Below are 115,008 nucleotides of genomic sequence, written 5' to 3'. Positions count from 1 at the left end.
GAATAGCAGATAGATAAAACAGGCGGAGACCCTGCACGGGCCGCCGCCTGTAACTTCCGGGCGTCAGTCCTTCAGCCCCTCTCAGTCATACTGGTAGAAATCCCGAGGCAGGTAGCCTTTGCCTTTCCAGATCGCGTGGTGCTTCATGAACTCACGCTGGCTGGTGAGTACGCGGCTGAACATGGGGTCACTGGCGGCCATCTCGTCGAGCACTTCATTGGTGACCTTTTCCAGCTCGCGCAGCACCGGCTCGGGCAGCACCTGGGCTTTTACCCCCTCTTTTTCGTAATCCCGCAACGCGGTAGGCTGGGACCACTCACTTTCGGCAAACCCGTGCAAGGTGGCGGCGCGACAGCCCAGCTCAACCAGGGCGCGGGTTTCCGGCTGCAGCTTATTCCACACATCCTTGTTCACCAGCAGGTGGGAAGTGGTCAGCGTCTGGTGCCAGCCCGGCATGATGTAATTTTTAATGATCTGATCCAGGCCCAGCATTTTGTCGATGGCCGGCTGAGAGAATTCGGTTGCATCAATGGTCTTGCGCTCCAGCGCCTGGTAAATCTCGCCCCCGGGCACCATGGTGACCGACGCCCCGAGCTTTTCCAGCACCTTGCCACCAATGCCTGCAAAGCGGATTCTCAGGCCGTCAAAGTCCTCCAGATTGTTGATTGGCTTAGCGAACCAGCCGGCACCCTCAGGACCGATGAGGCTGCACAGCATCGGATGAATGTTCCGTTCCGCGTAAATTTCTTGCAGCAATTCCTGCCCGTCGCCCTGGTAATACCAGGCCAGATAGGACTCGGGCTCCAGATTAAACGGCGCGCCGGAGTAAAGTGGCAACGCCGGAATGGTGCCCTGATCGTAACCGATCCAGGTATAGCCCGCGGGGTATTTGCCGGTACTGACCGCGTCCATGATTTCAAACGGCGGGACCAGCTCACCGGGCTCGTAGTAGCGCAACTGGATATTGCCACCGGAAATGGTTTTCAGTTGATCGGTCAGGTACTTGACCGGCGTGGTCAGCCCCACCAAATGGGAAGGAAAGGCCAGTGGTACCTGCCAGCGCACTTTTTCGGTGGCCAGGGCCGTACCGCTGAACAGGCTGGCGGAGAACAGAGTCGCGGCGCTGAGGCCCACAGCCGCACGGGAGAGTTTCTGCTTGATCGACATATGATTCGTCCTGATTTGTTGTAATTTATTATTCGGGATTGCCAGTGCATGATTGCCGGGTTGATCTGGCGTCTCACACTGCCCATCTGCAGACTCTGTGCCGATTACAATTTACTGTTTTAATACAATACGTTAGGACGATCTTGATTGGCAGCAATGCCGATTTGTCCAGACATCCGGACAATTTTGCAGCACACTGGCCGCAACCTGTCCGGCCGAGCGGACAACCATCAGGAAATCAGGACAATTTGGCGAGTTTTTCGTACAGCGCTGACCGTGAAATACCCAATAACCGGGCCGCTTGCGAACGGTTGCCGCGACTGGCCAGCAAAGCGGCCTCAATAGCCTCGGCTTCGGCCTGGGCGAGCACCTGCGCCAGCGGCTGTACGGTGTGGGCGGGCATGACTGACCTGATGCGCCCGCCACTGCGGGGCAACACCCGGAAGATGGCATCGGCATCGAGCACCCCGCCCGGGTCTTCCCCCATGGTGAGCGCGCGCTCCAGTACGTTGCGCAATTCGCGTACGTTCCCGGGCCAGTCGTAGCTGCCCAGCGCGGCAATGGCGCCATCGGTTATTTCCCCCCGCGCGCCGGTGCTGGCGCACAGGTCTTCCATGATCGCCTCACACAACACCCCCAGATCCGGCAACCGCACACGCAAGGGAGGAATGGGAATTTCCACGACATTGAGCCGGTAATACAAATCGGAACGAAAGCCACCAGTCGCAATCATCTCTTCCAGATTGCGACTGGTGGCGGCGATCACCCGCACGTCCACGGGCACAATTTTATTGGACCCCAAAGGCTCGATCTCGCCCTCTTGCAAGGCTCGCAATAACTTGGCCTGCAGCGTCAGCGGCATATCCCCCACTTCGTCCAGAAACAGGGTGCCGCCATTGGCCAGCTGAAATTTGCCTTCCCGGGGGCGCCGGTCGGCCCCGGTGTAGGCCCCGGGGGCAACGCCGAAGAACTCGGCCTCGAGCAGGTTTTCCGGTATGGCAGCCAGGTTAACACCCACAAAGGGCCGCTCCGCCCGCAAGGACGCCGCGTGAATTGCCTGCGCCAGCACTTCCTTTCCGGTGCCGGTTTCCCCCAGCACCAGCACCGGCATATCCCGCCCCGCGGCAATGCGCGCCCGACGCTTGACCTCCAGAACCTGAGGACTGGCGCCAATGAAATCGCCCATGCGGTAGCGTGTGCCCCGGGATTTTTTGGCCAGTGCCTTGCGGGCCGCCACCAGATCCTGATGCAAACGCCGGTACTTGCTCACCAGCGGGGTCAGCGGTTGCAGGTCATCGTAGAGCACAAAGGCAATGGCCCCCAGAACGGCGCCTTGATCGTCAAAAAATGGTAACCGGCTGACCACCAGTTGCTGGGCTTTGTATTCCATGATGTCCAGCAACAAGGGCTGGCCGGAGGCCAGGACTTCGGGCATGCGGGTATGGGGGATCACCCCACGCACATCCCTTCCGATCACCGCCTTGCCGTCGGTCAACCCCAGCAGAGTGGAGTAACTGGTGTTGATCCAGGTAATCCGCGCGTCGCGATCCACCGCGATCGCACCTGCGCTGGCCTGTTCAAATATGGGAAACAGGGCATCAATCAGATTATCGGTCAGCCCGTTTTTATTATTGTTGGCAAATATATTGGTCATGAAATGCGCACCGCCGGGGAGTGGGTATGCCATCTTCTGCGCCTGCCCCGGGGCCCCGGTCTGGGACGCGGCAGGCGTTCCTGAGTATATGAGCGCCTGCAGGCCGGGGCAAATGGCGCGCTGGCCCCCTCGTCGCCGAAGGGGACAGCGGCGCACCACCGCCCGGCTGCGCTGCGGCGGGTATCAGTCCGGAATTTGGACCACGCCATTGCGGTAATGAATGAGGTCCCCGGCGGCGGGTTGCGCGGCAATCGCCGGCAGGTTCGCGGGGGTCAGGGCGGGGGCCGAACCCCGGGGGATCGCTCTGACCACCTGGCTGGGTGGCAGACCCGCCCCCGTGCGCAAATGGTCGTACATCAGATCCATGGCCTGTCCATAGTAATGATGCAGGGGCACATAACGGCTATCGAAACCGGGAAATGCGTTGAACGCATCCAGATGGTGCGCATTGAGCACCTCATAGTAGCGCAGGCCGCTGGCGGCGCCTTCCACTTTCTGGTTGAGGCCGTAATAGGGTCGTGAGGTGTGGTTGATGGGCAACACCGCATCGGCGCGACCGGTCACAAACACCGCCGGTTTACCCTGCAGGTCACCACTGGCGCGGATGGCCTTGATGCCCTTGGCGATAGCCCGGGCCTGGGCCCGGGCATGGCCGGTGAGCTTGTCGCCGGTGAGCGGATCCACACCGGTGGCCAGACCCCGCAAGCACAACAAGGCGTCCAGACCAAAATCCATCTGACTGGTGCTGGGCGATTGGCTGATCGGCAGCAGGGTGGGCACGCCCACGGCCTGGTCATAAATCACATTGACGCCCCCCGTAGGCGGGATGCCGTTGCTGACGGCAAACAACGCCGCCTCCTGGGCGTCGCCGAGCGGGGTCACTTCGCCTGTGATCCCGCTGCTGGCCGCCAGACTCAAACCACAGAGGCGATCTTCCACGCCGAACCGGCCATAGGCGTTGGCATAGGTCATCGCAATACTCTGGGCCACATTGGCGCCGAAATGGGACGGTGCAACCAGGTTCTGCTCCGGTTGGATGGCAAACTCCTGCTGCAGAATCTGCTGAGCCTCTGTGGCCCGCGCATCCACCGTGGTCCCCGTTAACAGGCCCTTGTTAAACAACGACGTACAGATATTCTCGGCCACGGCGAAATTGTTCAACACGCCGTTGAAGGGCGCCTCGTCCCGGATACCCGGTGCCAGATTGGCGCACCCCTGATACACCGCCAGCGCGGTGGTGTAATCCAGCAGGCTGCGACTGTGCCCACTGATGGCCGGTCCCGCACCCTGAACAATACGGATGGCGCGGTCGTATTGCGGGTTCACATTGGGCTCGGACACCGCGATGCCATCGATCAGACTTTTGCGTCCCTTGCGATCCTGCTCCGCGGCGCGCACCGACGCACCCCCGCCATTGGACACGCTGGAGGCTATCACTAAGGTGTTTTCCGGCGTGATCGTGCTGATTACCCGATCTTGTTTGACGCTGATGCCGAACTGCTCGTTAAGTATATAAAAGCCGAATTCGATGGATTGCAGCACATGCTGCCCCCAGTCGGCTTCCGGGTTCACCGCGGAATGGGCGTGTTTGAAGGCAAACCGGTCCGGGTGGGCGGCGTTAAAAGCCTGCCGCTCGGTGTCACTCAGACCGGCGCGGAACTGCACCGGCGCGGCGGGATCCGTGGTCAGGGTACCGTCAAGGGTCTGCGCCCCGTTGGTCATCAGATTATGGGCTCCGGTGCCGGTGCCTTTGTCGGTATACACCACCGCGCAGCCCTTTTTCAGCCCCCACTCGCCGGCGGTGCCGATGGCGCCGTAAATCCCCCGGGAGCCGGAGGAAGGCGCAGTGACCATGCAGGGGGCAGCGGGATCAAACTGGTCAGGCACCTGCACCATCACGGTGACCGGCTGATCGCTGCCGGCGACGCCCATGAAGGCGAGGTATTCGGTACCCGCCACCATGCCGTCACCGGCGGTGCCCACCTGCGGGCCAAAAAACTCCCCATAACCGCCCCCGGGGGCGGTATTCACCAGTGCACGGTAGTTGTTGTAGATGGCCAGTTTGCGCAGCTCGTCGGGGGTGGGGTTGAGCGCATCAGCGAATACCGGAGCGGCACCGGCCAGACCATCGGCGCCCAGCCCGGCGGTTAACAGATCGTTGCTGACCCCGTCGTAGACTACCTTGGTGACGGGTCCCTGGATAAACGCGGGCCGGTCATTGAATTTACAGGCCGTCAGTAACAGCACGGCGGCGGTGCTGATCAGGACACATTGCAGTGGTCGTTTCATAACGGATCCTTCGTTATTGTTGTTGATTCCATGGAGCGCAGTTGTTGTTGCCATGCGGAACTTGTGCCAACGCAATAAGGCATTGAAAACTGCTGCCCAATCCTGCGCTTACGAAAGCGTAGCTGGAGGCCGGAGCAGGCGCCAGTCCAGCAAACCGGACAACCAATCCAGCCGGATGCCGCCAGCCCGGATGGTGGTAACGAGTTCGCCGGCCTGTCCGGTGGGCCGGCCACTGTGCGACATTCCGGACAGCCATCGCCCCTAGCCTTCTTTTGCCACCATTTTTGCCCAGATGTGGCCCCGGTCATCGGGATCCGTCGCACAAACCAGACCGATCGGTGCAGTCGTTTCAGGCCACCGCTTTGAGGCCTGCGATAGCGCGCATCATGCCTTCGGGTTGGCGCGCTTGCGACCAGACCACATAGGACGGGTAGGGAAACTCCGGTGTCTGCGGAACGCGGTGGAGCCGGCCGGTGTCCAGATAGGGGCGGGCGACACGCTCGCGGAAGTAACCCGCCCCGCCGACCGTGAGGATGTAATTCAGCGCCAGCGGTCCCAGGCCCACAAACACGTTGGAGCGCCGCAACGATGGGAAAGCCTGATCGTGCCGGCGAGAGAAATCATCCCCCCAATCGACATACACATAGCGATCCGGCGCACCGATCAGCCCCCCCGGCTCGGTGGTCACCATGATCAGGCGCTCCTCCTGCAGTTGTTCGGTCACCAGTTCCGGGTGATAAAGCGGACTGTACATCACCGCAAAATCCAGCAGACCGCGTTCCACCTTACCGAGCAGAGAGGCGGGCTCTTCGACGTGGGTACGCAATCCGATATCGGGATGATGCCGCCGCATCCATACCAGCCAGTCCAGTAAGAGCGGACTCCACAGGCTCTGTTCCCCACCCACTGCCAGCAGGCAGCGCTGCTCCGGCGCCAGATGCACATGGTGCCTGGCCCGCTCCCACACCTGCAGCAGCGCACTGGCGTGGGGCTGAAACCGCTGACCCTCCGGGGTCGGGCTGGCACCATGACGACCCCGCTCGAACAGCTGACTGCCCAGCAGGCGTTCCAGGGTCTTGATGCGCGCAGTGACCGTCGTCTGGGACACATTCAGCCGCTCCGCAGCGCGGATAAATGTGCCGGTGTCGAGCACCGCCAAAAACGTTCGCGCCAGTTCCGTGTCCACGAATCGCCCCTCTTCTATCAGTTATACCAATCAATAATAGCAACATAATTCACTATTGATGCTGGAACCACCGTGGAACAATGCAGGAACCCCAATCATGCACAAGGGTTGACGCGACACCATGAGAGACAATCAAGGACACGGTGCCATCCAGATGGCTTCCTCTCCCTGCCTGCTGGAGCAACACGCGGAGGACATTTGCCTTGGTCCGCCTCCTGCGGACAATCTGGCGCTGATGAACGGGCTGAGCCGGGTATTCGGGGTCGGTTTGGGCGGACCCGACAGCCACCACCCGGACGCCCACCTGCTCGACGAGCTGGCGCCGCTGTTTCACAAAACCTCCGTGTGTGCCGAGGCACCGTTGGAGCGGCACCAACGCCCCTGGACTCAGGTGTATCTGGTGCAGCACGGGGTGGTGCGGTTATTCCGCGAATCCCCCAGCGGCAAAATCAGCATCCATCATTTTTTTACCGAGGGCGCCCTGGTGTGGCCGGTGTTCGGACGCAGCCGCACGCCCCGCAACACCCTGTGTCTGAGTGCGGTAACCTCCTGTACGCTCTGGGTGGCCGATTTTCACCGGTTCCGGTCAGTCATCCGCAGCCACAGCGAAGGCCGCTGGGCTCGTTTTGCGCTGGCGTTGACCGAAGAGCTGGCGGAACTGGCGTGCATGCGTGAATATCACAAACAGACATTGTGTGCCCAGGAGCGCTATCAACTTCTGCTGCGCGACTACCCGGAACTGGTCAAGCGGGTCCCCGGCTGGCAGCTGGCCTCCTGGCTGGGGGTGGTCCCCGCAACCTTGTCCCGGCTCAAAAAGCGCAGCGCCTAACCCAGACTTGTGCGGATCGCGCAGGCGTTCACGGCATCCGGCTGAGAGCGCCACAGGGGGTAGGGGATACCGGCGAGCCGATTGATCACCAGCGCCTGGGCCAGCAGCAATCCGACACCGGCCATCAAGATCGGCACCTGCTCCGGGTGGGGCATCAGCCCCAGCGAAACGATCAGTGCGGTGGCCCCGGCAGGCGGGTGAGGCACCCGGAACCACACCATCAGGCACCCGGTCACACCCAGTGACAGAGCCGCAGCGCCAACCCGCGGCAAATCCACACCGGTCAGAAACGCGGAAGGGGCGTCGTGCAGGCCGAACAGGTAAAGGCTGAGCAGCCCGGTCAACGCACCCAGCAAATGCCCGTAAACCGTATTCCGTGGCGAAGCCGGAGCGGCCAGGGGCACATGAAACAGGATAAACGCGGTGGCCCCCAGAGACGGGAAGATAAACGCTTCCTGGGTGATCAGCGCCACGAAAGATACCAGCGCGATGCTGCAACCGCCGTTCACCAGACTGAAACCGGCCATCACCGTGCGCTGGCTGTAACGGCTCATCAAATGCTGCAGATGAAGTGTGCGCAGCATGCCACTGACAAGCTGCCAGCGCAGGCGTTCGTTTCTTGCGCCCATAAGTGGTACACGCCCCGTAATTTTGGCTGAAAAAGACCCGACATGCTAACCGCTGGGCGTACGCACTACAACGACCGCAGACGCCGCGACTTGATCCTGGTCAAGCCAGACTGCCGCCCGCTTGGCGTCGGTTTCACACTTTGAGGAAAGGCAACAGGGTCACCAGCACCATCACCAGGATAGCCAGGCACACCGCCAGGGTGGAGACCGGCCGGTGCCGCAGGCGCCGCCAGAACCCGGCGATCCGCCCTGCGGCCAGCTCCTGCGCGTACAGCTCCCGCTGCTGAGCCACCCGCTGTTCTTGATAGCGGACCAGCAGGGCCCGCGCCCGCCGGGCCTGCTCGTCATCATGCACCCAGAACCCTCCCATGCTGATGCCCCAGCGACTGGGCGGGGTCTCGTAGAAAGGCACCTGATGCTCGTGGAGCAGGGCGCGGATTTCTTCCGCCTCGTCTTCGGGTACGTGACGCAAATTCATCAGATGGTGGGGCATAGCGATCGGGACCGTGGGTGAGCGGGACACGCCCATGTTAGCAAATTTACCCGGGACCAGACGCCGTTTGCTGGCATAAATTCTGCTTTACCCAGTCACACACCCGCTCACTGTTCGGGTGCGAAACGCCAATACGGGGCCGGGTCTACGACCGCCACACCACAGGAGTTTCAACATGACACGACCGACAGAGACAAACGCGGCCGCAGTCGCCATGCAGACCGCCGCCATCAACACACGCAGAATAAGCTGGGGCTCGATCTTCGCCGGTCTCGCCCTGTTCTTCGCATTAAGCTGGCTCCTGCTGGTGCTGGGAGCAGCCCTGGGGGTCGGAATCGCGGATGCCACCGATCTGGCAGCGGTTGGTGCGGGCCTGGGGGTAGGGTCCATTGTCTGGTTGTTGATCACCTCACTGGTGGCAACCTTTGCCGGCGCGCTGCTGGCCGCCAAACTGGCCGGCAGCGCCGATGATCGCGTGGGTGCCCTGCACGGTCTGACCTTGTGGGCCGTCAGCACCCTGGTCTTGTTGTTGCTTGGCGCGTCCGGCATCGGAGGGGCGATCAACGCGGTCAGCTCTGCGGTGAGTTCAGGGTCGCAGGCCGCCAAAGTCATGGTCGGTGGGATGGCTGACTCAGACACGGGCGCGATGCTGCCGGACAGTGTTACCAACGGCGTGGCGGCCACCATCAAACGGCAGACCAGTAAGGCGCTGAGCGGGGTGGCGGCGGGCGGCGCCAGCCCCGGTCAGACCGAGGTGCGCACCGCCATGAACTCCCTGAGTGCCGAGGATGTAGCCGCGATAACCAGTGCGCTCATGTCCGGTAACGACAGGGTCGCCCGTGACCGTCTGGCGAATCGCAGCACCCTCTCCGCCGCCGAGATCGACTCGATCATCGCCGGGGTAAAGACGGAAATTCAGGATCTGGAAGAATCCCAGGCCGTCAACCGGGCACAAACCATGCTTGAGCAACGGCTCGCCCAGGCGCAGCGGGCCGCCAGTCGGTCCATCGCTGATCTGGGCGGCGCGGAACTCACCGCCGCGGAAGTGCGCAGCGCGGTGAATGAGATCGACGCCGATACCCTCACCAGCGCCAGTGGGTACCTCATTCAGGGTAAGCCGCAACAGGCCAAAGACGTGCTGGTGGCCCGGACCTCGCTGACTGAGCAGGAGGTCAATGCGATCATCGACGGCGCGGAGCAGGAAGTGGGCGCCATGGTTGAGGAAGCGCAAGCCCAACTGAATGAAACCACCGAAGCCGCAGGCACCTACACGCAAGCGGTGCTCTGGGCCGGATTTGTCGCAGGCTGCCTGGGCCTGGTCGCAGGCCTGGCCGGTGGTTACGTTGGCGCCGGCACCGTGCGACGGGTGTACCCGGTCACCGCTGTGGCCGACCGGCACGTCACCGATAGCCGTATTTAGTCAATGATTCACGCCTGGAGGAATTCAACATGCCTTATGGATTGCTAGGACTGGTACTCGTTATCCTGCTGGTCGCCGCGGTGCTGCAGAACGTCTACATCGGCGGTATTGGCGGCCTGATCCTGATCATCGTGCTGGTGCTTTTTTTGACCGGTCGACTCTGACCCCCGGTAATTTTTACCGGTTTTTGTAAATATTACTGGTCCGACCCTTTTCAGCCCCCGCTGTTGAGGGTCGTAGTGCCACCCCCTGACCCTCTCCCCTTGCACCGGTCGCCGACACAGCGGCGTCGGTGTTTTTTGACGGCGCTACCCGCACCGCTGATTCCTTCGTTTCGCCACAACCTCACCCATACCTTTGCTTCCGGCACGGCGTCTGGTTTAAATAAGGGCTGCTACCCCAGAGGACACTTCATGCCCCACCGAGCCTTGTCGCTGTTATTGACGTTTGAAGATCAGCTGCGCCGTGATGAGGCGCAATCCCCGGCGTTTCTGCACCGCCGGGATCGTAACTTCGCCCTTGCCCGGCAAGCTGAAGGGAAAACCACCGAGGTCCGGGACTGGCTCGCGCATTTGCAGCGTTTCAACGGACCAGAGTCGAAACCCGCCAACGACCGGCGGCTCATACGCTGGCAGCACATCAACGCCGGTTTTGCACTGCTGGGGCTGCTGCTGGGCAGTCTGACCATGGCCGGTCTGATGTTTTACGACGGCCGCGGCCGCATCAACCTGACCGTAATCATTGCCGTGGTGCTGGTGCAAGCGGTGCTGGCGGTCTTTACGACGGTGCAGGCCCTCGCCGGTTGGCAACCCTGGCGCTGGCTGACCCGGCAACTGGCTCTGGCCGATGCGGGGGGCACCTCCGGGCTGCGTCCGCTGCACCCGCAACTGATGGCCCGGGCGGCCCATCTCGGCGGACTCTGTTTCGGGCTCAGCGGGCTGGCCACCTTGTTGGTGTTGGTCACGGTCAAGGACCTTGCCTTTGGCTGGAGTACGACCCTCAATGCCGGCGCAGAAAGTTTTTACAGTCTGGCAAGGGCGCTGGCGTGGCCCTGGCACGCCCTGTGGGCCGAAGCCGCGCCCACGCTGGAGCTGGTCAGCCAGACCCGTTTTTACCGGGCGACCGGCGGCTACCACCACACCGACCCCCAACTGTGGGGCGCCTGGTGGCCGTTTGTGACCATGCTGTGGTTCGCGTACGTGGTGGTGCCGCGGCTTCTCTTGCTGTGGTTCGCCGGCGGTCACTTGCATTACCGCGCGGGGCAACTGCTGCAACGGCACCCCGGGCGCATGGCGTTGTACGAACGTATGGCGACGCCCACCCTCGACACCGGCAGCACCCGGGAGGAGGTGACCACCGCGCCCGATCTGGCCACTGCGACGCGGCTGCGGCCCCGGCCCGCAACCTGCCACGCGGTGGTACTCTGGGCCGGCGCAGACCCCCGGTCGCCGGGCCGGGCTCTGCCGGACTCCCAGGGGCCGGTAGTCAGCGCCGGTGGGGCGGCCTCGCTCGCCGACGACCACCACGCCCTGCAGGCCGTCGCCCGGCATGTGCACCCCCTCGCCCACCCCGAGGTCGGATTGTTTACCCGCGCCTGGGAGCCGCCCACGGCGGAGTTGGCCGACTTCCTTGAACAGGCCCGCACCCTCTGGCCGAAGCACACCCGGATTAACCTGATGCCCCTGGCGGCGGATCCCTCGACCCCCCCACCGCCGCACCAACTTGCGCAATGGCTGCGGTTTGCCGAAAGACAGCGCGACCCAGGAGTGATCATCTGCGCAGGAGTCGGTCCATGAACACAGCCCCCACCTTCGCCGTTGTCGGCCACCCCAATAAAGGCAAGTCCAGCGTGGTGGCGACCTTGTCGCAGAACGACGCCATTGCCATTGCGCTGGAACCCGGCACCACCCGCCATCGCCACCAGTATCCGCTGACGGTGGACGGTCGGGTGCTCTATACCCTGGTGGATACCCCCGGGTTTCAACGCCCGCGCCGGGTACTGGAATGGCTGCGCGCCCACAGCCTGTCGGCCTCCGACCGTGCCGAAACCGTGGCTGCGTTTGTTCAGCAGCACCGAGACGACCCGCGTTTTCACGACGAATGTGAACTGCTAAGCCCCCTGACGGAGGGCGCCGGTATCATTTACGTGGTCGATGGCTCGGTGCCCTACAGCGCTGAGCATGAGGCCGAAATGACCATACTGCGCTGGACCGGCCAACCCAGTCTGGCGCTGATCAACAGCATTGGCGGCGACGATTACAGCGACACCTGGCAAGCCGCTCTGGGGCAGTTTTTTCAGGTGGTGCGCAAATTTGACGCGGTGCGCGCCACCTTCGAACAACACCTGACCCTGCTCAATGCCTTCGGTCAACTGGAGCCGGCCTGGGAGGCACCCTTGCGGGAGGCCGTGGGGCACTTGTCCGCGCGCCGCCAGCAACAACAGCAACACGCCGCCGCGCTGATTGCCACCGCGCTGGTGGAGATGATGGCGTGGCGGGAGCAGAAGACGCTGACAGAATCCCAGCTGGCAGAGTCGTCCCGAGACGCGCTGATCGAACAACTGCGAAACCGCTGGTTCGACCATCAGCGCCGGCGGGAGCAGCGTCTGCGCACCGCAGTGGAACAACTTTATCAGCACCACCATCTGCAACGACAGGAAACCGAGCTCCATTGGCACTCCGGGGACGACCTGTTCAGTGAAGACAGTCGCCAACTGTGGGGGGTCAGCCGTGGCTACCTCACCACGGCGGGGTTTGGAGCCGGGGCGATCGGTGGCGCCGGGCTGGATGCCCTCACCTTGGGCACGTCACTCGGCACCGGCGCATTGGTGGGCGGTCTGATCGGTGCGGCAGGCAGTTATTTTTACGGCGACAAGCTGCAGTTTCCGGCCCTGCGGTTGGGCCCTCTGGGACGAGGACTGAAAACCGCCAGTTTTGGCCCGGTGCAGGACCGTCAGTTCGGCTACGTGGTGCTGGGTCGGGCCGTGCATCACTGGTTCGAGGTCAGTAACCGGAATCACGCCGGACGGGACCAGCTGCGACTGACCGGCACGGACCGTCACTGGCTGGAGCAGCTGGACCGGCCCAGTCGGCAGAGTATTCAGCGGGTCTTCGAACGTTGCCGGAAACAGCAGACTCTGGACAGCGCAGCCGTGCAAAACTTGACCGCCGCCATTGGCGCCGCAATGAGCATCTATAGCAACTGGCGGTTGAACCCACCCTGACATAGGTGTTTATACTGTGCGGCTACACCATTCCACAACGGGGAAAATCATGAAAATTGTACGTGTACAGGACATTATCGGTACCGAGCGTGAAGTGAGTGCACAGCAATGGACCAGTCGCCGACTGCTGCTGAAGAAAGACGGCATGGGGTTCTCCTTTCACGAAACCATTATTCCTGCCGGCTCCGAGCACACCTTCTGGTACAAGCATCATCTGGAAGCGGTTTATTGTGTCGCCGGTAACGGCTCCATTACCGACCTTGCCACCGGTGAGACCCATGAAATTACCGACGGCACCCTGTACGCCCTCGACCAGCACGACAAACACATTCTCCGCGGCGGCACCGAAGATATGCGCCTGATCTGCGCCTTCAACCCCCCAGTCACCGGCCAGGAAGTGCACGATGAAGACGGTGCCTATCTGCCGGATGAAAGCTGAGCCCGGCTCGATTGCCACGCGTTTGCTGAGGTGCTGAACACCCTTGCCAAGGCCCGGCCGGCACGTTCGCAACTGGTGCTGAGCGGGGTGCTGCTCTGGCTGGCCGGTTTCTACCTGCGCATCCCCATCCTGGTCGCCCCCGCACTCGCTCCGTCCATTGCCGACGATCTGGGGCTGACCCAGGCACTGACCGGCGCTTTGACCACCCTGCCGATTTTAATGCTGGCCATTGGCGCGATGCCCGGGTCCCTGGCTATTTCCCGGTTTGGCCCCCGTAATACCCTGGCCCTGGCCATGGTCGTCATGGTGGTGGGTTCTGCCGGGCGCGGTCTGGTACCCGATATCACCACGTTGATGGTCGCCAGCGCGGTTATGGGCCTCGGTGTCGCCATGATGCAGCCGGCGTTACCCGCCTTGCTGTCGCGCTGGCTGCCGCCGCACCATCTGGCCATAGGGTCGGCCATTTACATGAATGGCATGCTGGTGGGTGAGTTTACCGGAGCCGGCGTGACCCTGCCGGTGATCATGCCGCTGGTGGACCACAGCTGGCGGCTGACGCTGATTGTCTGGTCGCTGCCGGCACTGATGGTGGCCGCATTACTGTTCCTGCCCCGGCCCGCACAGGTGCGCCCGGGGCGCCGCTCCGCCTGGCTGCCCGACTGGCGCAACCCGCTGACCCTGAAACTGGGGTTGTTGCTGGGCCTGTCGGGCTGCATTTTTTTCGGTCTGAATGCCTACATGGGCAACCTGCTGGCACAACGGGGTGAACTCGAGTTACTGCCCGACGCGCTGTTCTGGTACAACCTGGCCCAAGTCGTGGCTTCGTTGCTCATGCTGAAAATGGCCAGACCCTGGGTCGGTCGCAAAAGCGTCATCGTGGTGCTCGCCATCGCCAGCTTGCTGGGCACCTTGGGGGCCGCGCTGCTGGACGGCTGGCTGGCCATCGCCAGCGCCACCTTCATGAGTTTTTGCGCTGGCACGCTGCTGATTCTGCTGGTGGCCCTGCCACCGCTGCTGGTACCGGCGGAAGCCACCGGACAGCTCTCCGCCGGCAACTTTCTGGTGGGTTATACCCTCGCCTTTGGGGTGCCCATGCTGGGGGGGGTGATTGCGGACGCCACCGGTGATGTGCGCCACGCCCTGTTCACCATGGTGGTGTACGGCGTCGCGGTGCTGCCCATCGCCTGGAAACTGGACTTTTCCGCGCGCTCAGTCTGACCGAAACCCAGGGCGCTGATGCCACTCCTCGGGCCGGGGCACCAGCAAGGTGCACAACAACCCGAACAGCAGCGCCGCCACGCCGATACCGAAGGCGCTGCCCAGGGTGCCACCCCGGGCCAGCCAATGCTTCGCCAGCCAGGGCCCTACCATCTGGGCAAAGGCGTAAAGGGCGATCAGCGCAGCCGAGATGCGCGGCCCCTGATGGGGGTGCAGGGCACGACCGATGCGCTGGGTCAGCAGCACCGTCCCCAGGAAGGTGGCGCCCACCAGCACGCCGCACAACACGATGCCAACGGCGCCGGGTAACACCACCGCCGCCAGCACGCCCACCAACTGCAGAATGAAATTCAGCCGGATAGCCCGAAGATCCCCCAGTTTCGCGCCCAGATGGTTCCACAGCCAGGCTGAGGGGATGGTGGCCAGGGCCACCAGCAACCAGGAGCCGTCGATGAGCCAGTCGCCTGGCGGCAACTGCAGGGTGGCCAGCAGCGGCAGAAAGGTCATCGGCAGAATATAGCCCAGGCCCCCGCCCGCGTATGACAGAAACAGCGGCACACTGGCCCGGTCCAGTAAGGGGCCGGAGGTCGCCGGTCGTTTGCCGTCTGCACTCGACGGCGCGACCACTTCGAGTTGCAACAACCGGGCGGTGCCCCACCACGCCAGTGGGATCGACAAGAGCGCCGCCGGCCACCAGCGCTCTGCCCCGCTCAGCCAGTCTGAGGTGAGGGTAACCAGACCGCTGGAAAGCAGCAGACCCAGACCGACCCCCAGATACACCAGACCACTCAGACTGGCGCGGTTGCGCCGTACCAGCCACTCCAGAATCAGCGCCGGCGCCTGTACGAAGGCCACTCCGTTGGCCACCCCATTGAGCCAGCGCAGCCCCGAGATCACGCTGACCTGATCCAGTTGCGTCAGCAGCAGGGTGGTGATGAGGTGAACCACCACGGCGACGGGCAGCAACAGACGGATGTGGTGGATGCGATACCAGCGGATCGCCAGCACAGCGCCCAGCAGATAGCCGAGATAGTTCCAGGTGGCAATGGCGGCCCCCTGCTGGGGCGTTAACTGGCCGTCCGTGACCAGATAGGGCAGCAGCGGGGTATAAATAAAGCGCCCCAGGGTGTGCAGCACCAGCAGGATGGTGGCACCGGCGGCCAGTACGGTGAACAACTCGCGGCGTGAGGTGACGGGGCGCTGGCATACAGACATAACGGGTTACCGTGGTTGGGCGTCAAGGCCGGGCAGTGTAGGGCCTGACGCCGCTCAGGGAAAGCCCCCCACCGGTCAGTCTGCGCTGGCCATCCGCGGATGCTGACTGCGGGCCCACTGGTAAATCTGCCGATAGGCCTCGGCCAGCTGTTGCGGCTGATGGGGCGGCTGGAGCACCGCCGCCATTTCGCCTTGCGGGTTGATCAACACCACATGGGCGCTGTGATCCACCAATAACACATCGCCTTCGGTGCGGTGCACAAAGACCCCGTTCATGCTTTGCGCCAGCGCCCGCAAGCCATCGAGATCCCCGGTCAGACCGTGGAACCGGTCACTGAAAAAGCCGAGGTATTCCTGCAGCCGCTCCGGGGTATCCCGCTCCGGGTCCGCCGAAATCAGCAGCACTCGGGGAGTGGGGAGGTCGTCCGCAATGCGGGTGAGGGTCTGGCGCAGCATGGCCAGGGTGGTCGGACAGACGTCCGGGCAATGGGTGTAGCCCAGAAAGGCAAAGGTCCAATGCCCTTGCAACCAGTCCCGGTCCACCGGCTCACCGGCCTCGTTGACCAACTGAAACCCGGCCAGCGGCCGCCCCTGATCGTACACAAAGGTGTTCATTTCACTCAGTTCAGGCGGCGCCACCGGGGCGTGGCCGGCCACACCGAACACTTGTTTGCCGATCACCAGTCCAAACACCACCAAGACTATAACTATCAGCGTTATCAATGTATTACGAATAGCCGGGGACATAGACACTCCAACGTTATCAACCCACCATGATAAAGTGATCCGCCAGCAATACAACAAACAGCAGCATCAGATAGGTGATCGAGTATTTGAACGTCGCCAGCGCCACCTGGCGGTCATCGTGCCGGAACAACCGCACCGCGTAATGTACAAACCGCCCGCCCAGCCCCAGCGCTCCCAGCAGATAAAGCAGGCCGGACATGCCGGTGACGAAGGGCAACAGACTGACCGCCAGCAGCATCAGGGTGTACAGCAGAATGTGCAATTCGGTGTATTGGTTACCATGGGTCACCGGCAGCATCGGAATACCGGCCCTGGCGTATTCCTCTTTGCGGTGAATGGCCAGTGCCCAGAAATGGGGTGGGGTCCAGGCAAAAATGATCAGCACCAGCAACAGCCCGTGCCCTTCTACCTGACCGGTCACGGCGGTCCAGCCCAGTAACGGCGGCATGGCACCGGCCAGCCCGCCAATCACAATGTTTTGCGGGGTGGCCCGTTTCAGGAACAGCGTGTACACCCCGGCATAACCGACCAGGGAAGCCAGGGTCAGCCACGCCGTCACGGTGTTGACCTGCAGCACCAGTACCAGCATGCCGGATAACGCCAGGGTGGCGGCGAAGGCCAGGGCATCAACCAGCTGGATGCGGCCGGTTGCCACCGGCCGTTTGCGGGTGCGCGCCATGACCGTATCGATTTTGCGGTCTACCACATGGTTGATCACCGCGGCCGCGCCGGCCAGCAAGGCAATCCCCAGATTGCCGAATATCAGGATCTGCCAGGGCGGTATTCCCGGCCTGGCCAGCAGCATACCGATGACCGAGGTCATGATCATCAACGCCACCACCCGTGGCTTGGTGAGCTCCAGATAATCCCGCCAGGACGGGACAGCGCCGGGCAGCGCCGGAGCTTGCGGCCCGCTCAGGGTCTTGCTGTGTTCGCTCATACGGTCACCTCCTGAGTAACTTCCCGAAACCGGTGCGGCTCGCTGACCGCTGTTGCCTGCTGCACGCCATACACGCGCCACAACAGCCAGACGACCGCCACCAGCAGGGCCGCGCCGCCCGCGTTGTGGGCAACCGCAATCCCTAGTGGCAGATACAAAGCAATATTGAGCAATCCCAGCGCCACCTGAGCGACCACCAGCGCCGCCACCACCGCGGCCGCCTGGCGGATCACAGCCAGGGGCAGCTGCCGCCACAGGATCGTCAGCAACGCCAGCCAGTACACCACCACCACCAGTGCGCCCAGTCGGTGGCTGACATGAATGGCCACCCGGCCCGCCGCAGCCAGTTGCCCTCCCAGATAATTGGGACCCACCGCCTGGGTAATATCGAAGCCGTGCCGGAAATCCATCTCCGGCCACCACTGACCCTGGCAGGTGGGCAGATCAAGACAGGCCACCGCCGCGTAGTTGGCAGCGGTCCAGGCCCCCAGGGCAATCTGCCCGGCCACCAGCACCAGTCCGCCGTACAGCCAGGGACGCAGGCGCGCCAACCTCACACGGAGCCGGTCCGCCGGCAGGGGGGACGCCTCCAGCCGCCACCCCCTCGGTGGCCCACCGGCGGCCGCAGACACCAGGCGACCAACACGCAAGCGCAGCAGCGCCAGCAGGGTCAGCGTGGTAAACCCGCCCAGCAGGTGCAGTGCGACCACCTGGGGCCAGAGTTTCAGGGTCACCGTCCACATCCCGAACGCTCCCTGCAACAGAATAAAGACGGCTATGAACATCGCCAGTTTCACCGGCAGCCCGGTGCGGCGATGGCGCGCCGCATAGCCCGCCAGACCGAATACCACCAACCCCAGAAGAGCGGCGGCGTAACGGTGAATCATCTCCGGCCAGCCCTTGGCCACATCGACCGGTGAATCCGGAAACCGGGCTTCAGCAATGGCGATGCGTGCCTCGTCCTGGGGCACGATAAGAAAACCGTAACAGCCGGGCCAGTCCGGGCAACCCAGGCCTGCGTCCACCAACCGGGTCCAGGCACCCAGAGTGACGACCACCACCGCCAGCAGCGCAGCCACTGTGGCCCAGCGCCGCATTACCCGCGCCTTGTCCATAGCCACCCTCACCTCAGCCAATTTGGGATAATTTCAGCAAATGCTTGAGATCTTCCAGTATTGCCTTGCCACTGTGTTCCGTACCGTAGTGCATCATCACGTTTCCCAGGGGGTCCACCAGCAGCACCCGCGGCGTCTGCCGGGGATCAACGCCCTCCGGCCAGCGCGGATGTTCCGCTGCGCCCGAGGTCAGGCGTTGCATCAACGGGTAGTTTTCCTGCCAGTGACGCTGAAACGCTGCCGGAACCACCTGCAGGTAAGCGGATCGTGCCACCCGATGGGCGTTTTTGCCCAGCGCGATATTGACTTGCCGTGACAGGTACAGCAGCGATTCGCACGCATCGGCGCAGCGGTCGGCGACCACAATCATCAACCATCTGGGCTCTGCCACGGCGGAACCGAAGTGGTCCTCCAGCGGTGCACCTGTGGCATCGGTCAGCTGCAGTTCGGCGACGGGCAGGGGCGGGGTGATCAGCACCCCGTGGTTGGTGTGCCCCGACGGGTTCAACCAACCGGTGTAATACATCAAGGTTGCCACCACCATGGGTCCCAAGCCCACGGTAAACAGCAGCACAGCCATGCGCCGGCCCCGGCGAATCTGCTCGGGGCCGGGTTGTTCGGAGGTGTGGTTCATAAATTCAGCCATGGGTGTGGTCATTGTTGCTCTCTGTTGGTGACGGTCTGAAGCTCGCGCGCACGGTTAGCAGCAGCAACACGATGGCCAGTGCAAGCCACTGCACCGCATAACCATAATGGGTTTGCGGCCCCATCCGGTCCGGTGTCCAGTCGGCCCGAAAGGCACCGGGCTGACCGGAGTCGGCAAGCCGCAGAACCAAAGCGGCGACGCCGGAACTCTCGGCCTGCGCTGCGGCCCTGGTCAGGGTCTGCACCCGACGTGGCCAGGCCCCGCTGACGGAGGTTCTGGCGAGCACCGGGGGCTCCGGGTAGGGACTCAACCGACCGGTGACCCGTACCTGCCCCGCGGGCTGCGGCAGCACCGGTAACTGACTGCGCATTGCGGGGGCCGGCACCCAGCCGCGATTTACGACCACCGGCACCCCCGACACAGGCGCAAACAGCGTCAGCACTTCATAACCCGCGACCCCGTCGCGGGTACGATTGTCGAGCAGCCAGGTCGGCTCCGCGTAGACCCCGTCGACCGTCACTGCCTGGCCAGTCACCAGACCCGTTGCGTCCAGCGTGCCCCATGGGCGCGTCTCCTGCCCCTGCTGCCACAGGTCGAGTTGCTGCTGCTTGTAGGCCGCCCGCTGCAACTGCCACCCCGCCAGGCCCAGCAGCACCGGCAGCAACAGACCGCAAAATACCCACAAGCGCCAATCCGGTTGCCATGTCCTGTTGTTACGCCGTGCTTCGGTCATGTACTACTATGGTAAGGTCTGGGGTCGTGCGTCGGTTCCGCCTTACTTGCCAGGAGATTGCAGTGTTAAAGATTCTCATCGGTGTCCTCCTGCTGGCGGTCATTGTCAGCCTGTTCAGCGGCCTGGTGTTTCTGATTCGCGACGGCAGCAAATCGAACCGGTTGCTGACCTCACTGGCGGTGCGTGTTGGTCTCAGTGTGCTGTTACTGACGGTGATTCTGCTGTCGCTTTGGCAAGGCTCACTGACCCTCAACCCCACGCCCTGAGCGTTACCGCACCGGTGGCGGCTCAGATCACATACACGAATATAAACAGCCCCAGCCAGACCACATCCACAAAATGCCAGTACCAGCTGGCCGCCTCGAACCCGAAATGCTGTTCGGCGGAAAAGTGCCCCTTGTGGATGCGGATGAACATGATCGTCAGCATCAGCGTCCCCAGAAACACGTGCACCCCATGAAACCCGGTCAGCATGAAAAAGGTGGTGCCGTAGATCCCCGACGTCAACGTCAGCCCCAACTCGGTGTAGGCATGCACGTATTCTTCCACCTGAAAAAACAGGAACGCCAGCGCCAGCACAATGGTGGCCGCCAGCCAGATTTTAAGCTTGCGCCGGTTGCCCTGCTTCATGCCGTGGTGCGCCAGGGTCACGGTCAACGACGAAGTCACCAGCAAGATGGTGTTGACCAGGGGCAACCCCCAGGGTCCGATGATGGCGCTGGGGGAGGGGTATGCTTCCGGATCCGGATTGGCGAGCAGCGGCCAGGTCGCCTGAAAGCCTTCCCACAGCATGTTACTGCTGCCCCGGTCCCCTTCGCCACCGAGCCAGGGAACCGCAAACACCCGGGCATAGAACAAGGCACCGAAAAACGCCCCGAAGAACATCACCTCGGAAAAAATAAACCAGCTCATGCCCCAGCGGAATGAGCGGTCCATTTGCGAACTGTACAACCCGCTGCGACTCTCTTTGATCACCGTTCCGAACCAGCCGAACAGCATGTACGCCATGATCAGACTGCCGACCGCAAACACCAGCCAGGAGACCGCCGTGGAGTCCCCCTGGGTGCTGTTGACCATGATCATGGCAGCGCCGTACAGGGTTGTGCCCAGACCGACGGTGGCAATGATGGGCCATTTACTCTGCGCGGGTACGTAGTAGCTTTGCTGTGTTGGCATGTCAGCCTCCGACGGCTAAACCGTTTGTAGAAGCCGCCACCGTGGTGTCGGCGGCAGCCTGCTGCAATTTCCCCTGGTCGTACAAGGTATAGGACAAGGTCAGTTTGCGCAGGTGTTCGGGTAGAGCCTTGTCGACAATGAACACCAGAGGCATTTCCACCGTTTCCCCGGCGGCAAGAGCTTGCTGGGTGAAACAGAAACACTCGGTCTTGTGGAAATACAAGGTGCCCTCCGACGGGGACAGGCTCGGCACGGCCTGGGCCACCATGGCCTGGTCGGTGGGGTTTTCGGCGTAGTAATTCACCGTGATGGCCTCACCGGGGTGGACCTTAATGTTGCGCGTCATCGGCCGGAACACCCAGGGCATTTCGGGACCGTTCTGGGCAATGAACTGCACGGTGATCAGGCGGCTGTCGGCTTCACCGTCGGTGACGCCGGCCTGATAGCGGCCCCCGGTCTTGCCATTGATGCCGGTGATGTCGCAGAACACGTCGTACAGGGGCACCAGCGCAAATCCAAAAGCGAACATGCCGACCACCCCCGTCATGCACCAGGTGACCACCCGGCCCGTGGAGCGTTTGTTACTGGTCATTTTCTGCCTCCGTTATTGCCCCCCGCTCATTCCACCACAGGCGGGGTGGTGAAGGTGTGGTAGGGCGCCGGTGAGGGCACCGTCCACTCCAGTCCTTCGGCGCCCTCCCAGGGCTTGGCGGCGGCGGCTACCCCGCCCCGGGCACACTTGACCACGATCAACAGGAACAGGATCTGGGTGGCGCCGAACATAAAGGCCCCGATACTGGAGATCATGTTGAAGTCGGCAAATTGCAGCGCGTAATCCGGTATCCGCCGCGGCATGCCCGCCAGCCCGAGAAAATGCATGGGGAAGAACGCCAGATTCATGCCGATGAACGACATCCAGAAATGGGCTTTGGCGAGGGACTCGTCGTACATGTAACCGGTCCACTTGGGCAACCAGTAATAGGCCGAGGCAAAGATGCCAAAGATGGCCCCCGGTACCAGCACATAGTGAAAGTGGGCCACCACGAAATAGGTGTCGTGATACTGGAAATCCGCCGGCGAGATCGCCAGCATCAGTCCGGAGAAGCCACCGATGGTGAACAGGATGACGAACGCAATGGCAAACAGCATGGGCGCTTCGAAGGTCAGGGCGCCCCGGAACATGGTCGCCACCCAGTTGAACACTTTGACCCCTGTGGGCACCGCGATCAGCATGGTGGCGTACATGAAGAACAGTTGCCCGGCGACCGGAATACCCACCGTGAACATATGGTGCGCCCACACCAGGAAGGACAACAAGGCAATGGCACCGGTGGCGTAGACCATGGACGCGTAGCCAAACAGGCGCTTGCGGGAGAAGGCCGGAATAATCTGGGAGACCGCCCCGAAGGCGGGCAGAATCATGATGTACACTTCGGGGTGACCGAAAAACCAGAACACGTGCTGAAACAGCACCGGGTCACCGCCACCGGAAGCGTCGAAAAAGCTGGTGCCAAAATTGATGTCCATCAGCATCATGGTCACCACCCCGGCCAGTACCGGCATCACCGCAATCAGCAGGAACGCAGTGATCAGCCAGGTCCACACAAACAGGGGCATTTTCATCAGCGTCATCCCCGGGGCGCGCAGATTCAGCACCGTGGCGATCACGTTGATGGCGCCCATGATCGACGACACCCCCATGATGTGGATCGCGAAGATGAAGAAGGTGGTGCTCGGCGGGCCGTAGGTGGTGGACAGCGGTGCGTAGAAAGTCCAGCCAAAGTTGGGCCCGCCCCCGGACATGAACAGGGTGGACACCAGAATCAGAAAGGCACAGGGCAGCAGCCAGAAACTCCAGTTGTTCATGCGAGGCAACGCCATGTCGGGCGCGCCGATCATCAACGGAATCATCCAGTTGGCCAGCCCCACGAATGCCGGCATGACCGCGCCAAACACCATGACCAGACCGTGCATGGTGGTCATTTGGTTGAAAAACTCCGGTTCGACGATCTGCAGGCCGGGGTAAAACAGCTCGGCCCGGATCACCATGGCAAAGGTGCCACCCAGCAGGAACATGCTGAAACTGAATATCAGGTACATGGTCCCGATATCTTTATGGTTGGTGGTCAACAACCACCGGGTGATCCCCCCAGCGGGTCCGTGGTCATGCTCCTGGGTGTGGTCGTCGATAACCGCACTCATTGGAATACCCCCGTTGCCAACGTGTAATCAGGAACCGTCGTGGCGGTCGCCCGTATCTACTGGTTTTTGAAATCGAACACCTGTTTGGGCGTAACCATATCGCCGGTGTTGTTGCCCCAGGCGTTGCGCTCGTAGGTGATCACCGCCGCCAGATCCGCTTCGCTCAACTGCCCGCCGAACGCCTGCATGGCCGTGCCGGACACCCCGTTGACCACCACCTCGAGGTGGCCGTCGGCGGGCCCGGTCACCAGCGCGCTGGCTTTCAGCGCCGGGAAGGCCGGGGGCAGGCCGCTGCCGTCGGCCTGATGACAGGCGGCACAGGCGCGGGCGTACACGCCTTCGCCCCGTTCCATCAACTCCGCCATGGTCCAGTCTTTCTGGGTCAACTCCCGTTCTGTCTCGGCGGCCGCCTTTTGCTCATCCACCCAGGCGAGGTACTCCGCTTCCGGCACCGCCCGCACCACGATGGGCATAAAGGCGTGATCCTTGCCGCACAACTCGGTACACTGCCCCCGGTACACGCCCGGTACGTCCACCCGGGTCCAGGCTTCATTGATGAAGCCCGGAATGGCGTCTTTCTTGACACCAAATTCAGGCACCCACCAGGAATGGATCACGTCGTTGGCGGTTAACAGCAGGCGGACCTTTTTACCGACCGGGATCACCATCTCGTTATCCACCTCCAGCAGGTAGTGCTCGCCTTTGGCGGTGCGGTTGTAAATCTGGTCCCGGGGAGTGGTCAGGGCCGAGAAAAAGCCGAATTCCTCATCGATATAGTCGTAATGCCACTTCCACTGGTAACCGGTGACCTTGATATCAATATCGGACTCGGTGGTGTCGTACATATCCACCAGCGTGGCGGTGGCCGGAATGGCCATGATGACCAGAATCAACAACGGGATGACGGTCCACACCACCTCGACCAGCGGGTGCTCGTGAAAGTGGGCCGGTTTGTGCCCTTTGGACTTGCGATGGGCGAAAATTGACCAGAACATTACGCCAAAAACCACCGCGCCGATGGCGATACAAATCCACAGGATGGTCATGTGCAGACCGTAGATGTCGTTGCTGGTCGCGGTGACACCGGCGGGCATGTTGATCCCCCAATCCGCCAGCACCAGGGTGGGGATCGTCAGCCCGGCCGCAACAGCTCCTGCCTGCTTTGCGTGCACGCCCATACTGTGTTCTCCACAGACTGTTATTCTTATTTGGTTTAAAAAGTTTTTGCTCATAAACTAATTAACCTGAGTATAGACAGGCACTCAAAAAACGCTAAAAATCCGCTAAACACTTAACTTATTAAAACGAGTCTCTTATAAACAAATCATCTATGATGTGGCCCTTCCGGTCCTTGTCCGCGACCGATCACCGCCTGTGGATGCTTGCCTGGCCATTGATGCTGACCAATCTGACCGTGCCCTTGCTGGGGCTGGTCGATACTGCCGTGCTGGGCCATCTGGACAGCCCCGAATATCTGGGCGCCGTGGCGGTCGGCGCCAACCTGTTTACCATTCTCTACTGGACCTTTGGTTTCATGCGCATGGGCACCACCGGGCTGGCCGCGCAGGCGTTCGGGCGGCGCGACCACTTCGGTCAGACCGCGCTGCTGGTGCGCTCGCTGCTGCTCGCGGTGTTCATCGGGGTGCTGTTGATCGGATTCCATCAGCCGTTGATCCGTACCGGTCTGGCGTTGATGCAGCCCAGCGCGGAAGTCACCGCCCTGGCGGCGGAGTACGCCGCCATTCGCATCTGGAGCGCGCCCGCCGTGCTCTGCCAGTACACCCTGGTGGGTTGGCTGATCGGTACCCAGTTTCCCCGGGGGCCCATGCTGATGCTGATCGTGGCCAACTGCCTCAATATCGTGCTGGACGTGTTGTTCGTCACCCTGTTGGGCTGGAACAGCTGGGGCGTCGCGGTGGCCACGGTGATCGCCGAGTATGCGGCAACCCTCATCGGGTTCTGGCTGGTGTGGCAACGCCTTCCGGCCGGCCAGCGCTTCAGCCGGGCGCTGCTGGGCCGGATCGCCGACTATCGCGAACTGCTGCGGGTCAACCGCTACATCATGGTACGCACCATCACCTTGTTGCTGGTGCTGGCGTTTTTTACCGCTCAGGGCGCCCGCCAGGGGGACATCACACTGGCGGCCAATGCCGTCCTGCTGACGTTTTTACTGATGATTTCCAATGGCCTGGACGGCTTTGCCAACGCCGCCGAAGCCATGGTGGGCGAGGCTGTGGGCCAGCACAACCCGGAGGGTTTCATGGCGGTCTGCCGAACCGCGGCCCGCTGGTCCCTGTGGGGGGCGCTGTTGTTTACCCTGGTATTCTTCATCGGCGGTCCCGCGTTGGTGGGCCTGCTGACCAGTATTGAGGAGGTCAAAGCGACCGCCCTGGCCTATCTGCCCTGGTTGTGGACCCTGCCACTGGCGGCCGTCGGCGGTTTTGTCCTGGACGGAATTTTTATTGGCGCCACCCGCACCCGGGAAATGCAGAACACCATGCTGTTTTCCGCGCTGGTGGTGTTTTTACCCAGTTGGTGGCTGACCACCGGTTGGGGCAACCACGGTTTGTGGTTTTCGCTGGTATTTCTGATGCTTGCCCGGGCTGCCAGCATGGGCTGGTTATTCGTGCGTTACACCCGTCAGAACGGCTGGTTCACAGAATGACCCGCGGACCCACAAGCGCTGAAAACTTAACTACACTGTCAGTATCTGGCCGGCACAGGGCGGGCGCCGCCCCCCGTGCCCGCCTTCATTCGCTGTCGGTCGCACCTGAGAGTTGGGAGGTGCCGTGAAACCTTATCCTGTTCAGACCCCGGACGTTGCAGACATGACCCCAGAAGTGGTCCTCAACGTCATCGACCGGGCCCGGCGAAAAGAGGCGCGATCCGGTCTTTTCCTTCAGCAACTGCGCGATAAGGCCACCACCTTGCCGTCCACCATCGAGTTTGACGGATACCAGCCGGCTACCTGCCTGTTTCAGTTTGCGGTGGAATACATCGAAATGGCACCCCGCCTGATCGAGTGCGTGGAGGCCTGCGCCCGGGAGGCCGGGAAACTCTGGCTGTTCGCGCCGTTTATCGAGACCGCCACCCGCTACTTCACCCAGCCATCCGCCGCACTTGCCAGTAACGAGGGCCTTGACGGACTGCTCATCCGCGCGTATCTGTGTCACCGGCTGATGGAAGAAATGTATGAAAATAATTACTCTACCCGGCGCAGCCAGCTGGTGGATATCGAAGTCACCCAGGCGAACCTGCTGGCCCATGAGCTGATTGGTGAGCCCTTTGCCAACGAACTGGACGAGGCCAGCATGGTCACGGCGACGCAAATTGCGGGCACCCCGGATTATTACAGATTGAATCTGGACCCGTTTGTGGAACAGGCCCGGCACGCCGCCTGGGGCTGGATGCGTGATTACTGGGAACACTTGCTGGTTCGCAATCACATTCGCTTTACCCTGACCGGCGGCCTTGGAACGCTAACCAATTAACCACGCAGCACCGATGCCAAGACCACTTCACCCGTTTTATACCTGCCCCATGCCCCCGTCGCGCCGCCGTGAGGGGCTGGGTCGCCGGCTGATTTGCCATTGAATTTCAACGAGAGGAACAAGCATGCTTGATAATGCGGATCTGGGAAAACTGATCGTACGGCTGACCCTGGGCGGCTTATTGCTGTTTCACGGGATCGCCAAATTGTTGCACGGCGTCGGCTTCATTGAAGGCCTGCTGGCCAACCATGGCATTCCCGCATTTGCCGCCTACGGCGTATTTATTGGTGAGTTACTAGCCCCGCTGATGGTGATGCTTGGCTATCACACCCGCATCGGTGCGCTGCTGATTGTGTTCAACATGCTGGTCGCCATCGCGCTGGTGCATAGCCACCAGCTGATGACGCTGGCCAGTAACGGCGGCTGGGCGCTGGAACTGCAGGGGTTCTTCCTGTTCACCGCGCTGGCGCTGATCTTTCTCGGCCCCGGTCGTTACAAACTTAAAAACTGAACACTGTCAGGTACTTCTCATGTCCAAATTACCGATTGCCGGCATTTACCGTCACTACAAAGGCCAGGACTACGAAGTGGTGGGGGTGGCCCGTCACAGCGAGACCGAAGAGGAAGTGGTGGTCTACCGCTGCCTGTATGGCGACCATAGCCTGTGGGTGCGGCCGCTGAGTATGTTTTGCGAAACCGTTGAGGTGGCAGGCGAGCAGGTGCCACGCTTTGCCTACTGCGGCGAACGCCCCCACCAGGATTGATAATTTTTGACTCACGGGCGCAATTGCTGCAAATTAGCGCCCGTTTTCATTTCTTCTCACCTAAAAACCGGAGCTTCCCATGAACGCCGTTGTTGCCGCGGTGGTAATCATGCTCGTGCTGAGCTTGTGCCGCATCCACGTAGTTGTTGCCCTGATTGCCGGTGCCGTTGCCGGTGGCCTGATCAGCGGCCTGTCACTGGATGCGACCATCGCAGCCTTCAATAACGGCCTGGGTGGGGGCGCGACCGTGGCCCTGTCCTACGCCACCCTTGGCGCATTTGCCGTGGCGATTGGCAAGTCGGGGCTGGCGCACGCGCTGGCCGACAAGGCCCTGGCGCTGATTGGCCGCCAGAAGAATGACAAGGCGGCCGGCGGCATCCGGTTTGTGATCATCGGCCTGCTGATCGCCATTGCGATGTCGTCCCAGAACATTCTGCCGATCCACATTGCGTTCATCCCCCTGGTGGTGCCGCCCCTGCTGTACGTGCTGGCCAAACTGAAAATCGATCGCCGCCTGATCGCCTGTGTACTGACTTTCGGTCTGATCACGCCCTACATGTTTTTGCCCGTTGGTTTCGGCGGCATTTACCTGAATGAGATCCTGGTGGCCAACATCACCAAAAACGGCGTCGACACCACCGGCCTCAATGTGATGACCGCCATGGCGTTGCCGGCGCTGGGCATGCTCAGCGGCCTGCTGATTGCGGTGCTGTTCAGTTACCGCGGTGACCGTGAGTATGACATGACGCTGATTGCCAAAACCGAGCGCATGGATGTGCAGTACAACGCAGGCACACTGATCATGGCACTGGTTGCCATTGCCGCGGCTTTCGTGGTGCAACTATGGCTGAACTCGATGATTCTCGGCGCGCTCACCGGCTTTTTGCTGTTCAACCTGTCGGGGGTGGTGAAGTGGAAGGAAGCGGACGACCTGTTCACCGAGGGCATGAAGATGCTCGCCATGATCGGATTCATCATGATTGCCGCCTCCGGGTTTGCCGAGGTCATGCGGGAAACCGGTGACATCGCCTCGCTGGTGCAGGGGTCCGTCAGCGCCATCGGCAACAACAAGGCACTGGCGGCCTTGCTGATGTTGGTGGTGGGCCTGCTGATCACCATGGGGATTGGCTCGTCTTTCTCCACCATCCCCATCATTGCCGCCCTCTACGTGCCTCTGGCACTGGAACTGGGCTTCGGCCCGCTGGCAATCATGGCGCTTGTGGGTACCGCCGGTGCCTTGGGTGACGCCGGTTCCCCGGCGTCAGATTCTACCCTCGGACCCACCGCCGGGTTGAACGTCGACGGTCAGCACAACCACATCTGGGATTCGGTGGTGCCGACCTTCCTGCATTACAACCTGCCGCTGCTGGGCTTCGGCTGGCTGGCGGCAATGGTGCTGTAAGCCCCGCACAGGCCGCGGCCGGGCAGGGGGTCAGTCTTTGGCCTTGAAAAACACCACCTGTTTGACGGTGTGATCGTCCTCATTGCGGCGCGTGTTCACCCGCGTCGTCAGTTCTGCCTGGGCCGGCGTCGCGGGTGCGTCGGTCAGGGCATCCGTATACCCACAGGCGACACACTCGCGCACCTGCTGGCCATCGTCCGTGGTGTGCATCCTGATTTTGTCCATCTCCGCACAGCGCGGACACACGGCACCGGCGATAAAGCGTTTGGGACTTGCCATCTTGTCTCTCCATACATAGCCGGTCCGGTGACACCCGTGTCACCGGACCATTGCCGGGTCAGGCCGCGTGCCGGCCAATACCCGACTGGTTGAGCAACGCGGTCACCGAAGGTTCGCGGCCACGGAAGGCCTGGAACAGGGCCATGGGTTCTTCCGAGCCCCCTTTTTCCAGAATGTTGTGCAAAAACGAGCGGCCGGTGGCACCGTCAAAAATACCCCGTTCTTCAAATAACGAGAAGGCGTCGGCGGCCAGCACTTCGGCCCACTTATAACTGTAATACCCGGCGGCGTAGCCACCGGCAAAAATGTGGGAAAAGGCGTTGGGAAAGCGATTGAACGCCGGTGCCTCCACCACCGCGATCTGCTCCCGGACCTGGCGGTGCATGTCCAGCGGGTTGGTGGGCGCTTCCGGGGTGAATTCCGCGTGCAGTCGGAAATCAAACAGCGAGAATTCCAGCTGTCGCACCATCTGCATGCCCGACTGGAAGTTTTTCGCCGCCAGCAATTTCTGCAGCAGGTCGTCCGGCAAGGGCTCACCGGTTTCATGGTGCGCCGCAATCAGCGCCAGCGACTCCGGATGCCAGCACCAGTTTTCCAGAAACTGGCTGGGCAATTCGACCGCGTCCCAGGCGACGCCGTTGATGCCGGACACATCGGCCACCTCCACCCGGGTCAGCATGTGATGCAGGCCATGACCGAACTCGTGGAACAGGGTGGTGACTTCATCGTGGGTCAGCAGGGCCGGCTGGCCATTCACCGGCGCGGTGAAATTGCAGGTCAGGAAGGCCACCGGCAGCTGCAAGTGCCCCTGCAGGTTACGCCAGCGCACCCGGCAATCCGCCATCCACGCGCCGCCGCGCTTGCCTTTGCGGGCGTACAGATCCAGGTAGAACCAGGCGATGGTCTCACCTTCGCGACTGACCCGGTAGGCGGTCACATCGTCCTGCCAGGTCTCGACGTCCGGACGGATTTCGATCTGCACCCCGAACAGTCGTTCAGCCACCGCAAACATGCCGGTCACTACCCGGTCTGCGGGGAACCAGGGGCGCAGGGTCTCCGGAGAAATGTCGTAACGCTGCTGGCGCAGCTTCTCACTGTAATAACCGATATCCCAGGCGGCCAGGTCGTCCACCCCGTAGGTGTCGGCGGCGAATTGTTTCAGTTCGGCCATTTCCTGCTGCGCCTGGGGGCGGGATTCTTCCCCCAGCCGGGTCAGGAAGCCCAGCACTTCGTCGGTGGTGCGGGCCATCTTGGTTGCCAGGGAGCGCTCCGCGTAATTGTTGAAGCCCAGCAGCCGGGCGAGGGCATGGCGGCGTTTGAGAATCTCGGCCATCACCGGCGTATTGTCCCAGCGCCCCCCATCCGGGCCGAGATCCGAAGCGCGGGTAACGTAGGCTTCGTAGACATCATGGCGCAGCTTGCGGTTGTCGCAATAGGTCATGACCGGGTAGAAGCTGGGAAAATCCAGGGTGATTACGTAACCGTCCAGATCCCGCTGCCGGGCGGCCTGGCGGGCCCCTTCCAGGGCGCTGTCGGGCAGGCCGGCCAATTCGTCGGCCTCGGTGATGTGGCGGAACCAGTGCTGGGTGGCGTCGAGGACGTTGTCACTGAACTTGCTGGAGAGTTCAGCCAACTCCCGGGTCAGATCCGCGTACTGCTGTTTGTCCTCCGGGGACAGATCCACCCCGCCCAGATGGAAATCCCGCAGGCTGTGATTCACCGACTGTCGCTGGGCCTCGCTCAACTGCGCAAAATCACAGCGTGCCGCGACCGCCTTGTAGGCATTACACAGGGCCTCGTTCTGGCTCAATTCGGTGCTGTACTCGGTGAGCTTGTCCAGACAACGTTTGTACACTTCGCGCAACTCGTCGTTGTTCATCACCCCGTTGAGGTGAGCAATCACCGACCAGGCGTTGTTCAGACGATCGTCCAGATTATGAACGGGCAGCACCAGCGTATCCCAGCTGGGCTCTGGCTGGGCCGCCAGCGCGTTGATCTGCACCCGGTTGTCGCTGAGAATCTGGTCAATCGCCGGCTCCATGTGCTCGATGCGGATGTGCTTAAAGGGCGGTAACAGCTCCTGGGACAGCAGTGGGTTATTCATAAGTCCTCTTTTCAGTGTGCATAATGTCAGGTAATTTGAAAAAAACCGTTAGTTAGAGGTATAGATAATGACGAACATCCGGTCTCACAAGGGTAGCACGCCAGATATCGGCCAGCGCGTGTGGGTGGATCCCAGTGCGGTGGTACTTGGCGACGTGGTCTTGGGTGACGATTGCTCGGTCTGGCCGATGACCGTAATCCGCGGCGACATGCACCACATACGTGTGGGGCAGCGCTGCAGCCTGCAGGACGGTTCAGTGCTGCACATCACCCATGCCAGTGAGTATAACCCGGATGGCTGGCCCCTGGTGCTGGGGGATGATGTTACCGTGGGGCACAAGGCGCTGCTGCATGGCTGCACCATCGGCAGCCGGGTGCTGGTGGGCATGGGAGCCATCGTGATGGACGGGGCAGTCGTCGAAGACGAGGTCATCATCGGTGCCGGTTGCCTGGTGCCACCGGGCCGGACCCTGAAGTCGGGTTACCTGTACGTGGGCTCGCCCTGTCGTGAGGCGCGGCCGCTGACCGCCAAGGAGCGGTCGTTCTTCACCTACACCGCCGCCAACTACGTCAAACTGAAAGACCAGTATCTGAGCGACGCCGACCGGCAAGCCGTGACCTACTGACACTGTTCAAAAATCAACCATTGAAAATCGTGCGCGGGCTCCTATATAAAACACAGAGGCCGCTCACGGATCGCCTTGACCGGTAGCGCCGGGGTTCCGGGAGCGACGTTTGCAGTAACGACCCTTTGTTATCTGATCTGATGGAGGTGTTTCATCATGAGCAACTTAACACGTTGGAACCCTATTGATGAATTTGAAAACCTGCTGGACCGGTACAACCGCCACTTCGGCATGGTTCGCCGTAACGACGATCGGGATGGCATGTTCAGTCGCAGCGACTGGGCGCCCGCCGTGGATATCAAGGAATCCGAGCAGTGTTTCACCATCGAGGCGGAGTTGCCCGGCATGCAGCGTGAAGATGTCAAGGTCACCATCCACGACGGCGTGCTGGCGGTGCAGGGCGAACGCAAGCGGGAAGAAGAGAGCGGTGACGAGAAGCACCACCGCATCGAACGGGTGTACGGCAGTTTCACCCGCCGCTTTACCCTGCCGGACAATGTCGATCAGGACACCATCAGTGCCAGTTTCAAGGACGGCATACTGACGCTGACCCTGACCAAAGTCGAACCGGCCGAACCCAAGGCCATCGAGGTGGAAGTGAACTGACGCCCAGGCGGACGGACCGGTTGTGACTCAGCGGCCGATCTGTGCCGCCGACAGCGCACCCGCCTGTTGCAGCGCCCGGGCGTAGGCCGTACCCCGGGCGTGCTCCGAAATATGATCCAGAATGGTCTGGCCGTCCGCATTCACCGCATTCAAATCCCGCCCCGCAGCCACAAAGAACCCGACGTACCGCTCGAAATCTTCCGCCCGCATGGCCCGGTACGCTTTCACCAACGCGAAATAGTCCGGGTTATCGGCGCTGTCGTAGGGGGTCGTCGCGAGAAAGCTTTTGACCCGCTCGTCACTCCACTCTTCACCGATCACTTTGGGTTTTTCTGGTCCACTCATGGTTTTTTGCCTTCTTATCGCTACACACAAAGGTTGGTTCAGTCTGAGAAGCTGCCAGTATACTCAGCTGTGGCCCTTACCCTTAGACGAATTGGCTCTTAGGTTAAGCGGCAGGTGATTGACGCGTATTGGTTCAGTCTGTTGAACTAGCTGCGTAATTCCCGCATCACCGGGCCGGTTTCCGGGCGCACCCCGCGCCACACGTAGAACGCCTCGGCCGCCTGCTCCACCAGCATACCCAGACCGTCAATCACCCGGCCAGCCCCCTGGTCCAGCGCCCACTGGTTGAACACCGTGGTGGTCGCTGCGTACATCATGTCGTAGACCAGGGTTTGGGTGCCGATCACCGCCGTGGACAGGGGGGCAAGTGACCCTGCAGACTGGCACTGGTGCCGTTGATGATGAGGTCAAACGGGGCCTTTGGCGCGGTGAACGCGCAACTGCTCAGGCGGGTGTTACCGGTGGTTCCGGCAAACAGCTCCACCAGGGCTTCGGCACGGGCGAGGGTGCGGTTGGCGATCGTGATGCTGGCGGGCCCCTGCGCCAGCAGCGGCCCCAGCACCCCCCGTACGGCCCCGCCGGCCCCCAACACCAGAATACGCGCCCCCGGCAGGGGAACCTGATGATTGTGAACCAAATCCCTCACCAGACCCGCACCGTCGGTATTGTCCGCCGTCAGTGAACCCTCACTGTCCAGGTATAGGGTGTTGGCAGCGCCGGCCAGGCGCGCCCGGTCGGTGCGCGCGGCGGCCAGCGCCCAGGCCTGTTCTTTAAACGGCACCGTGACATTAAGGCCGCCGCCGCCCCGGTCAAAGAATTCGGTGACCACTTCGGCGAACCGGTCCAGCGGGGCCTGAATCGCCGTGTACTCCAGCGCCTCACCGGTCTGGCTGGCAAACAGACTGTGTATCTGGGGCGACTTGCTGTGCTGAATGGGGTTGCCGACCACCGCGTACAGATCGTTCATGGTTGCTCCCCCAGCCAGTCACGCCCGGTCAGAAAGTAGTCGGTGAGGCGGGCCTCAGCGGTGCCGGGCTCGGGCACCTGATTGTAATCCCAGCGCACCAGCGGAGGCAGGGACATCAGAATGGATTCGGTGCGGCCCCCTGACTGCAGGCCAAACAGCGTGCCCCGGTCATAGACCAGATTGAACTCGACATAACGGCCCCGGCGGTATAACTGGAACTCCCGCTCACGTTCGCCGAACGGCGTGGCCCTGCGGCGCTGGACAATGGGTTCGTAGGCCTCAATGAAGCTGTCACCGACCGCCCGCATAAAGGCAAAATCCTGAGCGAAATCACCGGTGTTATGGTCATCAAAAAACAACCCGCCCACCCCTCGGGGTTCGTCCCGGTGCTTCAGATAAAAATACTCATCGCACCACCGCTTGTAGTCGGGGTAGACCCGGTCACCGAATGGCTGACAGGCATGACGGGCGGTTTCATGCCAGTGCACGCAGTCTTCCTCGAACCCGTAATAAGGGGTCAGGTCATAGCCCCCGCCAAACCAGTACACCGGTTCCGCGCCCTCCGGATGGGCGATAAAGAAACGCACGTTGGCGTGGGAGGTGGGCACGTAAGGGTTGTGCGGATGCAGCACCAGTGACACCCCCATTGCCTCCCAGGGGGCACCGGCCAGGTGGGGACGGTGAGCCGTCGCCGAGGGCGGCAAGGTGGCGCCGGTGACGTGGGAGAAATTAACCCCCCCTTTTTCAAACACCGCCCCATTGCTGAGGACTCGACTGATGCCACCGCCCCCTTCAGGGCGGGTCCAGGTGTCGGTCAGAAAGGTTTCTTTACCATCGGCTGCAGTCAGGCGCTCACAAATACTGGCTTGCAGATCGAGCAAATACTGATGTACCGCCCCGGCGTTGGTTTGAGACATGCTTTACTCCTAACGAAGACGACGACCGGTCGCAATGTCGATGATCTGGCTGGGTTGGCGCTCGCTGCCCACGTTGCCCGGGGCCAGCCAGTCAATGCGGCCACCAAAATACCGGGCGACCTGCCACCGGGTTCGCGCCGGTGGACGGGTAGCCGGATTGCAGGACGTCGACACCAGCGGCTGCCCGGCGGCTGAACTCAGGGCGCACACCACAGGGTGCTGGCTGACCCGGACCGCCACGGAAGTATGGGCTCCTTTCACCCACTCCGGAATCTGCCCGGCCACATCGGGCAACAGACAGGTGACCGGCCCCGGCCAGCAGTCCAATGCCCGCTGGCGCAGTTCCGGTGCCAGCGGCTCCAGCAAAAACCCGATCTGCTCGACCGAGGCTGCTGCCAGAATCAGGCCTTTCTCCCGGGCCCGCTGCTTCAGGCTCAGAATACGGTCCACAGCCATCTCATTCCAGGGGTCACACCCCAGTCCCCACACTGCCTCGGTGGGGTAAGCGATCACTCCGCCCTGCGCAAGCAAGCGGCGCACGTACAGGCGCTGGCAATCGGAAAGCGGGCCGGGACGGGTAGCGGGATTGGCGATCATCGGATCCTTGCTGGTTTCGGATTTGTGGGTACCGCACCGGCCGGGCAGGCCGGTGATCAGCGGGTCACCGGATGAATGCGTTGATAGCCGCCCGGCGCTGCCTCGACCAGACCCTGCATCTCCAGCAACAAAAGCGCTTGCACCAGCTGGTCAGCGGGCAGCCCCGTCGCCAGGCACAGTTCATCGGTTGACAGTGAATCATACCCTAAAGCCGATAATACCGCGATTTCCCGATCGTCCAGTTGCGCCGGCAGCGGCTCGGGCCCAAGGGACGGGGCATCCTGCTGAGGGGATGCCCGGGAGGCCTGCGGAGCGGCGCTCACCGGCCGGGTTTGCCAACCCGCCAATGCGTCCTCGATGTCGGTCACCGACTCCACCAGCACCGCGCCCTGACGGATCAGGTCATGACAGCCGCGGGCCACGGGGTTGTGCACCGACCCGGGAATTGCAAACACCTCGCGGCCCTGCTCCAGCGCCAGCCGGGCGGTGATCAACGAGCCGCTGTTGCGGCTGGCCTCCACCACCAGCACCCCGCGGCTCAGGCCACTGATGATGCGATTGCGTTGGGGGAAGTGGGCTGCCCGGGGGGGTGCACCGGGAGGCAGGTCGGACACCAGCACCCCGGACTCGATAATCCGCCGGGTCAGGTCGGCGTGCTGGCGGGGGTAGATGACATCGACCCCGGTACCAATGACCGCCACCGTCGGGTAGCCCGCATTCAGCGCGCCCAGATGGGCCGCGCCATCGATGCCCAGTGCCAGGCCACTGGTGACCAGATAGCCCCGTTCGCTCAACACGGCGGCAAAATTCCGCGCATGGGCCAGCCCGCTGCGGCTGGCATTGCGACTGCCGACGACGCCAATCTGGGGGCGTTGCAACAGGGCCCGCTCCCCCCGGAGATACAACACCACCGGGGCATCGTGGATGTGCCGCAACGGCTCCGGATAGTCCGCATCCGCCCAGGTCATCAGGGTAACGCCCTGATCGGCACATGCCCGCCAGATCGCCACCAGTTTCTGCACCCCGTTATGGTGCAGATCCCGACGCTGCCAGGCGAGGACCAGGTCAACCGCCGGCGGGGCCAGACCGGCACTTTTCAGGGTGGCCGCATTGGTCGCCAGCAAGGCCGGCAGGTCAGGGTGATGGTCCAGCAGGGCGCGGCGGCGACCGGCTCCGCACCGGGGCAGGTGAGCGAACAGCAGCCAGGGCGCCGCCGGGTGGGTAAACGGTGCATCGGTCACAACATCCAAATCCTTTTAAACGTTGTTATAAAAAAAGGAGCCGGGCGGGTCGGCCGGGCTCCTTTGTTGGATCGGTCAGAACTCAGGGGTTCTTGACTTTATCGCCAATACTCAGGGGACGGGTTGCCTGCAGTACCAGACCATAGCTCATTTTCTCATACGCCTGGAAAACCATCAGCAAACCCGCGCGTTCATCCGGCAACTCGATGGTTTCGCGGGTCACCGGGTCGCGCACCAGATTACCGCTCTTCATCACTGCCAATACGTGGCCCGGCACAATTCCTTCGCGGACGCCGCGGTTAATGGCAACCACATTGTACTGACCGATCTGGTTCACCCCGCCTTCTACCGAAATCATCTGCCCGACCACTTGCTGATCCGGAGCCGCTGGCAGGAAGCTGGTGGTGATCTTGCGATCTTCGCTTACCAGCAGCCGGTCGGCGATGCGCACCTCTTCGTTGGAGTTGGTCAGCATCACCGTCAGTACATCGCTGTTTTCAGCGGCAATCGTACCGCGGGCAATGGCGCGTGCCTCCAGACCAAGAAACTCGTTGGTTTGCGGATCCACAAACGCTTTGCTGCGGCGGAATACCCCCACCCGGTCGGCCGGTTTCTGGCCACGGGCGTAGACTTTGTCGCCGGCACCACTGATGATACGTCCGTCAGCACCTTCCAGCACATAGGGCGCACCGTCCAGCTCCTCGGCGGTGACAATGCGGGTATCAGACAAAAAGCTGTTGATCGCATCCAGCGGTATGGCCGGAATGGGCGTGGTGATCTGCTCGGAACGGATCTTGGGCGAGAGTTTGATTACGCCGTCGCCCACCTTGGTGATCCGCGGCTTGCCGTCAATGTACACCAGGGCCAGCTGATCGCCCGGATAAATCAGGTGAGGGTTGCCGACCTGGGGATTCACGTGCCAGATTTCCGGCCAATACCACGGATTACTCAGAAAGCGGGACGAAATATCCCAAAGGGTGTCCCCTTTCACGACCGTGTAACGCTCGGGATACCCCGACCGAAGCTCAGGCCCGGCAGCTTGTGCCCAGGAAGTGAACAACAACATAGTTGCTGTCAGCGCGTACAGCAGTTTCCTCATTATTAATTCCTTGCTCGCGTGCCTAAAGTCCGTTGTTTCTGCCTTCGCAGCCACAATGCCTGTCACAGGGTAGTTCTTACTATAGAATAAGTCTCACCACTTGTGCTGTTATCTTTTGTTCTGCCAGTCAATTGTGTCGTTGGACTGGTTAATTTGTACTCAATAGCATACTTGAGAGATAATACGCTGCGGTACCACCCCGATCATAATAGAGATGTCACAGCTTTAAGCAGTACACTGTCGCATTTCGGGCATGATGACCGATACTTATCGTATACGGGATCAACGCACGGACCAACACACCAACGAATTGATGCACCATGATTTTAGATATTTTAGAGTTTCCTGACCCACGTTTACGCACTGTTGCCAAACCGGTGAAAGAGGTCACGGACGAGATTCGTACCCTGATCGACGACATGTTCGAGACCATGTACGATGCCCCCGGTATCGGTCTGGCGGCGACTCAGGTCAATGTCCACCAGCAGATTATCGTGATGGACCTGTCGGAAGACCGCAGCGAGCCGCTGGTGCTGATCAATCCGGAAGTGGAAGTGCTGGAAGGTGACTATCAGGACATGCAGGAAGGCTGTTTGTCGGTGCCGGGGTTCTATGAAGACGTTTCCCGGATCGATCACGTGCGCGTCAAGAGTCTCGACCGCAACGGCCAGCCCTTCGAAATGGAAGCCACCGGTCTGCTGGCGGTGTGTATCCAGCATGAAATGGACCACCTGAAAGGCAAGCTGTTTGTGGATTATCTCAGCCCGCTCAAGCGCACCCGGATTCGCAAGAAACTTGAGAAACAACACAAACTCCGCGCCTGACCGGTCATTGCCTTCCGCCGCAGGCCCTACGTAGACAGATTGGTATGCAGACCGGGCCCGGGCCCGGTTTTTTCGTATTCACCGAAGCAGAGATCACACCACCGTGCGACTAATATTTGCGGGCACCCCCGATTTTGCCGCTTCCGCCCTCACCGCCCTGCTGCAAAGCGGGCACGAGATAGTGGCCGTTTACTCACAGCCGGATCGACCGGCCGGACGGGGGCGCAAACTTGTGCCGGGCCCGGTCAAACAGGTGGCGCTGGAGGCGGGCATTCCGGTGTACCAGCCGGCCAGTCTGAGAACCCCTGACGCGCAGGCCGAACTGGCCGCCCTGAACGCCGATGTGATGGTGGTGGCTGCCTACGGTCTGATCCTGCCGGAAGCGGTTCTCGCGCTGCCACGGCTGGGTTGTGTGAACATTCACGCCTCGCTGCTGCCCCGCTGGCGGGGTGCCGCCCCCATCCAGCGCGCTCTTGCCGCCGGTGACACAGAAACCGGCATCACCATCATGCAGATGGATGCCGGGCTGGATACCGGCGCCATGTTGCTGAAAGTAACGACGCCCATCACCCCGACCGATACCGGGGGCAGTTTGCATGACCGGCTCGCCGTCATGGGCGGCGAGGCCATTGTGGAGGCCCTCGGGCAATTGCAAGCGGGCACGCTGGTGGCCGAAGCCCAGGACGACGGCCAGGCCTGCTACGCCCACAAACTCAGCAAAGAGGAGGGGCGGGTCGACTGGCACCGTCCGGCGGTGGAGATTGACCGGCAGATACGCGCGTTCAACCCCTGGCCCGGCAGTTACACCGATCTGGCGGCGCAGCGCGTCCGGTTGCACCAGGCGGTCGTGGTGCCCCTGAGCGACGACGTCAGGCCCGGTACAATTGTGCGGCGTGATCGCGACGGCATCGATGTCCGCTGTGGGCAAGAAGGGTTGCGCATCCAGCAACTGCAATTGCCGGGCGCGCGGGCACAGTCCGTCAACGACCTGATCAACGGTGGCAAACCCCTGCTGCTGGTCGGCGAGGAGCTGCACTAGATGGCCGAACCCTCGCACAGCCTGCGCGCCGCCGCCGCCCGGGTCATTCAGGCGGTCGAACAGGGCCAGTCACTCTCCCAGTGCTTGCCGCCGGCCCTGCTGCGCGTGGCCGAGCGGGACCGGGCGGGATTGCAGGCCCTCAGTTACGGCACCTGCCGCTGGTTCCACCGCCTTGACGCGGAGCTGGACCAGCGATTGAAACGCCCGCTACGCAAACAGGACCGCATCATTCACCATCTGATGATGGTCGCCCTGTTCCAACTCCGATTCAGCCAGCAGGCCAGCTACGCGGTGCTTAATGAGACCGTGGAAGCCTGCCGGGAATTGAACAAACCCCATCTGACCGGACTGGTTAACGGCACCTTGCGCCGCGCCCAGCGCGACGGCGAGCCAGCCTACCCGGATTCCGGTACGACACTGAGCCATCCCCTGTGGATGCGGGAGAAATTGCGCCACAACTGGCCCGACGACTGGCAAGCCATCCTCGCGGCCAACAATCAGCAGGCCCCCATGACCCTGCGGGTGAACGCCCGGCGGACCAGCCGGGCGGCGTATCTCGCCCGACTTGCCGAAGCCGGTATTGACGCCCGGGCCACCCGCTTTGCCCCCCAGGGTATCCAGCTGCAGCAGGCGGTGGCGGTGGACCTGCTGCCCGGTTTTGCCGAGGGCCTGGTCAGTGTCCAGGACGAGGCTGCGCAATTGTGTACCGGCTTGCTGGATCTGCAGCCGGGCCAGCGGGTGCTCGACGCCTGTGCCGCACCGGGCGGTAAGACCTGCGCGATTCTGGAAGCCTGTGCGGAGCTGGGCGAGGTGGTGGCCATTGACCAGTCCGCTGAGCGTCTGGTGCGGGTGGACGAAAATCTGGAGCGTCTGGGACTGGTGGCCAATGTGATGGCCGCCGACGCTGGCGCCACCGACAGCTGGTGGGAGGGCACGCCCTTTGACCGTATTCTGCTGGACGTACCCTGCAGCGCCAGCGGGGTGATCCGGCGCCATCCGGATATCAAACTATTGCGCCGTGAAGCGGACATCACCCCGCTGGCGGCCATCCAGCTGGATCTGCTGACGGCCATGTGGTCAGTCCTCAAGCCGGGTGGGCGTCTGGTGTACGCCACCTGTTCCATTTTCCCCCAGGAAAATCATCGCATTGTGGAGCGTTTTCTCAAACAGCAGGACACGACCCAACTGGTTCACATCGACGCCGGCTGGGGCCGGGACATGGGGGCGGGGCGGCAACTGCTGCCGGAGCCCGACAGTCACGACGGTTTTTTCTACGCGGTTCTGGAGCGGGTTGCGCCATGAAGATTCTGATCCTCGGAGCAGGCCAGGTCGGTGGCACTCTGGCGGAAAACCTGGCTAACGAGGCCAACGATATTACCGTGATCGACAGTGACGGAGCCCGGCTCCGGGAACTGGGCGACCGGCTGGATATCCGCACCGTGGAGGGGAGCGGCTCCTACCCGGAAGTTTTGCGGCAGGCGGGGGCAGAGGACGCCGAAATGCTGATCGCGGTCACCAGCAGCGACGAAACCAACATGGTGGCCTGCCAGGTCGCCAGCATTCTGTTCAACACACCTACCAAAATCAGCCGGGTGCGTGCCAGTGCGTATCTGGCCAGCAAAGAACTGTTCGGTGACCGGGGCTTTCCGGTGGACGCACTGATCAGCCCGGAGTATCTGGTCACCCGCAACATTACCCGCCTGATCGAGTACCCCGGGGCTTTGCAGATTCTGGAGTTTTCCAACGGTCTGGCGCGTCTGGTGGCCATCCGTGCCACCGAAGGCGGGCCGCTGGTGGGTCACGAACTGTCGTACCTGCGCACCCACATGCCGCGGATCGACACCCGCATTGCCGCGATCTTCCGCAAAGACCGGCCGATCATCCCCCAGGGCAACACGGTTATCGAAGACGGCGACGAGATTTTTTTCATCGCCGCAACCGATCACGTGCGCCAGGTGATGAGTGAGTTGCAGCCGCTCACCAAACCCTACAAGCGGGTGTTCATCTGCGGCGGCGGCAACATCGGGCACCGCCTGGCACAGACGCTGGAAGGGCGTTATCAGGTGAAGGTGCTGGAACGTAACCACGAGCGTTGCATCACCCTGTCGGACAGCCTCAAACATACCGTGGTGCTGGAAGGCAACGGTGCCGACAAAGACATTCTGCTGGAAGAGAACATCGAGAACACCGATGTGTTCTGTGCGGTGACCAACGACGACGAAGCCAATATCATGGCCTCGTTGCTGGCCAAACGCTTGGGCGCCCGTAAGGTGCTGACCCTGATCAACAACCCGGATTACGTGGATCTGATCCAGGGCGGCGACATTGACGTGGCCATTTCACCCCAGCAAACGACTATCGGCAGTCTGCTCACCCACGTGCGGCGTGGCGACATAGTAAATGCTTACTCACTGCGCCGGGGGGCCGCCGAGGCTATTGAGGTGATCGCCCACGGGGATCACCGGTCCTCCAAGGTGGTGGGGCGGCGACTGGATGAAGTGACGCTCCCTGCAGGCACCACCATCGGCGCCATCGTACGCCACAACGAGGTGCTGATCGCCCACGACCATCTGCGGATCCAGCCCGACGACCACGTGATTTTGTTTCTGGTGGACAAGACCCGCATCCGCGATGTCGAACGGCTGTTTGCGGTGGGGCTGACATTTTTCTGACGTACCGTCACCGGCTTTTAGAAAAGCCCGCTCCGGCAGCGTATAATGCCGTTTTTATTTCGATGCGTGACAGACACACCTTCGCGCCACACACAGACTGAGCAGCAGGCAACCGTCGTGACAGACAAGGCAACGTGCAACACCTCACCGGACATTAAAACCTTTCAGGGTCTGATACTGGCTCTGCAAAACTTCTGGGCGCAGCAGGGCTGTGTCGTGCTCCAACCCCTGGATATGGAAGTGGGTGCTGGCACCTTTCACCCCGCCACATTCCTGCGGGCGATCGGCCCGGAAACCTGGAACGCGGCTTACGTGCAGCCCAGCCGCCGTCCCACCGACGGCCGTTACGGTGAAAACCCCAACCGCCTGCAACACTATTACCAGTTCCAGGTAGTGCTCAAGCCCTCTCCGGATAACATCCAGGAGTTGTACCTCGACTCACTCAAAGCGCTGGGGCTGGATCCGCTGGTGCACGACGTCCGTTTTGTGGAGGACAACTGGGAGTCCCCCACCCTGGGTGCCTGGGGGCTGGGTTGGGAAATCTGGCTGAACGGCATGGAGGTCACCCAGTTTACCTATTTCCAGCAAGTGGGCGGTCTTGAATGCTACCCGGTGACCGGTGAGCTGACCTACGGTCTGGAACGCATCGCCATGTATATCCAGGGGGTCGACAGCGTATACGACCTGGTGTGGACCCACGGACCCGATGGGGTGGTCACCTACGGTGACGTGTTTCATCAGCAGGAAGTGGAGATGTCCACCTACAACTTCGAGCACGCGGACACCGACTTCCTGTTTCACAGCTTCGATGTCTACGAGCGGGAAAGCCGCCGGCTGATTGACCTCGGACTGGCACTGCCTGCCTACGAACAGGTACTGAAAGCCTCACACACATTCAACTTGCTGGACGCCCGCCACGCAATTTCCGTGACCGAGCGCCAACGATTCATCCTGCGGGTGCGCAATCTCGCCCGGGCAGTGGCCAAGGCCTACTTTGACAGCCGCAAAGCCCATGGATTCCCGTTGGCTCCCGAGGAGTTGCGCAAGGAACTGTTGGCCAAGGCAGACGATGAACCCGCAGCAGACACGCGGAAAGGGAACGCATAATCATGGCAACACAAGATTTTCTTGTTGAACTGGGCACCGAAGAGCTGCCCCCGAAAACACTCAAAACCCTTTCCGAGGCGTTTACCCAGGGCATCGGCAAAGGCCTGGCAGCGGCCGGCATCAGCCACGGTCTGATCGAAACGTTCGCCGCGCCCCGGCGTCTTGCTGTGCGCATTCGTGACCTGCAGGACGCCCAGCCGGACAAACCGATCGAAAAACGCGGGCCCGCGGTGAAAGCAGCGTTTGACGATGCCGGTAACCCCACCCGCGCGCTGACCGGGTTTGCCACTTCCCTGGGCATCACCCCGGACCAGCTCGATACCATGGAAACCGACAAGGGCGCCTGGCTGGTGTACCGCAGTGTCGAGCAGGGCAAGCGCACGGTCGAGCTGATCCCGGCGCTGGTGGAACAATCCCTCGCCAATTTGCCCATCGCCAAACGCATGCGCTGGGGTGCCCACCGGGTGGAGTTTGTGCGCCCGGTGCACTGGGTGGTGCTGTTGTTCGGCAACCAGGTCATCAACAGCCCCATCATGGGCCTGACCCCCGGTAACAAAACCCGCGGCCATCGCTTCCATTGCCCCAAGACCCTGATTATCCCCACCCCGGCGGATTATGAAGTGGTGCTCAAGCAGGAAGGCTATGTGCTCGCCGACTTTGCCGAAAGACGCGAACTGATCCGCAAGGGCGTCGTCGCACTCGCCCAACAGGAAGGCAACGCCGTCGCGGTCATCGATGAGGAACTGTTGGATGAAGTCACCGCGCTCAATGAATGGCCGGTGCCCTTGCTGGGCCGGTTCGACCAGCGCTTTCTGGAGGTGCCCGCAGAAGCCCTGATCTCGTCGATGAAGGAGCACCAGAAGTATTTCCACGTGGTCGATGGCGAGGGGCACATGCTGCCGTTGTTCGTCACCGTGGCGAACCTCGAGAGCAGGGACCCCGCCAAGGTGATCGCCGGTAATGAAAAGGTCATCCGGCCACGTCTGGCCGATGCCGCCTTTTTCTACGAAACCGACCGCAAAACCCGTCTGGAAGACCGCATCGAGCGGCTCAAACCCATCGTGTTTCAGGAAAAGCTGGGCAGCATTTACGACAAGTCGGTACGGGTGGCCGCCCTGGCCAGCAAGATCGCCAGCGCCATTGGCAGTCAGCCGGCCTTGGCCGAGCGTGCCGCCATGCTGGCCAAGACCGATCTGGTGACCCAGATGGTGCTCGAGTTCAGTGAGTTGCAAGGCGTGATGGGGCAGTACTACGCCCAGAACGACGGCGAACAGGAGGAAGTGGCCCGCGCGCTCAATGAGCAGTACATGCCTCATTTTGCCGGTGACCAATTACCTGCCACGCCGACGGGCTGCGCCCTGGCCATTGCCGACCGTCTGGACTCTCTGGTGGGCCTGTTCGGCATCAATCAGCCCCCGTCAGGCACCCGCGACCCGTTCGCGCTGCGCCGTGCCTCGTTGGGGGTACTGCGCATCATTATCGAACGGGGTTTGCCCCTGGATCTGCAGGTCTGCTGCGAGTGGGCGGCGGAAGGGTTTGGCGACCTGATCGCGGCCGACACCGCCACCACCGTGGTGGATTATATGCTGGAGCGTTTCCGTGCTCACTATGAGGAGCAAGGCATAGTGGCCGAAGTCTACCTGGCCGTGCATGCCCGCCGGCCCACCAAACCTCTGGTGTTTGACCGCCGCATCAACGCGGTGGAGGCTTTCCGTCAATTGCCGGAAGCCCAGGCACTGGCCTCGGCCAATAAACGCGTGTCCAACATCCTCACCAAACAGGGGGGGATCAGGTGGGTGAAACCGTCGATCCGACCCTGCTGCAGGACGACGCGGAGAAGGTTCTGGCCGAGCAGGTCGAGCAACAGGCCCGCATCGTACTGCCGCTGCTGGAGCAGGGCGATTACGGCGCCGCGCTCAGCTCGCTGGCCAGCCTGCAGGGCGCGGTGGATCAGTTTTTCGATCAGGTGATGGTGATGGCGGACGATGACGCGGTGCGCAACAACCGGCTGGCGCTGCTGAACCGGTTGCGCAATCTGTTTTTGCGGGTGGCCGACATCTCCCTGTTGCCCAGCTCCCACAGCAGCGCCTGAGCGCAAGGCTGGAAGGGCAATGTTGCCAGAACGGGCAGGGCGAGATTTGCACCGCCCGTTCTGGATAATTTCCGCCGGTCCGGTATAATGCTTGCGGCAATACGGCGTGTGGCGCAGCTTGGTAGCGCACTTCGTTCGGGACGAAGGGGTCGCAGGTTCGAATCCTGCCACGCCGACCAACTCATTCCCGTCACCTCCTGTAAGTAACTTCCCGGTTCCTCCAGCCAAACCACTTTTTAGTCGCTGCAAGGCAGGCTACACTAAGGCCTGATCCGTACACCCCCGGACGTCATCAACCACCGGGAGCGGCGCCATATCCGTCCTGTTCGGCGCCACTCACGTTACGCCCGGGACACCCCCACTGCAATCATATTATCTGACAGAGTCTGCACCTTACTTATGAGCAACACAGCTGGACACATACCTGAACACAAACCCAGACCCTGGGTGGATCTGCTGGTCAGCATCATCATTCCGTCGGTGATTCTGATGAAATTCAGTGGCGACGCCCACCTGGGCAGCACCTGGGCGCTGATTATAGGGCTTGCCTTTCCGCTGGGGTGGGGGTTGTTCGAGCTCGTTCGCTATCGTAAATACAACTTTATCGCCGTGCTCGGGGTGGTCAGTGTTGGCCTGACCGGCGGCATCGGCCTGATGGAGCTGGACCCGCAATGGTTGGCGGTCAAGGAGGCCGCGGTGCCCCTGTTGATCGGTCTGGCGGTGCTGGTGTCCACGCGCACCAAATACCCGCTGGTGCGTACCCTGTTGTACAACCCGAAAATTCTCAACGTGGAAAAAATCCGCCAGGCCCTGGTCAAGCACCAGTGCGAAGCGGAGTTTGAAGCGCGACTGCTCACCGCCAGTTATCTGTTCAGTGGCACCTTCTTGTTTTCCTCGGTGATGAATTACATCCTGGCCAAATGGATCGTCGTCAGCCCGGCGGGCACGCAGGCGTTCAATGAGGAACTGGGCCGGATGACCCTGGTCAGTTACCCGATGATCGCCATCCCCTCCATGATCATGATGATGGCGATTTTTTATTACCTGTGGCGTACCATCCGCCGGCTCACCGGTTACACCCTGGAAGAGGTCATGGCGCCCCACCTGCATCCGGACAGCGACAAGGATCAACCCCCCAGGTCCGCCCCCAAATAAGCCGGCGCGCGCCCACTAAAAAAGCCAGTCCCCGACGATCGGAGACTGGCTTTTTTTTACCTCTGGGTGCGGACACGGCGCTAGCCGGGCCGGTCAGATGTCCAGGTTGTGCACTTCCAGAGCGTGACTCTGGATGAACTCACGACGGGGCTCGACATCGTCCCCCATCAGGGTGGCGAAGATCTGGTCGGCGGCGATGGCGTCATCGATGGTCACCTGCATCATCCGGCGGGTTTCCGGATCCATGGTGGTTTCCCACAACTGCTCCGGGTTCATCTCGCCCAGGCCTTTATAACGTTGCAGGGTCAGCCCTCGCTGGGCTTCTTTCATCAGCCAGCTCAGCGCCCCTTCGAACGACAGCACCGCCTGTTTGCGCTCACCGCGCTGCACGTAGGCTCCTTCTTCAATCAGCCCGTCCAGGGTTTCACCCATACGGGCAATGGCGGCGTAGGAGGTGGATTCGAAGAAATCCTGATCGAACACATAGGAATGGCCAATCCCATGAATGACCATGTCCACCTTGGGTAAGTACAGCTGACGCTCGTCGTCCCGTTCGACCGAAAACAGGTAGTTGGTGCCGGTGCGCACATCCAGTGTCAGTTCCGCCCCGAGGCGCTCTACCCATTGGCTCACAATCGCTTCGTCCTTCATGTCCTCCGGCTGCAGGGTGCTGTTTCGGAGCATCTGTTCCAGCACCTTGGCGGGGTAGGCCCGGGACAGACGCTCGATCAGGTGCATCACCGTATTGTAGTCGGTCACCATGGTCTCCAGCGCCGATCCCTTGATTGCCGGGGCATCCGGATTCACGAACAGCTGGGCGCCGTCCAGGGCGCTTTGGGTGAGAAAGGCTTCCATCGCCTTCTCATCCTTCAGGTACTGCTCCTGCTTGCCGCGCTTGACCTTGTACAAGGGCGGCATGGCGATGAACACATGGCCCCGCTCAATGATTTCGCGCATCTGACGGAACAGGAAGGTCAGCAGCAGGGTGCGGATATGAGAGCCATCGACGTCCGCGTCCGTCATGATAATGATGGAATGATAGCGCAGTTTGTCCGCGTCGAATTCTTCCCGGCCAATCCCACACCCCAGTGCGGTGATCAGCGTACCCACTTCCTGAGACGACAACATGCGGTCAAAGCGGGCTTTTTCCACGTTCAGGATCTTACCCTTCAAGGGCAGAATGGCCTGAGTGCGCCGGTCCCGGCCCTGCTTGGCACTGCCACCGGCCGAGTCACCCTCCACAATGTAGAGTTCGGACAGGGCCGGGTCCTTCTCCTGACAATCCGCCAGCTTGCCCGGCAGGCCGGCGATGTCCAGCGCCCCTTTGCGGCGGGTCATGTCGCGGGCTTTCCGGGCGGCTTCCCGGGCCCGCGCGGCTTCAATCATCTTGTTCACAATCAGCCGCGCTTCGTTGGGTTGTTCCACGAGGAACTCGGACAGCGACTGATACAGCTCCTGTTCCACCGCCGTACGGACTTCCGACGACACCAGTTTGTCTTTGGTTTGAGACGAAAACTTGGGGTCGGGCACCTTCACACTGATTATGGCCGTCAGACCTTCCCGGGCGTCGTCGCCAGAGGTGCTTACCTTGGCGGTCTTGCCCAGCCCCTCACTGTCAATGTAGTTGTTGAGGGAGCGGGTCAGTGCGGCTCTGAAGCCCGCCAGGTGGGTACCACCGTCCCGCTGGGGGATGTTGTTGGTGAAGCAGTAAATGTTTTCCTGAAAGGCGTCGTTCCATTGCATGGCCACTTCGACGGTGATGCCGTCGTCCCGCAAGGTGCTGAAATGGAACACCCGGTTGATCGGGGTCTTACTGGTGTTGAGGTGTTCCACGAACGCCCGCAATCCGCCCTCGTACTCAAAGACTTCTTCCCGGCCGGATTTTTCGCACTTCAGCCGGATGCGGATGCCGCTGTTCAGAAACGCCAGTTCGCGCAGGCGCTTGGCCAGCACGTCGTAGCTAAATTCGATGTTGGTGAAGGTTTCGGAAGAGGGGATAAAGTGCACTTCGGTGCCGCTCTTGTCGGTGTCCCCCAGTTCGGTCAGGGGCGCTTTGGGTACCCCGTGGCTGTACACCTGCTCGTAGACCTTGTTGTTGCGGCGAATGGTCAGCTTCAGTTTTTCCGACAAGGCATTGACCACCGACACCCCCACACCGTGGAGGCCACCGGACACCTTATAGGTATTGTCGTCAAACTTGCCGCCGGCGTGCAGCACCGTCATGATCACTTCGGCGGCGGATACGCCTTCCTCTTCGTGCATGTCCACGGGAATCCCACGGCCGTTGTCGCGCACACTGACGGATTCGTCCGCATGGATAACAATGCCGATCTCGGAACAATAACCCGCCAACGCCTCATCGATGGAGTTGTCCACCAGTTCGAAGACCATGTGGTGCAGACCGGATCCATCGTCCGTGTCCCCAATGTACATACCGGGCCGTTTACGAACGGCATCCAGGCCTTTCAGGACTTTGATACTTGAGGAGTTATAACTCGATTCACTCATTAGGACGCTCCTAAAGCGCTGGTCTTATTCTTGCGTTAGTTTGCCATGTTCCACGTGGAACATTTTGAATGCTGGCTGCGATGCCCGCCACAATTTGCGGGGGCAAGGTTTTTCGATAGACGTTAAAAAAACCTGACAGCCGAGGGTGTGTAATTTTTCCGCCAACATTGCACGGTTGTCGATATCCAGTTCCGCGTTGATGTCGTCGAGAAGAAAGGTGACCTGTTTGCCCTGGGCCGACAGCACCATGCACTGGGCAATTTTCATCAGGACCACCAGGGTCTTTTGCTGCCCCCTGGAAAAAGTTTCGGCAACCGGACGCCCCTCGAAGCGTAAACGCAGGTCCGCCCGGTTGGGGCCATACAGGGTGTGCCCCATGCGTAATTCCTGCTGCCGGTGCGCCACCAGCACGTCGCTCAGGGCGCGGGTCTTGTCCCATCCCGGGTAAAACTCCAGCTTCATGCCATCGACCCAGGGCAACCGGGTTTCCGCCAGCAACCCCCTGAACGCTTCGCTGAACTGTGCAAACGCTCGCCGCCGCGCTTCGGTCACCTGTTCGGCCAGCACCACGTATTGACTGTCCCACACCTTGATTAGCGCGTCGTCTAGTCTACCATTTCTGAGCGTTTGGTTCCGCTGTGACGTCACTCTTTGACACTGCTGCCACACCGAAGAGAACGAAGGTTCCACGTGGAACACTGACCAGTCCAGAAATTGCCGGCGTTTACCGGGCCCCCCGGCAATGATGTCAAACACCCCCGGATCGATGACGGAGACGGGGAAGTGGCGGGCCAGGGCCGACAGGCTGCGCACCGCCACGCCATCGACCCGAAGACTGGTTTCTTTGGCACTCAGGTCGCGGGCAATGCCCAGCCGGTGGGCGAGGGGGGTGGCCCCGTCAGCGGGTCGCTGCCGGGGTGAGTCGAAACCGCCGTCGAGCCCGCCAAACACGGTGAATTTGTGCTGGCCGTGCTGACACACCGCCTGGTGGCGACCGACCCGGAAAGACCGGCCCAACGCCAGATACCCGATCGCTTCCAGCAGGCTGCTTTTGCCACTGCCGTTCTGGCCATACACCAGGTTGATGGCCGGTGAAAACGAAATGGGTGCGTCGTCCAGATTACGAAAATGCTGGGTGTGTAACTTCACCAGTGCCATAGAAAAGCAGGTGCTCCGCCAAAAGAGGGGGTTGCGGCCATTTACTGCAGCAGACTCAGGCGATCGTCCAGAAACACGTCCATTTCGGGGGCCAGAATATGGACATAACGATCAAAATACAAAAACTGTTTCAACAACAGGGCAAACTCCCGCGGGAAGTGCAGCCCGTGGCATTCACCAATTTTAACGATTTCCTGCAGGATGTTGTTGACCTCCTCGTCGGTCTGGTCTGCCCCGTAGCGTCCTGGCCCCGCCACCATACTGTCCATCCGTTCATACAGCTGGCGCAGGTCGCTGGCCAGTAACCCGGTGTTCACCTGCTCCCGCGTCACCCCGATACGTACCATGGCCCGCGCCATGCCATCGAAATCCCCCACCATCACCGTGGCGATGAAGTCGGACACCCCTTCCCAGGTATCGGCGGCAATGCGCCCGACTATACCGAAATCAATGAACCCCACACGACCGTCCTGCAACACCATCAGATTCCCGGCGTGCACGTCGGCGTGAAAAAACTCACACCGGGTCAGGCTGGCAAACCAGGTGTTCATCGCGGTGATCAGCGTGCGCTCCGGGTCATCGGTCACTTGACGGATACTGGCAAGATCGGTCAGCGGCACCCCATAAAACCGTTCCATGGTCAGCATGCGCCGGCTGCTGGCGTGCTCGTAGACTTTGGGCACCGTGGCGTCGGTATTGTGGGTGGCGTGCAGAAACTCGCGGAACACCTGAAGATTCTTCGCTTCTTTGATGAAATCGCACTCTTCCATCATGGTGCGTTGAATTTCTTCCACAATCCCCGACAGGGAGGTCCAGGACAGGCGCGGTGCCAGCGCCTCCACCAAACGGGAAGACAGGTACAGAAAACTCAGATCCGTTTGCAGGAGGTTTTCCACCCCGGGCTTTTGCACCTTGATGACCACATCCTCGCCGGTCACCAGGCGGGCGGCGTGCACCTGTGCAATCGACGCCGAGGCGAGGGCCACCGGGTCGATGTGCGCGAATACTTCATGCACCGGACGCCCCAGCTCGGCGGCAATCACGTTACGGATCACCCGAAAGGGCAGGTGAGGGGTCTGGTCGAGGCAATTCTGAAACTCGTCGACGTATTCCTTGGGGAAAAAAGGTCGGGGAACTGGCGATGAACTGCCCCAGTTTAATGTAGGTGGCCCCCAGGGATTCGAATGTCTGTCGCAACAACCGGGGGGCTGGTGGCCGCTCCCCCCGGACCCAGTTGATCCCGGTGCGCCCCAGCACCGATAAGGTCTGACCGATTCTGAACGCGCCTTTGATTCCCCGGGTCACTGCCACCATGATCACCACCGTCCTGTTAGCGGGCGCCGCCTACAACCGCATGGGCATGACCACATACAGGCAGCGGTTATCGTTTTGCGCCTCGATCAGCGCACTGCTGTTGGGGTTCGCCAGGGTCAGTTTGACCTGATCTTCCTCCAGTGCATTCATCACGTCGACCAGATAGCCCACGTTAAAACCGATTTGCAGCGCTTCGCCCTGATACTCCACCGCCAGAGTGTCCTCGGCCTGCTCCTGGTCGGGGTTGTTGGCAAACACCTGCAGCTGGTTCGGCGTCAGGTTGAGACGCACCCCACGAATGTTTTCATGGGACAGGATGCCGGCCCGTTGCAGGGTGTTTCTCAGGGTGGTGCGATCGGCCAGCACCACCTTGTCGCCGCCCCGGGGAATCACCCGATTATAGTCGGGAAACTTGCCTTCAATCAGCTTGGAGGTGAAGGTGTACGCGCCCACCGTGGCCCGCAAGTGGTTGTCACCAATCACCAGCGTCACCGGCGTTTCCACATTGTCCAGCAGTCGCGCCAGCTCCAGCACCCCCTTGCGGGGGACAATCACCTGTCGCACTTCCGGACAGCCCATGGGCACCTCCATATAGGCCATGGCCAGCCGGTGACCGTCGGTGGCCACTGTGCGCACGTGATTCTGATCCACCTCCAGCAACAGCCCGTTCAGGTAATAGCGCACATCCTGCTGCGCCATGGCGAACGCCGTCGCATCCAGCATGCGCTGCAGTTCCCGTTGCGGCAATTCCAGGCGGAAGCTTTCCGGTTCGTCTTCCACATTGGGGAAATGCTCCGCGGGCAGGGTCGACAAGGTGAAATGACTGGCACCGCTGCGGATGTGCAAACGATCCCCTTCGAGCACCAGGTCGATGGACGAATCCTCGTTGAGGGCGCGGCAGATATCCACCAATTTGCGTGCTGGCACGGTGATGCGTCCGGGCTGGTCGACATGCACCGGTACCACCCGAGCCACCAGTTCTACTTCCATGTTGGTGCCGGTCAGTGTCAGCGTGTTGTCTTCGGCCACCAACAACACGTTGGACAGCACCGGCATGGTCTGTTTACGCTCCACCACCCCGGCGATCGACTGCAGCGGGGTAAGCAGAGACTCTCGGCTGATTGTCAGTTTCATGGCACTCACAACTTGTTATCAATGAATGAAGTCTGTTTTCGCGACCTTGCCCAACCCATCGGTTTAACTGGTCAGCAGACGCATAAAGTTCTGGTAATCCTCACGGATGGTTGCATCCGTTTCCTGCAATTCAACGACTTTTTTACAGGCGTGCAACACCGTGGTGTGGTCACGCCCGCCAAAGGCATCGCCGATTTCCGGCAGACTGTGATTGGTCAGCTCTTTGGACAAGGACATGGCAATCTGCCGCGGACGGGTCACCACCCGGGTGCGGCGTTTCGACAGTAAATCCGCAACCTTGATCTTGTAATACTCGGCCACCGTGCGCTGAATGTTGTCAATACTGACCTGTTTCTCATGCAACGCCAGTAAATCCTTAAGGCTTTCGCGAATGAACGGCGGCGTAATCTCCGACCCGGTGAAGTGAGCATTCGCTATCACCAGTCGGAGCGCTCCCTCCAGCTCTCGGACGTTAGAGCGGATTTTCTGGGCAATGAAAAAGGCCGCTTCGCTGCTCAGTCTGACGTTGGATTGCTCCGCCTTTTTCATCAGTATGGCCACCCGGGTTTCCAGCTCGGGCGGTTCCACCATCACGGTCAGCCCCCAACCGAACCGGGACTTGAGCCGCTCTTCCATGTCGACGATTTCCTTGGGGAAACGGTCACAGGTAACAATCACCTGCTGGCCCCCCTCGAGCAGGGCATTGAAGGTGTGAAAAAATTCTTCCTGGGAACGCTCTTTGCGCGCAAAAAACTGAATGTCATCGATCAGCAACGCGTCCACCGAGCGGTAATAGCGTTTGAATTCGTTGATCGCGTTCAATTGCAACGCCTTGACCATATCCGCGACAAACCGTTCCGAGCGCAGATAGGCCACTTTGGCACGGGGATTCCGTCGTACAATGTCGTTGCCAATGGCGTGCATCAAATGGGTTTTACCCAGCCCAACGCCGCCATACAGGAACAAAGGGTTATAGGCGCCTCCCGGATTCTCCGCCACTTGCATGGAGGCCGCGCGGGCCAGTTGGTTGGACTTGCCTTCCACAAAGGTATCGAAGGTGAAGCCTTCATTCAGAAAACTCTGATGCTTGATGTCACCTTCCACCTGCACCCGCGGCCGACCGCCGGTTTCCCCTCTGTTACGGGCACGGGCGTCCCTGGCCGAAGCCGCCACCCCTTGCTCTTCTTCGGTCACCGTCCCGACGTCTTCCTGAAAGGATCCGGGTGGGGGCGTCGCGGCCGCGGAAGGCTCCACCGGTTGCTCCTGCTTGGGCGCCGAACCCACCTTCATCCCCACTTTCGGGGCCTGCCCCCCTTCCAGATCCTTGAGCACTTCTTTGATCCGGTCCAGGTATTTTTCGTTAACCCAATCCATCACAAAGCGGTTGGGGGCGAACAACATCAGCTGCCCTTCACGAAGATCACTCTGTAACGGTCTCAGCCAGGTATTGAATTGCTGAGCGGGAAATTCATCCCGTAATACCTCCAGGCATTGATGCCAAATAGTCTGCGACAAGGCAGTCTGCCTCCAACACGGTAAACCACGGTCGGGACCCTGCTGAGCCACACAGCGGGTGTCCACGACAGAAAGTATTCATTGAAGCCGGATTCTACCCTGCCAACGCACCCAATTAAAGGGCAGGAATAAAACAACCCACACCCTGTGAATATCTTTACCCTTAAATATCAGATAGTTACAACCTTACAAACACCCTTGTGTACAGAAAATCGCGCTTTAGAGTTACACACATCGGGGTGTGAGCAACACCTCATCAGGCCTGTGGTTAACTTTTTCACCGTCTCTGGATAAGTCCGGTTCGAGCCAGACTGGAAAGTTATCCCCAATTCGTTTTGGCGTTATCCACAGCGCCTATCCCCATCGCTCAACGCGGTTGTCATTAGTGTAACTTGCTGTTTGGTATGAGATTAATAACCTTACCCACAGAAATCACCAGGCCTAATAACAGTAATAATAGATCTTTAAAAGAATTAAAAAAAAGAACTAACTACTAATATTAACCGCTTCGCCACCACCCTTCGGCGGACGGATTTTGGGCTGTCGAAAACCAGCCATTGAAATGCACGCCCACATTGCATAAAATGCCGCACCTGTTCCGACTGTTCAATTTACAGCCAGCAACTGAATTTCCATCATTCGTAATGTGAGAACCCCCAATGAAAAGAACGTTTCAACCCAGTAATCTGAAGCGTAAGCGCAACCATGGCTTCCGTGCCCGTATGGCTACTGCAAACGGTCGTAAGATCCTTGCCCGTCGTCGTGCCAAAGGCCGTGTGCGTCTGTCTGCTTAATATTTAACCTGCAGCAATGAAGGCTTCGGGCTTTCCAAAGACCGCCAGGTTGCTGAAACCGCGGGATTACAGCGAAGTCTTCAGTAACGTTCAGGTTCGGGTGCCACACAAGCACTTTTTGATCCTGGCGACGCCCAATGCCCTGGGACACGCCAGAATCGGCTTGGTGTTCTCGAAAAAGCACCTGAAACTGGCGGTGCAACGTAACCGGGTCAAACGCGTGGTCCGGGAAACGTTTCGCCTGCAACCAGCCTTGCCGTCCCTGGACATCGTGGTATTGGGACGCCAGGGGTTGGCAGCGGTGGACAATCCGGAACTTCACACAATTCTCAACGAGTTGTGGCAGCGGTTAGTCCGCAAGGCCCGGTCTCTCCCCACTGCACCAGCGCATCCAGACACAGTTGGTCTCAGTAAAGGCTCGGGTTAATGCGCAGAACTCTGCTTCTACCCATCCGTTTTTACCAGTACGCTATCAGCCCCATGATGGCCAGCCACTGTCGTCATCACCCAACCTGTTCTGCTTACGCAATTGAGGCGATCGAACGTCACGGTGCCTGCAAGGGGCTGTTTTTTACCAGTAAAAGGCTTCTGCGCTGTCATCCATGGGCACAAGGCGGGTATGATCCGGTACCTGATATAACTCCACCCAAAGACACACAGACGACACAGTAGGTTTATGGATATTCAACGCATTGTACTATTTGCCGGCCTGGCCATTGTCAGCTATCTGATGGTTCTTGCCTGGAATGAAGATTATCACCAGCCACAGGTAACGCCGGTGGCCACCCAGCATTCCAATGCGTCCTCAGCGGGTTTCGAGCAGGCCGGTGAGCAATCATCCACCGCCCGGCAAACCGCTGCTGCCAGTGACGAAGAGTTCATAACCCCTGAAGGCACCAACCCCGCTACCCTCAGCGCAGAAAGCCGTTCCGTGCCGGTCAGCAGTCAGCTGATTACCCTGCGCACGGACGTTCTGGAGCTCAAAATTGACCCGGTAGGCGGCAATCTGGTGGAATCCTCCCTGCTGGCGTACGACGACCGTCTGGGCAGTGAACAACCGCTCAAATTGTTGCAAAACGACGCCCAGCGCACCTATCTGCTGGAAAGTGGTCTTATCGGTAAACACGGCTTTGACAGCCGTCGTAACGGCCCCCCACCGGTGTATCAGTCAGCAGAATCCAGCTATGAGCTCGGTGCCGGCGAATCCGAATTGCAGGTCGATCTGGTGTTCACCAGCGACACCGGCGTCAAGGTCACCAAACGTTACCGTGTGGCCCGTAACAGCTACGAAATCAAACTTGATTATCTGATTGAAAACCAGTCGGACAGCGTCTGGGAAGGCAATCTGACGGGCAAAATCGTGCGCGACCAGACCCCGGATCCGACCGCCCAGAACAGTCTGGGTATCAAGGCGTTCCTGGGACTGGTGGTCAGCACCCCGGACAAACCCTACGAAAAATACGATTTCGGTGACCTGAGCAAAAAACCCATCAACCAGACCGTCGCCAACGGCTGGTTGGCGTTTTTGCAGCATTACTTCCTCACCGCATGGATACCAGAGGAAAACCAGGCCAACCAGTTCCAGAGCACACAGCGTGGCAACCTGCAGGTGATGGGGTTTGTCAGCCCGGCCACTGTGGTGGCGCCGGGTGAAACCGGGCAGGCCAGTGCCCGTGCATACATCGGACCGAAAATCATCGACCGGCTCGAAGCGGTGGCACCCAATCTGGATCGCACGGTGGATTTTGGCTTCCTGTTCTTCATCGCCCTGCCGCTGTTCATCATTCTGGAATGGTTCCACGGACTGGTGGGTAACTGGGGGGTGGCGATCATCCTGTTGACGGTGCTGGTCAAGGCGGTGTTTTTCCATCTGTCGGCCACCAGCTACCGGTCCATGGGACGGATGCGCGCCGTGGCACCGCAACTGACCCGGCTGCGTGAGCTGTACGGGGACGATCGCCAGCGTATGTCGCAGGAAATGATGGCGCTGTACAAAAAAGAGAAGATCAATCCGCTGGGCGGCTGCCTGCCGATTCTGGTCCAGATGCCGGTGTTCATCTCCCTGTACTGGGTGCTGTTCGAAAGTGTGCAACTGCGGCACGCCCCGTTCATGTTGTGGATTCACGACTTGTCGGTGATGGACCCTTACTTCATTCTGCCGATTCTGATGGGCGCCAGCATGTTCATCCAGATGAGTCTGAACCCGGCACCGCCCGATCCGATGCAGGCCAAGATCATGAAACTGATGCCGGTGGTGTTTACCGTGTTCTTCCTGTGGTTCCCTGCCGGTCTGGTACTCTACTGGCTGGTCAACAACATTCTGTCGATCGCCCAGCAGTGGTACATTACCCGCAAGATTGAAGCGGAAATGGCCACCAAAACCCGCTGACCTGAGCGCGTTTGAATAATCCCCACAAAGGCTCCGACTCGGGGCCTTTGTTGTATACCGCCAACCTGCCCCGGGAGCCCTGCAGATGAACCTGAGCACCGACACCATTGCCGCCATTGCCACCGCACCGGGTCAGGCCGGTGTCGGGATCGTGCGCGTGTCCGGCCCCCGGGCACTGGCCATTGCCACCGCCATGCTCGGGTTTGCCCCACAACCCCGCTACGCCCATTACGGCGCCTTTCGGGACGGCGAAGGGGGGCTGATCGACGAGGGTATTGGCTTGTTTTTCCCCAACCCCCACTCGTTCACCGGCGAAGACGTGCTGGAACTTCAGGGCCACGGCGGCACCGTCATTCTGGACATGCTGCTGCGCGAAGTGTGCAATCAGGGGGCGCGGCTGGCCCGGCCGGGGGAGTTCTCGGAGCGCGCCTTTTTGAACGACAAACTTGACCTCACCCAGGCCGAGGCCATTGCCGATTTGATCGAAAGCAGTTCCGAACAGGCCGCTCGCTGCGCCATGCGTTCCCTGCAGGGAGAGTTTTCCCGGCGCATCGACGCCCTGGTGGACGCGTTGACCCGATTGCGCATCTATGTGGAAGCGGCCATCGACTTCCCCGAAGAAGAGATTGATTTTCTCGCCGACGGCAAGGTCTCTGCGGATCTGGACAGCATCACCCGGGATCTGCAGCTGATTCTGGCGGAGGCGCAACAAGGCACCATCCTGCGGGACGGCATGAAAGTGGTGATTGCCGGCCGTCCCAACGCTGGCAAATCCAGTCTGCTCAACGCCCTGGCGGGTCGGGAAGCGGCCATCGTAACGCCCATTGAAGGCACCACCCGGGACGTACTGCGGGAACACATTCATATCGATGGCATGCCCCTGCACATCATCGACACTGCCGGCTTGCGGGACAGTCCCGATGCGGTGGAGCAGATCGGCATTGCCCGGGCCTGGGAGGAAATCCGCCAGGCGGACCGCATTTTGCTGATGGTGGATGCCACCACCACCGCGGAAACCGAGCCCCACGACATCTGGCCCGATTTTATCGACCACCTGCCGGAGTCCGCGCCGGTCACCGTGGTGCGCAACAAGGTGGATCTGACCGGGGAGCCGGTGGGGCTGACGAACACGGCGTCGGGACCGGTGCTGCGTCTGGCGGCCAAATCCGCCGCAGGTCTGGACGCGCTGCGCGATCACCTGAAACAGTGCATGGGCTTTGCCAGCACCACCGAAGGCGGCTTTCTGGCCCGTCGCCGCCACCTGGATGCGCTGGAGCGCGCCCAGGCGTCGGTGTGGCAGGGGCGCGCACAGTTGGAGGGCTATGGTGCCGGCGAGTTGCTGGCCGAAGACCTGCGCGCCGCTCAGGATGCCCTGGGGGAAATCACCGGGACGCTGACCCCGGATGATCTGCTGGGCAAGATTTTCAGCAGTTTTTGCATCGGAAAGTAAATCGCTACCAAACTGGCCAAGAACACGGCCGACATTCCTGCATTCCTGCACCACAGGCCTGCGCTGGTCAGATATCCACAAGCTGGTATGGGGTGAGATAGAGGAATTCGGCGGTGATCATTACCGCATTATTTTACGGCAAACAAAATTGGTGAATGTACGACGCCATAAGAACGTGGCTACGGTAGCGCTGGCGAATAAAAATGCCCGGATTGTGTGGGCCTTGTTGGCGCATGATAGCGAATTCCAAGCTGATTACGCTGGAGCATAATCAACTCGGCCAGTGAGAGCACAGAACCAAATGTTGATAGAGGTATAGCTCGTCGATTGCTCTGGTAATCAATGATGATGGAAAACAGGTTAGACCGCGGTCGGCAAAGCCCGTAATCCCCCCCTGTGCGATGAGTGCGAAAAAACGATTGGGGCACCGGCCAGCACATTCCATCAGGGACAGTGGGTGAACCACAGAGAAAGTCCGAATGTACGGGGGCAATCTTTGCCTAATGTCATATTCGTTGAAGACTTGGCAAGCCGGGAGCGTCCATGTAGGGGGATTACAGCTGCTTTACCCAAGTGAAAAAAACTGGTACCGGTAACATCTCTTATGCCAGCTCTTTGTAGATTTCCAGAAGAACGGGAAGCGCGGCGGAATCAAGTTATTTTTCAGGCTTGCTTCATCGGCAGAACGTGAGGCTTTACAGGTTTCACGTTCTTAGCTTCTTGTTCATAGGCACGATGACGCACATCCCATAATTCAACTGCGTGCTGAATGTTCAGCCAAAACTCCGGTGTATTTCCCAGAGCCGCTGCCAGTTTGATGGCCATGGGCGCGGTCAAGGTGCCTTTGTCGTGAACAATCCGGCTGAGGGTATTTCTGTGCACACCCATGGCTTCTGCCAGCTCACTGATTTCTATGTTCATCGGCTCCAGGAACTCGGTGACCAGCATTTGGCCCACGGTCACCGGACGACGTTTTGTAGTTCTCATAACTATAACCTCCACTAACCCTTGTACGTATGTGGGTCCAGGTACGTATCCAGGGCGGTGCTGTCTTCCCAGCGAAAGATCAGGCGATACTGTTTGTTTACCCTAATGGAACACCATCCAGACAGGTTTCCCTGTAAATGCTCAAACCGGTTACCCGGCGGAATCCTCAAGTCTGACTCCTGCGTTGCGGCATCCAGAATCTGGATCTTCCTAAAGAGGGCACCTTCAATGGTGCTGGGTATTTTCTTATGGCTCCGGTCTTGCTCGTAGAAAGCTTCCAGCCACGCATCCCTGAATTCAACCGCCATAGTTACCTGATCACTTTTTATTCATTGTATGCACAACGCCTTTGTGCGTCAATGCTGTTTAAATGAGAACGAATCCGTTTAGAAAACGATGTTACTATAGCTAGAGCTGGTATGAAGGCGCTATGAGTCGGTCTCAATGCTCGGATTTTACAATTGAAACAGATACAGGGTTCCCAGTTTCCCACTTATCCCGGTTTGGAATTGGGTGGTCAGGAACCGGTTCTGAAAAAACTTATAAACATTTACACTTTTTTCGCAGTTTTTTGCACTCCGTATGTGCTCCAAAATATCTATAACTTATTGTTTTTATTTGGGTTGTTAGATTCTGTATCGGCAAGTGACGCTCATCCCGACCACCGGCAGGCTCCACCTTTCCCTTCTCTAGCGAAGAACCCGGCCGCCGTTGTAACGCCCCCTCCGTGGCAGCCTCATCAGCATTCTGTCATCAAGCGTTAACATCCCAACCCTATATTGCCCTCCAACACCAAGGGGGGCCATTCCAGGTCCAGTCATCCACCATCAAAACAGCGCACGGGCGGCTCGGGTCAAATCAGCGGGTAGACGGTGGCGCGCCAGAAATACCCTTTGCGACTGTCCGATGAGAGTAACAATGATGTTTAAACAACGTTTATTAAAGTGGGCTTCAGTCATGGCGGTAACCGCAAGTGTCCTGGGCGCTGCCGTTGCCCAGGCAGCCGATGCCATCTGCTACAACTGCTCGCCCCACTGGGCGGATTGGGGCACTCAGCTCAGGGTGATCAAGCACGAGCTGGGGTACGTCGTGCCGTTTGACAACAAGAACTCCGGACAGACCCTGTCGCAGCTGCTGGCTGAGCAGAACAACCCGGTGGCTGATGTGGCCTACTACGGTGTGTCTTTCGGCATTACCGCAGCAGGCAAGGGCGTGACTGAAGCCTACCAGCCCGCTAATTGGGAGCAAATCCCCACCGGGTTGAAAGACCCTGACGGCGAGTGGTTCACCATCCATTCCGGCACCATTGGTTTGTTCGTTAATGTGGATGCGCTGGAGGGCAAGCCGGTGCCGAAGAGCTGGCAGGATCTGCTTGATCCGATCTACAAGGGAATGGTGGGGTATCTGGACCCGACCAGTGCCTTTGTTGGTTATGCCGGTGCGGTGGCCATCAATGGTGCACTGGGCGGCGATCTGGATAACTTCGAACCGGCTCTGAACTATTTCGCCCAGCTGCAGCAGAATCGGCCGATCGTACCCAAACAAACCTCCTATGCCCGGGTGATCTCCGGTGAGATCCCGATCCTGCTGGATTACGACTTCAACGCCTACCGCGCGAAATACAAGGACGGTGCCAACATCGAGTTTGTCATCCCTGCAGAGGGCAGTGTTGTTGTCCCCTACGTGATGAGCCTGGTGAAAAACTCTCCCAACCCGGAAAAGGGTCGCCGGATTCTGGATTTCGTGCTATCCGACAAGGGACAGGCGGTGTGGGCCCAGGCGTTCCTGCGCCCGGTTCGCCCCGACACCATGCCGGATGAGGTGAAGGCCAAATTTCTGCCCGAATCCGAGTATGCCCGGGCAGTCGCCGTCGATTACAAGAAAATGGCCGAAGTACAGAGCAGTTTTCAGAGACGGTACCTTGATCGGCTGAACTGATCGAGACTCTGTCCCGAAGGCGGGGGCCAAGCCCCCTCTTATTTTGCTCTGTGACCATCTTCTGTTGAGAAACCCTATGTTCACCCGACTGACACCTTCCCTGATTGTGATGATGCTACCGGTGCTCATCATAACCTGCGCCTTTTTGCTGATTCCCATGGGTAAATTGATCCTGATCTCCACCGGCGGTGACGACGGTGTGGTGATTTACTGGCAGGCGCTCACCGACAGCCGCTACCTGACCAGTCTGCTGGAAACGCTGATGCTGTCGGTAGCAACCACCCTGGTGACCTTGGCCATCGCGGTGGTGAGCGGCTTGTTTTTGGCCCGCAATCACTTTCCCGGTAAGTCGGTACTGGTTTCCCTGCTGACCTTCCCTTTGGCTTTCCCCGGCGTCGTGGTCGGCTTTCTGGTGATCATGCTGGGCGGTCGTCAGGGGCTGAGCGCCGAACTGGGTCTGCTGATAGACGGCACGCGCTGGACCTTTGCCTATTCTGTCGTCGGGCTGTTTGTGGGGTATGTCTACTTTTCCATTCCCCGTGTCTTGCTGACGGTCATAGCCGCGGTCGAGAAAATGGATCACCAGCTTGAAGAGGCCGCTCGCTCGCTCGGCGCATCGCGCACCAGAGTTTTCCTTGATGTGGTCCTTCCGGCGCTGAAGCCAGCACTGATTGCCAGTGGCGCAATCTGCTTTGCAACCTCCATGGGCGCTTTCGGCACCGCGTTTGCGTTGGCCAGCGGTATCAACGTGATGCCGATGACGATCTACACCGAATTCACCCTGGGCGCCAATCTCGCCATGGCGGCGACGCTGAGCATCATCCTCGGCCTGATCACCTGGTTGGCGTTGCTGCTGGCACGCTCTGTTTCGGGTGCCACTGCCAGCCCCGCCGCCTGAGGTTATTATGATGCATCGAAGTCTGTTCTATTACTTGCAGCTGGGCTTCACCCTGCTGATCTGTGCGTTTCTGGTGGTGCCGGTACTGATGTCGGTCACGGCCGGGTTGACCAGCAACTACTTTCAGGGGCTGTCCAGTGGTTTGACCCTGCGCTGGGTTGAAGAGGTGTTGGCACTCTACAGCGAGACCATCTGGCTGACGGTGCGCCTGGCGCTGGCAACCCTGCTGGTGAACCTGATGGTGGGGGTGCCGGCCGCCTATTTTCTGGCCTGTTCCGCCAGCCGCTGGGCGCGCGTGTTTGAGGAGTTACTCGTGCTACCGGTGGCGATTCCCGGTTTGGCGATCGCACTGGCGCTGATTATTGCCTACGGCGGCGTTCATGGGTTGCGCACCAGCTGGTTGTTCATACTCATAGGGCATGTACTCTACACCCTGCCGTTCATGGTAAAGGCCGTGCTGGCGGTTCTGCACAGCATCAATTTCAGGCAGCTTGAAGAGGGCGCAGCGAGTCTGGGGGCCGGTTTTTATCGTCGCTTTTTTGACGTGGTCGTGCCCAACTGTAAGGGCGGCATCATCAGTGGTGCGCTGATGACCCTCACTCTGTCGGTGGGCGAGTTCAACCTCACCTGGATGTTGCACACACCGCTCACCAAAACTCTGCCCGTTGGCTTGGCCGATGCGTATGCGTCCATGCGATTAGAGATCAGCAGCGCCTACACCCTGATCTTCCTGGTTCTGCTGCTGCCGCTGATGATTGGCGTGCAATGGAGCGGTTCCCGGTTTCGACACAAGCGTCCAGGCAGGCGAAAAGAGTCCGGCCTGACAAAAAGTGTCCGCTTTCGCAAACAGCGCCCGACGGCGCCAACAGTATCCGGCAAAGACTTACCTTTTCACACTTCTACGGGAATTAATTAATGAACACCCATGACCATGGTGCGTCCATTCGCCTCGAAAACTGTAAGAAAACCTTTGCTGACGGCACCCTGGCGTTGCACCCGTTAGATCTGTCGGTGCCTGCCGGGGAAACCCTGGTGCTGCTGGGGCCCTCAGGTTGCGGCAAGACCACCACGCTCCGCTTGATCGCTGGACTGGAGTTTCCCGATGAGGGTGGGCGCATACTCTTTGATGAAGAAGAGGTTACCCGACAGTCAATTGAACAGCGCCATGTGGGCATGGTGTTTCAGTCTTATGCGCTGTTCCCGAATATGACGGTCGCTCAAAACGTGGGCTACGGTTTGAAGGTGCAGAAAGAGCAACCCACCGTGATCAATCAGCGCGTCCGTGAGATGTTGGAGATGATGGAACTGGGGGCGTTGGCGCACCGCTACATCGACCAGTTGTCCGGTGGCCAGCGTCAGCGGGTGGCGCTGGCCCGGGCCATCATCACCCGTCCCCGTGTGTTGTTGCTGGACGAGCCACTGACCGCGCTGGATGCCATTTTGCGAGACCGGTTGCGTGCGGATATAAACGCTCTGCTGCGCCAGTTGGGGGTGACCGCCATTTACGTCACCCATGATCAGGAGGAGGCGATGGCACTGGGCGACCGTATCGTCGTGATGGAGCAGGGTCGGGTGTCCCAGATCGGCACACCGAAACAGATCTACTTCTCGCCGCAGAATGATTTTGTTGCTGATTTTATTGGACAGATCAATACCTTCGAGGGTCCTGTCAGTAACCGTAGCATGCAGTTGCCCGGTGGGGTCTTGCATGGAGCTGCATTGGCCGATGGGCATGGCCGCATCTATTGCCGCCCAGAAGATATCCAACTCACCAACAACGCCAGCGGCGGTATCAGGGGCGTGGTGCACCAGTCCCAGTTTATCGGTGACCGAAATCGGGTGTGGGTGAAGGGGGCCAGCCATGAATTGGTGATTGTTGATAGCGATGGGCGCTCCGAGTTCAGCGTAGGGCAGCCAGTGGGACTGCAGATCCGACCCGAACAGTTGATTGTGCTAGACGCTCAGTCGGAGAGGGCCTGAATGCTTATTGCGCAACTGACGGATCTGCATATCAAGGCGGGCGGTAAAACCGCTTACGCCGGCAAAGTCGATACCTTCGCCAAGCTGGAGCGTGCTGTCGCCCACCTCAACGGGATGCGCCCGCAACCGGACGTGGTCCTTATCACGGGTGATATCGGGGACTTCGGCCTGGAAGCGGAATACCGGCAGGCGCGTCTGGCACTGGATGGTCTGCAGATGCCCTTCTATCTGGTACCGGGTAACCATGATGAGCGGGGTGAACTCAGAAAAGCGTTTCCTGACCATGACTACTTGTTCCGCCACAACTCGCATCTCAGTTACACCATCGACGATTTTCCGGTGCGTCTGGTTGGGTTGGATACCAGTGTACCGGGGAAACCATACGGGCTGATTGAGGCGGAACGGCGCGAGTGGCTGGACGCAGCATTGCGTGAAAAGCCGCAGCAACGCTCGCTGCTGTTTATGCACCATCCACCGGTGGCGGTCGGACTGAATCATATGGATGTGCAGCGGCTCAACGGTGCCGGTGAACTGGCCAGGGTGTTAAACCAGCATCGACAGGTAGAACTGATCCTGTGCGGCCACCTGCACCGCCCGGTCGAGTTCATCTGGTGCGGCAGACCAGTGTATGTTGGTTCGGCGCACAACCATGCGGTTACGCTGGACTTGAACCCAAAGGCACCACCCTCCTTTACGCTGGAGGCGGCGATGATCCGGTTACTCTATCTGCACCCACAGAGCGGCATCATTGTGAGTCACCAGAGCCATGTCGATGCCTGCGATGGCCCCCACCCTTTTTTTGATCAACACGGCCGGTTAATCGATTGATGAACGCGAGCAGCAGCGCACGCGCTAAATTTCAATAAACTCGCTAAATTACTCTCTAAAAAAAACCGGCTCCCTGTTACCAGAGAGCCGGTTTTTCTAAACGGGGGGGTTACACCCGCTCACCGTCGATGCGGTCACCTTCCACCCAGCAGGCGTGGGCGCCAATCGGGATCCGGTGGGGCAGGATAATCCGCGCGATCGGGCCGCGGCTGATGTCCTTGGCGTCCAGAATCACGCACTCGGACTGGTCCTCGATCATGTCGGTCACCAGCGTGATTACGTAGCCGTCGTCCTCGTCAACCGCACCTTCACGCAGCGCCACATGGGCTTCACTGCCGCACCGGCCTTCACCGAACTCGTAGCGTTGGGTGGTGTTGGACAGCAGGTCGAACTTCTTCAAACCCTTCAGCCACCAGGGCTTGTCGCCAAACAGGGCGTTGTAGCTGTAACGGTAGGGCTTGCCGACGTATTCGTTGTTCACGGTCGGAAATTCGGTGACCTCGTCGTCCAGATACTCTTCTCTGGTTTTGCCGGTTTTCATGTTGAAGGCCCAGCGATGCATGCGGTAGCGGGTCGCGGACTTGTCGAACTGATTGACCATCTTCTGGATGGCGTCGTGGTCCTGCTTACCGACCGCCGGCTTGCGCGGGTTGGTGGTGATGCAGCCTTCCATGATGACTTCATCGCCTTTCTCGTAGCAGTTGGACAGGTGCAAAATGAAGCAGGGGGTGGCTTCAAACCACTTCACGTCCTCGTTGGTACCGTGGCGCGGGATGATGCCAAAGCGCGCCGGCATGTCGTCGAAGAAGGTGACTTTGCGCTCACCCTTGGCCAGCAGTTCCGGATCAAAAATAAACGGCAGGTCGTGCAAGATGGAGTAGTTCTTGGTGACCCCCAAATCGTGGGGCCAGCGAATACCCGGCAGTTCAATCGGTACGTAATGCTTCAGGTTGCTGTTGCTGTCCAGCACCCCGTAATGCATGTACGGGGGGCGCTCACTGAAGTTGAAGAACATCAGTTCGCCGGTGTCGTTGTCTACCTTGTAGTGAGAGCAGATACCGCCGTCCTGGGCAATTTTCAGGTTCCAGTGGTCCGGCTCGGCCGGATCGAGGGTCCGCGGGTCCAGCTGGTTCAGTTCACTGCACTGCGACATGGTGGCAATCAGTTTGCCGGCGTGGCAGATCACATCGGTACCGGCGTTGTCTTTCATCGCACCGATGCTGCCCCAACCGCGGCGGCTGCCCAGGTGGGGTTCGAGCATGCCCGGCCACAGGGATTTTCCGGCACCCTGTTCGGCCAAAAAGCCGGTGGTGCGCACAAAACGGTTACGGTATTCGGCCTTGCCGTTCTCGAAATGCACCGCGTGCAGCATGCCGTCGCCGTCGAAGCTGTGGTAAACCCCCAGCGGCTCGTGCACCTGGTTGTGGCCGTTACGCACGTAGATACCGTGCAGATCTTTGGGAATTTCACCGATGACCTTGAGACTGTCCGTGGTGGCCGTGTACTCCTTACCGACCGAGGTAAAATGGTCACGCAGGAACGGGTTCTGGTTATCTTCCCGTATGGTAATTTTGATCTCATTTTCAAGCTTTATCATTGTTTCGCCTCGTGCTCAGTATGAATTCACCCGGAGGTTGGTCACCTCTCACACACCCGGTCGTTACGGAGTTCCCACGTACCGAATGACGTCCAACAGATTCCACGACACTGACAGCCCCCCATAGAGGTAAAGGCTGCGCGTCTGCCATCGAAATTCAAACTTAGTACTAATGACTACCTATGTCAATAATTACACATGGTGCGGGGTAGCCTGCCAGCATTCAGTATCGGTGCTGGACTGCGGATGGTGGCTCTTTATATAGAACCATTAGATCTATCCGGCATTTTTCTGCGCCTGTCCAGTCTATCAGTATGTAACTTGCTGAAAATAAGCTAGAAACAATCAAGACTGAATTTGAAGAACTTCTGCGCGTAAACGGTCCGACCGCAAAATTGTTGACATGTGTCAAAATTTTCCTATCCTAGATCCAATCTGGCGGAGAGATTCAAGTGACTATCTGCATTCAGACACAGCATCAGTCCGGGGCTGAAGCACCCGGGCTTCGATGAACAGGCTGGCAGAAATACCGGATCGGTCAGATGAACGGCGCTGTCGCTGTCATGGTGGCTCAGTAAAAAAACAAATCAGAAGGTTATGCAAATGCGTATTAATAAGAATCGTCTCGTACTGGGAGTATCTGCGTATTCGGTTGCGCTGATGTTGTCGGGTGCTGCCCACGCGGTAAGCTGGGAAGTAGGAGACACTAAAGTTGATCTGTACGGGTACGTCAAACTGGACGCGACCTACGACGTGGACGCCTATCTGGGCCCCGCGGTTCTCCGCTCCAACATCCGTTACGACGGGGTTGACGGCTCCGACGGCCACCTCAATTTTCACGCCAACCAGAGCCGGATCGGCACCAAAACCACCACCCCCATGGCTCACGGTGGCCCGCTGACCACGGTGATTGAGTTCGATTTCTACGGCGATGCCCTGGGTAAAGAAACCAGCTCGCAGAAACTGCGCCTGCGCCACGCCTACGCGTCCTGGAACGGCCTGCTGGCCGGTCAGACCACCTCCAACTTCGGTCCGGAAAACGCGTACATGCCCACCCTGGATTTCTACGGCCAGGCGGGTGGCCCCAACGGCCGGGTGCCGCAAATCCGGTACACCATGGACAAGTTTTCGGTGTCGCTGGAAGACCCGGAAGTGGCCGGTGGGGGTACACCACTTGACGCCGCAGGGGACGACTCTAAAAGCGATCTGCCCAACTTGACCGCGGCCTACAACGGCAGGACCGACAATCTGCGTTACGTGGTCGCCGGTATCGCCCGCAAGCTGGTGTACTACGATGCGTCCACCAACAACGACGAGAGTGCCTTTGGCTGGGGCGCGCTGGTGCAGGCCGCCTACAACTTCCCCGGCACCGGGACCACGGTGCGCGCTGGGGTGACCCACGGAGACGGCATCGGCAAGGCGATTTATTTCAACTTCCACCAGCCCACTTACTACGATCCGGCCACCCAGAGCCTGGAAACCATTACCGCGACCGGCTTCAAAACCAGCATCAGTCAGCAGGTGGGCCCGGGTGCGATCAACCTCGGCTATAACCGGCTTGAAAACGACGTCGACGATGCGGTTGCGGCCGGCGTGATGTCGGCTGACAGCACCGACGAAGTGCAGACCAGCGTGTACCTGAACTACATCTGGAGCCCGGTCAAGCGGATCCGTTACGGTGTAGAGGTCGCCCATCACACCCGCGAAACCGTGAGCGGCAGGAAGGGCGATGCCACCCGCCTGCAGGGTTCGCTCCAGTACTTCTTCTGAGCCGACGCTGAATTGTTGTCTTCTCTTTCCCCGAAAGGTCTCCTTTCGGGGTTTTTTGTGTGCGCTGCCCGCGTAACCGGTGACGGTGCCCAACGGCAGGGTTTGCAGGGCAACAGCGGCGCCTGGCCCCCAAGGGGCCGGTTGCCGGTCAGGGCAGGGCGAACAACCGGGGGAGGCTAATACTCGCGGCCGGCGAGTCGCACCGGTGGATCAAACCGGAGAGGGTGGTTCTGCCTGAGCGCGTTTCCAGGCAATGGCGGGCTCTTCCAGAACCTCCTTGCACCATTTGATGTCTTCTTTGGTGACGGCAATGCGCCGCCGGGTCAGCAGGTAATTGCTGTGGTGCCAGCTGTAAAAATTGCGGATTTCGCTGGGAAAGGCGGTTTCCAGGGTCTGTTGGCGGTCAGTGAAGTATTGCAGCCGTTCGGTCAGGTAATCCAGCCGCTGCAGCACCAGCCGTTCGAGGGTTTCCGGCTCTTTAATCCACACGGAGAAAATCATCGACAGGAAGTCGTCGCGGATCACGGGAGGTTCCGGAGAGGTGTCCAGCCATTTTTTCAGCTTTTCCTTGCCGCTGGAGGTCACCGAATAGACTTTTTTATTGGGTCTGCCGGTCTGTAACACCTGACTGCTGCTGGCGTAACCATTTTTCTCGAGCTTGCTGAGAATCGGATAGATCTGACTGGATTTTGCCGGTCTGAACGAAGCCAGCTCCTTGACGATATCGTACCCGGAACGGGGCTCGCGCAGCAGAATACCCAAGACCAGATAGGTTGTTGTATTGAAGATCATATATAGGCCCGTATATGAATACAGCGTAGCGGTTACTTACTGATCTGCTCCAATAATAACGCAGAAAGTAGGTATCTTACCGACAATTACGCCGATTCTAGCGCTTCCCTACCTATATCGCTAGAAATAGCGTCAAAACAGGCGTGTGTGAAAATATGGATAACCGCCCCGCAGTGAAACCGCCAGTCTCCGGCAGTGCTGTGAGCAGATACAGCGTTGCGGCGCTGCAACATCGCTATGGCAGTCGCTGGCGCTGGTATGCCCTGCTTACCGTGATGGTCACGACCATGGCTACGGTCCTCAGCGCGACTTCGATCAATGTGGCGCTGGCCGACATCATGGTGACTTTCAACCTGAGCCAGGGGGAAGTTCACTGGCTGGCGACCGGCTACCTGGCCGCCATGACCGTCTCCATGTTGTGCGCCACCTGGGTGCTGGACCACGTGGGTATCCGTCGTGCGACCCTCATCTCCGTGCTGTTGTTTTCCGTGGCCTCTGTGGTCGGCGGGCTCAGTCAGCATACCGGGCAGCTGTTGGTGTCGCGGCTGGTGCTGGGCGCGCTCGCGGGGCTGATGCAACCCATGTCGATATTTCTGGTGTTCCGGGTGTTTCCGCCCCAGCAGCGGGGCACCGTGCTGGGGTTTTACGGCTTTGGCATTGTCCTGGCGCCGGCGCTGGGACCGGTCATCGGTGGGTTTCTGGTTGATTATTTCAGCTGGCGCTACGTGTTTTACGCCCCGGTGCCGGTGACCTTGATGGCGGCCGTGCTCGCTTGGTATTTTCTGCCGGTCAAAGGCCCTCGCGAGCAACGCTACCGGTTTGATTTTGTGGGATGTGCGCTCTTGTCGGCGGTGCTGGTTATCAGTCTGTATATGCTGAATGACCTGCAATACCACCCGCTTTGGACGGCCCGCAGCATTATCCTGCTGGGTTTGTCACTGGTCAGTCTGGTGGCGTTTGTGGTCTACGAACGGTGGGTGGCGCATCCGTTGCTCAATCTGGCCCTGCTGTTCCGCCGGCAGTTTCTATACGCCAGTTGTGGCGCCCTGGGACTGGGGCTTACGATGTACGGGACCACCTACCTGATACCGGTATTTTCTCAGACCGCTCTTGCGTACACCCCGACGGATGCCGGCCTGCTGATGTTACCGGCCGGGGTGGTGCTCGGCGCCACCCTGTTACTGGGCAGCCGGCTCACCGACATCATGCTCTCCCGCAACCTGTTGCTTGCGGGTATGGTGCTGGTGGTGGTGTCGGCGCTGTTTTTTTCCCAGAGCGCGGTGGGGACCAGCTTTGTGTATCTGGCCACCTGTGCGGTGGTCAGCCGGTTGGGCATGGGGTTGTTGCTGCCCTCCGTATCCACCGGGGCGTTGAACCAGCTCAGCCCGGACGAACTCAGTGATGGCTCCGCCACCATCAGCTTTGTCCGTCAGGTGGGCGGCGCCTACGGGATCAATATCATTGCGCTGCTCATCACCAAAACCGAGGGGGTGTCGGCCCAACTGCTGCCCCTGTCGGAATTCAGCATCGCCTGGCTGTTTATGGCGGTGGCGCTCATCGCCATGTTGCTGCCGGTGTCGCGGTTACGTAACTGACTCGGCGGCGCGTTCCGCCGGTGCGTGGCTGAATCCGCTGGCGAACCGGGTGCGCAGGAACTGCACCAGCAAACCGACCGCCCGGGGGACGTGGGCGGCGTAAGGGCGGATGGCGTATAGCTGTTCTGCGAAAGACTCCACCGGCTTCCATTCTGGCAGCACCTCCGTCAAGGCGCCGGTCGCCAGCGCCCGTTGGGCACTGAAATCCGGTATCACCGCCAACCCCAGCCCCGCGCCTGCGGCGTCTCGCAGCGCCTCGCTGTTGTTCGCCGAGAAGGGGCCCGAAACCGGCACGGTGAGGGGGTCCGCCCGAGAACCCGCGTCTTGGTTGGTTTGCACGAAATGCCACACCGTATCACCGCCGGGCCGGGGATAGTGCAGGCAGGCATGACGGCTCAGCTCGTTGGGGTGTGTCAGCGGGGCGCTGCGCTCCAGATAGCTGGGGCTGGCTACCAACACGGACCGGGTGTGGCTGAGCAACCAGGCCACGTGAGTGTCGGGCGGAGCGTGGGTGTGGCGGATGGCCAGATCGAACCCCTCCATGGCCAGTGAACTCAGACGGTCAGACAGATCCAGTTCGATGCGCACCCCCGGATAGGTGGCCAGAAAATCGGCAATCGGGGTCAGCAACTGCTGTCGGGCAAAGGCGACCGGTGCGGTCACCCGGAGTTTTCCGCTCGGCTCATCGGCCAGATCACTGACCCGGGCAAAGTGGCTGAAAATCTGGTCGAACGGCATTTTAATGCCGTCCACCAGTTGCTGCCCCGCTTCGGTCAGCCGGACGCTGCGGGTGGTGCGTTGTACCAGAGGCAAACCCGCAAGGCGCTCAAGTTCGGTGATGTGCTGGCTCATGGAGGCTTTGCTGACCCCCAGACGGCTGGCCGCCGCGGTGTAGGTGCCCTGTTCTGCCAGGACCGTCAACCAGTGCAGGTGAGTCCACAGGCGGTGCCTGGTTTGCGCTTCCATATTTCACAAGATTCCCGATTGATTGTTCAAAATACTAAACAGTTCGTTCAGTGTAGCGATATTGTTTTAGCCGCCGCAACTTCTAGACTGGGGTTCTACATTTTATTTTGGCAGGAAGGACCACCATGACCCACATCCGTGCAATCGATCATTTCATTAACGGCACCCCCGTCAGCAACCGGTCCGGCCGCGTCCATCCGGTGACCAACCCCGCCACCGGTCAGGTTACCGGGCACGCCGGACTGGCGGATGAGGCGCAGGTCAATGAAGCGGTGGCGGCCGCCGCCGCGGCCTTTCCGGCCTGGTCAGAAACCCCGCCAATCCGCCGCGCACGGGTGCTGTTCAAATTTCTGGCGCTGTTGAACGAGCACAAAGAAGAACTCGCTCATTTGATCACCGCCGAGCATGGCAAGGTGTTCAGTGACGCGCTGGGCGAAGTGACCCGCGGCATCGATATTGTCGAGTTTGCCTGCGGCATTCCCCAGCTGCTCAAGGGGGATTACACCGATCAGGTGTCCACCGGCATCGACAACTGGACCCTGCGCCAGCCTCTGGGCGTGGTCGCCGGGGTGACGCCGTTCAACTTTCCGGTGATGGTGCCCATGTGGATGTTCCCGGTGGCCATTGCCGCAGGTAACACCTTTGTGTTGAAGCCCAGCCCGACCGACCCCACGCCCGCACTGCGGGTGGCAGAGTTGTTCACCGAGGCAGGGCTGCCGGACGGGGTGTTCAATGTGATTCAGGGCGACAAGTCCGCGGTGGACGCATTGCTGGAGCACCCCGAGGTGCAGGCGGTCAGTTTTGTCGGCTCCACGCCGATCGCCAACCATATCTATGAAACCGGCGCGCGCCAGGGTAAACGGGTGCAGGCGTTGGGTGGCGCCAAAAACCACATGGTGGTCATGCCCGATGCGGATATCGAACAGGCAGTGGATGCATTGATTGGCGCAGGTTTCGGTTCCGCCGGTGAGCGCTGCATGGCGATCAGCGTTGCGGTTCTGGTGGGCGACGTGGCCGACCGGGTGATGCCGGAACTGATCCGCCGGACCCGGGCCCTGAAGGTACGCCATGGCGAAGATCCGGCCGCGGAAATGGGCCCGATTGTTACCCGCGCGGCGCACGACCGTATCAGCACTTATATCGCCAAAGGGGTTGAGGAGGGCGCGGAGCTGCTGGTGGATGGGCGGGACTTTGACAACGCCTCAGCGGGCACCGGGTGTGAAGACGGTTTCTGGATGGGCGGTACCCTGTTCGATCATGTCTCCCCGGAAATGAGCATCTATAAAGAAGAAATATTCGGCCCGGTGCTGGCCTGTGTGCGGGTGCCGGATATGGCGCAGGCCCTGCAGCTGATCAACGACCATGAATTTGGCAATGGCGTGGCCTGTTTCACCAGCGACGGCAATCTGGCCCGGGAGTTCTCCCGCCAGGTGCAGGTGGGCATGGTCGGGATCAACGTTCCCATCCCGGTGCCCATGGCGTGGCATGGTTTCGGCGGCTGGAAGAAAAGTCTGTTCGGCGATACCCATGCGTACGGCGAGGAGGGGGTGCGCTTTTACACCAAACAGAAGTCCATCATGCAGCGCTGGTCTGCCTCCATTGGCAAAGGGGCGGAGTTCAGCATGCCCACCGCCAAGTAAACAGCGGACGGTGCCGGAGCAACGCCGATTTCGGGTTTTGCTCCGGCAACCGGTTGCCCATGGTTATGGGCGCAAGGTGCGCCTCACAGGTGTTCGGTGAACCACGCGCATGCGGCCTTGCTGGCTTCAGGGAACGATTCGTCGTAGGGGGTGAAGTGCCCCCCCGGAATGGTTACCAGTTTCTTTGGGAGCCCGGCCGCCTCGTAGGCCTCCAGCGCCAGATCGGTGGGGGTGATCTGGTCGTTTTCCGCGACCACGATGAGCAGCGGCGCGGGACTGATTTCACCGATGTAACACCCCGGCTCGTACGCGCGGAACAGTTCCATGGATTGCAAGGTCACCCCGTTGACCCAGGTGGGGGATTGCTTGCCTTGATCCAGATACCAGGCCACGGCGTCCGGATGGGAATAGACCGGGTTGTCGGCGGCCTGTGTGGACACCAGGGTACGCATGGTGGCGGGCTTTCCGTCCAGCAGGTCGAGGCGTTCCTGCGCAAACGCGGCTTCGAGCACTTGCGCGCTGTCCGGGGTCATGCGGCGTTTGAAGGCTTTGCTGCCACTGATGGTGGGCACCTGGGAGACCACACATTTAACCCGTTTGTCGGTGGCGGCCAGCATCAGCACATGGCCGCCGCTGTAACTGGTTCCCCAGACACCGATGCGGTTGCGGTCCACTTCCGGACGGCTGGTGGCGTAGGTGATGGCGTGGCGGTAATCGTCCACCTGACGGAACGGGTCAATGTGCTGGCGCGTCAGCCCGGTGCTGGCACCCAGCCCCTGATAATCGAACACCAGCACGGCAAAGCCAGCCCCGGCAAAGGACCGGGCAAACCGGTCCAGGCCCATGTCCTTGGTCGCGGCGTAGCCGTGGGCCATGACAATGCAGGGCGACGGGACTGTCTCGCGGGTCTCGTCGGGAAGGTAAAACCAGCCCCGGATTACGCCTGTATCCACTTTAAATTCAATGTCTTGTCGATTCATCGGAACCCCCGTACCTGTGCAAAAAACGCTCTCTGTCGATGTTGCCTGTAGAGCTCGGACTGAAAAAATTAGCAACCTGCAGCGTGCCTGGAGCGGTCTGATGGTCTGCGCCGGGGCGCCCGCTCTGGAGCCAAAGTAATGCAGAAACTCCCCGATTGAAAGGGGTTGACATCGCGGCGAGAATGCCTCTATATAGAAAAAGAGTTATATATAAAAATAAATGTACCAAACCTCTGGCCTGATCAATAAGCGAACAACAAAGAGCAGAGAGTATGAGCACCTACACCGCCCTGGCGGCAGTTTTCTTTTCAGTCGTTTCCGTTTGTGCTTCTGCGCAGGGTTTCCCCGAGCGCCCGAGTGGGCTGAGCGTCCCTTATGCTGCCGGTGGCGCAGCCGACAGACCGGCGCGTTCTGCCTTCCCTGACCAATCCGAAATCACCTACCCATTTCTTGCAGCGGCCCCGACCGATCCGGTGGCCATGGCAATTTATGCAAGCGCCGGTTGTGCCGGTGCTTACGGAAGTGGCGTCGGGTTCCAGCGCGGCATGCAGGAACCCGACGCCGAAAACAAGCGCTGGCCTGATCGGGTGAGCTGATCGGTACACGCTGACCACCCCTGTGGTGAACGTCGTTTAGTTAAGTCGAAATAACAAAAAGGTTTGACAATGTTAAAGCTCGAAAACGAAATTAAGATTACCATTCATGAAGACAACACCAATCCGTTTCTGCTGGACCACTTCCAGTCGATTGGTAAGGAATACACGGCGACCACTGACTCTCTGGAAGTCATTGGCGAAATTCCGAAAGATCTGCACGGAATTTTCATGCGCAACGGTCACAACCAGGTCCATGAGCCTATCGGTGTCTACCACACCTTTGACGGCGACGGCATGATCCACGCGATCCACTTCGAGGATGGCAAGGCCGAGTACCGCAACCGGTTCGTGCGCACCACCGGGTTCCTGGCGGAGCAGGCGGCGGGCAGGTCGTTGTGGCCGGGCATGCTGGAACCCCATTTGGGCAACCGTCGTGGCTGGGGCAGCATCGGTGCGATGAAAGACAACGCCGGTACCGATGTGATCTGTCATGCCGGCAAACTGATTGCGAGTATGTCGCAGTGCAGCGAGCTGAACCGTCTGGATCCGCGTACCCTCGAAATGACCGAACCGGACCACTGGAACCTGACCATCGCCGAGCACGGTGGCATCTGCTCCCATTACAAGGTGGACAACGACACCGGCGAACTGATGTTCTTCAACTTCAGTGAGCGCCCCCCGTACATGCATTACGGGGTGCTGGACAGCAACAGCAACCTGAAACATTACGTGCCGATCGAACTGCCGGGCATTCGCTGGCCCCACGACATCGGCGTCACCAAAAATTACTCCATTCTGCACGACCTGCCGTTTATTTTTGATCCGGAGCTGCTGGCCAAGGGGGAGCGTAAGGTCACCTTCTTTAACGAGATGCCGGCGCGCTTTGGTGTCATTCCACGCCACGGTACCAACGACGACGTGAAATGGTTTGAGGCCACCCCCTGCTTCATCCTGCACCTGTCCAACTGCTATGAGAAAGGTGATTGCGTGGTGATGGAAGGCTGCATCACCACCAACCCGCGCAAGCCGGCGGTGGGCAAGCAGGACGACCGGGCGATTGACAAGATGATGAACCAGTTTGACAAGGGGGCTACCCAGTACCGCATGCACCGCTGGACGTTCAATCTGAAGACCGGGAAGACCCACGAGGAATACCTGGACGACGAAGTCACCGAGTTTCCCACGGTGAACAACGAATACGTGGGCAAGCCGTACCGTTACAGCTACAACGCCTTGTTTGGTGACAAGCCTTACTGGATGAGAGGGCTCAAAAAGTACGACCTGCTCACCAACAGTCATCAGCGCTACGAATACGGTGAAGGCCGCACCGGGGGCGAGGTTCAGGTGGGGCTGCGCAAAGGTGCGGTTGAAGAAGACGACGGTTACGTGATCACCATCGTGACCGACATGATCGAGAACCGTTCCGAGTGTGTGATTCTGGATGCCAAGGACATCAGTCAGGGTCCTGTCGCACGGATCATCCTGCCCGAGCGTGTGCCCATTGGTAACCACACCTGCTGGATTGAAGGGGATCGAATCGATGGGGAGCGGGTCTGACCGCTCTCACAAAAGGGCAGCGGTGCCGACGGCGCTGCTGCCCGCCAAACGCAGTTTTCAAACCGCTGGTTCGGGAATTGCGGGGATAATTTCGAATACCAAAGATTGTATAACCAAATCTTGACATAGGTAGTTAATCGTATTAATTTGCCCAAATCATCTCTGCGTTCACGAAGCACAAAAAAGACTCCAATTAAATAGGGGAATCCACGTGAAATTTCTTTTCGTTCCAGGTGTAAACAATACCCAGAATACATGGGCACCTGTATGTGCGGCGCTGCGCGAAGCCGGTCACGAGTGTGTGGCGGTTGATTGTCCGCCGATCGCCGATGTCGAGGAGCTGGCCAAGACGCTGTTACCCGCCGACGACAGTGAGTTTGTGGTCGTGGGCCACTCGTTTGGTGGCATGGTGGCTTTATCACTCATGGCGCTGGCTCCCGAGCGCATCCAGGGTGTGGTTCTGGTCAACAGCACCGATGGCAGCGATTCTCCGGAAGTGGCCCAGGCCCGCGCCGGCCGAGTGGAAGAGGCCCGTAATGGCGGGTATCTGAAAATCGCCGCCGGTGCCACCGCGCGCGCCTACCACCCGGACAACCTGAAGCGGGACGATCTGATGGCGAACCGCGAGCGGGAAGTGGCCGAGTATGGGGTCGAGCGTTTCGCCGCCCATCAGCTGGCCATGGGCAGTCGCCCCAACCGGGAGGCGGCGTTTGCGGCTTTCCCGAAACCGAAACTGGTCGTGGCCGCCGATAACGACGTGGTCATTCCGACTGCCAAGCAGAAGGCAATGGCAGAGCGTGTCGGTGCGGTCTATCACGAAATACCCACCACGGGGCACATGCTCCCGGCAGAAGCTCCTGAAGAGTTGGCCGGAATCATTAACGATTGGGCTCAGCAAAGCTTCTGATTGCGCGCGCAGCACATCACTGCCGGTGCCCGATAACCCGGCAGTGATGACCTTACGGAGAAACGACACATGACGAATAACCCATTACCGAACTACAGAACCTACGGGTCCGGGGACAAGACCGTATTCCTTTTGCACGGCGCATACGGGGACGGCCGATATTTTGACGACCTGGCTACCAAACTGGCGGCTGCCCATTACCGCGTGGTGGTCTGGGACTGTCCGGGGTACGGGGAGTCGGCTCCGGCAGCGGAGGCGACCATTGAGTGCTTTGCCGAAGCGGCGGAGGCTCTGATTGACAAAGAAAAGACTGCGGTCAACGTATTGCTGGGTCACTCGATGGGGGCCTTGATTGCGCCGCTGGTTGCATCCCGCTCTTCCGACCTGTCAGCCGTGATTCTGTCCGCCGGGTCGCCCGGGTTCGTGGCGCGCACACCCGAAGACCAGGCCATTTACCTGAAAGAGCGGCTGGAGCCGATCGAGAATGGGGTATCGGTCGCTGAATACGCCCGCCCGCTGATCACCCACATGATGGCAGACGGCGCCCAGGGTGAACTGGTCGATCAGGTGTTTGACGTCATCCTGTCCATGAAGACGGAAACCTTCGCCAATTCCATCCGCGCGATTTCCGCCTACGACAGCCGGCCCGCGTTGCAGAAAATTCCGGTGCCCACGTTGCTGGTTGCGGGTGCGGAAGATCCCGCCTGTACCGCCGACGGTATGCGCAAGATGGCCGAAATGGTGCCCGACAGTGAATTTCACGTCATCGACGGCTGCGGTCATTACGGGTTTGCTGAACGCCCGAAAGAGTATCTGACGATTGTGCTCGGCTTTCTGACCAGCCGGTTTGGCTGACCCGCGACAGCTTACGCACACCCCCTGAAATCACCCAGAGAACAACGAGCGTCCTATGAAAACAACACAGACCATACTCTCGATCATTCTTGCGGCCGCGTGCGCACTGCCCGGTTGGGCGGTTGCCGAGGACTTCCCCAAACGGCCCATTGAACTGGTTGTACCCTATGGAGCAGGTGGCACCACCGATGTGTTTGCTCGTTCCTTCTCACGGGTGATCAGCAAATATCTGCCCAACGAACAACGGGTCGTGGTGGTGAACAAACCCGGCGGTGCCGCCACCATCGGCATGAGTCTGGTGGCGGCGTCCAAAGCAGACGGCTACACCCTGGCGTTCACACCCAGCGGCACGCTGGAAGTCATGCCCCATTATGGCCGCACCCGCTGGTCGCTGGACGACTTCGAACCGGTGATGTCGTTTCTGGAGATTCCCGCCTCGATCAATGTTCGGAAGGATTCCGACATCAAGGACTTCGAGCAGTTCAAAGAATTTGCCAGTGCAAATCCCAACCAGTTCACCTACGCCACTTCCGGCGGAACGGGGGCGTCGACCCATCTGGCGATGGAGTACTTTTCGGAAGTGTCCGAACTGGCGGTTCGCCATATTCCGTTCGAGGGACAAGCCGCAGCCCAGTCTGCGCTGCTGGGTGGCCAGGTGATGGGCACCTTCTCGATCCCCGACATTCATAAAGGCGGCGAGATTCGGCCGCTGGTGTTTCTGACCGAAGCCAGACCGCTCAGTGAGGTCTACCAAGATATACCGACCGCCACTGAGGCGGGTGTCCCGGTGACGGCCAGTTTCCCGATGGCCATTCTGGCCCCGCAGGGTGTACCTCCCGAGCGCTTGAAGATTATCCACGACGCGTTCAAAGCGGCCATGGATGATCCGGAAGTGGTCAAGTTCTTTGACACCGCCGGCTTGCCGCGGACCTACAAGGACGGAGAAACCCTGGGCGAGGGCATGCGCGAGCGCAGTGCCAAGAACAAGCGGCTGCTCGAGCAGCTGGGGCTGATCTAGTCGTCGGGACTTCAACCGACGGGCGGTTCGCCGTTCCAGGAGCCGCCCGTCAGCAAATGCACGATAAAAAACCATCCAATAAGAAAGACAATTATGATGAACATAAAAAACACTGTATTCGCTGTTCTACTGTCCGTAACCTCAGTTTTTTCCGGGCTTGTACAAGCCGACAGCTTTCCCGAACGACCCATTGAATTAGTCGTGCCATTTGGTGCCGGCGGCACCACCGACGTGTTTGCGCGCTCGTTTGCCCGTGTGATCAACAAGTACCTCCCGAACGAGCAACGGGTGGTGGTTGTCAACAAGCCCGGTGGGGCCACCACCATTGGTATGAGCATAGTGGCGGCCGCCAAACCGGACGGCTACACCCTGGCCTTCGCGCCCGTCGGGGTGATCGAAGTCATGCCCCATTACAAGGGCCGCACCACCTGGACCCTGGACGACTTTGAACCGGTGATGTCGTTTCTGGAAATCCCGGTAGCCATCAATGTGCTTGCCTCGTCCGAGCTGCAAAACTACGAGCAGTGGCTGGAATTTGTCCAAGCCAATCCCGGCAAATTTACCTACTCCACGTCCGGCGGTACCGGGGGCGGCACACACCTGGCGATGGAAATGTTTTCGGAAATTGCCGAGGTGGATCTGCGCCACATTCCGTTTGAAGGTCAGGCCGCCGGTCAGGCCGCGCTGCTGGGGGGGCAAACCATGGGGGTCTTCTCCATCCCGGACACCCACAAAGGCGGCGAGGTCAAACCGCTGCTGTTCCTGAGTGAGGCACGGCCCACCAGTGAGGTGTACACCGATGTGCCCCACGCCCGGGATGTGGGTATTCCCTTCAGCTCGGATTTTCCGATGGGCATTCTGGCCCCCAAGGGAGTGCCGCAAGAGCGCCTGAACATTATTCACGATGCGTTTAAAGAGGCCCTCGATGACCCGGCCATAATCGCATTTTTTGAAACTTCCGGCCTGCCGATCATCTACCGGGACAGCGCCGCGCTCGACCGGGGTATCCGCCAGCGCAGCGCCGAAAACAAGAGGCTGTTGACGCAATTGGGGCTGATCAAATAACCGGCCCGCATCAGCAACCGCAGTTTCAGCAACGTTAATCACATGTACAACGGGGGGAGTATGAATCAGGGAACAGGTGCAGCGAACACACTAGAGGTCCGCAACCCTAGAACCGGTGATGTGGATTATAAATTCACACCGACGACGGCTGACGAACTGGCCTTGATCTGCTCCCGCGCCCGTGAGGCGCAGGTCAAGTGGGAAGCCATGGGTCTCGAGGGTCGCATCAAGGTGCTCAAGGCCTGGGGCGAACGCTTGAAGGCCCGGCGGCAGGAATTACTGGATGCGGTGTGTGCGGACACCGGTCGGTTCCGCGAAAGTGAGCGGGAAGTGGATCTGCCACCCCGCTGGATTGACCAGTGGGCGGACGCCGCGCGCCAGTCGCTGGCCTCGGAAGCCCAGCAGACGGCCAACCCGCTGGTGACCTCGTTTGACGACTACTCGCCTTACCCGCTGCTGGGGGTGATCAGCCCGTGGAACTTCCCCTGTGCATTGTCCCTGATGGATGCGGTGCCGGCGTTGATTGCCGGCTGTGCGGTGGTCATCAAGCCCAGTGAGGTGACCCCCCGCTTCATCGATCCGATGATGGCCACCATTGAAGAGTGTGAGGTTCTGAGAGACCTGCTGGTGTACGTGCGCGGTGCCGGGGATGTGGGTGCTGCGTTGATTGATCAGGTGGATATGGTTTGCTTCACCGGCAGCACCCAAACCGGCCGCAAGGTTGCGGTACGGGGCGCGGAGCGGTTCATTCCGGTGTTCACCGAGCTGGGCGGGAAAGACCCGGCCATCGTACTGGCCAGCGCGGATATTGAGCGCGCGACCTCGGCCATTCTGACCGGCTCCATCATGGGCGCCGGACACCAGTGCTTCTCGGTAGAACGGATCTATGTGGTCGAATCCGTGTACGAGCAGTTCGTGGAGAAACTGGTTGAGAAGGCCAAGAAAATCACCCTGAATTTCCCCGACATCAAACAGGGCGATATTGGTCCGCTGATTTTTGAGCCCCAGGCGGACATCATTCTGAACCACCTGCAGGATGCCCAGGGTAAAGGCGCCGAATGTCTGACCGGCGGGGACATTGAGGAACAGGGCGGCGGTCTGTGGTGCCGGCCGACGGTCATCGTTGGTGTGGACCACTCGATGACCATCATGGTGGAAGAAACCTTCGGCCCGGTCATGCCGGTGATGAAGGTAAAAGACGCCGACGAAGCGGTGGCCCTGGCCAACGACTCGGACTACGGCCTCAGCGCCTGTGTATTTGCCGGTACCGAGGAAGAAGGCTTGGCGGTGGCCCGCCGGATTGATGCCGGCGGCATCAGCATCAACGACGCCGGTCTGGCGCCGCACTTCATCGGCGATAAAGACGTGGCCGAGAAAACCGCGTTCAAGTGTTCCGGCCTGGGAGGGTCCCGCACCGGGGCCGAATCAATCAAGCGTTTTGTGCGCAAGCGGGCGCTGCTGTCCAATCGCTCCCAGCAGCCCTCACCCTGGTGGTACAAGGTCTGAAACCCGTCAGGCCCTGCCGCTGAGCGGCAGGGCCTGGGGCGTTTTGCGTGACGGACAACGACAAGGTAGAGACGTTCTCATGAACCCATTCAAAGTACTGTTTGCGGCGTTGACCGTAATCACCATGGCCATCCCCGGTCTCGTCACCGCGGAAGAATTTCCTGAGCGCCCCATCGAGCTGGTGGTGCCGTTTGGCGCCTGGGGGGACCACGGACGTGTTTGCACGCTCTTTTGCGCGCGTGCTGGGCAAGTACCTGCCCAACGAGCAGCGCGTGGTGGTGGTCAATAAACCCGGGGGGCGCGGCGACGATCGGGTTGAGCCTGCTGGCAGCCGCCAAGCCGGATGGCTACACCCTGGGCTTTACCCCCAGTGGCACGATGGAAATCATGCAGCATTACGGGCGCACCAGCTGGTCGGTGGACGATTTTGAACCGATTCTGGCGGTCCTCGATGTGCCCGCGTCGATCAACGTGTTCAATGATTCCGAGTTTACAGACTACGCCCAGTGGAAAGCGTACGTGGACGCCAACCCGAACAAGTTCACCTTCACCAGCTCCGGCGGTACCGGCAACGCCACCCACCTGGCCATGGAACGGTTCATGGAAGAAACCGGGGTGGAGTTGCGCCATGTGCCGTTTGAAGGCGCGGCGGCCGGCAAATCGGCCGTGTTGGGTGGTCAGGTGATGGGCAGCTTTGCCATGCCCGATCTGCATCAGGGCGGCGACATTCGCCCCCTGGTGTTTCTGACCGACGTCAAGCCGGTGGGGGAGGTCTACGACGACATTCCATTCGGTTCGGAGCTGGGTATTCCGGTGACCGTCAGCTTCCCCATGGGGGTGTTCGCGCCCCAGGGCATCTCCGCTGAACGGGCGGCCATTTTGCACGACGCGTTCAAGGCGGCCATGGACGATCCTGCGGTGATCAATGTGTTTGAGAGTTCCGGGTTACCCCAGGTCTACAAAGACGGTGCCACCTTCGCCGAGGGCATTCGTGCGCGCAGTGCGGACAACCAACGTCTGATGAAGCAACTGGGTCTGATCCAGTAATCGGGACGAGGCGAGTATGCATCAGATAACGGGCGCGGCCACCGCCATGAACGTTCGCAACCCCAGAACCGGTGCGGTGGATTATCAGTTCACCCCGACGGCCGTTGACGAACTGACCGCGGTCTGCACTCGCGCCCGTACCGCGCAGGTCCAGTGGCACGCCATGGGGCTCGAAGGCCGGATCCGGGTGCTCAAGGCCTGGGGCGAACGGCTGAAAGCCCGACGGCCGGAATTGCTGGCCGCGGTGTGTGCGGACACCGGTCGGTTCCGTGAAAGTGAGCGGGAAGTGGATTTGCCGCCCCGCTGGATTGACCAGTGGGCGGACGTCGCCCGCAGAATTCACGCCGGTGGCATCAGCATCAACGACGCCGGTCTGGCGCCGCACGTCAGTGGCGGTGACTATGTGCCGGAAAAAACGGCGTTCAAGTGTTCCGGTCTGGGCGGCTCCCGCACCGGCGCCGAATCGATCAAACGCTTTGTCCGCAAGAGAGCGCTGCTCAGCAATCGCGCCCGCCAGCCATCACCCTGGTGGTTCAGCGTGTGAGCGCGTCTGTCAACGAACCAACAACAAGAGAGAACGGTGACCTTAACTTAACTCATTGATGTAACGATAGAATGGAATATTTTATGAAGAAAATTAACGTGCTGTTTGCCGCCCTTATCGCACTGTTGGCGGCAATGCCCGGTCTGACGACAGCCGATAACTTTCCTCAGCGGCCCATCGAACTGATTGTCCCGTTTGGTGCCGGTGGGACCACCGACGTGTTTGCGCGCTCCTTTGCCCGCGTGCTCGGTAAATACCTGCCCCACGAACAACGGGTGGTGGTGGTCAACAAACCGGGCGGTGCGACCACCATCGGCATGAGCGTGCTGGCAGCCGCCAAACCGGATGGGTACACCCTGGGCTTGAGCCCCAGCGGGACAATCGAGGTCATGCAGCACTACGGGCGGACCCGATGGACGGCGGACAGCTTTGAGCCGATTCTGGCCGTGCTGGACATTCCCGCATCGATCAACGTGCTGGATTCGTCGGAATTCGAAAACTACGCCCAATGGAAGCAGTACGTGGAAGCCAATCCCGGCAAGTTCACCTTCACCACCTCCGGCGCTACCGGCGGTTCCGCGCATTTGGCCATGGAACAATTCATGGAAAAAACCGGACTGAAGCTGCGTCATATCCCGTTCGAGGGGCACGCCGCGAGCCAGGCCGCGGTCCTGGGTGGCCAGGTGATGGGCAGCTTCGCGATGCCCAACCTGCATCAGGGCGGTGAGATTCGCCCGCTGGTGTTTCTGACCGATGCCAAGCCGTTGGGCGACGACTATGCGGACACCCCGGTGGGTTCGAGTCTGGATACGCCGGTAACCGCCAGCTTTCCCATGGGGGTATTTGCGCCCAAGGGCATCCCGGCCGACCGGGTTGCCATTTTGCACGACGCGTTCAAGGCGGCCATGGACGACCCTGATGTGATCAGGTTTTACGAAACCTCCGGGTTGCCGCGGGTTTACCAGGACGGTGAGACCTTCGCAGCAGGTATTCGCCAGCGCAGTGCGGCCAACAAACGCCTGCTCAAGCAAATGGGTCTGATCAAATAACGCGGTTCGGCCGGGTACTGAAGGGTGCGGTTGGCCGGGCCAACCGCTGCCCACAATCTCCACCACCGGGGTAGATCGCGACCCGCGATGCCCCAAACAGGAAGAGAAAATATGTTTGATTTCAAAGATAAAGTTGTATGGGTCACCGGCAGTACGCTGGGTATCGGCCGCGCCACAGCCTTGCAATTTGCCCGCCTGGGTGCGGATGTGGTGATTCATGGTCTGAATGAACGGGACGAAGCCGAGAGCCTGGCGAAGGAAATCGAAGCTCTGGGCCGTCAGACCTGTGTCGTTCTGGGCGATATCAGCGACGCCCAGCAAGTGGACCGCATGGTGAGTGAGATTCAGAACAAATTCGGCCGTCTTTCGGTGCTGGTTAACTGCGCCGGTGGTTCACCGCAGAAATCCAAAATTGACGATATGACCGAAGAGGCCTGGAGCCGGATCATCGATATCAACCTGAAATCGATGTTTCTGATCACCAAGGCCGTACTGCCGATGCTGCGTCAGAGCGAAGGAGCGAACATCGTCAACTTCAGTTCCGGGGTGGTTGCCAGCGGTGGCGTACCCGGTGGCTCGGCCTACACCGCCGCCAAAGGGGGGGTAGAGGCTTACACCCGCGCCTGCGCAAAAGAACTGGCTGCAGAAGGCATCCGTGTCAACGCAGTGTCACCGGGCCTCGTGGATACTGCTTTCCACGACGTCAATGTGGCCGAGAAGTTTCCGCACCTGATTGAGAAAATTCCGCTCAAACGGGTCGGCAAGCCCGAGGATCTGGCCGGTGCCGTGGTCTATCTGGCGTCGTCGGCGGCCAGTTTTGTGACCGGAGAGATCATCCGTGTGGATGGCGGACATCAGGTCGCGTGAACCGGGACATCACCAACGATATTACAGGGTAGGCCGTCTACCCGCCTTACCGGCGGCGCACGGCCTTAACATCAAACAGTAACCACTCAGTCAGTTGCGTAGCGAATATAGCGACTCCGGAGAGCTTCCATGCACTACCGAATACTCGACCTAACCGTTTTCATTGCATTAGCGGCCCTCGGCGCCATGATCATTTACCAAAGTTATGAGCTCCCGGCGGGCTTCGGTGGCGACATGGGGAGTGGCTATTTTCCGCGCATTCTTGGCTGGATGCTGATCGGCTTTTGTGTGCTCGGGGCGGTGTCGTCTCTGTTCAGTAAAGCCGTGCACGAATTCAGCATACCCATGGCATGGCAGGTGGCGGGCACAGTGGTGCTGATGGCCCTGTTCATCTGGAGCTGGTCCACGTTTGGTTATTTCTACCTGCAACTGGCGGTTTTCTTGTTTGTGCTGCTGACGTTTTACCGCGCCTCAGTGGGCATCAACGCAAAGAGCCTGGGGCTGAACGCGCTGTTCGCGGTCATCGTCTCCGTGGCTTTTTATGTCGTCTTCAATCACTTCATGTATGTAAACGTCTAGAGGCGCGAGGATCAGATGGAAATTCTAGCCAGTTTTGACTTTGTCGCGAGTTTTTTTGCCATAGCACTGGGTTTGTTTGTCGGCATGCTGCTGGGGGCCCTGCCCGGGCTGGGCATGATCATCGGTATTACCTTGTTGTTGCCGCTTTCCTACAGTATGGACCCGGCCAGTTCGATTCTGATGTTGCTGGCGGTGTATCAGGGCGCGGAATACGGTGGATCCATCTCGGCCATTGTGCTGAAAATACCCGGTACGGCCATGGCCGCGCCCATCATGTTTGACGGGGTCCCCATGGCGGAAAACAAGTCGCCTGGTAAAGCCCTGGCCTATTCCCTGTACGGGTCCACCTTTGGCGGTCTGTTTGGCGGGGCGGTGCTGATCTTCTTCTCCGAGCCGGTGGCACGATTTGCCCTCAAGCTGGCCGATCCGGAAATTTTCTGGTTGAGCGGTCTGGGGTTGTTTGCCGTGGTGACCCTGGGGGGCGGAAACGTGTCCAAGACCGCGATCTCGGTCATCCTGGGCCTGTTTGTCGGCACCATGGGGATTGATCTGTTCTCGGGTATTCCGCGCTTTACCATGGACAGCCCCTCCCTGCTGGAAGGCCCCAACCTGATTGCTGTGGTGGTGGGCCTGTTTGCGATCTCTGAAGTACTCAACATGAACACCAAGAACATGAACCTGTCGTTCAAGTTCGAAAAGAAGGACATGAAGACATCGCTCACCTTCCGGGAAATGCTGCAGACCGTGAAAGCCATGTTTGCCGGTTCGTTCATCGGTTCGGTCATCGGGGTGCTGCCGGGTGTGGGTTCGGTGATTTCCAGTTGGTTGGCCTATTCCGGGGTCAAGAAACTCTCCAGACAGCCGGAAACCTTCGGTAAGGGCAACCCGGAAGGTATTGCGGGGCCGGATGCCTCCAATAACGCCACGGTGGGCGGGGCCTTGCTGCCGTTCCTGGCATTGGGTATTCCCGGGTCGGCGTCCATTGCGATCATTGCCGGCGCCTTCATCATTCACGGCATTACCCCGGGCCCGCAGATGATCCGCAACAACCCGGAACTGATCAACGCGCTGTACATCGGCTTCATATTCACCACCATTGGGATGTTCTTCATGGGGCGGTTCATGACCACCCTGTTTGCCAAGGCGCTGGTCACCCCCAACGCGCTGCTGGCGCCGGCCATCGTCGCCAGCTCCCTGATGGGGGTGTATTCCTCCTCGGGTAACTTCTTTGATATCTGGCTGATGCTGGGGCTGGGCGTGGTCGCGTTTTTCCTGCGCAAACTCGACTACTCCGTGGCGGGCTTTATTCTGGCGCTGGTGTTGTCGCCGATCATCGAGAAGAGTTTCCGGCGTGCGCTGGTCATTACCGACGGTGATTTCAGCGCCTTCTACAGCCGCCCATACTCGCAGGTGTTGCTGGTCATTATCGCGGGGATGATCCTGTACATGTTTTACGGGCAAATTCGCAATCTGATGAAAGCACGGGCGCGCAAGAACAGCGACAAGCTGGCCGCCAACCACTAAATATAGAGCTATATCAACAAACTACGCCGCGCTTCTGCGCGGCGTTTTTCGTTCCCGGTCATGCTCCTGATACGGGCAGGCTGCCCTTTTCCGATGCAGGTATAACTATCTATATTTATATAGATAAAAAAATGCACGTAAACTAGTTGATAAGTCAACAATGCTGATTTACGATGGCATGAAAACCAGTGAGGAATAACAACAATGACTGCAGATCTGCAAACCTGTCCTTTTTCAACGGGGTCCTTAGGCGCGCGCTTCCGTCCTTACGAGCAGGAGGGCATGTTCGCATTCTTCAAGGAGGCCCGTGCGCAGCAGCCGGTGTTCTACAACCAGGAACTGGATTGCTGGGTGGTCACCAAAAAAGCCGATATTCAGGCAATCTTCCGCGATCCGGATCGTTTTTCCGCCAGCAACTCACAATCCCCGGTCAATGCCTATTCCGCGGACGTGCATGAAATCCTGGTGGACGGCGAGTTCACCCGTGAGCCAACCCAGGCCAATACGGATCGCCCCAAACACACCCGCATACGCAATATTGCCGGACAGTTTCTGAATCAGAAACGCTTCGCCCGGTATGAAGATCAAATACGGGAGCTCACCCGCCAGCAGATCGCTACGCTTCCGCCCACGGGTACCGTCGATCTGGTTGAGGCACTGACCTACGAACTGCCGGCCAAGGTACTGTTTTTGCTGGTGGGTGTGCCACAGGAAGAGTCGTATCGGGTGAAACGGTGGTCGGATAACACCTTCAACATGATCTGGGGCAAACCGACCGAAGACGACACCATCGCCGGCGCCCGCGGGCTGGTCGAGTATTACGATTTTTGCAAAAGTGTCGTCAATGACCGCCTGGAGAGCGGTGTCGAAGGCGATGATTACGTCAGTCATCTGCTGCGCGCACGCAATGGCGATGATGCAATCCTGACCATGAACGAGATCTACAGCCTCGTGCATGGGGTGCTGGCAGCCGGTCATGAGACCACCTCGAACGGTTCGGCCAACCTGCTCTGGGCGCTGCTGAGCGATCGCGAACAATGGGACAAGCTGGTGGCTGACCGGAGTCTGATAGCGAACGCGGTGGAAGAGGGGCTGCGCTATATGACACCTTTTATTACCTGGCGTCGCATGACCCTGACCGATGTTGAAATCGGCGGCGTTGCCATCCCCGCAGGCGCCACCATTCTGATGTCGCTGGTGTCCGCGAACCACGATGAAGATTCCTTTGAGGGTCCGCTCGCGTTTGATGTTGAGCGGAAAAACGCCCGTCAACATCTGGCGTTTGGCAACGGTATTCACTTTTGCATGGGGGCTCCCCTGGCCCGTATGGAGATGAAAATTCTGCTCGAAGAGCTGACACAGCGTTATCCGAACATGCGGTTGGTCGAGAAAGACAACATCGAGTGGCCGCTCAATATGGGGTTTCGAGGCCCCGTAAAACTGTTGGTAGAGTTAGGAGAGTAAAAGATGATCACTGTATATTGGGTCTATCCGGACGGTAGCGAGCACAAAGCCTCTGTCGAAGAGGGCGTCAACCTGATGGAGGCGGCCATGGCCAACGACATCGAATCCATTTATGGCGAATGCGGCGGCTCCATGGCCTGTGCCACCTGCCACGTGGAAGTGGACGAAAGTTGCGGCATCAAAGCAGGTGAGCCTTTCGCCATGGAAAACGAAATGCTCGACATGGTGGAGTCCGGGCGCACCCCCACCAGCCGCTTGAGCTGTCAGCTGGTGGCCTCGCCGGAACTGGATGGTATCCGTCTGAAAGTGGCGTGGTAACTGACCACCCGGGCGGTGGTCTCTGAGCAGAGATAACGTGTATGGACAATCCAATAAGCAAGCCTGGGGAAGGCGCACATGCGGGGGTGGATGAAGGCCAGTATCTGGACTGGTTCAGTGCACCGGGCAGCGCCGAGAAGCAGGTAACCCTGTGTCTGAAAAATTCCCCGATGGTACTGCTTGGTTACGCCGCCAATCAGTACAAACAGTCCACCTCCAGAATTTTCCTGAAACAGTTCGGTGTGGGCAGTCTGGACTGGCGGCTGATGGTTGTTCTGTATCGTAATCCGAACATCCCGTCGAAGATGGTGGTGAACTATCTGAGAGTCGACAAAGCTGCAGTCAGTCGCACCTTGTCCCGCTTGGAGCAGCGCGGCTACGTGCGCTGGCAGCCGGATGCCAACGATGAACGGGTCAAGGTCTGGCAGCTGTCCGCCGCCGGACAAAAATTGCACGACGACATGCTGAACGTATCCGTTGAAATATATCAGCGTGTGTTGTCTCGCCTTGATGGAGCCCAGGTCGATCAGTTCAGGCAGATTCTCGAGGTGCTTATCGAGAGCATTTCCAGCCTGCCTGACGAGCTGATTGATATGCCGTCACCGGAATGGACTACTGAACATGAAAAATGAATTTGACGTTGTGATTATCGGCGCCGGGCATGCCGGCGCGCACTTGGTGAACGTGTTGGTGCGCAAAAAGTATACCGGCAGTGTGGCCCTGATCAGCGATGAAATGTTTCAGCCCTATCATCGCCCCCCCTTGTCCAAGGAATACCTGAAAACAGAACAGGTTGATTCCCGGCCGCTGCTGACCGGCGGTGCCCTGTCCAGCCCGAACATCTCGTTTATGCCGGGTTGTCGGGTGGCAGGGGGTGATTTGCAAGCCGGTTCACTGACCCTGACCAACGGCACCGAGCTGGGATTCAAACAGCTGGTGCTGGCCACCGGTGCGTCGCCGCGCAAGCTGGCGATTGAAGGCGCCGGTCTGGAGGGAATCGTCAGTCTGAAGACCCTGGCCGATGCGGAAAAAATTCGCGAAGCGCTGTTTCAGACCAAAGAACTGGTGCTCGTCGGCGGCGGTTTTATCAACCTGGAGCTGGCCTGCAGTCTGGCCGGAGAAGGCCGCACCATCACCGTTCTGGAACAGACCCCGCGACTTCTGCAGCGGGCGGTGTCGCCGGTCATGTCGGAATTTCTGAAGACCGAAGCGGAAAAACTGGGTGTCCGCATTTTATTGAACGAGGAAGTGTCCCGCTTCGAGGGCGATGGCAAACGCATCAGCCACGTGGTGACCGCCGCCGGAGAACGGTTCGAGGCGGGCCTGGCGGTGGTGGCGATCGGGTCGGTGCCTGAGTCCGGGTTGGCCGAGGATCTGGGCCTTGAGTGCACCAACGGCATCGTGGTGAACGGGCAATTGCAAGCCGCCCCCAATGTGTACGCTCTGGGGGATTGTGTGTTCTTCCCGGACCCCAGCGCCAGTCACTCGTTGCGGCTGGAATCGGTACAGAACGCGACCGACCAGGCCAATTACGTGGCGGAGGCGCTGACCGGCTCCGCTCAGGAAGAATATCACGCCATCCCCTGGTTCTGGTCGGTACAGGGCGCCAACCGCCTACAGATTGCCGGCCTCGCCAAGCCGGGCACCAGGCAAGTGATCAGTGGGGAGCCCGCTGATGCCAACTTTGCGGTTTACCATTATCTGGGCGAACAACTGTGTGCGGTCGAAACCATCAATCGGCCGGGCGAGCACATGCTGGCCCGGAAAATGTTGAAAGAGAACTTTTCACCTACTGAAGCGGAGGTGGTGCAAGGCGTCGAAGCCATAAAAGCAGCCTTGGCCTCCCGGGAGTCAAAAAATGTCTGACGTAAAACCATCCTGTCCCTTTTCCGGTGCAGAGTTCGGCGAGCGTTTCCGTCCGTTCGAACAGGAAGGCATGTTTGAATTTCTGCAAGAAGCTCGCGATTCCCAGCCGGTGTTTTACAACAAGGAGCTGGACTGCTACGTCTTGACCCGGCGGGAGGATATTCAGGCCGTGTTCCGCGACCCGGATCGGTTCTCCGCCCAGAATGCGCAGGCGCCGATCACGGGCTATTCCCCGGAAGTGGTCAAGATATTCCAGGAGGGTGGTTTTACCCGTGAACCGACCCAGACGAATGCGGACCGGCCCAAGCATACCCGCATCCGTAACATTGCCGGGCAGTTTCTGAACCAGAAAAACTTCAATCAGTACGAGTCGCAAATTCGCGAACTTACCCAGCGGGAAGTGGCGGCCCTGGAGGGCAAGAATCGGGTCGACCTGGTGGAAGAGCTGACCTACGAACTGCCGGCCAAGGTGCTGTTCCGCCTGGTGGGGGTGCCCGAGGAAGCCTCCGCGCAAGTGAAGGCGTGGGGCGAAAACCGGTTCAACATGATTTGGGGAAAGCCCACCGAAGCGGAAATGCGCGAAGGGGCGGAAAGTGTCCTCGAGTATTGGAATTTCTGTAAGGGCATAGTCGCCCAGCGGCAAGAGGAAGGGCTGGGTGAGGACTATGTCAGTCATCTGTTGCGTTCGCGCAACGGTGACGATGAGGTGCTGACCATGAACGAAGTACACAGCCTGATACACGGCGTGTTGCTGGCCGGTCATGAGACCACCTCGAACGGTTCGGCCAACATGCTCTGGGCCATGCTCAGCGACCGGGATCAATGGGAAAAGGTGGTCGCGGATCCGAGTCTGATCCCCAACGCGGTGGAAGAGGGCCTGCGCTACATGACCCCCTTCATTACCTGGCGGCGGATGGCCCTGACCGACGTGGAAATCGGCGGCGTAGCCATTCCCGCAGGCGCCACCATCCTGATGTCGCTGGTGTCGGCGAACCACGATGAAAAGCAGTTCGGCTGCCCCATGCAGTTCGATGTGGAGCGCAGAAACGCCCGTCAGCACCTGGCATTCGGCAACGGCATCCATTTTTGCATGGGTGCCCCGCTGGCCCGTCTGGAAATGAAAATCCTGCTGGAAGAACTGACCCGGCGCTTCCCGAACATGAAGCTGGCGGCGGACGAGAAAGTTGAATGGCCGCTCAACATGGGCTTCCGCGGGCCGGTCAAACTGTGGGTGGATCTGCAAGGTTAATCCTGGCATCCACAGCCGATCCGGAAACAGACCGGAGTTTTAAACCGAAAAAACCGGGGGCCAAGTGCCCCCGGTTTTTTTGGTTAATCTGGCCAGCCATCCGTCAGCAGGGCAGCGGTTCTGTGGCCTCTACTGCGTCGACCGCGTGCCGCGCATCAGCTACCTGAAGCGTCGGGGCGGGTCTGGGGGTGTGGGTGTTCCTGTGCCCGTTCACGCACCGCGATGTCCTGAAAGAACTCCTTCGACAGGGCGATGACCTTGGGACTCAGCAGCAGGATGGCGATCAGGTTGGGGATCACCGCCAGCCCGAACAGCAGGTCGGACACCGACCAGATCATCTTCAGACCGCCAACCGCACCAATGATGGTAAACGGCAGGAACAGGTACCGGTACGCCATAGACAACCGCTGACCACCCAGGAAGAAACACATGGATTCGCCGTAGTAGTTGATGGCGATGATGGTGGAGAAGGCAAACAGCACAATGGAGATGGAAACCACGTAGCGGAACCCTGGCACCACGGTGTCGAACGCCTGACTGGCCAGGATGGTGGCATCGCTGCCGGTGCTCAGCACCCCACTGGTGAGAATGGCCAGCGCGGTGATGGTGCCCACCAGGAAGGTATCGATGAAGGTTTCGGTAATACCCCACATACCCTGACGGGCCGGATGGTCGGTCTTGGCCGAGGCGTGGGCAATGGGCGCGGTACCCATGCCCGCTTCGTTGGAATACAGACCGCGGGCCACGCCGTAGCGGATGATCTCCATGATGGCATAGCCGGCCACACCGCCACCCACGGACTCCAGCGAGAAAGCGGCGCTGAACATACCGGCAATCACCTCAGGCAATGCGGTGGCGTGGTACAGGATGGTGAGGATGCCACCGAACAGATAGAGCACCACCATGACCGGCACCACCTTCTCGGTGACTTTGCCCAGTCGGCGCACCCCACCCACGGAGACCGCCGCCACCAGACCCATCAGGATCAGCCCGGTCCACAGAGGGTCCAGGGACACCAGACTTTCCACATTGCCGGCAATGGCGTTGGACTGGATCATATTACCGGCCAGGCACACCACCGCCAGGCATACGGTGAAAATATTGGCCAGCCAGGGGGCCTTGAGACCCTTACGCATGTACCAGGCCGGACCGCCGCGGTAGATGCCCTTCTGGTCTTTTTCCCGGTAGGCGATGCTGAGCACGATTTCGGCGTACTTGGTGGCCATACCGAAAAAGGCCGAAATCCACATCCACACGATGGCCCCGGGTCCGCCCAGGATCAAGGCACTGGCGACCCCGACAATATTGCCCACCCCCACGGTAGAAGACATGGCGGCCGTCGCCGCTTGCCGGGGCAGCAGGGTGCCTTCACCGGCTATCTGATCTTCCGGCAGAAATGCGCGCCCCAGGGTTTGTTTCATCACAAAGGGGAAACGAAGCAACTGGAAAAACCCAAGGCGGAAGGTGTAGTAAACGCCGATGCCCACGAGGGCGACCAACATCCAGGGCCCCCAAATCAAGCCGGTGAGAGTGCCAATAATCTGGTTGATATCGAACATAGAATTATCCAGGTTTCAATTGTTGTTAAGTGAGGGCCAGTGGCGCACGGCCCAGGGTGCGGTGCCGCGTCTTTCGCGAGAAGGGTGCCGGTTATTGTTGTTGGCACGCCTCGACGAAGCTGCTGAACAACCGCTGGTAACGGGGGTGACGCTCCGCCATCATTTCCGGGTGCCATTGCACCGCACAGACCCACCGCTGGCCGTCTTGTTCAATGCCTTCGATCAGCCCGTCGGGGGCGGTCATGGTGGCTTGAAAGCCCGGCGCCAGAGCTTTCACCGCCTGGTGGTTATAGCTGTTTATGGGCAGGGTCAGCGTATCGAAGGCGGCCGCCAGGCGGGAACCCTGGCTGATCTCGGCGCTAAATACCGGATGGTACTTGGGGGAATTCCAGTTGGTATGATGCAGCTCGGAGGGACGCTGGCTGGCCAGATCCTGATACAGGGTGCCGCCGGCCGCCACATTCAGCAGCTGCAGGCCGCGGCAAATGCCCAGAATGGGGTAGTTCATTTGCTGCAGGGCCAGGCCCACCAGGGCCAGTTCATGGGCGTCCCGCTGGGGGTTGATGTCGCCCAGTCCCGCCGTCGGCAGCTCGCCGTAGAGTTGCGGGTCGATGTCCGAGCCGCCGGTCAGAAACAGGCCATCCAGACGGGACAGTAACGCGGGCAGGTGATCCTGGCTCTGCAAGACCGGGATGATCACCGGAATGCCGCCACTGTATTCGATGGCTCGCACGTAATCGCTGGCCAGCAACTGCCATTCCTGGCCGCGAAATCCCAGTTTGGTGGAAAGGCCGATCTGATCGTCTTCGCTGAAGTCAGACAACACGCCAATTAACGGTTTCATGTCACTCTCAAGGCCGGTAAAAAATGTCGCGCAAGATTACCCGCGATGGTGATACTTTTGTAATATGTATTTGGTATAGATGGATGCATTGAAGGTATCTCGAGTGGACCTATTACAGCGGCGTCTGGTGCAGTTTCTGGCCGTGGTGGAGCAGGGCAACATCCATGCAGCGGCACGCCAGCTGCATGTTGCCCAGCCTGCCCTGAGCCGTGCCATGAAAGCGCTGGAGGAAGAACTGAAGGTGCAGCTGCTGGTGCGCCAGCCGCGCGGCGTGGTGCCCACGGCCGCCGGACTGATTCTGGCCGACCATGCCGGACGCGCCACCAGCATCCTGCAAGAAGGGGTGGCCCGGGCCCGGCACACGGCGGCTCTTAAAACAGGCAAGTTATTGATCGGGTACGGGATCTTCGCTTCGACGGGGTGTATGCCCAACCTGATTGTCGGCTTCCGCAAAACCTACCCGGATATTGAAGTGCAACTGCGTCTGCTGGCCACCAGTGAACAGCTGGAGGCCCTGCATCAAGGCAGCATTCAGCTGGGGTTTGCCTTTTCCAATGCCTGCCGGCCCCCGTTGGCCTCCTGGCGAATCTCCCGGGAGCAGCCGGTGGTCGTGGTCCATGAAGGGCACCCTTGGGGCAGGCGCGAGCGACTGCCGGTTGAGGAGCTGGCCGACGAGCCCATGATTCTGGGTAATGTGCAGCGCTGGGGCTATTATCGTGAAATTATTAACGCCCTTTGTCTGAGTGCCGGGTTTGTGCCACGGGTCGTCGCTGAAGCCGACGAACTGCCGGACATGATGGCCCACCTGCGCATGGGCGAGGGCATCGGCATTTTGGGGGAAGGCATCGTGAACCAGTTGCCCGCATCCCTGCACGCCATTCCCCTGAGCAATCACCGGCTCACCTTCGATCTCAGCATGGTCTGGAACCCAGAGGCGCTGGATGAGGTCGCCCGGCTGTTCATTGACTACATCAAAAGCCGGATCCCGGCGACCTCGGGCTAGGCGCGGGTGCGGTCCTGTTGCAGGGCAATGGCAATAATGCGGTGCAGGTCGACCCGTTCCTGCGCCTGGGACTGCGCACGGGATTCCTCGCTCCACTGGAAAAAGCCTTGCCCGGCCTTGGCCCCCAAGCGTCCCTCGGCCACGTAATCGGCCAGCAAGGCCGCGGGCGTGTCGCGCGCATCCAGATCCGGATAGAGGTAGCGGGCGATGTTCAGGTGAGTATCGAGGCCGTTCAGATCACGCTGCCGCAGGGGACCGTTCAGCGCCATGCGCACCCCGATGGAGTACTGCACTATGTCATCCAGGGCCTCCGGTTCCACCACGCCTTGCTCCAACAAAGCGAGGCACTCCCGCATCACCGCGTGCTGGATCCGGTTGGCAACGAATCCCGGCACGCAGGTGTTCAGTACCGCCGGGCGTTTGCCCAGCTGGGCCAGCCAGGCGCAGGCCGCCTCGATAACCGTCGCCTCAGTCCGGTGGCCGGGAACCACCTCGACTGCCGGGACAATGTCCGCCGGGTTGAAGAAGTGCGCCCCCAGGAACCGTTGCGGTAAACGCATGCGACTGGCGATGTCATCGATCGGGATGCCGGAGGTGTTGGTCATGATGAGGGTGGAATCAGGCACCCGGGATTCAATCTGGGCCACCACCTCCTGCTTGAGAGCGGTGATTTCGGGTACGCTCTCGATCACATAATCCGGACGATGCGCCGCGGTTAATTCAGTCGTGAAGCACACGGAGGCGGCGCAGTCCCCCAGGCTCAACCGGCTGGTTTCCAGCACCCCGGGGTTGGTGTCGACCAGGGTGACGCTAACGCCTTGCGCGACCATTAATTTGGCCAGAGTGGTGCCCATGGTGCCGGCACCCACTATCGCCGCGCGTGATGATTCGATTTGCATCGCTTGTCCTTCCTTCTGTTCGCCCCGCCCGGGCTCTGTGTCAGCCAGCCCGGTATGGGTGTCGCACTGAACACGGTCAGTGATGGATTGGATGCGGCTATATTACACGAACTTGCGTTCGTTCTACGAACGAATTGGATGAAGAATCGTTTTGGCTGACCCCGGTTCAACACCAGTCTGGCCTTTCCTCAATTTGACAAAACAATCGTTTACTGGCTGACTGGGGCGTCATGGTTTTCGACACCATGGGCCAATTCGCCGGCTTGCAACGGCGCTAACCACGCCCTTCCAATTCGGCCTTGCGATTTACCCCAACACCCGCCGGATCCGCGTGTCAGGGGCCTTCGTCACACGCCAGCGCGGCCGCTGCAGCGGACGTGCGCGGTTCGGTGTCCGGATCCGAGTGAACCGAGGAGAAAGTGTTCCGTGGACTCGTACCGTCTTGAAAAGCGTAATGTCGCGGTCCTGGTGATCAGCCAGATACTGTTCATGGTGGCGTCCATCACGGTGATGACGCTGAGCGGAGTGGTCGGCCAGGCGCTGAGCCCCGATCCGGATCTGGCGACCCTGCCCATTGCCGCGATGATGGTGGGTACTGTCTTCTCCACGCTGCCCGCCTCCCTGTTAATGAAACGCGTGGGCCGTCGCAGCGGGTTTATCACCGGCGCCAGCCTGGGTGGAGTGGCCGGCGGGCTGTTGAGCTTTGCGGCCATTGCGGTGGGCTCATTCTGGCTGTTCTGCGTGGGCAGTCTGTTGCTCGGTTTGTACCAGGGCTTCGCCATGTACTACCGGTTCGCGGCAGCGGATGTGGCCAGTCCGGCGTTTCGCAGTCGGGCGATTTCCTACGTCATGGCCGGAGGGGTGGTGGCGGCCTTTCTCGGCCCCTGGAGCGCCAGCAGCACCATCAATCTGATTGCCCGGGTGCCCATGGGGGGGCCCTATCTGGTGATCGCGCTGCTCGCCCTGCTGGCGATCACCGTGCTCACCCGGCTGCAAGTGCCCGCCCGTGGCGAACCGCAACCGGGGGAGGTGGGCCGGCCGCTGGCCAGGGTGGCGGCGCAGCCGGCATTTCTGGTCGCGCTGACCGCCGGGGCCGTGGGTTATGCCGTCATGGCCCTGGTGATGACCGCGACCCCACTGGCCATGCGCGCCAGCGGGTTTGACATGGGGCAGGTGGCATTCATCATGCAATGGCATGTCCTCGGCATGTTTGCGCCCTCGTTTGTGACCGGTGGCCTGATCGCCCGGTTCGGGGTCAGTCGTATTCTTTTGAGTGGCAGTGCGCTGCTCGCTCTGTCCGCGCTCACCGCCACACTGGGCGACAGTCTGGGCCACTACTGGTGTGCTCTGGTGTTGCTCGGGGTGGGCTGGAATTTCCTGTTTGTGGGGGCCAGCACCCTGCTCGCCAGCGTGCACACCGAAGCCGAGCGGGGCAAGGTGCAGGGCGTCAACGACCTGGCGATCTTTACGCTGGTGGCCATGGGGTCGCTGATGTCGGGGTCGCTGCTGCACCAGCTGGGCTGGCAGCGCCTGAACATGACCATGCTGGTGCCTGTGGCGCTGGTGATCCTGGCGGTGCTGTGGCTGCGTCTCAGCCGCCGGGTGTCGGGCGCCGTGGGGGTTGGAGACGCCCCCATGGGGAAATCCTGATGCCCGCCCCGGCGTTCAGGGCGGTAACATTGCCTTCCCGGGTGCTTTGGCCAACAATGAAGCACTGCTTCAGTCTCTTCTGCACCCATTGGCAAACAACACCGCCATAGTGCCCAAGTTTGTAACCACTTGATTTTGAGGTGTCCATTTTTGTTTAGCGATCTAGAGTTTGACGGTGACCTGGACTTTGATTTCGACGGCTATTCCATGGAGCCGGACCTGTATCTGGATGTGCCTTATGTGCCGACGGATGAAAAGGTGGTCGAGGCCATGCTGGATTTTGCCTATGTGGGCCGCAAGGACGTGCTCTATGACCTGGGCTGCGGGGATGGTCGCATTGTGGTTGCTGCCGCGCTGAACAGAAGCACCCGGGGGGTCGGTGTGGATATGGATCCGGCCCGGATTGCGGATGCCATGGAGTACGCCGGGGATACCGGGGTGGAGTATCTGGTCGATTTCGTCGAAGGTGATCTGTTAACCGCCGATTTCAGCGAAGCGACCGTGGTAACGCTTTACCTGCTGGATTCGGTGAATGTGGAATTACGTCCCCGGTTGTTGTCCGAATTGCGCCCGGGGGCTCGCATAGTGTCCCACGCGTTCAACATGGGCGACTGGAAGGCCGATGAGCAGCTGAACTTCAGTGGCGTGCGTTTGTACAAATGGATTGTGCCGGCAGCGGTGGCCGGTAGCTGGCACTGGCAGGGCACGGACGGCAAGGAATACCGGGTGGAACTGAAACAGAAGTACCAGCAGGTCACCGGCAAAGCCTGGGTGGAAGGCCGCCCCGCCAAGCTGCAGAGTGCGCTGTTACAGGGTGCGTTATTGGAATTGGTGATCCAGGAAAACGACGCCGCTGCGGCGGACAGTTTTGTCATGCGGTTTGAGGACGACCAGCTGGTGGCGGCAGAAAGCAGCAAGCAAGCGGCCCCGGCCAAGCGCGTGGCGGCCTGACCGTTGGGAGGATGGGAATTACGATGACAGAGGCTTATCAGGGTTTTCAGTTCCAGTCGCTGGCCGGAGAGTGGCGTGCAGGTGGTGGCGATGAAACCATCAGAGTGACCAATCCGTACACCGGTGAGACCTTGACCGCATTACGTGCAGCCACCGCCGCCGACCTCGATCAGGCCTACCGGAAGGCGGCCGAGGCGCAGGTGGCGTGGGCGCAAACACCGCCCGCGGAGAGGGCGGCGCTGCTGCACCGGGTGGTGGCGATTTTCGATGCGCGCAAGGATGAAATCATTGACTGGCTGATTCGCGAGTCGGGCAGCACCCGCCTGAAAGCCACCATCGAATGGGGCAGTGCCCGGGGCATTACCCTGGAAGCGGCGAGCATGCCCGCCCGGGCCCATGGCATGACCATGGACAGTGATGTACCCGGCAAAGAAAACCAGGTCGACCGGCGGCCGCTGGGCGTGGTGGGGGTGATCAGTCCCTGGAACTTTCCGCTGCACCTGTCGCAGCGCTCCGTTGCGCCCGCTCTGGCGCTCGGCAATGCCGTGGTGCTCAAACCCGCCAGCGACACCCCGGTCAGCGGCGGCTTGCTGATTGCGCGCATGTTTGAAGAAGCCGGTCTGCCCGCGGGGTTGCTGAGCGTGATCGTCGGTTCCGGCGCGGCCATCGGTGAGAGTTTTGTGGCCCATCCGGTGCCGGCGTTGATTTCCTTTACCGGGTCCACGCCGGTGGGCAAGCAGATCGGTACCATCGCCACCGGGGGCCGGCATCTCAAAAAAGTGGCTCTGGAGTTGGGGGGCAACAGCCCGTTCGTGGTGCTGGATGATGCGGACATCGATCAGGCGGTCAAAGCTGCGGTGTTCGGCAGCTTTCTGCATCAGGGGCAGATTTGCATGGCAATCAACCGGATCATTGTCGATCAGAGCCGCTACGACGAATTTGTGGCCGGCTTTGTGGCCCACACACAAACCCTCAGGGTGGGGGATCCGGCCGCCGGTGACACCAGCATTGGCCCCATCATCAACCCGTCCCAGCTGGAGGGGTTGCAGCAAAAAATCGCTACCGCGAAACAACAGGGCGCCCGGGTATTGCTGGAAGGTGAGGTGGACGGACAACTGCTGCCGCCCCATGTGTTCGGTGAGGTCACCCCCGACATGGAGCTCAGCCGGGAGGAAATTTTCGGGCCATTGGTGGGCATTCACAAAGCCCGGGACGAAGCGCACGCCCTGGAGCTGGCCAACGCCACCGATTTTGGCCTTTCCAGTGCGGTGTTCAGTGGTGATCCGGAGCGTGGAGCGCGGTTCGCCCGGCAGATCCGCTCCGGGATGACCCACGTCAACGACATGCCGGTGAATGATGAAGCCCACATGCCCTTCGGCGGTGAGAAAAACTCCGGACTGGGCCGTTTCAACGGCAACTGGGCCATTGACGAGTTTACCACCGTGCAATGGGTGAGTGTGCAGCGGGCACCGCGCCAGTACCCGTTCTGATCGTACCAGCAGCGAGGGGAATGCTACGGCCCCCCCCTCGCTGCTATTGGTCCGATACGTTGCGCTACGACTGTGTGTCGAGCTTGGTCAGACCCGCTCAATGAGGGTAGCAATACCCTGACCGACGCCCACACACATGGTGCACAAGGCATAACGGCCACCGCTGCGCTGCAGCTGGTGGGCAGCAGTCTGCAACAGACGGGCGCCGGACATACCCAGTGGGTGGCCCAGGGCAATGGCGCCACCGTTGGGGTTCACCCGGGGGTCGTCGTCGGCGATGCCCAGCTCGCGCATCACCGCCAGACCTTGGGCCGCGAAGGCTTCGTTGAGTTCGATGACGTCAATGTCGGCCAGGCTGAGGCCCTGTTTCTCCAACAATTTTTGTACCGCCGGTACCGGGCCTATGCCCATGATGCGCGGCTCTACCCCGGCGGTGGCCATGCCCAGAATTCTGGCAAGGGGCTTGAGGCCGTGGGTGGTCACGGCGGCTTCGCTGGCCACCAGCATGGCGGCGGCGCCATCGTTCACGCCGGAGGCGTTGCCGGCGGTGACGCTGCCGCCGGAACGGAACGGGGCCGGCAGGGCCGCCAGTTTTTCCAGCGAGGTGCTGCGCAGATGCTCATCGGTGTCGAACACCAGTGGGTCCTGTTTGCGGCGCGGAATGGACACCGGCACGATTTCTTCGGCAAAAACGCCGTCCTGCTGAGCCCGGGCCGCCTTCTCCTGGGAACGCAACGCGAACAGATCCTGATCTTCCCGCGATACGTTGAACTGTTCGGCGACGTTTTCGGCTGTTTCGGGCATGGCATCGATGCCGTACTGCTGTTTCATCAGCGGGTTGACGAAGCGCCAGCCAATGGTGGTGTCCTCGATTTTCTGGCCCCGGGAAAAGGCGTTGTCGGCCTTGCCCATCACGTAGGGAGCCCGCGACATGGATTCGACGCCGCCGGCCAGCACCAGGTCCATTTCACCGGCACGAATGGCGCGGAAGGCGGTGCCGACCGCATCCATCCCGGAACCGCACAGGCGGTTGAGCGTGGTGCCGGGGACCGAAATGGGCAGGCCGGCCAGCAATGCTGACATACGGGCCACGTTGCGGTTGTCTTCGCCGGCCTGGTTGGCGCAGCCCATCATGACTTCATCAATGGCGGCCGGATCCAGATCGGGTGCCTGGGCCAGCACGGCTTTGAAAACATCCGCGGCCAGGTCATCCGGACGCACGCTGGCCAGGGTACCGCTGAAGCGGCCGATGGCCGAGCGGCGTGGATGGCAAAGATATACGTTGTTCATACGGTTCCTCATTATTGTCCGGCGTGATGGGCGTGGGTGCGTGCCTTGAGGTCACGCAAGACTTCCAGTTCGTTGCTGGTTGGCTCCGGGGTCGTAGCCAGCGCCTCCGCAAAGCGGATCTCCCAGCCGGTGGCCTCGATCACCTGTTCCCGGGTGACGTTCGGATGCAGCGCGGTGACCACCAGTTCGTTGGTGCCCGGCTCGGGCTTGAGAATGCACAAATCGGTAATCACTACCGTGGGGCCGCGGCCTATGTTGGGTACCTGCTCACGGGCCTTGCCATCGCGGCCAAAGCCCACCGTGGTCACAAAGTCCACATCCTTTACGAAGGTGCGTTTGGAGTGCTTGACGGTAATGAACACTTCCCGGGCGTTGGTGGCGATCTCCGGGGCACCGCCGCCGCCGGGCAGGCGCACCTTGGGTGCCCGGTAGTCGCCAATCAGGGTGGTGTTCAGGTTGGCGTACCGGTCAATCTGGGCGGTGCCCAGAAAGCCGACGCTGATGTGACCGCCCTGCAGCCAGTAGCGGAACATTTCCGGCACGGACACCGTGGTCAGCGCCGATTCGCACAATTCGCCGTCGCCGATGGACAGGGGCAACACATCCGGCCGGGTCTGCAGGGTACCGGATTCGTAAATCAGGGTGATGTCAGGCGCATGGGTCAGACGCGCCAGGTTGGCGGCCTCACTGGGCAGACCAATACCGACGAAGCAGGTCATGTCGTTGGTCAGTGCCCGGGCGGCGGTGATACTCATCATTTCCGAAGCGGTGTATTCAAGGCTCATCACGCAGCTCCCTTGTTAAATACGTTCTCTTGCAACCAGGTCTGGAAGGTTTCACGATCGCGGGCAATGCCGTCCCATTGTTGATAAAACGCGTTGTCGCGCTCGTAATACCCCAGCGCATAGGAGGGGCTGGCGCCTTTCGGAGCCTCGGCGATGGCCGTGATCGCCCAGGAGGGCAGCACGCAGGCGTTTACACCCGCGTTCAGGTCATCCACGATTTCTTCAACAGTGACGATGCTGCGTTTGGCGGCCAGCACCACTTCTTTCTGAATGCCGACAATGCCTTCAATCAGGACGTTGCCTTTGCGGTCGGCGCGCTGGGCGTGAATCACGGTGACATCCGGACGCACGGACGGCACGGCGGCCAGACGCTCGCCGGTAAACGGGCACTCGATAAACTTGATCTGCTCGTTCACCTTGGGCAGATCGCTGCCGATGTAACCGCGCAGCACCGCCAACGGCAGTCCGGCCGCTCCGGCCTCATAGGCACAGGCCATGGCGGCGTGGCTGTGTTCCAGTATTTCAATGGAGTTGGGCCAGCCCTTTTCAACCGCATCCCGCAAGCGGTGCAGCGAACCCACACCGGGGTTGCCGCCCCATGAAAATATCAGCTTTTTGGCACACCCGGCACCGATCATCTGGTCGTAAATCAGATCCGGTGTCATGCGGATCAGGGTAAGGTCCCTGATTTCCTGGCGGATGATTTCATGACCGGCGGCAAAGGGGATCAGGTGGGTGAAGCCTTCCATCGCTACGGTGTCGCCGTGATTGATGTGCGTGCTTACCGCTTCCTGCAGGGAAAGAAAATCAGCCATCAGAGTGTCTCCATTGTGGCGTATCCTGGAAGTTCTCTATGCGAACATGAGTTTTATATGCGAACATGATGACGTGGTAATAAATGTGTCGTCAAGCACAAGTTTTCCGTTAATGGCCCATGTGCACGAATGTTCGTCTCACGAACCAGCTGATATGATGGGCGGATTCAGATTGTTACAGGTGTGGAAGGAGACAGAATGGACGAACATGTTCTTGCACCGGGAGATCGGGATTATGTGGGCGCCCTTGCGTCGGGTCTTGAGGTCTTGCAGGCGTTTGACGCCGAGCATCCCCGGATGACCCTGAGTGAGATGGCGGCACGCACCAACATGGACCGGGCCAAGGCCCGGCGCTTTTTGTTGACTCTCCACGCCCTGGGGTTCGTCAAGCGTATCGGTCGCCAGTTCGAACTGACCCCCCGGGTGCTGCAGCTGGGTTACGCCTACCAGGCCTCCAACCAGTATCGGGCGGTGATTCAGCAATATCTGGAAGACATTACCACCGAACTGGGTGAATCCTCGTCGCTGGCGGTGCTGGACGGCGACGACGTGGTGTACGTGGTGCGGTCGTCGGCACGCCACCGGTTGATGGCCATTACCCTGTCGGTGGGTACCCGACTGCCGGCGGCCTACACCTCCATGGGACGGGTGTTGCTGGCCGCGTTGCCGGACGCTGAATTGCAAGCTTATCTGGCCCGGGTGCAGCTTGAGCCGTATACCGCCTCCTCCGTACTCAGCCCGGCTGTGTTGGAGCAGGAATTAAACAAGGTTCGCCAGCAGGGCTACGCCATTCTGGATCAGGAACTCGATTCCGGACTGAGATCCGCAGCCGTCCCGGTGTTCGCCGGCAGTGGCGAGTTGCTGGGGGCGATCAACATCAGCACCAACGCCGCGCGGGTCGACATGGACACGCTCATGGACGTGTACCTGCCTCGTCTGCAACAGGCGGCCGATGCGGTCAAACGACTGACCAGTTAACTGGCTTCCGTGCCGGTTCCCGGCAAACTTGCCCCCAACGCCGAAAGCCCAGGCAAACACCTGTACAGTAGGCGGTTTCAGCCCAAAGGACAGACTGCATGTTTTATCTCGAGCTCCAGCCCCGGTTCAGCGACACCGACGCCCTCGGGCACATCAGTAACACCACTATGCCGGTCTGGTTTGAGCAGGCGCGCACGCCCATCTTCGAAATTTTTCACCCCACTCTGGAGGTCAAAACCTGGCCGTTGATTATTGCCCGGGTGGAGGTGGATTTTCTGGCGCAAAGCTACTGGCAGCTGCCGGTCGAGGTGCGTACCGGCATTGGCAAGATCGGCAACAGTTCCTTGCAGGTGATCCAGGAGGCCTGGCAAGACGGCAAACCGATCGCACGGGGAACCTCGGTCCTGATTCATTTCGATTACGCCACCGAGAAATCCGTGCCCATCCCGGCCGGGGTCCGGGACGCGCTCGCCCGACATCTGATCGAGTAATACCGGCGATGCACCGTCACCCCGGACTTCAATGGGCGGCCTCCGGGCCAAACCACCAGTCCGGCAACCGGGCGCGGACCGGCGGCTGTAAAAACCGGTCGTCGATCAGCCAGATGACGCCCCGATCGTCCGGGGTGCGAATCACCCGACCGGCAGCCTGGGCCACTTTCTGCAGGCCCGGAATCCTGTAAGCGTAGTCGTACCCCGCGCCGAAACGCTGCTGCAAGCGTTGCCTGAGCACCTCGTGCCAGGCGTCAAAGGGGGGCAACCCGAGCGTGGCAACAAAGGCACCGATCAACTGGTTCCCGGGCAAGTCGATGCCTTCGCTGAACACACCCCCCAACACGGCAAAGGCGACGCTGCCGGTGCGGTCCTGAAATCCGGCCAGAAAGTCCCGCCGCTGCTGTGAGCTCATCCCGGGGTGCTGGGAGCGCCGGGGGATATCCGGGGCCAACTCGCCGAGCGCGTTATCCACCGCGTTCAGGTATCGGAAGCTGCTGAAAAACGCCAGATAATGCCCGGGGCGTTGCCGGTACTGCCGGGCAATCAGCTCGGCAATGGGGGCCACTGACGCTTCCCGGTGGGCCTGACGGGTACTGATGGTGGGCGTAAAGTGCACCCGCAGCTGATCGGCACTGAAGGGGCTGGGCAGAGAACGAACGCGGGTGTCCGCTGGCAGCCCCAGCAGGTCCTGAAAGTAAGGACCGGGACTGAGGGTGGCGGAAAACAGCAACACCGATGCGGCGGCGCTGAAACGCTCCCGCAGGAAATCCGCCGGTAGCAGATTTTGAATGGCCAGGCTGGCACGGCCGCGGCCCGGACGGCGAAATTCGCACAGGGAATGGTCACCAAAGGTGTCCGCCAGCTTCATGAAGGCGACCGCTTCAAACAGCAACTCCTGCAACGCCAGCTCCGGCGGGTGGTCCGTCAGGAACTCGGTGAGTGCGGACACCAGCCCTTGCAGACTGCCCATGAGCGCCACCGGCAAGGTGTCGAGCAACACGGGGGCGCCTTCGGCGTGGGTGTGCGCTCGGATGACCCCTTGCCAGGCGCGGACGGTTCGGTCCAGCGGGGACTTCAGAGCGCGGGGCGCGGTTTTGCGCACCTGCAGCAGCCGCTGTTGGTCCAGCTGTACGGAGTACATGCCCCGACCCCGATCCACCAGGTTGTGGGCTTCGTCCACCAGCACTGCGGTGTGCCAGTCGTTTTGCCGGGTCAGGCCATAGAGCAGGGCGGACTGGTCAAACATCCGGTTGACGTCACCGACCACCAGATCGCACCAACGGGCCATTTCCTGGGCCAGAAAGTAGGGGCAGATGTCGTGGCCAGCAGCGATTCGGGCCAGGGCCGCCTGGGTCAGGGGACCACCCGTCTGCGCGGCCTCGGCCCGGGCGTCCGGCAGCCGATCGAAAAACCCTTTCGCCAGCGGGCAGGCGTCACCGTGGCAGGCCTTGTCGGGGTGCACACAAGCGTCGGCCTTGGAGACCAGCTCCAGGGTGCGTAATGGCCAGATGTGTGGCGCATCTTGCGCGGCGCGCAAGCGTTCCACCGCATCGAGCGCCAGCTGGCGGGCGGTGTTCCGGCAGGTGAGGTAACACAGCAGGTCCACACCCGCTTTGGGCATGGCCATCAGCGCGGGAAACAGGGTCCCCAGGGTTTTGCCCAGCCCGGTGGGGGCCTCCAGCAACAGGGTTCCTCCGGTTACCGTGTTTTTATAGACGGTTTCAGCCAACTGACGTTGGCGCGGTCGGAACCGGGCAAACGGAAATCGCAGGCCGGCCAGGCGAAGGTCCCGTTGCTCCCGGTGATGGGCCTGTTGTTCGGCCCACAGCCGGTATCGGCCGCATAAGACCTCCAGCTCCTGCCATAGGTCCGCTGCGCTGGCGGTTTCGGTGATGGGGGTTTCCCGGTGGGTGCCGATGTCAACGTAAACGACGGACAGCTGGAGGGTTGGGCGGTTTTCCTGGCGGCACAACAGCGCGCCGTAGGCCCGCAATTGCGCCCGATGCAGGGCGCGCAGGTGGGGTCGGATGCGGGACAGATCACCCCGGTGGGTCTTGATCTCTTCCAGCAAACCGGCGTGTGGGTCGTACCCGTCGGCGCGGCCGGACAACCTGAGTTCCTGACACTCCCCGCTGAGGGCATATTCACGTTTGTACCCGCAGCCGCGCCGGGCTTGAATGGCCTGGTGGCCGGTTATGCCTTCTTCGGCGCTGGGCGCCGGGGTGTAGCGGAAATCCAGGTCGCCCTCCCGGGCCGCAAACTCGCACAGGGTGCGCACCGCCACCTTCATGGTGCGTCACCGCTGTCCTGCCAGCGCAGGTAACACACGCGGGCGGCAATGTTGTGGCGGGCAAAAAAATGCAGCCAGCGAATCTGATGATCCTGCAGCCGGTCGCCCGGGCCTTTTACTTCAATCATTTCGTAGCGGGGGCCCGGGTGCGGGTTAGTCGGGAAAAAGCGCACCAGATCGGGAAATCCGCTGCGGTGTTCGCGAATGTTCAACAACAGGCGTTGAAACAGAAGCTCCAGATCCGCCGCGGGAATGCACGCCAGTGCCAGCGACAACAGTTCTTCGGTCAGCGCGGGCCAGCTCACGAAGGGGTTGGTGAGGCCCTGTTTGGTGGCGTAGGTCGTCAGCATGGTGTGGCGGTAGCGGCCATTGCGCAGCTCTGCAAAACACTGATCAAACCGGGCCTGGCGGCGGCTGACAAAGTCATCCCGCAGCAAGTCCGCCGGCCCGCTGTGAAACGGATGAAAGAAGGCGCCGGGTATGGCCTGGAAAATTGTGTTCCAGCACAGCAGTCCGAACAGGCTGTTGATCAGGGTGTTTTCCACATAAAACACCGGTGCCTGGGGGTGCCAGAGCGCCGCCTGGACCACCTGTTCAACGGAGCCTGCGGTTGGCGGCAGGGTCAGCGTGAACGTATGGAGGTCCGGGGGGGTGGGCGCGGGCGGGGGCGGTTGTTTCAGCTTGGCTGCCAGCCGTTTCAGAATGCGCGCCAGCCCTTGGGCTTCGGCGTCGCTGAGCGCTTCGTTGTGCCAGCGCACGGCTATGGCCCAGGCCTGGTCGTAGCGTTTCATCCGCTCCAGCAGACGCAGCTGTTTCAACCGCGCTTCCCGATGGCCGCTGGCGGCCAGCGCCTGCAGCGCCAGATCCCGGTCGCCCTGGCGCTCGGCCCGCCGCCCCAGCTCCAGCAACAACCGATCGCGGCGGCTGGTCAACCAGGGGTTGTCGGTCGGCGGCGGTACCGCCGCCCACACCCGGGCGGCTGGTTCGCCGGCGTCCAGGGCCTCGCGGCAGCGGTGCATCCGCAGGTAGCTGTCCACTTCGCCGCGCTGGCCAAACGCCCGCGCGTCCGCAGTGAACGCCACCTGCTCATAGCGATGGTGGCCGAGCTCCACCAGCACAAAATCCGACCAGCTCTGGCGCAAGTTGCCAAAAAACATCAGCCGGATGCGGTCAAACAGCGCCATCTCGTTGACCCGCACCACCGGCGCGGCTGTGCGGTCCAGCCAGTCATTCACCGGGCGGGGATCACAACAGAATGCCTGCACCGCTTCCCGCAGCCGGGCTTTGGGCAGGTTGCCGGCCAACCCGGCCTGCACCAGCAGCGGCGCAAAAGTCGGGCGCAGTTCGGCCAGGGTAAACAGTCGAAACAGCTCGTCCAGGGTCAGTTGTGGGGTGGCATCCAGCCAGTCCGTGGCCTGCAACTCAGTCAGCGGCTCCCGTTCCGGGCAGCCCAGCTCCGGGTAATGAAGCTTGTCGGTCCGGAACAGCTCACCGCTGCGCATCACCAGGCGGGTCAGCAAGGCGCGGGCCGGGGGGGACAGCGCCGAGAACTCCCGCAGGCGGGCACGCTCCGACGCCAGCAGCAGGTCGGCGTGATGGGTGGCAACCCAGTTCACCACCGTCTCCATGTTCTCCAGATAATACAGGGGGTTGTCCAGATCCGCCGGACCGGGCCGAACCGCCGGGTTGAGCTTATTCATGGTCACCGCTGTGCTGTTGCAGCCACAGCCGGGCGTAATAGCCCCGCTGGGCGAGCAACTCGCGGTGCCCCCCGCTTTCCACGATCCGGCCCTGATCCATCACCAGAATGGTATCCGCATCGCGTACCGTGGACAGACGGTGGGCGATGACCAACGTGGTGCGTTGTCGGCTGACCTCGTTGAGGGCGTCGACGATGGCCTGTTCGGAAATGGAATCCAGTGAGGAGGTAGCCTCATCCAGAATCAGCAGGGGCGGGTTTTTCAGCAGCACCCGGGCGATGGCGACGCGCTGTTTTTCACCGCCGGACAGCTTCAGGCCCCGCTCGCCTACTTTGGTGTCATAACCTTCGGGCAGGCTGCGAATGAATTCGTCCAGATGGGCCTGGCGCGCGGCGTGATGCACCTCTTCTGCGCTGGCGCCGGGGCGGCCGTAGGCCAGATTGTTGTACAGGGTGTCGTTGAACAGCACGGTGTCCTGGGGCACCACGCCAATGGCGGCGCGCAGGCTGTCCAGGGTGAGCTGGCGGACATCCTGGCCGTCGATGGTGATCGCGCCGCTATCGACGTCGAAAAACCGGAACAGTAACCGTGCCAACGTGGATTTACCGGCACCGCTGGCGCCCACCACCGCCAGGGTGTGGCCGGCGGGGATGGTGATGTTCACACCCTGCAGAATGGGCCGTTCCGGTCGGTAGCTGAAACACACCTCGCGAAACCGCACCTCGCCCCGGGTAATGGTCAGGGCAGTGGCGTCATCGGCGTCTTCAATGGCCGGTTTCTCGGCCAACAGGGCGAACAGCCGCTCCACGTTCACCAGCGACTGGCGAATTTCCCGGTACACGAAGCCGAGGGCGTTCAGAGGCACAAACAGCTGGATCAGGTAGGCGTTCACCATGGTGAAATCCCCCAGAGTCATCTGTCCGGCAGCGACCTCGCGCACCGCCATGGACATGATGACGATCAGCGACGCGCCAATGATAAAGGCCTGCCCGGTGTTCAGGGCCGCCATCGACAAGCGGTTTTTCAGCCGGGCCTGTTCCCACAATTGCAGGTCGCGGTCGTATTGCTCGGCCTCAAAGCGTTCATTGTTGAAGTATTTGACGGTTTCGTAGTTCAGCAGGCTGTCGAGTGCGCGGGCGTTGGATTGGTTGTCCCGGTTGTTGGCTTCGCGCACGAAGCCGGTGCGCCATTCGGTCACACGGATGGAAAACACCACATACACCACCACCGACACCAGGATGGCCAGGACGTAGCTGGCGTTGAAGGCCAGCAGCAAGACCCCCGCCACCAATACGATTTCCAGCAGCGTGGGCACGATGTTGAACAGGGTGAAACGCAGCAGAAAGCTGATGCCATTGGTGCCCCGCTCGATGTCCCGCGCCAGGCCACCGGTTTTACGGTCCAGGTGAAATGCCAGTTCCCGCTGGTGCAGGTGGCGAAACACCCGCAGTGACACCTGCCGCATGGCCCGTTCGGCCACCCGCGCAAAAATGGCGTCGCGCAGTTCGCTGAACAGGGTGCTGCCAAAGCGCAGCGCGCCGTAGGCCAACACCAGCATCAGCGGCACCCACAACAGCAGCTCGGCGCCGCGCTGCTGGTCCAGGTAATCCACGATGTATTTGAGCGCAATGGGCGTTGCCACGGTAACCACTTTGGCCAACACCAGCATGCCCACCGCCAGCATCACCCGGCCCCGGTAGGCGGCCAGATAGGGCCACAGACCGGCGATGATCTTCCAGTCCGGTTTGTGGTGAGTGGGGTAGCTGTTGTCGGCGTGAGAGCGCACAGAACGTCCCTTCAGGTCAGATTAAGATTGATCGGCAGCCCAGTATTTGGACGTTCCTGCGGCGCACAGAAACACCCACATCACCAATACGTAGGGGAAGGTGAGCGTGGGCAGACCGATGGGTCTGAGGAAGGTGGCCAGAGCGGCCTGGCAGATCACCGTCAGTATGCCCGCCAGCAGCGCTAACACCACCGTCCCGTGGGTGGGTTTAAGAAACACCCAGCCAATGGCCATCATGGTGAGCACCGGATTGAAGGCGTACAACCCCAATTCAATGGGGGTCTCACGGGCCCCCAGCAATATCGGAACCACGAAACCCACCAGCGCCCCACACAGTGCCATAAATGCTCCGCGCCAGGAAGCGATGGCGATGCCCACCAACAACAAGCTGCCGACGAGCACGTTGTTGGCCAGCATGACCCCGGATACCCCTCTGGACAAGGCGAGGTACCATTTTTCAGGCTCTGCCAGCATGGCTTCATCGGCCACGTGAGCGCTGGCGATGGCGGCGGGGATCTGCGCGGTGGGTAACACCGGACTGCGTGAAAAATGATCAAAGGAATAGAGTGCGGCGATGAACATCCAGCAGGTCAGGGCAAAGGGCGCGGTGGATGGCGGAATGCGGTAACGCGTCAGAATGCGTAACAAAGCGGCCAGCACCACGCTGGACAGGCAGGAAGCGAGCACCACGTACAGCCAGAGTTGCGGGGTGTTTTCCACCACCAGAAACAGGCAGGGCCCCACCAGCGCGCCATTAAAACCATACACACCGGCGTCAATGTCGTCTGCGTCAAAACCCAGCAGGCGTGCGGTCAGCGTGCCAGTGACCACCCCGACCGTCGCCGCCAACCCGGCGGTGAAATCGCCGAGATAGATCGCGAGTAGAAAAATCAGGCCGGTGACCGCGTTGCCGCAAAAAAACACCTGGCCAACCCCTCGGAAAAGGACTCTCAGCGGGTAGGGCGTGACCGCATCCAGTTTCATGGCCCATTGCATTTGATTGGTCTCCGGAGCTGTTGCCACAATAGCCAGGGGTTATTGATTGGCGATGGTCTTGCGTTCACCCTGTTGCCACAGATTCAGATCTTCAGCGTCCGGGCCGGCGAAAAAGTACCATAAACCTCCCCATTGGCACCACCGACACCCCCGGGGGCAGAGCGCGCAGGATTCTTCGTCGCCGGTCGGCAACCCGGCGTATGATGGGCACTGAAGGGTCCACCAGGTTGCGATTCAGGAGGCATATTATCAACACCCGTTACCGTCAGGCGTGCACGCTGGTCAGGGCATTTCTCCACCCCTATCGCAAGGCTGTGGCCAGCGCGCTGGTGGCGCTGGTGTGTACCGCAGGGCTCACTTTGGGGCTAGGGCAAGGGTTGCGTATCCTGGTGGATCAGGGGCTGGCCACCGAATCCCCCGTGGAGCTGGCGCGGGCGGTCGGTGTGTTTTTTGTCCTGGTGCTGGGACTGGCGCTGGGCACCTTTGCGCGCTTTTATCTGGTGTCCTGGATTGGCGAAAGGGTGGTGGCGGACATCCGCAAACGGGTGTTCAACCATCTGATCGATCTGCCCCCGGGGTTCTTCGAACACAACCGGGCCCTGGAAATACAGTCACGTTTCACCGCCGACACCACGGTGTTGCAATCGGTGATTGGTTCGTCAGTGTCCATTGCCTTGCGCAACGCGCTGATGCTGGTGGGCGGGTTGGTGTTGCTGTTTGTCACCAACGCACGGTTGGCCAGCATCATTGTGCTGGGGTTTCCGGTGGTGATCCTGCCCATCCTGATTTTCGGCCGGCGGGTGCGCCAGTTATCCCGCCTGAGCCAGGATCGGGTCGCTGACGTGGGCAGTTACGTGGGCGAAAATCTGACCCAGATAAAAACCCTGCAGGCTTTCAACCATCAGGCCCACGACCGGACTTATTTCGACCGGGTGTCCGAGAGTGCCTTCGACACGGCCCACGCCCGCATCCGCCAGCGGGCCTGGCTGAGCACCCTGGCGATCACCTTGGTGATGGGCGCCATCGGGGTGGTGATCTGGGTGGGCGGGCTGGATGTCATTCACGGCCGCATCAGCCCCGGTGAGCTGGCGGCCTTTTTGTTCTACAGCCTGCTGGTGGGCGTGGCAGCCGGTGCCATCAGCGAAGTGATCGGCGAGTTGCAACGGGCCGCGGGTTCAGCCGCGCGACTGTTTGAGTTGTTGCAGACCCAGCCCGAATTCCAGCGCCCGGCCACCGCACTGGATCAGTTTCCCGCGCCGGTGCGGGGCGAGATCCAACTGGACAATCTGACCTTCCGCTATCCGGGCCGCCGCGGCCAGCCGGCGCTGGCGGATATCTGCCTGCATGTGCGGGCCGGGGAGACCCTGGCGTTGGTGGGGCCGTCGGGGGCCGGCAAATCCACGCTGTTCGATCTGCTGTTGAATTTTTATGAACTCGACAGCGGCAGTATTCGCCTCGACGGCATCGACACCCGTGAGATGTCCCTGCAGGCCCTGCGCAGCTGTTTCGCGCTGGTGCCGCAGAACCCGGCGCTGTTCCACGGCACGGTGGCCGACAACATCCGTTACGGTCGTCCCGAAGCCAGTCTGGCAGAAGTGGAACAGGCCGCCCGGGTGGCCCACGCCCACGAATTTATCGCCACTTTGCCGGAAGGCTACCACACCCGCCTGGGGGACGCTGGCCAGGGCTTGTCCGGTGGTCAGCAGCAGCGCCTGGCCATCGCCCGGGCGTTGTTGGTGGACGCACCGATTCTGCTGCTGGATGAGGCCACCAGCGCGCTGGACGCCCAGAGTGAACACCTGATTCAACAGGCCATGCCGGCACTGACTGCGGGCCGCACCACCCTGGTGATTGCCCACCGTCTGGCCACGGTCCGCCACGCCGATCGCATTGCAGTGCTGGATCGTGGGCGCTTGCTGGCGGTCGGCCACCATGACCAGCTGATGCAGGAAAACAGTCTGTATCGGCGCCTGGCGGCGCTGCAGTTCCGTGACCAGACAGACTGAATGAACAACTAGCGCCATCCCTTTTGGGCATGCACCATCGCAGAGCTTAAATTACTTTCATTTGCAAATGCGAATCTATATCATTCTCGCCTCGTTTCACTTGTGTCACAACGAAGGAGTTGGGAATGTCGACCAGATCAGGACTGCTGGCCACCGCGGTGATGTTTGGCAGTATTGGGCAAATGGGGGTTGCCACGGCGCAGCCGGTGGAGCTGGATGAGCTGGTGGTGACGGCGTCGGGGTTTGCCCAGACCCAGGCCGCAGCACCGGCCAGTATCACCGTAATTAGCGGCGAAGAGATCCGCAGCAAGCAAGCCTTTACGCTCACCGATATCCTCAGTGACGTCGAAGGCGTGGATGTCAGTGGAAAAGCCGGTAAAACCGGCGGGTTTGATATCCGCATGCGGGGCATGCCAGCTGAATACACCCTGATTCTGATTGACGGTCGCCGTCAGAATACCGCCGGCAATGTCACGCCCAACGGCTTTGGCCAGAGTGCGACCAGTTTCCTGCCACCACCGGCCGCGATTGAGCGCATCGAAGTCGTGCGCGGCCCCATGTCGACGCTCTACGGCTCCGAT

General features: G+C 60.4%; 102 protein-coding genes, 1 tRNA gene and 6 pseudogenes (1 of these 109 only partly in view). 64 read left to right on the top strand and 45 right to left on the bottom strand.

Translation table 11 applies throughout. The annotated features are described in order from the left end of the window. Positions 1-81: 81 nt before the first annotated feature. The 4 genes from BG841_RS06715 to BG841_RS06700 form a co-directional block, all read right to left on the bottom strand. The gene (locus BG841_RS06715) at positions 82-1,167 is read right to left on the bottom strand and encodes a TRAP transporter substrate-binding protein (protein WP_070056952.1); all 1,086 of its coding nucleotides are present in this window, start codon (positions 1,165-1,167) and stop codon (positions 82-84) included. A gap of 238 nt (positions 1,168-1,405) precedes the next feature. Next, positions 1,406-2,854 (bottom strand): sigma-54 interaction domain-containing protein, encoded by a 1,449-nt coding sequence (locus BG841_RS06710; protein WP_416202616.1) that lies wholly within the window; start codon positions 2,852-2,854, stop codon positions 1,406-1,408. Between the two features lie 150 nt (positions 2,855-3,004). Beyond that, positions 3,005-5,110 carry a 3-hydroxybutyrate oligomer hydrolase family protein gene (locus BG841_RS06705; protein WP_070056951.1) on the bottom strand — a complete coding sequence of 702 codons (2,106 nt, stop codon included), beginning with the start codon at positions 5,108-5,110 and terminating at the stop codon, positions 3,005-3,007. Between the two features lie 349 nt (positions 5,111-5,459). Then, positions 5,460-6,296 carry a LysR family transcriptional regulator gene (locus BG841_RS06700; RefSeq protein ID WP_070056950.1) on the bottom strand — a complete coding sequence of 279 codons (837 nt, stop codon included), beginning with the start codon at positions 6,294-6,296 and terminating at the stop codon, positions 5,460-5,462. Between the two features lie 121 nt (positions 6,297-6,417). On the opposite strand from BG841_RS06700, the gene BG841_RS06695 reads away from it, so the two are divergent. Further along, positions 6,418-7,125: a Crp/Fnr family transcriptional regulator gene (locus tag BG841_RS06695; RefSeq protein ID WP_228141612.1), complete on the top strand. Its 708-nt coding sequence runs from the start codon at positions 6,418-6,420 to the stop codon at positions 7,123-7,125. Here the strand turns inward: BG841_RS06695 and BG841_RS06690 are convergent. Both BG841_RS06690 and BG841_RS06685 read right to left on the bottom strand, forming a co-directional pair. After that, positions 7,122-7,754, bottom strand: coding sequence for an HPP family protein (locus tag BG841_RS06690; protein WP_070056949.1), 633 nt, complete (start codon positions 7,752-7,754; stop codon positions 7,122-7,124). The two genes, BG841_RS06695 and BG841_RS06690, sit on opposite strands and share 4 nt — an antisense overlap. Positions 7,755-7,887: 133 nt before the next feature. Next, positions 7,888-8,247, bottom strand: a complete 360-nt coding sequence (locus BG841_RS06685; RefSeq protein ID WP_070056948.1) for a DUF6164 family protein — start codon at positions 8,245-8,247, stop codon at positions 7,888-7,890. Between the two features lie 175 nt (positions 8,248-8,422). Here BG841_RS06685 and BG841_RS06680 point away from each other — a divergent pair, with 175 nt between their 5' ends. The 6 genes from BG841_RS06680 (at position 8,423) to BG841_RS06660 (ending at position 14,547) form a co-directional block, all read left to right on the top strand. Beyond that, a complete protein-coding gene (locus BG841_RS06680; RefSeq protein WP_070056947.1) occupies positions 8,423-9,667 on the top strand; it encodes a hypothetical protein in 1,245 nt (414 codons plus the stop codon). A 29-nt stretch (positions 9,668-9,696) separates the two neighbouring features. Further along, complete coding sequence (locus BG841_RS17550; RefSeq protein WP_265733885.1) at positions 9,697-9,831, top strand: hypothetical protein; 135 nt, start codon at positions 9,697-9,699, stop codon at positions 9,829-9,831. Between the two features lie 249 nt (positions 9,832-10,080). After that, on the top strand, positions 10,081-11,463 hold the full coding sequence (locus BG841_RS06675) for a DUF2868 domain-containing protein (RefSeq protein WP_070056946.1): 1,383 nt from the start codon (positions 10,081-10,083) through the stop codon (positions 11,461-11,463). Then, positions 11,460-12,890 carry a GTPase/DUF3482 domain-containing protein gene (locus BG841_RS06670; RefSeq protein ID WP_070056945.1) on the top strand — a complete coding sequence of 477 codons (1,431 nt, stop codon included), beginning with the start codon at positions 11,460-11,462 and terminating at the stop codon, positions 12,888-12,890. Before BG841_RS06675 ends, BG841_RS06670 begins: the two co-directional genes overlap by 4 nt. Before the next feature lie 49 nt (positions 12,891-12,939). Further along, a complete protein-coding gene (locus tag BG841_RS06665; RefSeq protein ID WP_070056944.1) occupies positions 12,940-13,329 on the top strand; it encodes an ectoine synthase in 390 nt (129 codons plus the stop codon). A gap of 30 nt (positions 13,330-13,359) precedes the next feature. Continuing rightward, a complete protein-coding gene (locus tag BG841_RS06660; protein WP_070056943.1) occupies positions 13,360-14,547 on the top strand; it encodes a CynX/NimT family MFS transporter in 1,188 nt (395 codons plus the stop codon). Here the strand turns inward: BG841_RS06660 and BG841_RS06655 are convergent. The 6 genes from BG841_RS06655 to BG841_RS06630 all read right to left on the bottom strand — a co-directional run bounded on the left by BG841_RS06655 (position 14,539) and on the right by BG841_RS06630 (position 19,895). Further along, on the bottom strand, positions 14,539-15,762 hold the full coding sequence (locus tag BG841_RS06655) for a YbfB/YjiJ family MFS transporter (RefSeq protein WP_070056942.1): 1,224 nt from the start codon (positions 15,760-15,762) through the stop codon (positions 14,539-14,541). The two genes, BG841_RS06660 and BG841_RS06655, sit on opposite strands and share 9 nt — an antisense overlap. Positions 15,763-15,837: 75 nt before the next feature. After that, positions 15,838-16,509 carry an SCO family protein gene (locus BG841_RS06650; RefSeq protein WP_070056941.1) on the bottom strand — a complete coding sequence of 224 codons (672 nt, stop codon included), beginning with the start codon at positions 16,507-16,509 and terminating at the stop codon, positions 15,838-15,840. Positions 16,510-16,525: 16 nt separating this feature from the next. Beyond that, positions 16,526-17,449 (bottom strand): heme o synthase, encoded by a 924-nt coding sequence (gene cyoE / locus BG841_RS06645; protein ID WP_070056940.1) that lies wholly within the window; start codon positions 17,447-17,449, stop codon positions 16,526-16,528. Beyond that, positions 17,446-18,564, bottom strand: a complete 1,119-nt coding sequence (locus tag BG841_RS06640; RefSeq protein WP_070056939.1) for a COX15/CtaA family protein — start codon at positions 18,562-18,564, stop codon at positions 17,446-17,448. Before BG841_RS06640 ends, cyoE begins: the two co-directional genes overlap by 4 nt. A gap of 13 nt (positions 18,565-18,577) precedes the next feature. Further along, entirely contained in the window at positions 18,578-19,210 is a 633-nt protein-coding gene (locus tag BG841_RS06635) for a hypothetical protein (protein ID WP_070056938.1), read from the bottom strand. Continuing rightward, a complete protein-coding gene (locus tag BG841_RS06630) occupies positions 19,203-19,895 on the bottom strand; it encodes an SURF1 family protein (protein ID WP_322853363.1) in 693 nt (230 codons plus the stop codon). Before BG841_RS06630 ends, BG841_RS06635 begins: the two co-directional genes overlap by 8 nt. Before the next feature lie 110 nt (positions 19,896-20,005). Here BG841_RS06630 and BG841_RS06625 point away from each other — a divergent pair, with 110 nt between their 5' ends. Next, positions 20,006-20,209: a twin transmembrane helix small protein gene (locus BG841_RS06625; protein WP_070056936.1), complete on the top strand. Its 204-nt coding sequence runs from the start codon at positions 20,006-20,008 to the stop codon at positions 20,207-20,209. A 22-nt stretch (positions 20,210-20,231) separates the two neighbouring features. On the opposite strand, the gene BG841_RS06620 is transcribed toward BG841_RS06625, so the two are convergent. From BG841_RS06620 to coxB, 4 genes are read right to left on the bottom strand one after another with little or no spacing between them, the layout of a single operon-like run. Continuing rightward, a complete protein-coding gene (locus BG841_RS06620; RefSeq protein WP_070056935.1) occupies positions 20,232-21,119 on the bottom strand; it encodes a cytochrome c oxidase subunit 3 in 888 nt (295 codons plus the stop codon). 1 nt (position 21,120) lies between these two features. Next, positions 21,121-21,711 carry a cytochrome c oxidase assembly protein gene (locus tag BG841_RS06615; protein WP_070056934.1) on the bottom strand — a complete coding sequence of 197 codons (591 nt, stop codon included), beginning with the start codon at positions 21,709-21,711 and terminating at the stop codon, positions 21,121-21,123. A 26-nt stretch (positions 21,712-21,737) separates the two neighbouring features. After that, positions 21,738-23,321: a cytochrome c oxidase subunit I gene (gene ctaD, locus BG841_RS06610; RefSeq protein ID WP_070056933.1), complete on the bottom strand. Its 1,584-nt coding sequence runs from the start codon at positions 23,319-23,321 to the stop codon at positions 21,738-21,740. Positions 23,322-23,377: 56 nt separating this feature from the next. Further along, complete coding sequence (gene coxB / locus BG841_RS06605; RefSeq protein ID WP_070056932.1) at positions 23,378-24,499, bottom strand: cytochrome c oxidase subunit II; 1,122 nt, start codon at positions 24,497-24,499, stop codon at positions 23,378-23,380. 155 nt (positions 24,500-24,654) lie between these two features. Between coxB and BG841_RS06600 the strand changes: the two genes are divergently transcribed. From BG841_RS06600 to BG841_RS06580, 5 genes are all read left to right on the top strand, one after another. Next, complete coding sequence (locus BG841_RS06600) at positions 24,655-25,986, top strand: MATE family efflux transporter (protein WP_070058718.1); 1,332 nt, start codon at positions 24,655-24,657, stop codon at positions 25,984-25,986. Positions 25,987-26,149: 163 nt separating this feature from the next. Further along, on the top strand, positions 26,150-26,812 hold the full coding sequence (locus BG841_RS06595; RefSeq protein WP_070056931.1) for a hypothetical protein: 663 nt from the start codon (positions 26,150-26,152) through the stop codon (positions 26,810-26,812). 124 nt (positions 26,813-26,936) lie between these two features. Next, positions 26,937-27,323 (top strand): DoxX family protein, encoded by a 387-nt coding sequence (locus tag BG841_RS06590; RefSeq protein WP_070056930.1) that lies wholly within the window; start codon positions 26,937-26,939, stop codon positions 27,321-27,323. A 19-nt stretch (positions 27,324-27,342) separates the two neighbouring features. Next, positions 27,343-27,576, top strand: a complete 234-nt coding sequence (locus tag BG841_RS06585) for a DUF1653 domain-containing protein (protein ID WP_070056929.1) — start codon at positions 27,343-27,345, stop codon at positions 27,574-27,576. 79 nt (positions 27,577-27,655) lie between these two features. Next, positions 27,656-28,978, top strand: coding sequence for a Na+/H+ antiporter family protein (locus BG841_RS06580; RefSeq protein ID WP_070056928.1), 1,323 nt, complete (start codon positions 27,656-27,658; stop codon positions 28,976-28,978). Between the two features lie 30 nt (positions 28,979-29,008). Here BG841_RS06580 and BG841_RS06575 read toward each other — a convergent pair whose 3' ends face one another. Both BG841_RS06575 and prlC read right to left on the bottom strand, forming a co-directional pair. Continuing rightward, a complete protein-coding gene (locus BG841_RS06575) occupies positions 29,009-29,257 on the bottom strand; it encodes a YheV family putative zinc ribbon protein (protein WP_070056927.1) in 249 nt (82 codons plus the stop codon). Positions 29,258-29,315: 58 nt separating this feature from the next. Then, a complete protein-coding gene (gene prlC / locus BG841_RS06570) occupies positions 29,316-31,361 on the bottom strand; it encodes an oligopeptidase A (RefSeq protein ID WP_070056926.1) in 2,046 nt (681 codons plus the stop codon). Positions 31,362-31,428: 67 nt separating this feature from the next. Between prlC and BG841_RS06565 the strand changes: the two genes are divergently transcribed. Both BG841_RS06565 and BG841_RS06560 read left to right on the top strand, forming a co-directional pair. Then, complete coding sequence (locus BG841_RS06565) at positions 31,429-31,986, top strand: gamma carbonic anhydrase family protein (protein WP_070056925.1); 558 nt, start codon at positions 31,429-31,431, stop codon at positions 31,984-31,986. 156 nt (positions 31,987-32,142) lie between these two features. Continuing rightward, on the top strand, positions 32,143-32,592 hold the full coding sequence (locus BG841_RS06560) for an Hsp20/alpha crystallin family protein (protein WP_070056924.1): 450 nt from the start codon (positions 32,143-32,145) through the stop codon (positions 32,590-32,592). 27 nt (positions 32,593-32,619) lie between these two features. Here the strand turns inward: BG841_RS06560 and BG841_RS06555 are convergent, their stop codons facing one another. The 6 genes and pseudogenes from BG841_RS06555 to BG841_RS06530 form a co-directional block, all read right to left on the bottom strand. Beyond that, positions 32,620-32,937 carry a PA4642 family protein gene (locus BG841_RS06555; RefSeq protein WP_070056923.1) on the bottom strand — a complete coding sequence of 106 codons (318 nt, stop codon included), beginning with the start codon at positions 32,935-32,937 and terminating at the stop codon, positions 32,620-32,622. Positions 32,938-33,083: 146 nt separating this feature from the next. Beyond that, positions 33,084-33,904, bottom strand: a pseudogene (gene aroE / locus BG841_RS06550) (shikimate dehydrogenase). Continuing rightward, complete coding sequence (gene hemF, locus BG841_RS06545; RefSeq protein ID WP_070056922.1) at positions 33,901-34,821, bottom strand: oxygen-dependent coproporphyrinogen oxidase; 921 nt, start codon at positions 34,819-34,821, stop codon at positions 33,901-33,903. Before hemF ends, aroE begins: the two are co-directional and overlap by 4 nt. Before the next feature lie 9 nt (positions 34,822-34,830). Next, positions 34,831-35,418, bottom strand: a complete 588-nt coding sequence (locus tag BG841_RS06540) for an L-threonylcarbamoyladenylate synthase (protein ID WP_070056921.1) — start codon at positions 35,416-35,418, stop codon at positions 34,831-34,833. Between the two features lie 56 nt (positions 35,419-35,474). Continuing rightward, a complete protein-coding gene (dprA, locus tag BG841_RS06535; RefSeq protein WP_070056920.1) occupies positions 35,475-36,659 on the bottom strand; it encodes a DNA-processing protein DprA in 1,185 nt (394 codons plus the stop codon). 82 nt (positions 36,660-36,741) lie between these two features. After that, the gene (locus BG841_RS06530) at positions 36,742-37,758 is read right to left on the bottom strand and encodes a LysM peptidoglycan-binding domain-containing protein (RefSeq protein WP_070056919.1); all 1,017 of its coding nucleotides are present in this window, start codon (positions 37,756-37,758) and stop codon (positions 36,742-36,744) included. A gap of 320 nt (positions 37,759-38,078) precedes the next feature. On the opposite strand from BG841_RS06530, the gene def reads away from it, so the two are divergent. The 8 genes and pseudogenes from def to BG841_RS06490 all read left to right on the top strand — a co-directional run bounded on the left by def (position 38,079) and on the right by BG841_RS06490 (position 46,647). Then, the gene (def, locus tag BG841_RS06525; protein ID WP_070056918.1) at positions 38,079-38,582 is read left to right on the top strand and encodes a peptide deformylase; all 504 of its coding nucleotides are present in this window, start codon (positions 38,079-38,081) and stop codon (positions 38,580-38,582) included. Between the two features lie 103 nt (positions 38,583-38,685). Next, a complete protein-coding gene (gene fmt, locus BG841_RS06520; RefSeq protein ID WP_070056917.1) occupies positions 38,686-39,621 on the top strand; it encodes a methionyl-tRNA formyltransferase in 936 nt (311 codons plus the stop codon). Then, complete coding sequence (gene rsmB, locus BG841_RS06515) at positions 39,622-40,923, top strand: 16S rRNA (cytosine(967)-C(5))-methyltransferase RsmB (protein ID WP_070056916.1); 1,302 nt, start codon at positions 39,622-39,624, stop codon at positions 40,921-40,923. Then, positions 40,920-42,293 (top strand): Trk system potassium transporter TrkA, encoded by a 1,374-nt coding sequence (trkA, locus tag BG841_RS06510; RefSeq protein ID WP_070056915.1) that lies wholly within the window; start codon positions 40,920-40,922, stop codon positions 42,291-42,293. Before rsmB ends, trkA begins: the two co-directional genes overlap by 4 nt. A gap of 117 nt (positions 42,294-42,410) precedes the next feature. Further along, positions 42,411-43,400 carry a glycine--tRNA ligase subunit alpha gene (gene glyQ, locus BG841_RS06505; protein ID WP_070056914.1) on the top strand — a complete coding sequence of 330 codons (990 nt, stop codon included), beginning with the start codon at positions 42,411-42,413 and terminating at the stop codon, positions 43,398-43,400. A 2-nt stretch (positions 43,401-43,402) separates the two neighbouring features. Beyond that, a pseudogene (gene glyS, locus BG841_RS06500) lies at positions 43,403-45,492 on the top strand (glycine--tRNA ligase subunit beta). Between the two features lie 102 nt (positions 45,493-45,594). Beyond that, positions 45,595-45,671 (top strand) — tRNA-Pro (locus BG841_RS06495). A gap of 220 nt (positions 45,672-45,891) precedes the next feature. Continuing rightward, positions 45,892-46,647 carry a VC0807 family protein gene (locus tag BG841_RS06490; RefSeq protein WP_070056913.1) on the top strand — a complete coding sequence of 252 codons (756 nt, stop codon included), beginning with the start codon at positions 45,892-45,894 and terminating at the stop codon, positions 46,645-46,647. 93 nt (positions 46,648-46,740) lie between these two features. On the opposite strand, the gene gyrB is transcribed toward BG841_RS06490, so the two are convergent. The 5 genes and pseudogenes from gyrB to dnaA all read right to left on the bottom strand — a co-directional run bounded on the left by gyrB (position 46,741) and on the right by dnaA (position 54,276). Beyond that, positions 46,741-49,155: a DNA topoisomerase (ATP-hydrolyzing) subunit B gene (gene gyrB / locus BG841_RS06485; RefSeq protein WP_070056912.1), complete on the bottom strand. Its 2,415-nt coding sequence runs from the start codon at positions 49,153-49,155 to the stop codon at positions 46,741-46,743. Between the two features lie 24 nt (positions 49,156-49,179). Continuing rightward, a complete protein-coding gene (gene recF / locus BG841_RS06480; RefSeq protein ID WP_070056911.1) occupies positions 49,180-50,313 on the bottom strand; it encodes a DNA replication/repair protein RecF in 1,134 nt (377 codons plus the stop codon). A gap of 41 nt (positions 50,314-50,354) precedes the next feature. Beyond that, positions 50,355-51,627 (bottom strand): annotated as a pseudogene (locus BG841_RS06475) (ABC1 kinase family protein). Between the two features lie 30 nt (positions 51,628-51,657). Then, on the bottom strand, positions 51,658-52,761 hold the full coding sequence (gene dnaN, locus BG841_RS06470; protein WP_070056910.1) for a DNA polymerase III subunit beta: 1,104 nt from the start codon (positions 52,759-52,761) through the stop codon (positions 51,658-51,660). A 63-nt stretch (positions 52,762-52,824) separates the two neighbouring features. Further along, positions 52,825-54,276 carry a chromosomal replication initiator protein DnaA gene (gene dnaA, locus BG841_RS06465; protein ID WP_070056909.1) on the bottom strand — a complete coding sequence of 484 codons (1,452 nt, stop codon included), beginning with the start codon at positions 54,274-54,276 and terminating at the stop codon, positions 52,825-52,827. A 659-nt stretch (positions 54,277-54,935) separates the two neighbouring features. Here dnaA and rpmH point away from each other — a divergent pair. From rpmH to BG841_RS16840, 7 genes and pseudogenes are all read left to right on the top strand, one after another. Next, positions 54,936-55,070, top strand: coding sequence for a 50S ribosomal protein L34 (gene rpmH, locus BG841_RS16440; RefSeq protein WP_074454301.1), 135 nt, complete (start codon positions 54,936-54,938; stop codon positions 55,068-55,070). A gap of 16 nt (positions 55,071-55,086) precedes the next feature. Beyond that, on the top strand, positions 55,087-55,497 hold the full coding sequence (rnpA, locus tag BG841_RS06460) for a ribonuclease P protein component (protein WP_070056908.1): 411 nt from the start codon (positions 55,087-55,089) through the stop codon (positions 55,495-55,497). Then, positions 55,497-55,742: a membrane protein insertion efficiency factor YidD gene (gene yidD / locus BG841_RS16435; protein ID WP_074454299.1), complete on the top strand. Its 246-nt coding sequence runs from the start codon at positions 55,497-55,499 to the stop codon at positions 55,740-55,742. Before rnpA ends, yidD begins: the two co-directional genes overlap by 1 nt. 4 nt (positions 55,743-55,746) lie before the next feature. Further along, entirely contained in the window at positions 55,747-57,459 is a 1,713-nt protein-coding gene (yidC, locus tag BG841_RS06455; protein ID WP_070056907.1) for a membrane protein insertase YidC, read from the top strand. 85 nt (positions 57,460-57,544) lie between these two features. Further along, positions 57,545-58,909, top strand: coding sequence for a tRNA uridine-5-carboxymethylaminomethyl(34) synthesis GTPase MnmE (mnmE, locus tag BG841_RS06450; RefSeq protein ID WP_070056906.1), 1,365 nt, complete (start codon positions 57,545-57,547; stop codon positions 58,907-58,909). A 25-nt stretch (positions 58,910-58,934) separates the two neighbouring features. Further along, positions 58,935-59,066 (top strand): annotated as a pseudogene (locus BG841_RS17695) (site-specific integrase); the annotation flags it as partial. A gap of 3 nt (positions 59,067-59,069) precedes the next feature. Then, positions 59,070-59,180: pseudogene (locus tag BG841_RS16840) on the top strand (IS110 family transposase); the annotation flags it as partial. 392 nt (positions 59,181-59,572) lie between these two features. Here BG841_RS16840 and BG841_RS06445 read toward each other — a convergent pair. Then, positions 59,573-59,896: a HigA family addiction module antitoxin gene (locus tag BG841_RS06445; protein ID WP_070056905.1), complete on the bottom strand. Its 324-nt coding sequence runs from the start codon at positions 59,894-59,896 to the stop codon at positions 59,573-59,575. Positions 59,897-59,910: 14 nt separating this feature from the next. Continuing rightward, positions 59,911-60,204: a type II toxin-antitoxin system RelE/ParE family toxin gene (locus tag BG841_RS06440; protein ID WP_070056904.1), complete on the bottom strand. Its 294-nt coding sequence runs from the start codon at positions 60,202-60,204 to the stop codon at positions 59,911-59,913. Positions 60,205-60,853: 649 nt separating this feature from the next. On the opposite strand from BG841_RS06440, the gene BG841_RS06435 reads away from it, so the two are divergent. From BG841_RS06435 to BG841_RS06415, 5 genes and pseudogenes are all read left to right on the top strand, one after another. Next, a complete protein-coding gene (locus BG841_RS06435; protein ID WP_198929165.1) occupies positions 60,854-61,834 on the top strand; it encodes an ABC transporter substrate-binding protein in 981 nt (326 codons plus the stop codon). A 76-nt stretch (positions 61,835-61,910) separates the two neighbouring features. Then, a complete protein-coding gene (locus BG841_RS06430; RefSeq protein ID WP_070056903.1) occupies positions 61,911-62,732 on the top strand; it encodes an ABC transporter permease in 822 nt (273 codons plus the stop codon). A gap of 10 nt (positions 62,733-62,742) precedes the next feature. After that, positions 62,743-63,513, top strand: a pseudogene (locus tag BG841_RS06425) (ABC transporter permease); the annotation flags it as partial. A 134-nt stretch (positions 63,514-63,647) separates the two neighbouring features. Further along, positions 63,648-64,712 carry an ABC transporter ATP-binding protein gene (locus BG841_RS06420; RefSeq protein WP_070056902.1) on the top strand — a complete coding sequence of 355 codons (1,065 nt, stop codon included), beginning with the start codon at positions 63,648-63,650 and terminating at the stop codon, positions 64,710-64,712. Continuing rightward, positions 64,713-65,540, top strand: a complete 828-nt coding sequence (locus BG841_RS06415; RefSeq protein ID WP_070056901.1) for a phosphodiesterase — start codon at positions 64,713-64,715, stop codon at positions 65,538-65,540. Positions 65,541-65,649: 109 nt separating this feature from the next. Here the strand turns inward: BG841_RS06415 and BG841_RS06410 are convergent, their stop codons facing one another. Next, on the bottom strand, positions 65,650-67,137 hold the full coding sequence (locus BG841_RS06410; protein WP_070056900.1) for a carotenoid oxygenase family protein: 1,488 nt from the start codon (positions 67,135-67,137) through the stop codon (positions 65,650-65,652). 603 nt (positions 67,138-67,740) lie between these two features. Between BG841_RS06410 and BG841_RS06405 the strand changes: the two genes are divergently transcribed. Beyond that, the gene (locus BG841_RS06405; protein WP_070056899.1) at positions 67,741-68,907 is read left to right on the top strand and encodes a DcaP family trimeric outer membrane transporter; all 1,167 of its coding nucleotides are present in this window, start codon (positions 67,741-67,743) and stop codon (positions 68,905-68,907) included. 210 nt (positions 68,908-69,117) lie between these two features. Here BG841_RS06405 and BG841_RS06400 read toward each other — a convergent pair whose 3' ends face one another. Continuing rightward, positions 69,118-69,699 (bottom strand): PadR family transcriptional regulator, encoded by a 582-nt coding sequence (locus BG841_RS06400; RefSeq protein WP_070056898.1) that lies wholly within the window; start codon positions 69,697-69,699, stop codon positions 69,118-69,120. A gap of 200 nt (positions 69,700-69,899) precedes the next feature. Between BG841_RS06400 and BG841_RS06395 the strand changes: the two genes are divergently transcribed. Then, positions 69,900-71,294, top strand: a complete 1,395-nt coding sequence (locus BG841_RS06395; protein ID WP_070058716.1) for a DHA2 family efflux MFS transporter permease subunit — start codon at positions 69,900-69,902, stop codon at positions 71,292-71,294. On the opposite strand, the gene BG841_RS06390 is transcribed toward BG841_RS06395, so the two are convergent. Beyond that, positions 71,283-72,260: a LysR family transcriptional regulator gene (locus tag BG841_RS06390; RefSeq protein WP_070056897.1), complete on the bottom strand. Its 978-nt coding sequence runs from the start codon at positions 72,258-72,260 to the stop codon at positions 71,283-71,285. The genes BG841_RS06395 and BG841_RS06390 overlap by 12 nt on opposite strands. 125 nt (positions 72,261-72,385) lie before the next feature. Between BG841_RS06390 and BG841_RS06385 the strand changes: the two genes are divergently transcribed. Next, positions 72,386-73,900, top strand: a complete 1,515-nt coding sequence (locus tag BG841_RS06385) for a CoA-acylating methylmalonate-semialdehyde dehydrogenase (protein WP_070056896.1) — start codon at positions 72,386-72,388, stop codon at positions 73,898-73,900. Positions 73,901-73,983: 83 nt separating this feature from the next. Here BG841_RS06385 and BG841_RS06380 read toward each other — a convergent pair whose 3' ends face one another. Continuing rightward, entirely contained in the window at positions 73,984-74,880 is an 897-nt protein-coding gene (locus BG841_RS06380) for an alpha/beta hydrolase (RefSeq protein ID WP_070056895.1), read from the bottom strand. Positions 74,881-75,152: 272 nt separating this feature from the next. Here BG841_RS06380 and BG841_RS06375 point away from each other — a divergent pair, with 272 nt between their 5' ends. The 18 genes from BG841_RS06375 to BG841_RS06285 all read left to right on the top strand — a co-directional run bounded on the left by BG841_RS06375 (position 75,153) and on the right by BG841_RS06285 (position 92,891). After that, on the top strand, positions 75,153-75,476 hold the full coding sequence (locus BG841_RS06375) for a hypothetical protein (protein ID WP_070056894.1): 324 nt from the start codon (positions 75,153-75,155) through the stop codon (positions 75,474-75,476). Positions 75,477-75,545: 69 nt separating this feature from the next. Continuing rightward, positions 75,546-77,033: a carotenoid oxygenase family protein gene (locus tag BG841_RS06370; protein WP_070056893.1), complete on the top strand. Its 1,488-nt coding sequence runs from the start codon at positions 75,546-75,548 to the stop codon at positions 77,031-77,033. Positions 77,034-77,244: 211 nt separating this feature from the next. After that, positions 77,245-77,940 (top strand): alpha/beta fold hydrolase, encoded by a 696-nt coding sequence (locus BG841_RS06365; RefSeq protein ID WP_070056892.1) that lies wholly within the window; start codon positions 77,245-77,247, stop codon positions 77,938-77,940. A 69-nt stretch (positions 77,941-78,009) separates the two neighbouring features. Beyond that, the gene (locus BG841_RS06360; RefSeq protein WP_070056891.1) at positions 78,010-78,795 is read left to right on the top strand and encodes an alpha/beta fold hydrolase; all 786 of its coding nucleotides are present in this window, start codon (positions 78,010-78,012) and stop codon (positions 78,793-78,795) included. 55 nt (positions 78,796-78,850) lie between these two features. Then, complete coding sequence (locus BG841_RS06355) at positions 78,851-79,813, top strand: Bug family tripartite tricarboxylate transporter substrate binding protein (protein WP_070056890.1); 963 nt, start codon at positions 78,851-78,853, stop codon at positions 79,811-79,813. Between the two features lie 201 nt (positions 79,814-80,014). Next, positions 80,015-80,878, top strand: coding sequence for a Bug family tripartite tricarboxylate transporter substrate binding protein (locus tag BG841_RS06350; protein WP_158007599.1), 864 nt, complete (start codon positions 80,015-80,017; stop codon positions 80,876-80,878). 42 nt (positions 80,879-80,920) lie between these two features. Next, on the top strand, positions 80,921-82,384 hold the full coding sequence (locus BG841_RS06345; protein ID WP_322853362.1) for an aldehyde dehydrogenase family protein: 1,464 nt from the start codon (positions 80,921-80,923) through the stop codon (positions 82,382-82,384). Positions 82,385-82,603: 219 nt separating this feature from the next. Beyond that, complete coding sequence (locus BG841_RS06335; RefSeq protein ID WP_322853361.1) at positions 82,604-83,431, top strand: tripartite tricarboxylate transporter substrate binding protein; 828 nt, start codon at positions 82,604-82,606, stop codon at positions 83,429-83,431. A gap of 16 nt (positions 83,432-83,447) precedes the next feature. Next, the gene (locus BG841_RS06330; protein WP_070056885.1) at positions 83,448-83,975 is read left to right on the top strand and encodes an aldehyde dehydrogenase family protein; all 528 of its coding nucleotides are present in this window, start codon (positions 83,448-83,450) and stop codon (positions 83,973-83,975) included. A gap of 83 nt (positions 83,976-84,058) precedes the next feature. After that, on the top strand, positions 84,059-85,024 hold the full coding sequence (locus BG841_RS06325; protein ID WP_070056884.1) for a Bug family tripartite tricarboxylate transporter substrate binding protein: 966 nt from the start codon (positions 84,059-84,061) through the stop codon (positions 85,022-85,024). Between the two features lie 111 nt (positions 85,025-85,135). Continuing rightward, positions 85,136-85,891 carry an SDR family NAD(P)-dependent oxidoreductase gene (locus tag BG841_RS06320; RefSeq protein ID WP_070056883.1) on the top strand — a complete coding sequence of 252 codons (756 nt, stop codon included), beginning with the start codon at positions 85,136-85,138 and terminating at the stop codon, positions 85,889-85,891. A gap of 129 nt (positions 85,892-86,020) precedes the next feature. Beyond that, positions 86,021-86,470, top strand: coding sequence for a tripartite tricarboxylate transporter TctB family protein (locus BG841_RS06315; protein ID WP_070056882.1), 450 nt, complete (start codon positions 86,021-86,023; stop codon positions 86,468-86,470). Positions 86,471-86,485: 15 nt separating this feature from the next. After that, positions 86,486-87,994, top strand: a complete 1,509-nt coding sequence (locus tag BG841_RS06310; RefSeq protein WP_070056881.1) for a tripartite tricarboxylate transporter permease — start codon at positions 86,486-86,488, stop codon at positions 87,992-87,994. Positions 87,995-88,198: 204 nt separating this feature from the next. After that, entirely contained in the window at positions 88,199-89,458 is a 1,260-nt protein-coding gene (locus BG841_RS06305) for a cytochrome P450 (protein ID WP_070056880.1), read from the top strand. A gap of 3 nt (positions 89,459-89,461) precedes the next feature. After that, positions 89,462-89,776 (top strand): 2Fe-2S iron-sulfur cluster-binding protein, encoded by a 315-nt coding sequence (locus BG841_RS06300; protein WP_070056879.1) that lies wholly within the window; start codon positions 89,462-89,464, stop codon positions 89,774-89,776. 41 nt (positions 89,777-89,817) lie between these two features. Then, positions 89,818-90,408, top strand: a complete 591-nt coding sequence (locus tag BG841_RS06295; RefSeq protein ID WP_083260195.1) for a MarR family winged helix-turn-helix transcriptional regulator — start codon at positions 89,818-89,820, stop codon at positions 90,406-90,408. Further along, positions 90,398-91,642: an NAD(P)/FAD-dependent oxidoreductase gene (locus tag BG841_RS06290; protein ID WP_070056877.1), complete on the top strand. Its 1,245-nt coding sequence runs from the start codon at positions 90,398-90,400 to the stop codon at positions 91,640-91,642. The genes BG841_RS06295 and BG841_RS06290 overlap by 11 nt, the downstream gene beginning before the upstream one ends. Further along, positions 91,635-92,891, top strand: a complete 1,257-nt coding sequence (locus tag BG841_RS06285) for a cytochrome P450 (protein ID WP_070056876.1) — start codon at positions 91,635-91,637, stop codon at positions 92,889-92,891. Before BG841_RS06290 ends, BG841_RS06285 begins: the two co-directional genes overlap by 8 nt. A gap of 155 nt (positions 92,892-93,046) precedes the next feature. On the opposite strand, the gene BG841_RS06280 is transcribed toward BG841_RS06285, so the two are convergent. Both BG841_RS06280 and BG841_RS06275 read right to left on the bottom strand, forming a co-directional pair. Further along, positions 93,047-94,450 (bottom strand): alanine/glycine:cation symporter family protein, encoded by a 1,404-nt coding sequence (locus BG841_RS06280; protein WP_070056875.1) that lies wholly within the window; start codon positions 94,448-94,450, stop codon positions 93,047-93,049. Between the two features lie 91 nt (positions 94,451-94,541). Continuing rightward, a complete protein-coding gene (locus BG841_RS06275) occupies positions 94,542-95,294 on the bottom strand; it encodes a gamma-glutamyl-gamma-aminobutyrate hydrolase family protein (RefSeq protein WP_070056874.1) in 753 nt (250 codons plus the stop codon). A 103-nt stretch (positions 95,295-95,397) separates the two neighbouring features. Between BG841_RS06275 and BG841_RS06270 the strand changes: the two genes are divergently transcribed. Continuing rightward, entirely contained in the window at positions 95,398-96,297 is a 900-nt protein-coding gene (locus BG841_RS06270) for a LysR family transcriptional regulator (RefSeq protein WP_070056873.1), read from the top strand. Here the strand turns inward: BG841_RS06270 and BG841_RS06265 are convergent. Next, positions 96,294-97,196 (bottom strand): 3-hydroxyacyl-CoA dehydrogenase NAD-binding domain-containing protein, encoded by a 903-nt coding sequence (locus tag BG841_RS06265; protein ID WP_070056872.1) that lies wholly within the window; start codon positions 97,194-97,196, stop codon positions 96,294-96,296. The two genes, BG841_RS06270 and BG841_RS06265, sit on opposite strands and share 4 nt — an antisense overlap. 426 nt (positions 97,197-97,622) lie before the next feature. Here BG841_RS06265 and BG841_RS06260 point away from each other — a divergent pair, with 426 nt between their 5' ends. The 3 genes from BG841_RS06260 to BG841_RS06250 all read left to right on the top strand — a co-directional run bounded on the left by BG841_RS06260 (position 97,623) and on the right by BG841_RS06250 (position 101,287). After that, on the top strand, positions 97,623-98,846 hold the full coding sequence (locus BG841_RS06260) for an MFS transporter (RefSeq protein ID WP_070056871.1): 1,224 nt from the start codon (positions 97,623-97,625) through the stop codon (positions 98,844-98,846). Between the two features lie 150 nt (positions 98,847-98,996). Beyond that, positions 98,997-99,797: a class I SAM-dependent methyltransferase gene (locus BG841_RS06255; RefSeq protein WP_198929162.1), complete on the top strand. Its 801-nt coding sequence runs from the start codon at positions 98,997-98,999 to the stop codon at positions 99,795-99,797. A 23-nt stretch (positions 99,798-99,820) separates the two neighbouring features. Continuing rightward, positions 99,821-101,287 (top strand): aldehyde dehydrogenase family protein, encoded by a 1,467-nt coding sequence (locus BG841_RS06250; RefSeq protein ID WP_070056870.1) that lies wholly within the window; start codon positions 99,821-99,823, stop codon positions 101,285-101,287. 87 nt (positions 101,288-101,374) lie between these two features. Here BG841_RS06250 and pcaF read toward each other — a convergent pair whose 3' ends face one another. The 3 genes from pcaF to BG841_RS06235 are packed head-to-tail and all read right to left on the bottom strand — an operon-like array spanning position 101,375 to position 104,177. After that, complete coding sequence (pcaF, locus tag BG841_RS06245; protein ID WP_070056869.1) at positions 101,375-102,577, bottom strand: 3-oxoadipyl-CoA thiolase; 1,203 nt, start codon at positions 102,575-102,577, stop codon at positions 101,375-101,377. 11 nt (positions 102,578-102,588) lie between these two features. Continuing rightward, positions 102,589-103,362, bottom strand: coding sequence for a CoA-transferase subunit beta (locus BG841_RS06240; RefSeq protein WP_070056868.1), 774 nt, complete (start codon positions 103,360-103,362; stop codon positions 102,589-102,591). Beyond that, entirely contained in the window at positions 103,362-104,177 is an 816-nt protein-coding gene (locus tag BG841_RS06235) for a CoA transferase subunit A (RefSeq protein ID WP_070056867.1), read from the bottom strand. The genes BG841_RS06240 and BG841_RS06235 overlap by 1 nt, the downstream gene beginning before the upstream one ends. 198 nt (positions 104,178-104,375) lie before the next feature. Here BG841_RS06235 and BG841_RS06230 point away from each other — a divergent pair, with 198 nt between their 5' ends. Both BG841_RS06230 and BG841_RS06225 read left to right on the top strand, forming a co-directional pair. Next, entirely contained in the window at positions 104,376-105,155 is a 780-nt protein-coding gene (locus BG841_RS06230) for an IclR family transcriptional regulator domain-containing protein (RefSeq protein WP_070056866.1), read from the top strand. 98 nt (positions 105,156-105,253) lie between these two features. Beyond that, positions 105,254-105,646, top strand: coding sequence for an acyl-CoA thioesterase (locus BG841_RS06225; RefSeq protein WP_070056865.1), 393 nt, complete (start codon positions 105,254-105,256; stop codon positions 105,644-105,646). Positions 105,647-105,674: 28 nt separating this feature from the next. Here the strand turns inward: BG841_RS06225 and BG841_RS06220 are convergent, their stop codons facing one another. From BG841_RS06220 to yut, 4 genes are read right to left on the bottom strand one after another with little or no spacing between them, the layout of a single operon-like run. Further along, positions 105,675-107,939 (bottom strand): ATP-dependent DNA helicase, encoded by a 2,265-nt coding sequence (locus BG841_RS06220; RefSeq protein ID WP_070056864.1) that lies wholly within the window; start codon positions 107,937-107,939, stop codon positions 105,675-105,677. Continuing rightward, complete coding sequence (locus BG841_RS06215; RefSeq protein WP_070056863.1) at positions 107,936-109,639, bottom strand: VRR-NUC domain-containing protein; 1,704 nt, start codon at positions 109,637-109,639, stop codon at positions 107,936-107,938. Before BG841_RS06215 ends, BG841_RS06220 begins: the two co-directional genes overlap by 4 nt. After that, positions 109,632-111,425 carry an ABCB family ABC transporter ATP-binding protein/permease gene (locus BG841_RS06210; RefSeq protein WP_070056862.1) on the bottom strand — a complete coding sequence of 598 codons (1,794 nt, stop codon included), beginning with the start codon at positions 111,423-111,425 and terminating at the stop codon, positions 109,632-109,634. Before BG841_RS06210 ends, BG841_RS06215 begins: the two co-directional genes overlap by 8 nt. 21 nt (positions 111,426-111,446) lie before the next feature. Beyond that, positions 111,447-112,421, bottom strand: a complete 975-nt coding sequence (yut, locus tag BG841_RS06205) for an urea transporter (RefSeq protein WP_070056861.1) — start codon at positions 112,419-112,421, stop codon at positions 111,447-111,449. Between the two features lie 203 nt (positions 112,422-112,624). On the opposite strand from yut, the gene BG841_RS06200 reads away from it, so the two are divergent. Together BG841_RS06200 and BG841_RS06195 are read left to right on the top strand one after the other, a co-directional pair. Continuing rightward, a complete protein-coding gene (locus tag BG841_RS06200; protein ID WP_083260311.1) occupies positions 112,625-114,427 on the top strand; it encodes an ABC transporter transmembrane domain-containing protein in 1,803 nt (600 codons plus the stop codon). A 125-nt stretch (positions 114,428-114,552) separates the two neighbouring features. Further along, positions 114,553-115,008 carry the 5' portion of a TonB-dependent receptor domain-containing protein gene (locus tag BG841_RS06195; protein ID WP_070056860.1) on the top strand. It continues 1,659 nt past the right edge of the window, so the window shows 456 of its 2,115 coding nt (coding positions 1-456); its start codon is at positions 114,553-114,555; the stop codon falls past the right edge of the window.

The sequence above is a fragment of the Marinobacter sp. X15-166B genome, from assembly GCF_001752365.1.
GTDB lineage: Bacteria > Pseudomonadota > Gammaproteobacteria > Pseudomonadales > Oleiphilaceae > Marinobacter.
Note: the sequence above shows the minus strand (reverse complement) of the source record. Positions and strands in the feature narration are given on the sequence as shown.

Excerpts from the sequence above, each read along its gene's own strand:
- BG841_RS06420 (WP_070056902.1), top strand. The coding sequence starts at position 63,648 with ATGAACACCCATGACCATGGTGCGTCCATTCGCCTCGAAAACTGTAAG.
- BG841_RS06680 (WP_070056947.1), top strand. The coding sequence starts at position 8,423 with ATGACACGACCGACAGAGACAAACGCGGCCGCAGTCGCCATGCAGACC.
- BG841_RS06280 (WP_070056875.1), bottom strand. The coding sequence starts at position 94,450 with ATGTTCGATATCAACCAGATTATTGGCACTCTCACCGGCTTGATTTGG.
- BG841_RS06560 (WP_070056924.1), top strand. The coding sequence starts at position 32,143 with ATGAGCAACTTAACACGTTGGAACCCTATTGATGAATTTGAAAACCTG.
- gyrB (WP_070056912.1), bottom strand. The coding sequence starts at position 49,155 with ATGAGTGAATCGAGTTATAACTCCTCAAGTATCAAAGTCCTGAAAGGC.
- BG841_RS06390 (WP_070056897.1), bottom strand. The coding sequence starts at position 72,260 with ATGGAAGCGCAAACCAGGCACCGCCTGTGGACTCACCTGCACTGGTTG.
- BG841_RS06330 (WP_070056885.1), top strand. The coding sequence starts at position 83,448 with ATGCATCAGATAACGGGCGCGGCCACCGCCATGAACGTTCGCAACCCC.
- BG841_RS06360 (WP_070056891.1), top strand. The coding sequence starts at position 78,010 with ATGACGAATAACCCATTACCGAACTACAGAACCTACGGGTCCGGGGAC.
- BG841_RS06305 (WP_070056880.1), top strand. The coding sequence starts at position 88,199 with ATGACTGCAGATCTGCAAACCTGTCCTTTTTCAACGGGGTCCTTAGGC.
- BG841_RS06555 (WP_070056923.1), bottom strand. The coding sequence starts at position 32,937 with ATGAGTGGACCAGAAAAACCCAAAGTGATCGGTGAAGAGTGGAGTGAC.
- BG841_RS17550 (WP_265733885.1), top strand. The coding sequence starts at position 9,697 with ATGCCTTATGGATTGCTAGGACTGGTACTCGTTATCCTGCTGGTCGCC.
- BG841_RS06310 (WP_070056881.1), top strand. The coding sequence starts at position 86,486 with ATGGAAATTCTAGCCAGTTTTGACTTTGTCGCGAGTTTTTTTGCCATA.
- BG841_RS06635 (WP_070056938.1), bottom strand. The coding sequence starts at position 19,210 with ATGGCTGAATTTATGAACCACACCTCCGAACAACCCGGCCCCGAGCAG.
- BG841_RS06540 (WP_070056921.1), bottom strand. The coding sequence starts at position 35,418 with ATGATCGCCAATCCCGCTACCCGTCCCGGCCCGCTTTCCGATTGCCAG.
- BG841_RS06715 (WP_070056952.1), bottom strand. The coding sequence starts at position 1,167 with ATGTCGATCAAGCAGAAACTCTCCCGTGCGGCTGTGGGCCTCAGCGCC.
- trkA (WP_070056915.1), top strand. The coding sequence starts at position 40,920 with ATGAAGATTCTGATCCTCGGAGCAGGCCAGGTCGGTGGCACTCTGGCG.
- BG841_RS06640 (WP_070056939.1), bottom strand. The coding sequence starts at position 18,564 with ATGGACAAGGCGCGGGTAATGCGGCGCTGGGCCACAGTGGCTGCGCTG.
- BG841_RS06650 (WP_070056941.1), bottom strand. The coding sequence starts at position 16,509 with ATGTCCCCGGCTATTCGTAATACATTGATAACGCTGATAGTTATAGTC.
- yut (WP_070056861.1), bottom strand. The coding sequence starts at position 112,421 with ATGCAATGGGCCATGAAACTGGATGCGGTCACGCCCTACCCGCTGAGA.
- BG841_RS06300 (WP_070056879.1), top strand. The coding sequence starts at position 89,462 with ATGATCACTGTATATTGGGTCTATCCGGACGGTAGCGAGCACAAAGCC.
- def (WP_070056918.1), top strand. The coding sequence starts at position 38,079 with ATGATTTTAGATATTTTAGAGTTTCCTGACCCACGTTTACGCACTGTT.
- BG841_RS06220 (WP_070056864.1), bottom strand. The coding sequence starts at position 107,939 with ATGAAGGTGGCGGTGCGCACCCTGTGCGAGTTTGCGGCCCGGGAGGGC.
- BG841_RS06410 (WP_070056900.1), bottom strand. The coding sequence starts at position 67,137 with ATGATAAAGCTTGAAAATGAGATCAAAATTACCATACGGGAAGATAAC.
- BG841_RS06685 (WP_070056948.1), bottom strand. The coding sequence starts at position 8,247 with ATGCCCCACCATCTGATGAATTTGCGTCACGTACCCGAAGACGAGGCG.
- pcaF (WP_070056869.1), bottom strand. The coding sequence starts at position 102,577 with ATGAACAACGTATATCTTTGCCATCCACGCCGCTCGGCCATCGGCCGC.
- BG841_RS06675 (WP_070056946.1), top strand. The coding sequence starts at position 10,081 with ATGCCCCACCGAGCCTTGTCGCTGTTATTGACGTTTGAAGATCAGCTG.
- BG841_RS06430 (WP_070056903.1), top strand. The coding sequence starts at position 61,911 with ATGTTCACCCGACTGACACCTTCCCTGATTGTGATGATGCTACCGGTG.
- BG841_RS06385 (WP_070056896.1), top strand. The coding sequence starts at position 72,386 with ATGACCCACATCCGTGCAATCGATCATTTCATTAACGGCACCCCCGTC.
- dnaN (WP_070056910.1), bottom strand. The coding sequence starts at position 52,761 with ATGAAACTGACAATCAGCCGAGAGTCTCTGCTTACCCCGCTGCAGTCG.
- BG841_RS06690 (WP_070056949.1), bottom strand. The coding sequence starts at position 7,754 with ATGGGCGCAAGAAACGAACGCCTGCGCTGGCAGCTTGTCAGTGGCATG.
- BG841_RS06375 (WP_070056894.1), top strand. The coding sequence starts at position 75,153 with ATGAGCACCTACACCGCCCTGGCGGCAGTTTTCTTTTCAGTCGTTTCC.
- BG841_RS06435 (WP_198929165.1), top strand. The coding sequence starts at position 60,854 with ATGGCGGTAACCGCAAGTGTCCTGGGCGCTGCCGTTGCCCAGGCAGCC.
- cyoE (WP_070056940.1), bottom strand. The coding sequence starts at position 17,449 with ATGAGCGAACACAGCAAGACCCTGAGCGGGCCGCAAGCTCCGGCGCTG.
- hemF (WP_070056922.1), bottom strand. The coding sequence starts at position 34,821 with ATGTCTCAAACCAACGCCGGGGCGGTACATCAGTATTTGCTCGATCTG.
- BG841_RS06615 (WP_070056934.1), bottom strand. The coding sequence starts at position 21,711 with ATGACCAGTAACAAACGCTCCACGGGCCGGGTGGTCACCTGGTGCATG.
- BG841_RS06445 (WP_070056905.1), bottom strand. The coding sequence starts at position 59,896 with ATGAGAACTACAAAACGTCGTCCGGTGACCGTGGGCCAAATGCTGGTC.
- BG841_RS06575 (WP_070056927.1), bottom strand. The coding sequence starts at position 29,257 with ATGGCAAGTCCCAAACGCTTTATCGCCGGTGCCGTGTGTCCGCGCTGT.
- BG841_RS06285 (WP_070056876.1), top strand. The coding sequence starts at position 91,635 with ATGTCTGACGTAAAACCATCCTGTCCCTTTTCCGGTGCAGAGTTCGGC.
- BG841_RS06265 (WP_070056872.1), bottom strand. The coding sequence starts at position 97,196 with ATGCAAATCGAATCATCACGCGCGGCGATAGTGGGTGCCGGCACCATG.
- rnpA (WP_070056908.1), top strand. The coding sequence starts at position 55,087 with ATGAAGGCTTCGGGCTTTCCAAAGACCGCCAGGTTGCTGAAACCGCGG.
- BG841_RS06665 (WP_070056944.1), top strand. The coding sequence starts at position 12,940 with ATGAAAATTGTACGTGTACAGGACATTATCGGTACCGAGCGTGAAGTG.
- BG841_RS06580 (WP_070056928.1), top strand. The coding sequence starts at position 27,656 with ATGAACGCCGTTGTTGCCGCGGTGGTAATCATGCTCGTGCTGAGCTTG.
- BG841_RS06405 (WP_070056899.1), top strand. The coding sequence starts at position 67,741 with ATGCGTATTAATAAGAATCGTCTCGTACTGGGAGTATCTGCGTATTCG.
- BG841_RS06295 (WP_083260195.1), top strand. The coding sequence starts at position 89,818 with ATGGACAATCCAATAAGCAAGCCTGGGGAAGGCGCACATGCGGGGGTG.
- BG841_RS06655 (WP_070056942.1), bottom strand. The coding sequence starts at position 15,762 with ATGTCTGTATGCCAGCGCCCCGTCACCTCACGCCGCGAGTTGTTCACC.
- BG841_RS06530 (WP_070056919.1), bottom strand. The coding sequence starts at position 37,758 with ATGAGGAAACTGCTGTACGCGCTGACAGCAACTATGTTGTTGTTCACT.
- BG841_RS06490 (WP_070056913.1), top strand. The coding sequence starts at position 45,892 with ATGAGCAACACAGCTGGACACATACCTGAACACAAACCCAGACCCTGG.
- BG841_RS06600 (WP_070058718.1), top strand. The coding sequence starts at position 24,655 with ATGTGGCCCTTCCGGTCCTTGTCCGCGACCGATCACCGCCTGTGGATG.
- ctaD (WP_070056933.1), bottom strand. The coding sequence starts at position 23,321 with ATGAGTGCGGTTATCGACGACCACACCCAGGAGCATGACCACGGACCC.
- BG841_RS06325 (WP_070056884.1), top strand. The coding sequence starts at position 84,059 with ATGAAGAAAATTAACGTGCTGTTTGCCGCCCTTATCGCACTGTTGGCG.
- BG841_RS06200 (WP_083260311.1), top strand. The coding sequence starts at position 112,625 with ATGGGCACTGAAGGGTCCACCAGGTTGCGATTCAGGAGGCATATTATC.
- BG841_RS06355 (WP_070056890.1), top strand. The coding sequence starts at position 78,851 with ATGAAAACAACACAGACCATACTCTCGATCATTCTTGCGGCCGCGTGC.
- BG841_RS06250 (WP_070056870.1), top strand. The coding sequence starts at position 99,821 with ATGACAGAGGCTTATCAGGGTTTTCAGTTCCAGTCGCTGGCCGGAGAG.
- BG841_RS06620 (WP_070056935.1), bottom strand. The coding sequence starts at position 21,119 with ATGCCAACACAGCAAAGCTACTACGTACCCGCGCAGAGTAAATGGCCC.
- BG841_RS06345 (WP_322853362.1), top strand. The coding sequence starts at position 80,921 with ATGTACAACGGGGGGAGTATGAATCAGGGAACAGGTGCAGCGAACACA.
- BG841_RS06415 (WP_070056901.1), top strand. The coding sequence starts at position 64,713 with ATGCTTATTGCGCAACTGACGGATCTGCATATCAAGGCGGGCGGTAAA.
- BG841_RS06595 (WP_070056931.1), top strand. The coding sequence starts at position 26,150 with ATGACCCCAGAAGTGGTCCTCAACGTCATCGACCGGGCCCGGCGAAAA.
- yidC (WP_070056907.1), top strand. The coding sequence starts at position 55,747 with ATGGATATTCAACGCATTGTACTATTTGCCGGCCTGGCCATTGTCAGC.
- BG841_RS06240 (WP_070056868.1), bottom strand. The coding sequence starts at position 103,362 with ATGAGCCTTGAATACACCGCTTCGGAAATGATGAGTATCACCGCCGCC.
- BG841_RS06290 (WP_070056877.1), top strand. The coding sequence starts at position 90,398 with ATGAAAAATGAATTTGACGTTGTGATTATCGGCGCCGGGCATGCCGGC.
- BG841_RS06585 (WP_070056929.1), top strand. The coding sequence starts at position 27,343 with ATGTCCAAATTACCGATTGCCGGCATTTACCGTCACTACAAAGGCCAG.
- mnmE (WP_070056906.1), top strand. The coding sequence starts at position 57,545 with ATGAACCTGAGCACCGACACCATTGCCGCCATTGCCACCGCACCGGGT.
- BG841_RS06315 (WP_070056882.1), top strand. The coding sequence starts at position 86,021 with ATGCACTACCGAATACTCGACCTAACCGTTTTCATTGCATTAGCGGCC.
- BG841_RS06320 (WP_070056883.1), top strand. The coding sequence starts at position 85,136 with ATGTTTGATTTCAAAGATAAAGTTGTATGGGTCACCGGCAGTACGCTG.
- BG841_RS06380 (WP_070056895.1), bottom strand. The coding sequence starts at position 74,880 with ATGAATCGACAAGACATTGAATTTAAAGTGGATACAGGCGTAATCCGG.
- rpmH (WP_074454301.1), top strand. The coding sequence starts at position 54,936 with ATGAAAAGAACGTTTCAACCCAGTAATCTGAAGCGTAAGCGCAACCAT.
- coxB (WP_070056932.1), bottom strand. The coding sequence starts at position 24,499 with ATGGGCGTGCACGCAAAGCAGGCAGGAGCTGTTGCGGCCGGGCTGACG.
- BG841_RS06370 (WP_070056893.1), top strand. The coding sequence starts at position 75,546 with ATGTTAAAGCTCGAAAACGAAATTAAGATTACCATTCATGAAGACAAC.
- BG841_RS06235 (WP_070056867.1), bottom strand. The coding sequence starts at position 104,177 with ATGGCTGATTTTCTTTCCCTGCAGGAAGCGGTAAGCACGCACATCAAT.
- BG841_RS06230 (WP_070056866.1), top strand. The coding sequence starts at position 104,376 with ATGGACGAACATGTTCTTGCACCGGGAGATCGGGATTATGTGGGCGCC.
- yidD (WP_074454299.1), top strand. The coding sequence starts at position 55,497 with ATGCGCAGAACTCTGCTTCTACCCATCCGTTTTTACCAGTACGCTATC.
- BG841_RS06565 (WP_070056925.1), top strand. The coding sequence starts at position 31,429 with ATGACGAACATCCGGTCTCACAAGGGTAGCACGCCAGATATCGGCCAG.
- BG841_RS06705 (WP_070056951.1), bottom strand. The coding sequence starts at position 5,110 with ATGAAACGACCACTGCAATGTGTCCTGATCAGCACCGCCGCCGTGCTG.
- BG841_RS06215 (WP_070056863.1), bottom strand. The coding sequence starts at position 109,639 with ATGAATAAGCTCAACCCGGCGGTTCGGCCCGGTCCGGCGGATCTGGAC.
- BG841_RS06400 (WP_070056898.1), bottom strand. The coding sequence starts at position 69,699 with ATGATCTTCAATACAACAACCTATCTGGTCTTGGGTATTCTGCTGCGC.
- BG841_RS06695 (WP_228141612.1), top strand. The coding sequence starts at position 6,418 with ATGAGAGACAATCAAGGACACGGTGCCATCCAGATGGCTTCCTCTCCC.
- BG841_RS06275 (WP_070056874.1), bottom strand. The coding sequence starts at position 95,294 with ATGAAACCGTTAATTGGCGTGTTGTCTGACTTCAGCGAAGACGATCAG.
- BG841_RS06710 (WP_416202616.1), bottom strand. The coding sequence starts at position 2,854 with ATGGCATACCCACTCCCCGGCGGTGCGCATTTCATGACCAATATATTT.
- BG841_RS06440 (WP_070056904.1), bottom strand. The coding sequence starts at position 60,204 with ATGGCGGTTGAATTCAGGGATGCGTGGCTGGAAGCTTTCTACGAGCAA.
- BG841_RS06670 (WP_070056945.1), top strand. The coding sequence starts at position 11,460 with ATGAACACAGCCCCCACCTTCGCCGTTGTCGGCCACCCCAATAAAGGC.
- BG841_RS06590 (WP_070056930.1), top strand. The coding sequence starts at position 26,937 with ATGCTTGATAATGCGGATCTGGGAAAACTGATCGTACGGCTGACCCTG.
- prlC (WP_070056926.1), bottom strand. The coding sequence starts at position 31,361 with ATGAATAACCCACTGCTGTCCCAGGAGCTGTTACCGCCCTTTAAGCAC.
- recF (WP_070056911.1), bottom strand. The coding sequence starts at position 50,313 with ATGGCACTGGTGAAGTTACACACCCAGCATTTTCGTAATCTGGACGAC.
- BG841_RS06225 (WP_070056865.1), top strand. The coding sequence starts at position 105,254 with ATGTTTTATCTCGAGCTCCAGCCCCGGTTCAGCGACACCGACGCCCTC.
- rsmB (WP_070056916.1), top strand. The coding sequence starts at position 39,622 with ATGGCCGAACCCTCGCACAGCCTGCGCGCCGCCGCCGCCCGGGTCATT.